Origin of the sequence: Rhodococcoides trifolii, from assembly GCF_014635345.1 — a bacterium.
Lineage (GTDB): Bacteria > Actinomycetota > Actinomycetes > Mycobacteriales > Mycobacteriaceae > Rhodococcoides > Rhodococcoides trifolii.
In genome coordinates this window covers 57672-171683 of the sequence record NZ_BMCU01000002.1, presented here as the reverse complement: position 1 = coordinate 171683, position 114012 = coordinate 57672, and the positions used below count along the sequence as shown (strand labels likewise).

Sequence of the window (114012 nt, the reverse complement as noted above, 5' to 3'; positions counted from 1 at the left end):
CGCGTCTCGATCGCGTCGGCCAGAGCGTCGAGGCGACCGGTATCGAGGCCACCGGCAACGCTGGTCAGCGCGGACGACCCGATCTTGACGACGATGCTGCGGGCGGACGCGATGGCGTGGCGAGTGTCGACGCCTGCGCTCACTGCTCTTCGGTCTCCAACCCGCGGCGTACCCGCCGTGCATGCTTTCGCTCGTCGGCTCCGATGCGCTCCACCTGGTCGATGCGGCCGTCGGTGCCTCGCCCGGTCATGGTGATGTCCACACCGGCGGGGGTTTGCGGCTCCCACTCGAAGCTGACGTTGCCGATGGTGACGGAACATCCGGGCTGCGCACCCTGCTTGACCAGTGCATCCTCGACGCCGAGACGCGCCAGACGGTCCGCGAGGTACCCGACGGCTTCGTCGTTGTCGAACGCGGTCTGCTGAATCCAGCGTTCGGGGCGCGTACCGCGAACGATGAATCCACCCGGAGTCTCCGGATCGGCGATCACGGAGAAGCCCGACTCGTTCGCTGCGACCGGACGGATTACCTGACGACGCGGGGCCGCCTTGGGGTGCGCTTCACGGTAGTCGACCACCAGCTTTGCCAACGCAAAGGTCAACGGCCGCAGACCTTCTCGGCTGACGGCCGAGATCGAGAACACCGGCCAGCCGCGCGACTCTATTTCGGGCGTCACCATCTCGGCGAGCTCGGCGGCCTCGGGCACGTCGACCTTGTTCAGGATGACGATGCGGGGGCGCTCGGCGAGGTCACCGAGGCTCGCGTCCGAGGACAGTGCGGGCTTGTAGGCGGCCAGTTCCGCTTCGAGTGCATCGATGTCGGAGAGCGGATCGCGACCCGGATCGAGTGTGGCGCAGTCGACGACGTGAGCCAACACCGCGCAACGCTCGAGGTGACGGAGAAAGTCCAGACCCAGACCCTTGCCCTCGCTCGCGCCGGGGATCAAGCCGGGCACGTCCGCGACGGTGAAGGTGGTCTCCCCGCTCGACACCACACCGAGATTCGGGGCGAGCGTCGTGAACGGGTAGTCGGCAATCTTCGGCTTCGCTGCGGACAGCACCGACACCAGCGAGGACTTGCCTGCACTCGGGAACCCGACCAGTCCGACGTCGGCGACCGACTTGAGTTCGAGAACCAACTCGCGCTCGACCCCGTCCTCACCGAGGAGGGCGAAGCCGGGCGCCTTGCGCGCTCGGGAGGCGAGCGAGGCGTTGCCGAGGCCGCCGCGGCCACCGGGTGCGGCCTCGAAGCGTGTTCCCTCGCCCACGAGGTCGGCGAGGATACGGCCGTTCTCGTCGAGAACCATCGTGCCGTCGGGGACCGGCAGCACCAGATCCTCACCGTTGGAACCGTCGCGGTTACTGCCCGCGCCCTGAGTTCCGTTGCCGGCCTTGGCATGCGGGTGGAAGTGGAAGTCGAGCAGCGTGTGCACGTTGGGGTCCACGACGAGGACGACGTCGCCGCCGCGGCCACCGTTACCGCCGTCGGGTCCGCCGAGGGGCTTGAACTTTTCGCGGTGGACCGAGGAACACCCGTTGCCGCCCTTACCCGCGCTGATGTGCAGTGTGACGCGGTCTACGAAGCGTGACATGGAATTACTGGTCCTTCCGGAAAGCTACTGGGACACTGTTGACCCAGCAAAGCCGACAGGGGCGGACGAAGGGCTGCAGTAGCCCCTCAGTCCGCCCCTGTCGGGTGAAGCGTGTGAGCTGGGCTCAGACCTCGACGGTCTCAGCGACAGGCGGAACGATGTTGACGGTCTTGCGGCCGCGCTTGGTGCCGAACAGAACTGCACCCGCCGACAAGGCGAACAGGGTGTCGTCGCCACCACGACCGACGTTGACGCCGGGGTGGAAGTGGGTGCCGCGCTGGCGGACGATGATTTCGCCGGCGCTGACGGTCTGACCGCCGAAGCGCTTGACGCCGAGGCGCTGTGAATTCGAATCGCGACCGTTGCGTGAGCTGGACGCGCCCTTCTTGTGTGCCATGTCTGATGATCCTCCTGCGTTGTGGAACTGCGGGTTACAAGCGTGAGTGGGTGTTACTTGATTCCGGTGACCTTGAGGACGGTCAGCTTCTGCCGGTGCCCCTGGCGCTTGTGGTACCCGGTCTTGTTCTTGAACTTGTGGATGCGGATCTTCGGGCCCTTGGTGTGCTCGACGATCTCGCCGGCGACGGAGAGCTTCGCCAACTTGTCTGCATCTGTGGTCAGGTCGGAACCATCGACGACGAGAACTGGAACAAGCGAGACAGCCGTGCCGGGCGCTCCCTCGATCTTCTCGACCTTGACGAGGTCACCGACAGCGACCTTGTACTGCTTTCCGCCGGTCTTGACGATCGCGTACGTTGCCATCGGAGGGCTACCCCTTGCTTCTTCGAACTTGCTCGCGCCGTGGTGGCGCGACTGGTCTGTTACTTCGTATCTCTTGCGTCGGCATTCGCGGCTGACGTGAAGCCGCTCGGGTGTGGAACCGCGCAGCGGGCAGAACTAACCGCGTCGCCGACAGCGACTGTCCAAGATTACGGCAGAGCCGCTACCTGAAGCAAACCGCGCTCACTACTCCCCGTCCACCGGTGGACCGGCGGGCCGTCCTGCCGCGCGCCTGCGCTTCGGCCGAGTCGGCGCAGTGGCCGGAGCAACGGACGCCCTACCTGCCGGAGCAGTCACCGCGGGCTCGGCGGGTTCTGGAGCGGACGCGCCCTGCGGGATGACGATGACCGTGCCCGCAGCTTCGCCGGCCGGTGCGGCCGCCGCGCGGGACACCCGACGGCTGCGTCGCGGCTTGGTGGCGGGAGTCGGGTCCGATTCGGGCTCGGCTGCAGGCTTTGCTACGTCCTCGGCCTTGGCTGCGTTCTCGGGCTCGGCCACCTTCTCGGTCTCGTGGCTCGACGCCGACTCCGCTTCACGAACCGCTTCGACGGCCGCGGCGGCCGTCTCGGCAGGATCCTCGTACGCGACAACCTCCGCACCGTCGACCTCGATGGCCTCGGCCTCGTCGTCCGGGTGCAGATGAGCGGCCATCGCCAACGCGACCGGGTGTGCGCGCTTGGCAGTGACGTCGACAGCATCCTTCTCCGACTCCACCGGAGCGGCGTCTGTCCGGGTGTCGTTCTTGTCCTTGCCACCCCGGCGGCGACGGTTGTTGCCCGACGTCTGATCCGAACGCTGGGATCCGCCGCCGTTGTTTCCACCGCCGTTGCCGCTGTTGCCACCGCTGTTGTTTCCGCCGCTGCGACCCTCGTCGGACTTCGGCTCCACCGGGAACTGGTGGATCATGATGCCGCGACCGTGGCAGTGCTCGCATGTCGTCGAGAACGCCTCGATCAATCCGGTGCCCATGCGCTTACGGGTCATCTGGACCAGGCCGAGCGACGTCACCTCCGACACCTGATGACGGGTGCGGTCACGGCCGAGGGCCTCGGTGAGCCGCCGCAGCACGAGGTCACGGTTCGACTCGAGCACCATGTCGATGAAGTCGACGACGATCATTCCGCCGATGTCGCGCAGACGCATCTGCCGCACGATCTCTTCGGCTGCCTCGAGGTTGTTGCGGGTGACGGTCTCTTCGAGGTTGCCGCCCTCACCGGTGAACTTGCCGGTGTTGACGTCGACCACGGTCATGGCCTCGGTGCGGTCGATCACCAGCGTGCCGCCGGACGGTAGCCAGACCTTGCGGTCGAGTGCCTTGGCCAGCTGCTCGTCGATGCGGTAGGCGGCGAAGACGTCGATGTCCTTCGAGGACGCCTCGTATCGCTCCACCCGCGGGAGCATGTCGGGAGCCACGGTTTCGATGTAGCTCTGCACGGTCGACCATGCGCGGTCACCTTCGATGACCAACTTCGAGAAGTCCTCGTTGAAGAGGTCACGGACTACCTTGACCAGCAGGTCGGGCTCTTCGTACAGGCTCTGCGGGTTGGACCCCTTGCTCGACTCCGCCTTCGACGACGCATCCGAGATGGTGGCCCACTGCGCCTGCAGACGCGTCACGTCGCGGGCGAGTTCCTCGGCGCTGACGCCTTCCGATGCCGTGCGGATGATGACCCCGGCGTCGGCCGGGACGATGTCGCGCAGGATGTCCTTCAGTCGCTTGCGCTCGGTGTCCGGAAGCTTGCGCGAGATACCGGTGGACGAACCGCCCGGGACGTAGACGAGGAAGCGACCCGCCAGCGAGATCTGCGTGGTGAGACGAGCACCCTTGTGACCGACCGGATCCTTGCTGACCTGGACCAGAACTTGGTCACCCGGCTTGAGTGCCTGCTCGATCTTGCGCGAGCTGCCACCGAGGCCGGCTGCTTCCCAGTCGACCTCACCGGCGTAGAGCACGCCGTTGCGTCCCTTGCCGATGTCGATGAACGCAGCCTCCATGCTGGGCAGCACGTTCTGAACACGTCCGAGGTAGACGTTTCCGGAGATCGACCCCGACGACGTGCTGGTCACGAAGTGCTCCACCAGCACACCGTCTTCGAGCACGGCGACCTGCGTGAGGTCGGGATGACCGGCCAATGCCTTCTCGCGGACGACCATCGTGCGATCGACGGCCTCGCGGCGAGCCAGGAACTCGGATTCGGTCAGGATCGGCGGACGGCGGCGGCCGGCATCACGCCCGTCACGTCGGCGCTGGCGCTTGGCCTCGAGACGCGTCGATCCGGAGATGCCCTGGACCTCGTCCTTGGGAGCGCGCTGCTTGTTTCGGGGTTCGCGTTCGTGCACCACCGTGTTCGGCGGGTCGTCCTCGTCGTTCGAATCGGTCGAGCTGTCCCCGGTGCTCTTGCGGCGGCGCCGGCGACGACGTCGGCGGCTGCCCGAGTCGGAATCGGAGTCGTCGTCGTCCGACTGGTCGTCGTCGGAATTGTCCTTCTCGGCGCCGAGGTCGGAGCTGTCCTTCTCGGAGTCGTCCGACGACACGACGTCGGCGCTGTCGGTTTTGGTCACGGTGTCGTCCGACGAGTCGTCTGACTCGCCGTCGTCCGTCGAATCGTCCGAGTCCTGCTGCTCGCCGCGCCCGCGGCCCCGACCGCGGCGTCCCCGCCGGCGTCGTCGTGGCCCGGACGATTCCTGGTCGTCACCGGAGTCGGGTCCGGAATCGTCGGAGGAGTCTGCGTCCGTCGAGGCCGGTGCAACGATGTCGCCCGACTCGGTGTCGCCGACCGGCGTCTTCTCGGGGGAAGCGTCGGTGTCGTCCGAAGTCTCGACCGCCGGCGTCTGAACCTCGGGCGTTTCGGCCTCGGGCGTCTCGACTTTCGGCGTTTCCGACTTGGCGCGACGTCGCTTGCGAGCCGGCGCCTTGACGGGCGCATCGTCGGACGGCGTCTCCGGCTGCACGAAGAGCGGCATGGCGGCGGACGTACCGACGGGCGGCGTCGACTGCACGGGGGCTTCGATGTTGGTGAAGAGGTCCGGCTGCGGCGTCTGCGACGGCTCTGCAGGCTCGGGCGCACCGACATCGGGGATGCTGTCGATCGCCTGCTCGGCGGGCTCCGGGGTGTCCGCGAGCGCGGGCGCGTCTGCGGTGGGAACGGCCCCGAGCGCGTTGATCACGGCCTCGGCGTCGGCTCGCACCACGCTGGACTGCACGTTGCGAGCGGGCGAACCCATCTCGACGAGCTGGGCCATCACCTGCTTGCTGGTGACACCGAGCCGTTTGGCGAGAGCATGCACACGGATGCGCTCGGGGAGCGCCGGATCGGCGCTTCCGGTATCAGCGCCACCGGTGTCTGTACGTCCGGTGTCTGCGATTCCGGTGTCGGAGTCGGATGAAGTCTGGGGCGGCTCGTGGTCGGCCACGTGTTCTCCTCGGGCCCCCGGGCGCGTTCATTCACCGAATTCACGGCGAATGGCACGCGGCCACACGGGAGCTGTGTCTGTTCTCGCGTCGACTGGACGCGAGAGAGTGGTCTCGCCTCGCATTGGCGTGGCAACCGGCGGTCACCACGGTTCAATGCGTTGCCTGGTCGGATGGCTGGTACGTCCGACGATCCGAGCGCCTGATCTTCAGCGTGACACGGGTGCAAGGGGTGTCCTGCAGCAGCGTGGCCGCGATGACGGGCATCGAACCGTTGGTTGTCATCCGGTTGCGAACGCGTGAACAGTAATTGCGTCGCAACCGTTGTCAGTATCCCACACTCGCCGACGGCCTCGTGCCAGGATCCCACTCGACGCGCGGTGTGGAGGCCGCGCGACGACGTGACCTGCGGGATACCCGGCCTGCGTCAGGCCAGTTCGGGGAACCAGAGTGCGATCTCGCGATCCGCCGATTCCACCGAGTCGGAGCCGTGGACGAGGTTCTGGCCACCGTCGAGAGCCAGGTCGGCGCGGATCGATCCGGGAACGGCCTTCTCGACGGGGTCGGTTCCACCGGCGATCTGCCGGAAGGCGGCGATCGCACGGGGGCCTTCGAGTACGGCTGCCACGACGGGTCCGGAGGTGATGAACTCGAGCAGGTCGGGGAAGAACGGCTTGCCCTCGTGCTCGGCGTAGTGGGTGCCGGCGAGTTCACGGGTCACCGTCTCGAGCTTCAGTGCCACGATGTCGAGGCCCTTGCGCTCGATGCGGCCCAGAATCTCTCCTATGTACCGGCGCTTCACGCCATCGGGCTTGATCAGTATGAGAGTTCGCTCAGTCACGCCGCTCAGCATAGGGCGCAGGTGCTACTCGAAGTCGCGCTGACCCGCGAGGAGGCCCTGGGTGATCCGTCGACGGATATCGCGGCGCAGGTAGATCAGATATGCCCACACCACCGCGAACATGACGCCGATGGCGGTGATGGACGGGTGCGCGAAGAACCCGAGGATGACGAAGACCTGGAGTGCGACGTTGAACTGCATCGCCCACGGACGACGCTGCAGTCCGGACCCGACGATCATCAGCAGGCCCAGAACCACGATGTAGGTGCCGCTCACCCAGGTCACTCCCCCGCCGACGGTGCCGACAACGGGCAGTGCGAGGAAGACGACGATGGCCTCGAGAACCAGTGTGCCCGCGCAGACGCCTCGGAAGCCTTTCCACGGATCGGTGATCGGCGCACGAAACCCGGTGACGGGGTCGATGTCGTCGATCTCGTTGTCGCTCACGCCGGGTCCTTTCCGAACAGAGTGCGCGCCACTCCCGCCGTCACGACGGAACCGGTCACCACGACTCCTGCACCCGATACTGCCTCACCTTCGTCGGCAACGTCTTCGGCGATGCCGATCGCCACCTCGATGGCGTCGGGCAGGGTCTCCGCGACCACGACGCGTTCGTCCCCGAATTTGGCGACGGCGATGTTGGCCAGTTCCTCGACGTCCATCCCGCGTGGCGACCCGTTGTGTGTCACCACCACCTCGTCGAAGATCGGTTCCAGAGCGGTCAGGATGCCGTCGACATCCTTGTCCGCCATCACCGCAACCACGCCGACGAGTTTGCGAAAATCGAACTCCTCGCTCAGCGCCGTCGCGAGCGCCGAGGCGCCGTGCGGGTTGTGTGCGGCGTCGAGGAACACGGTGGGTGCATTGCGTACGCGTTCGAGTCGACCAGGGTTGACGACGGAGGCGAACCCTTCCCGGACCGAGTCGATGTCGAGGCGGTGATCCGCGCCGGCGCCGAAGAATGCTTCCACCGCCGCGAGTGCCAGGGATGCGTTGCGCGCCTGGTGCTCTCCGTGTAGCGGCAGGAAGATCTCGTCGTAGACACCACCGAGGCCTTGCAATTCGAGGACCTGCCCGCCGACGGCGACGCCTCGGGACAGGATCTTGAATTCCGAACCCGCTCGTGCGACCGCCGCGTCCATCTCCACGGCCCGCCGGAGCAACACGTCGGCCACCTCGGGCTGCTGCTCGTCGAGGATGGCGACCGTGTCGAGGGGGACGACACTCTCCGGCGCCTTCTTGATGATGCCGGCCTTCTCGGCGGCTATCCCGGCGAGGTCACTGCCCAGGTACTCGATGTGGTCGATTCCGATGGGCGTGATCACCGAGACCTGCGCGTCGACGACATTGGTTGCGTCCCAACGACCTCCGAGACCCACCTCCACGACGGCGACGTCGACGGGTGTTTCCGCGAACGCCGCGAACGACATGGCCGTGAGCACTTCGAACTTGCTCATCGCGGGGCCACCGGCCTCCTGCGACTGCCGGTCGATCATCTCCACGTAGGGGAGGATGTCGCGGTACGTGTCGACATAGAGCCGCGGTGAGATCGGCTTGCCGTCGATGGCGATGCGCTCGGTGGCCAGCTGCAGGTGCGGACTGGTGGTCCGCCCGGTGCGGCGATGAAATGCGCGCAGCAGCGACTCGACCATGCGCGTCACCGACGTCTTGCCATTGGTGCCGGCGATGTGAATGGACGGATAGTTGTTCTGGGGCGACCCCAGAATGTCCATCAGTCCGGCGATGCGGTCGAGTGACGGCTCGATCTTCGTCTCGGGCCACCGGCGGTCGAGTTCGGCTTCGACGAGCGTGAACTCGGCGAGGTCGACCGGTGACGGTCCGGGGTCGGCAGGTCCGTCGTACGCGTGCTCGTGTGGGGTAGTCACTGACCGCCCAACTCCTTCAGCCGCTTGGTGATTCGTTCGATGTCCTCACCGGCGAGCTGCTGACGTCCGCGAATCTTGTCGACGACCGCCTCGGGCGCATTGGCGACGAACTTGTCGTTGCCCAACTTGGCCGTGGTGGTCTCGAGCTCCTTCTCCGCCGCCGCGAGATCCTTCTGCGCACGTTTGATCTCGGCGCCCACGTCGACTGTGCCGGAGGTGTCCAGCTCGACGGTCACCGTGCCGAGGGACAACCGAACCTCGAGCGATGCCGAGGGCGTGAAGTCCGCCTCGGCATCGGTCAGGAACGCCAGCGACCGAACCGCCGACAGCTGCCCGTCGATGTCGGCTTCGCTCGCTCCCCCGAGGCGGGCAGGCACCTTCTGCTTGGGCTTGAGACCCTGATCGCTGCGAAAACGTCGAACTTCGGTCACGAGCTTCTGCATGTCGGTGACGCGTTGCAGCGCAACAGGATCGGCGCCGACACCGGTTTCGGCGGGCCACGAGGCGGTCACGACGGTTTGTCCGCCGGTGAGCACCTTCCACAGCGTCTCGGTCACGAACGGGATGACCGGATGCAGCAGTCGCAACAGCGAATCGAGAACGGTGCCCAGCACGGCGCGGGTGGAATCGTGCCCGTTACCCAGCTGCACCTTTGCGAGTTCGAGGTACCAGTCGCAGACCTCGTCCCATGCGAAGTGGTACAGCGCCTCGCATGCCTTCGAGAATTCGTACCGGTCGAGGGTGTCGTCGACCTCGGCCCGCACGGTCGCAAGGCGGTCGAGGATCCAGCGGTCGGCGTCGGTGAGGTCGGCACGGTCCGGAAGGTCCGCCGCCACAGCGCCGTTCATCAACGCGAACTTGGTGGCGTTGAACAGCTTCGTTGCGAAGTTGCGCGATGCCTGAGCGTTGTCCTCGCCCACGGAGAGGTCTCCACCGGGGTTCGCGCCGCGGGCCAGGGTGAAGCGCAGCGCGTCGGCTCCGAACCGGTCGACCCAGTCGAGCGGGTCGATGCCGTTGCCCTTGGACTTGCTCATCTTGCGACCGAATTCGTCGCGAACGAGTCCGTGCAAGAACACGTCTCGGAACGGAACGGCGCCGGGAAGTTCGTCGGCGACTGCGGTGCCGAACATCATCATGCGGGCCACCCAGAAGAACAAGATGTCGTACCCGGTGACGAGAACGCTTGTCGGATAGAACTTCTCGAGGTCCGCAGTACGCTCCGGCCATCCCATCGTCGAGAACGGCCACAGGCCGGACGAGAACCAGGTGTCGAGCACGTCGGGATCCTGAGTCCACCCTTCGGGGGCGCTCTCGTCGGGTCCGAGGCAGATCGTCTCGCCGTCGGGCCCGTACCAGATCGGGATGCGGTGACCCCACCAGAGCTGACGGGAAATGCACCAGTCGTGCATGTCGTCGACCCAGGAGAACCAGCGCGGTTCCTGGCTCTTGGGGTGGATCACGGTCTCGCCGCTGCGCACCGCGTCGCCCGCCGCCGTGGCAAGCGTGTCGACCTTGACCCACCACTGCAGCGACAACCGGGGTTCGATCGGCTCTCCGCTGCGCTCGGAGTGACCGACGCTGTGGGTGTACGGGCGCTTCTCCGCGACCACGCGGCCCTGCTCGGCCAACGCTTCGCGGACCTTGACACGCGCCTCGAAACGTTCCAGACCGTCGAATTGTGTTCCGGTGTCCACGATGTGGCCGGTCTTGTCCATGATCGAGGGCATCGGCAGGGAGTGCCGAAGTCCCATCTCGAAGTCGTTGGGGTCGTGCGCGGGTGTGATTTTCACTGCGCCCGTACCGAATTCGGGGTCGACGTAGTCGTCGGCGATGATCGGGATCTCGCGATCGAGGAACGGGTGCGGCAACGAGGTACCCACCAGGTGGGTGTAGCGCTCGTCGTCGGGGTGCACGGCGACGGCCGTGTCGCCCAGCATCGTCTCGACTCGGGTGGTCGCGACGACGACATGCGGTTCGTCGTCGTTCAGAGAGCCGTACCGCAACGAGACCAGCTCGCCGTCGACGTCTTCGTACTTGACCTCGATGTCGGAGATCGCCGTCTGCAGGACCGGCGACCAGTTCACCAGCCGCTCGGCGCGGTAGATCAGACCGGCGTCGTAGAACTTCTTGAACACGGTTTGAACAGCGCGCGAGAGACCCTCGTCCATGGTGAATCGGTCGCGGGTCCAGTCGACGCCGTCGCCGAGTCGGCGCATCTGCTCGCCGATGGTGCCGCCGGACTCGGCCTTCCATTCCCAGACCTTCTCGATGAACTTCTCGCGGCCGATGTCGTCCTTGGAGACACCGTCGGCCGCAAGCTTCTTCTCGACGAGCGATTGGGTGGCGATTCCGGCATGGTCCATGCCCGGAAGCCACAGCACCTCGTAGCCCTGCATGCGTTTACGGCGCGCGAGCACATCCATCAGGGTGTGGTCGAGAGCGTGGCCCATGTGCAGGCTGCCGGTCACGTTGGGCGGCGGCAGAACGATCGAGTAGCCGGGCTTCGACGAGTCCGCGTCCGCGGTGAAGTAACCGGCGTCCACCCACCCCTTATAGAGATCGGCTTCCACCTCGCCGGGGTTCCAGTTCTTGGGAAGCAGGTCGGCGGGGTTGTCCTGCGGTTCGGACGGTGCGTGGTCTGAGCTGGTCACTCGGTCAATTCTAGTGGGCCCCGGAGGTGGCCCCCAACCGCCGTCGGGAGACGAGGGCAAGGGCCGCCGCAGACAACATCTCGCACGCGAACATGGTCGACGCCATCGGGACCGCCGTGCCCTCTCCCCCGAGGCCGACGATCGGAGAGACGAGCGCAGCCAGTCCGAACTGGAGTGCGCCGAGGACGGCCGACCCGGTTCCGGCTGCCTGTCGAACTTCGGCGAGGGCGAGCGTGGTGGCGTTGGCCATGACCAGGCCGAGCCCGCTGACCGCGATCCAGAGGAGAACGAGAACAGGCCACAGCGACACCCCTGCGATCGAGTCGACGACCAACAGCGTCGACGCCACCGAGATGACGACGATTCCGACTCGGAGCAACTTCTCGGGTCCGACCGTGCCGACGAGGCGAGCATTCAGCGCGCTCACCGCGACGAGACCGAGAGCGTTGCAGGCGAACGCGATCGAGTACGTCAGCGTCGACAACCCGAGGAGGTTCTGAAGCACGAATGGCGACGCAGAGATGTAGGCGAACATGACGCCGAAGGCCAGCGCGAAGGACACCGTGTAGCCGACGAAGCGTCGGTTGCCGAGGACGTAACCGGCGTCTTGTTTCAGCGCCGAGAAACCTCCTGCGCTGCGGTTCTCCGCGGGCAAGCTTTCTGCGACCTTCACTGCCACTCCGACGAACATGATGGCCGCCAGCGCGGTGACCACCCAGAACACACCACGCCAGCCGATGTGCCCGACCAGCGTGCCGCCGAGGAGCGGCGCCACGATCGGGGCGACTCCACCGATCAACATCATCAAGCTGAAGGCTTTCGCTGCGTCGACGCCCTCGGCGCGGTCGGAAATGACGGCGCGGCTCAGGACGATGCCGGCTGCGCCGGTGAAGCCGGTGACGAATCGGACGGCGGTCAACGTTTCGATGGTCGGGGCCACGGCGCACGCTGCGCTCGACACGGCGCAAATCAGGGTTCCGCCCAGCAGCAGCGGCCGTCGACCGAAGCGGTCGGAGAGCGGACCGATCACCAACTGTCCGACCGCGAGCCCGATCATGAACGCCGTCAACGTCAGCTGTACGGCAGATGCGGACGTGCCGAACTCGTCGGCCATGCTCGGGAACGCCGGGAGGTACATGTCGGTCGCGAGCGGCGCCACTGCGGTGAGCAACGCGAGGACGGCGATCACCGATCCGGGCAGACGGTCTTTCGTCATGGGCATCTCCATTACGTATAGATATATATGTACTTCGATAGGTAGTGTGCCACACATGACCGCCGACGACATCACCCACGAGATCGCCGTGACGATCGACACGCTGATCTGGGAACTGCGCCGATTCGGCGAGCAGCAGGTCGGCCTCACTCCCCTGCCTCAGTCGGAATTCGACGTACTTCGCGCCGTGTTCGACCGCCCGGGTGCAACGGTGTCGGACATCGCCCGACGCCTGTCCCGCCAACCGAGCAACATCAGTACGTCCGTCCGACGACTCGTCGAGCGCGGCCTTCTGGAACGCGAAATCGATCCTCGAGACCGCCGATCCGGGTTGCTGCGTCCGACCGAACAGGCGCGACTCGACCGACGCGCAATCGACACGGCATGGGATTCCGCCGTCGGGCGGGTGCTCGAGACCATGACCGACGACGAGGTTCGGACGATGGTGGCTGCAGTGCCCTTGCTGAGACGGATGACGGACCTGCCGCATCGGTGACGCCGCGCCCGTGCCGACTTCGGTACGACTCCGTGGCTACAGCTCTCGCTGAATACAGCTTTCGATGTACTGTCTGCGCATGGACGTTCTCACCGACGTATCGGTTCTGGCTCGTTTCGGGCATGCGCTGTCCGACGAAACTCGAACGCGAATCCTGCTCGCGCTCAAAGCGGGCCCGGAACACCCGGCGACACTTGCTGATTCGTTGGGCGTCAGTCGCCAGAAACTCTCCAACCATCTCGCATGCCTTCGGGGTTGCGGGTTGGTCGTAGCGGTTCCCGACGGTAGGCGCGTCCGCTACGAACTGGCCGACGGCAACATCGGGCGGGCTTTGGACGACCTGCTCGACGTGGTGTTGGCGGTGGACCCGCGGCACTGCCCCGATTCCAGCAGCGAGGGTTGCTGCTGATGGTGTCGAATGCAGGCGTGACGGCAGCATCCCCCACCGTCGCTCGGCGTGCCGTGTTGTCACGTCGTATCCGGTTGTTCGTCGCGGCGACGATCACTTACAACGTGATCGAAGCAGTCATCGCCCTCACCGAGGGAACTCGAGTGTCCTCGACCGCATTGGTGGGTTTCGGCCTGGACTCGGTCATCGAAGTGTCCTCGGCCGCCGCGGTGGCGTGGCAGTTCGCCGCACCCGACCCGGAACGGCGCGAGCGAACAGCCCTGCGCGTCATCGCGTTCTCGTTTTTCGCCCTCGCTGCCTATGTCGGGATCGATGCCGTCCGGTCGTTGCTCGGCGCCGACCAACCTCGGCACTCGACCGTCGGAATCATCTTGGCCGCGGTAAGTTTGGCGATCATGCCGGCGCTGTCCTGGGCGCAGAGACGAGCAGGAAGGGAACTCGGTTCGCTGACCGCGGTGGCCGATTCCAAACAGACGTTGCTCTGCACCTACCTTTCCGCTGTGCTCCTGGTAGGCCTCGTGGTGAACAGTGCCTTCGGGTGGTCCTGGGCCGATCCGGTCGCCGCGCTCGTCATCGCCGTCGTCGCGGTGAAGGAGGGGCGCTCGGCATGGAAGGGGGACGCGTGCTGCGCCGTTCCGACGCCGGCAGTTGCGGGACCGAGTCGGACAACCGAATGCGATTGCTGCTGAGCTCTGTCGACGACGGTCGCTGATGAGCCGCCTACAGTGGGTCGATGTCCGAGTCCTATGGCGACCACCCCGACCAGTACGGCGACCTGCGCACACCGCCGGGAGAAGGGCCACACCCAGTCGCGGTGTTGATTCACGGTGGGTCCTGGCGCAGCCAGTATCGATCGGACATGCTGAACGACACGGCTGAGGACCTCACCGCGCGCGGTTTCGCGACCTGGAATGTCGAGTACCGCTGCCCCGACCAGCACGATTGGGCCGCAACAACTTCGGACGTTGCCGCTGCGATTTCGCACGTGTCTTCGCTGCCGAACGTGGACCTCGACCGTATTGCCGTGATCGGCCACTCCGCCGGCGGTCAGTTGGCCATGCGGGCTGTGGCGGACAACCCCGGTGACATCGCCGTCGCCGTCACGCTTGCCGGCGTTCTCGATCTGATCGAGGCAGACAGTCGCGCCGTCGACGACGGGTCCGTCTCGAACGCCCTCGGCGGGCGCTACACCGATATTCCCGACGTCTACCACCAGTCCTCACCGCGGCAGAGATTGCCGATGGGGGTCGACCTGATCGTCGCGTGCGCAACTGAAGACGACCTCCTTCCGATGAGCCGCGACTACGCCGCAGCCGCTGCTCGAGCGGGTGATTCGGTCGATTACATCGAAGGTGAGGGCGACCATTTCGCCGTCGTGGATCCGGGAACGCAGATCTGGAAGGACATCGTCGGTGCGTTGGATCGGCGGTTGAGGGGCTGATCAGGGCTCGACCGCACGATGATTCGAGACAACCGGGCGGGATTCGACCCCCATTTCCGCCCTCATGTCCCGTTTCGCTGAGCCTCGTTGTTCGCGGCCATAAGGACGTCGACGGTGTCCGCAATGAACCGTTCGGCCTGCGCCTTGTCGAAACCGAGGCCTGCCAGAATGCCGTCGCCGTCCTCTACCTCTGCGAGCGCCAACAGGATGTGCTCGGTTCCGACGTAGTTGTGCCCCAGACGAAGCGCTTCTCTGAAGGTGAGCTCGAGTACCTTCTTGGATGCGGCGTCGAACGGAATCAGTGCGGGCATCGAATCCGATTGGGGACCGAGCTCCGCACGAGCCCGCGCACCCAAGTCGCGTATGGAAATACCTTGATCCGTGAGCGCGGCACCGGCCAGACATTCCGGCTCGGCCACCAGACCGAGGATCAAGTGGGCGGGAGCGATGTCCGCGTTCCGTGCGCTGTGTGCCTCGTTCTGCGACGCCACCACCACATTGCGCGCTCGCTCGGTGAAGCGATTGAAGCCTTGACTGGAGTCGAGGTCGTTGGGCTCGCCCGGATCCTTTGCTACGAAACGTTTCTGAGCGGCCTGTTTCGACACACCCATACTCCGGCCGATGTCGGTCCACGAAGCGCCGGTTCGTCGGGCCTGGTCCACGAAGTGCCCAATGAGGTGATCTGCGATGTCGCCCAGGTGGTCGGCGGCGAGCACAGCATTCGAGAGTTGATCGAGTGCATCGGGATGAACCTTTTTGATGGCGTCGATCAGATCGTCGAGGCGGATGGGCGGTGTGGGTTGCACTGGGGTCATGCGTCAACGATAAGTTGACGTTCGATTACCGTCAACCCTGAGTTGACGACAGTCCTGCGGCGGTGATCACCAACCCATCACCCGCTCAGCCCCCCAACACCTCCGGCATCACCGCGTCCTCACCCAGCACGTGCTCGGAGAGGAAGGCGAGGACGACCTGGTACCAGACCTTCGCGTGCTGGGGCGTCAGGACCCAGTGGTTCTCGTTGGGGAACAACAGGAACCGATGGTCCGTCTTGCCGAAATCGTCGGCGGGCAAACCGGATTCGGAGAGCAGCTCGTACCAGAGTCGGACTCCCTCACCGATCGGGACGCGATAGTCGCGATCTCCGTGAATCACCAGCATGGGAGTGACGATGTTCGAGACGAACAGGTGCGGCGAATTGTCGAAGGCCATCTCGGGCGTCATCTCGCGTGCCCAGTACCAGGCGGAATCGGTGGTCGGTCCGAACTGGTCCAGCGCCCACAGACTCGCGTGCGTCACGATGGCCGAGAATCGATCGGTGTGCCCGGCAATCCAATTGGCCATGTAGCCGCCGAACGATCCACCCATCGCGGCCGTACGGGTGGCGTCGACTTCGGGCAGCAGTTCCGCCGCATCGGTGATAGCCATGAGATCGGTGTACGGCTCCTTGCCCCACCGTCCCCATCCTCGCTGGACGAAGTCCTGACCGTATCCGGTGGAGAGCGCCGGATCGGGAAGCAGCACTGCGTATCCCGCCGCCACCATCAGCCATGGGTTCCAGCGCCACGACCAGCTGTTCCACGAGCTGAGTGGCCCGCCGTGAACCCACAGCAGCAGCGGTGACGGGCCCTCGGCAGGCCTGGCCAGCCAGGCACGCACCGTCGTCCCGTCCTCGGCCTGTGTGGACACCTCGACGAGTACACCCGGAATTTCTGGAAGCTCGCACGGAGCCTGCAAAGCAGCCACTTCTGTGGAGGCCGTGTCGATCCGAACAGGATGTGGCGGAGCGGCGTACGACGCGCGCATCGCGTACAGCACTCCGTTCGCGCCGGCGATCACGTTCGTGTAGACGAAATCGTCGGACGTGACCGGCGACGTCGACGTGTCGTCGACAAGCAGAATCCGGCCGCGACCGTTGTCGTCGACGGTCACCGCCACCGCACTCGAATCCTGAAGCCAGACAACCGAAGTAGGCCACCGATCCAGCTCGCTCGCCCACCGCACCGACACGCCCGTGGCGACGTCGAGAACGTGCAGGGTGGTGCGGGGCGCCACGTCGGGTGACGAGACCGACTCACGGAGGTAGGCCACACGCCGGCTGTCCGGAGAAATCGCCGGTGCGAAGACGTCGGCATCGGGGTCGTCCACGAGCACTGTTCGAGCACCGGTGCCGATGTCGACCCGGACCAGCGTCGAGCGCAGCGACGCCAACGGACCGCCCACCGACCAGGTGCTGACGACGAACGAACCATCGTGCGCCAGGTCGTATTCCGCTTCGCGCAGGGCGCCACCGGCCAATGTGGTCACGTCGTCGAGGTCCGCATCATCCCCGTCGGACGCCCCCGTGAAGAGGTGCGGCGTCGCCGGACCGAGATCGTGATCCCAGTATCGAACCGGGTACCCACTGTGCAGGATCGCCGACACCTTCGTGTCCTTGCGCTGCGCTCGTATGCGGGCATCGACATCCTCCGAGCCGCCCAGCACGTCCGAGGACACCACGAACGTCGGCGATGTCCGGGCAGCAACGACTCCGCCCACACTCCCGCCGCGGGACGCGAGTTGCCGTGCGTCACCACCGCCCGCGGGGAGAAGCCACAGAGCCATTGATGCGTCGTCCTCGGTCGACGTCGCACGCAGGAACAACAGATCACCCGACGCGGTGAACACCCCGCCCGACTCTCCCTGCTCGCTACGGGTGAGCCGACGCGCCGGCGTCCGGCCGGTGGAGTCCAGTTCCCACAGCGCGGAGACGTACTTGGTCGATTTCTCGTTCGGTGTCGACATCGAGGTGACCAGTCGGGTGCCGTCGGGTGCGAGCGACAGGCCGCCGAGTCGCGGGAGCGCGATGTACGCATCGAGGTCGTGAAAGGAGTCGGTCACGCCCACGAACTTAGTCGTACGCTGGCGTCGAACCCATCACAACGAGGTCGGAGACGTCATGACCAAGCTTGCATCGGTAACACTCGGTGACGGATTGACCGTCAGCGCACAGGGATTCGGCGGAATGGCCCTCACCCCCGTCTACGGCGACGTCGATCCGGACACATCACTCGAGACCCTTCACCACGCAGTGGACGTCGGCGTCACCTTTCTCGACACCGCCAACGTGTACGGCGGGGGCGACAACGAGAAGTTGTTCGCACTCCTGCTGAAGGACCGCCGAGACGAGGTCACCGTCGCCACGAAGTTCGGCATCACCGGTAATCCGTCGACGGGAGAGCGAACCACCCGCGGCGGCCGCGACTACGCCCGGCACTGCATCGACGAGAGCCTCGGACGACTCGGTATCGACACCGTGGATCTGTATTACATGCACCGTCTGGATCCGAACGTTCCGATCGAGGAGACGGTGGGCGCGATGGCCGAACTCGTCACCGAAGGCAAGGTGCGCCATCTCGGTCTGTCCGAGGTCACCGCCGCGGAACTCGAACGGGCCGTTGCAATACACCCGATCGCCGCCATCCAGTCCGAATGGAGCGTGTGGAGCCGCGACGTGGAAACCCGGGTGGTGCCGGCTGCGGCCCGCCTGGGAGTCGGATTCGTCCCGTATTCCCCTCTGGGGCGGGGCTTTCTGACCGGAACCGTCGACTCCTCCACCCTCGGTGACGCCGACATGCGCCGCCACTTCCCACGGTTCGCGGACGGCGTCCTGGAAGCGAACTCGAAAGCCCTCGACGTGGTGCGGGCCGTGGCCGCACAGACCGGCGCCACGCCGGCGCAGGTTGCGCTCGCCTGGCTGTACCGCAAGGGAACCGATCTGGGCCTCCCCGTGGTCCCGATCCCCGGAACACGCACCGCTACCCGAATCGACGAGAACGCTGCTGCCACGACGCTCGTGTTGACCGATGCACAGGTCACCGAGCTCGACGGCATCGATGCACTGGTCTCGGGCGCGCGGTCCGCGGATCCGAACTGGGTCAGTTCAGGACGCGAATGACCACCATCGCTCGATAGCCGGACGGAGCGCACTCAACCCCTTGTAGTCCGCGATGTCGTCGGGCAACTCACGGACGACGTTCACGAAGCGCTCCGCCCACCCGGGCACGGATGCGAGCTCGTTCAGCGTGATCATGTGCGTGCGAATGAGAAACAGGACGGCGCCCGACGGAGCGATCCTCGTCAGGTGTTGCACCTCGACGCGTAGGCACAGGCGCCGGCCGACGTCCTCGGCCGACGCCTCCCACAACTCCTCTCGGAGGGGTTTCCACTCCCCACGGGCCTCGGCGGACATGTCCAGTCGGTGATCGACTCCCGTCGACCAGTTGGTCCGCCGCATCCACTGGCCCACGTCGAGCGACAGGAGGAGGGATTGGGCCCGCGCCGCGATCCCGTCCGGAAGCAACCTCGGAACCGGTCGGTGGATGTCGAGAAACGGCATACCCAGATCGAAGTTCATCGACCAGTCGGCGGCGAACGTGACTACTCCGGCATCGGCGAACAGTCGGCCGTCGCGGCGGTCGAGGAGAACCACGTCTTCCTGAATCTGTTTGGCAGCGAACACCAACGGGTTGTCGGGAAGCGACGCATCGTCACGGTCGATCCAGGTGTGGGTGGTGTCCAGGAGGTCGTTGCGCAGGGTCCAGGTGGAACCGTCGATGTGCACAGTCACCACGTCGGGGCGGCTCCGCGCCAATTCGGTCACCACCACCCGAAGCGCGTCCCACGTCGCGTCTCGCATGTGCGGCAAGGCCGCGTGTCGCCTCGGGTCGCGTCGCAGGATGTCGGCGCGCTCGGCCACGACGGCCGCGTAATCTGCACCGACGTCGACGATGTCGTCACCCCATCGGCCCGCTGCCGTCTCGTGCCTCGTCCGAGCGGGCTCGACGTTCACACTCGACCGATAGGTGTCGGATTCGAACGGGTAGGGGAACGATGCCGTCACAGCTCGAGCTCCACGCCGTCTCCGGCGGCGCGAGACACACACACCATCATCGAATCCCCTTCGGCCCGTTCGTCTTCGGTGAGATAGAGGTCTCGGTGTTCGATGGGTCCGCTCAGCACGGTGGTGCGGCACCGACCGCACACGCCGTGCCGACACAGGTTCGGCACGATGATCCCGGCCTCGGCGAGAGCGTCGAGCGCCGTCCGATGGGAAGGTACGTGAACCGTCAGTCCCCGCGACAGATGCAGTTCGAACGGTCGCGTCGGCGCCGACGTGGACGCGAAACGCTCGTGATGGCAACGAGATCGGGGCCAGCCCGCACCGGCGGCTTCGACATGCACGAGGTCGATCAGACCTCCGGGACCGCACACGTAGAGGTGAGTCCCGAGCGGTTGGCGACGCAACGATTCTCGAAGCGCCGACACGAAGTGCTCGCGATCGGTCACTACGGTGACGTCGTCGCACACGGCGCGGAGGTCGCGCACATGTGCGTCGACCCCCGGTTTGTGTACGTACAGAACTTCGGACGCACTACCGTGCTCGCCGGCGTGCGACAGAATGGGCGTGACCCCGATGCCGCCGGCGACGAGGAGGTGCCGCCTCGCGGACAGGACCGGAGCGAACGTGCTGCGCGGCGTCGATATGTCGACCGTGTCCCCCACCCGACGTTCGTGCAGCCACGAGGACCCGACCCCCTGGGCGCGGACCGAAATCGAGTAGGACGTCGGCGACCGGCACTCCCCGGTCAACGAGTAGGCGTTGTACCGGTCGATCGCGCATCGCACGAGAACGTGGCTCCCCGGCACGAAGGGTTCGAGAGCTGAACCGTCGACAGAAGCCAGGACCACCCGGCGCACACCGGGAGCAATCGTCACCGTGTCGAGCACCGTCGTCAACACGGCGATCCCAAGTGCGCAGCCAGAACCGGCGAGAAATGTTCTCCCACAACCAGTTCGATAGAGCAGCCGGAGCATCGCACGGCAGACGCACGCGTGGTGGAGAGTCCCCCGCACGACGGGCAGTAGACGCGGCGACTGCCGGAGTCGGTGACCAGCATCGTGATTTCGTCGTCCACCGCGCCGGCAGCGAGCGCCCGCGCCCGCGCGGCTCGGACCGCCGACTCGGGACCGATCACGGTGCACCGCCAGCCGACCAGCGCCGACGCGAGTACGGAGTCGAACCACGAGACTGCCTCGTTCCACGACTCGAACCGCCCGACACGGCCCACGGTCCCCGGCGGCACCGGGGCGTCGCCGACGATCAGAATGGTGGCGGTCACCGCTTCAGGTTAGCGATCGGTCACGCCAGAAGCGGTGCGATCCGTCCGGGCACCTGATCCAGGGCGAACGGCAAGCTGAGTACCGTGCTCCAGGCCATCGCCTCGGCGGCTTCGTCTTCCAGGATGATGACCCGGCCGTCCTGCACCACGGGTAATTGCTGGTACACGGGAGTGTTGGCCAGCTCGGCCCGCAACTTGTCCCCGAAACCGCCGCCGGCATACCAGACGAGCAGGTCCACATCGGCCAACGACAGCTGCTCGGTGCTGATCGGGGCGAAGTTCGTCGTCGTGATCTGTTGTGTGACATCGGGATTGACGAAACCGAGGTCGGTGAGGAACCGCACCTTGGGATCCTGGGGACCGTAGACGCCGAATGCACCGGGTCCCTGCAGCGCGCCGACGACCACGGTCTTTCCCGCGAACGACGGGTTGGCAGCCGAGACGGAGGCGAACTTCGCCTCGAGGTCGGACACGAGTTGGGCTGCGTCGTCGCTCTTTCCGACTGCCTGACCGATTGTCGCCGTCTGGTCGCGCCACGGAATGCCGAAGTCGGTGAACTGTGCCGGCTGCGTGATCGTGGGCGCGACCTGAGACAGCTTGTCGTACTGGTCCTGTGTCAGACCGGCGTACGTGCCGACGATGAGGTCCGGTGTTGCCGCCGCGACCTTTTCGACGTCGATATTGGTGGCCGTGTCGCCGATGATGGACGGTGTGGCGTCGCCGAGCGCGGACTGCGCCCACGGCCACACGGCATTCGGGTAGTCGCCGTACCAGTCGAAGACACCGACCGGCTTGATACCGAGCGCGAGCAGCGTGTCCTGGTCGTTGTAACCGACGCTCACAACGCGCTGCGGATCGGCGGGAGCCTGCACATCGCCGAACTTCCCCGAAACGGTGGCGCCGGTCCCGCCGTCGCTCGTCCCGCCGCCCCCACTGCTGCACGCCGCTGCGAAGGCCACCAGCGCACCGGAGGCTCCGATGAGAAAGCTGCGGCGAGATACTGCCGAGGCGTCGAACGACATGCGCGGTCCTTCCGTCGGGTCAAATTCCGAAGGTAAGGCTAGCCTGTTTACAGGCTCCGCACGTCACCGACCTTGTTCCGGACCGCATTCTCATCGGGGCCCGACCAGGAAACTTTTCGTCCTGAGTCACACTGGAGTAATGACGATCGACGCCCCGAAGAACGACATCGACGAGTCGACCCTCGAGGTCACCCCACCCAAGCATTACGCCGCCGGTGTTCCGGCCGTCCTGGTGTCGCTCAAGCGAGGTCTCGAAGAGATGGGCGCAGTCCGAACCGGACGCACCTTGTTCCGGCTCAATCAGCGCAACGGTTTCGACTGCCCCGGTTGCGCATGGCCGGAGACGCCCGGTCACCGCAAGCACGCCGAGTTCTGTGAGAACGGCGCGAAGGCCGTCGCCGAGGAAGCGACCCTGCGCACGATCGGGCCGGAGTTCTTCGCCGAGCATTCGCTCGCCGACCTGTCCGAACGAACGGACTTCTGGCTCGGCCAGCAAGGACGGCTGACGCATCCGATGGTCCTGCGCCCCGGCGACACTCACTACTCGCCCATCTCGTGGGACGACGCCTATCGAGTGATCGTCGATCACCTGAAGGCTCTTCCCACCCCCGACGAGGCAATCTTCTACACCTCGGGCCGCACCAGCAACGAGTCCGCGTTTCTCTATCAGACCCTCATCCGCAGCTACGGCACCAACAACATGCCGGACTGTTCCAACATGTGTCACGAGTCGTCGGGCACCGCGCTGTCCGACACCATCGGCATCGGCAAGGGTTCGGTGTCGGTTCCCGACCTCGAGAAGGCCGACCTCATCCTGATCGCGGGACAGAACCCGGGCACCAATCATCCGCGCATGCTCTCGACGCTGGAGAAGGCAAAGGGTAACGGCGCGAAAGTCATCGCCATCAACCCGTTGCACGAGGCGGGCCTGCAACGCTTCAAGGATCCGCAAAAGGTCAACGGCGTCATCGGCTCCGGCGTCGGCATCGCGGACGAATACCTCCAGATCCGCATCGGCGGCGACCTGGCGCTGTTCCAGGGCATCGGCAAGCTGTTGTTCGAAGCCGAGGACGCCGCTCCCGGAACCGTCGTGGACTCGCTGTTCGTCGAGGAGCACACCGCCGGACTCGAAGACTTCGAGAAGCATGCTCGCGCCGTTGATCTCGACACGGTCGTCGACGCCAGCGGACTGACCCTGTCGCAGATCCGGGCGACGGCCGACGCCATCGCCAAGGCCGACAAGGTGATCATCTGCTGGGCCATGGGCATCACGCAGCAGCGCCACGGCGTCGACACGATCCGAGAGATGACCAACGTCCTGCTGCTTCGCGGAATGATGGGTAAGCCGGGTGCCGGTGTCTGCCCGGTTCGTGGACATTCGAACGTTCAGGGCGACCGGACGATGGGCATCTGGGAGCAGATGCCCGAGTCGTTCCTCGCAGCCATGGACGCCGAGTTCGGCATCGAGAGTCCGCGCAAACACGGGTACGACACCGTCGACGCCATCCGCGCCATGCGTGACGGCAAGGCGAGCGTGTTCATGGCGATGGGCGGGAACTTCGTCCGCGCGACGTCGGACAGCGAGGTCACCGAAAGCGCCTTGCGCTCCTGCGATCTGACGGTTCAGGTGTCGACCAAACTGAACCGCAGCCACGTGATGGCCGGTAAGACGGCTCTGATTCTGCCGACGCTCGGCCGGACGGATCGCGACATGCAGGCGGGCGGTCGGCAGAACGTCTCCGTCGAGGACTCGATGTCGATGGTCCACCTCTCGCGCGGTCGGCTGACCCCGGTCAGCGACGAGCTTCGCAGCGAGGTCGCGATCATCAGCGAGTTGGCGGTGAAGCTCTTGGGCCCGTCGCATCCGGTGCCGTGGAACGAGTTCCACCACGACTACGACCGGATCCGCGAATCGATCTCGCGGGTCGTGCCGGGGTGCGAGAACATGAACGCGCGCGTCCGCCTTCCTGACGGTTTCCAGCTTCCGCACCCGCCCCGCGACTCTCGGGAGTTTCCCACCACCACGGGCAAGGCGAACTTCACGGTGAACGAGCTCGACTGGGAGCGTGTGCCCGCGGGCCGGCTTGTCCTGCAGACCATGCGCAGCCACGATCAGTACAACACCACCATCTACGGCCTCGACGATCGCTACCGCGGAATCAAGAACGGGCGCAAGGTCGTTCTCGTCAGCGCCGCCGACATCGCGGAGCAGGGACTGCGCGACGGCCAGCTGGTGGACATCGTGTCCGAATGGCCTACGGACTCCGGTGTGGAGGAGCGTCGGGTGTCGGAGTTCAGGATCGTCGAATACGACACCCCCAAGGGTAACGCCGCCGCCTACTACCCGGAGACCAATCCGTTGGTTCCTCTCGATCACGTTGCGGCACGCAGCAATACACCGGTGTCCAAGGCCGTCGTCGTACGTCTCGAGCCCCGCTAGTGGGGCGCGCGACAACTCGGCGTCCCGTCGTCCGCCTCCGCGGTGAATTCGAGACGTCGCGTCCCGACACCGTCGTCGTGGAGGAACCGCTCGAGATCCGTGTCGACGGCAAAGCCCTCGCGGTCACCATGCGGACTCCCGGCAACGACATCGATCTGGCCCACGGCTTCCTCCTCACCGAGGGAGTGATCGCAGGGCCCGAGGACATCTCGGTTGCCCGCTACTGCGACGGCGTCGGCGAGGACGGACTGAACACGTACAACGTTCTCGACATCGCCCTCGCTCCTGGGGTCTCGCCGCCGGACGTCGGTATCGAGCGCAACTTCTACACCACGTCGTCGTGTGGAGTGTGCGGCAAGGCGTCGCTCGACGCAGTTCGGTTGCTCACCAAGCACTCTCCGGCCGAGGACACGTCCATCATCACCTCCGAGACCCTCTCGTCCCTGCCTGACACACTGCGCACTCACCAGAAGATCTTCGAGTCGACGGGCGGCCTGCACGCGGCCGCTCTGTTCGACACCGAGGGCGAACTGCTGGTGGTCCGAGAGGACGTGGGCCGGCACAACGCCGTCGACAAGGTGGTCGGGTGGGCAGTCCAGAACAGCCGAATTCCGCTGCACGGCACCGTGTTGATGGTCAGCGGCCGCGCCTCTTTCGAGCTCGCACAGAAGTCGGTGATGGCGGGAATCCCGATTCTTGCGGCCGTGTCGGCGCCGTCGTCACTGGCGCTGGACCTCGCCGACGAATCCGGGTTGACGATCGTCGGATTCTTGCGTGGCGACGGGATGAACATCTACACGAGGGCCGAGCGGGTCACCATCACGCACGCACACGCCACCGCCGACGCTGTCCGGACGTGATTCCACACCGTCCAGCGTGAGGCGTACTCGACCCAGAGTTGCTGCGCAGCAATCGGATCGAGGCCGGCCAACCTGTCGTTGAGCGGGACGTTCACCAGCATCGTCACCCCGAACGTCCCGACCACGAACACCGCGGCCGCCGCCACCATCGCAACGGACCCCCGGCTGCCGGCGAACGGGGACAGGACGATCACACCGAGACAGGCCAGCGCTGTTCCCATGAACGCCGACAGAAACAGCGGGTTCTGAATCGAGCTGTTGATCGACTGCATCGTCGCCGCTGCCGACGAGTCCGGTTGCCGCGACAGAGCCGGCATCACCGAGGTCGAGAAGGCGAACAGAAGTCCGCCGATCACGGCGCTGCCGATCGCCGCGACAACGCTCAGAACCAGCAGGATTCGCTCCGTCACCTCGACTCCAAGAGCGCTGCCGACGCAAAGAAGTCATCGAACGTGGTCGCGGTTCTGACCAGGCCCACACCGCGTGAGACAACCGTGCCGTCGCTGAACGCACGGTGCATCTCCACGAGAAGGTCGGCGGCGTCCGCCGAGAACCCCTCCCCGGCCAGAACGCTCGTCACGGCCTCGTCCGGCACCTGCACGTACCGAAGCCCGTCGACCCCGAGCGCCCGCCCAGCGCGCTCGGCGAGGTCGCGCTGACTGAGGAACTCGGGTCCGATCAGCTCGCGCACCGTGTGGCCGGACCAGTCGTTCGCGAGCACCGCGTGCGCGAGTGCATCACCGACATCCGCGGTTGCGATCATCGGCAATGTGATGTCGGGGTCGATCGAGTCGGCGAAGAACCCCTGCTCCCTCATCATGGGAATCACCTCGACGACGTTGTCGTAGAAATACCCGGGCCGGAGTGCCAGGACGTCCTGATCGAGGGTGTGCAGGTCTCGCTCGAGGTGGTGCAAGGTCGTCAGAAGGCCGGTACCGGAGGGTATTTCGGCCCCGATCGAACTGAGGGCGACGACACGACCGACCGAACTCCGTCCAAGCGCAACGCAGATCGCCCGACTCATTCGGTTCAGATGCTCCCGGACGGAGCGCGTCGCGGGATCGAAGGGCACCATCACCGTCGCGGCGTCCGCACCGTCGAACGCGTCGGTGAGGAACTCGGCGTCGGTGGCGTCACCCAGTCGGACCTCGGCGCCGAGATCGGCCAGGTCGGCGAGTCGGCCAGCCGACCGTCCGACCGCACGGACGTGGGCACCGGACGCGATGAGCGTCCGAGCGGCGCGGCCTCCTGTTCGTCCGCCGGCTCCGAGCACTGTCACGGTGGTCATGGTGGGTCCTTTCGAAGGGGTGATTGCTGTCCAGTCCAGTGTTCCCCCACTCGATCGGACGGAGAATTCCCTACGGTCCAGCTTTCTTGATCGTTCGTCCACAGTTCTGGACGTACGGCAAGAACACGGGGACAGTGAGTCGATGACGATCAGCGACCCGTCCATGTGGCGAGGCACCGACGCCCTGGGCGACGCATTACATGCATTGCGGATGCAGGGGGCGTTCTACATCCGCAGCGAACTGACCGACCCGTGGGGACTGGACATTCCTGCGATGTCGGACTGCATCTGGTTCCACATGCCGGTGGCCGGCGACTGCTGGCTCGAACTCGACGGCCACGATCCGACGCTGCTGCGGACAGGTGACTGTGTGCTGGTACCCCACGGACGGGGGCACAGCCTCGTCGGCGCTCCGGGGCAGCCATCGGTCTCGATGTACGAACCGGAGGCCGAGTGGGTCAGCGACCGCTACATCGTCATCGAACACGGGGGCGGTGGACCGGCGACCACGTTGGTCTGCGGCGCAGTCAAGTTCGAGCACCCGTCCGCACGCGGGCTGCTGGACGTGCTGCCAGAGGTGATGCAGGTGCAGTCCTCAGCCGGGAGATCCAGACTGGGAGCGACGCTCGATCTGTTGACGATGGAGGCAGCCGACCGGCGACCAGGTGGGGAGGCAGTCATCACCCGGCTTGCCGACATCCTGGTGATCCAGATGATCCGTGCGTGGATGGAGGACGACCCGGCCGCGCAAACGGGATGGCTGGGAGCGTTGCGCGACAAGCAGATCGGACGAGCGATCCTCGCAATCCACCGAGAGCCTGAACGCGACTGGACCGTGGAGTCCCTGGCGCGGCACGTCGCGATGTCGCGATCCGCGTTCGCGGCGCGGTTCACGGAGATGGTCGGCGAGCCGGCGGTGTCGTACCTGACGCGGTACAGGATGCAGGTTGCGACAACCGAACTCGCGGAAACCGGTGTGGTGGTCTCGGAACTGGCCGGACGACTGGGCTACCGATCCGAGGCAGCATTCTCCCGTGCGTACAAACGCACTACCGGCGTGTCCCCGGGGAGCATGCGAAAGCGCTGACGTCGCACTGGCGATCGAGGGTCAGCGCAAGGTCGCCCCCGTCGCCTCCCGCACCTCGTCTTCGGAAATTCCGGGCGCCGTCTCGACCAGGACCAGGCCCTCGTCCGTCACGTCGATGACGGCCATGTCGGTGATGATGCGCTGCACGCAACCCATGCCGGTGAGCGGAAGTGTGCACGCGGGCAATATCTTAGGCTCACCCTTGCGTGAGACGTGCTCCATCATCACCAGAACGCGCTTGGCGCCGTGCACGAGGTCCATCGCACCGCCCATGCCCTTGACCATGTGGCCGGGGACCATCCAGTTGGCGAGATCGCCGCGCTCGCTGACCTGCATTCCACCGAGTACCGCGACATCCACCTGACCGCCGCGGATCATGCCGAACGACTGCGACGAGTCGAAGAACGACGCCCCGGGAAGCACCGTGATGGTCTCCTTGCCGGCGTTGATGAGCTCGGGATCGAGCTCGTCCTCGGTCGGGTACGGCCCGACACCGAGAACGCCGTTCTCGGAGTGCAATACGACCGTGATGTCGTTCGGAATGAAGTTCGGAACCAGGGTGGGCATACCGATACCCAGGTTCACGTACTGCCCGTCGCCGAGTTCCTGAGCGACACGCGCCGCCATCTGATCGCGGGTCAATTTGGCTGCCGACGTGGTCATGCTCGCACCGTCCGTTGTTCGATTCCGACCGAGACCGGCCCGACGTGTACCACTCGCTGCACGTGGATGCCGGGAGTGTGTACGTTCTCCGGATCGAGTTCACCCGGTTCGACGAGGTGTTCCACCTGAGCGATGGTGATGCGCCCGGAGGCAGCGGCGGGCGGGTTGAAATTGCGAGAGCTGGCTCGGTACACCAGGTTTCCGAACCGGTCGCCTTTCCAGGCATGTACCAGCGCGTAGTCGGCGACGATGCCCTGCTCGAGCACGTAGGTCACGCCGTCGAACTCACGGGTCTCCTTCGGCGGGCTTGCCAGGGCGATGCCACCGGATCCGTCGTAGCGCAGCGGAAGTCCGCCGTCGGCCACCTGGGTTCCGACGCCGGCAGGCGTGAAGAAGGCCGGAATCCCCGCGCCGCCGGCGCGAAGGCGTTCCGCCAGCGTGCCCTGCGGGGTGAGTTCGACTTCGAGTTCGCCGCCGAGATACTGCCGCGCGAACTCTTTGTTGGCCCCGACGTATGAGGAGATCGTGCGTCGGATACGTCCCTTCTCGAGCAGAATGCCGAGGCCGAAACCGTCTGTGCCGCAGTTGTTGCTGATCGTCTCGAGATCGGTGGCGCCTTGGTGGAGCAGCGCGTCGATCAGAATCTCCGGCACTCCCACCAGTCCGAATCCGCCGACCGCGAGTGACGATCCGTCGGGAATATCGGCCACAGCCTCGGCGGCCGATTCCATCACCTTGTCCATCATGCGGACCACCCTACCGAACGATGTGCGGATTGTGAACACTAATCCGTATGTCGAACATTTCTGACTCAGAACCTTGTCGGAGTCGGCTTCACGACCTACTCTGTTCGCATAGCGTCTATGAGTACACATTGCGAACAGGGACCACGAATGCTGCATCTGCCACCTACGCTCGACACCTACCGCGATCAGCGCGATACCCATGCGCCCCGCGATTTCGCGGACTATCGCACCACCACACTGCGCCACCCGTCTCAGCCGCTGACCCTGCTTCCCCAGCGGCTCACCGAGATCACCGGACCGGTGCTCGGAGACGGTCGGGTACAGAAGGGCGACGCGGACCTCACACTCGCCAACGGCGGTGAGGCGCAGGGACAACGGATCATCGTGCACGGCCGTGTACTCGACAGCGACGGCAAGCCGATCCCCCACACCCTGATCGAGATATGGCAGGCGAACGCCGGCGGTCGGTACCGCCACGCGGGCGACAACTGGCCCGCCCCGCTCGACCCACATTTCAACGGCGTCGGTCGAGTCATGACAGACAACCTCGGCAATTATCGGTTCACCACCATCAGGCCCGGGGCGTACCCGTGGGGCAACCACCACAACGCGTGGCGGCCCGCCCACATTCACTTCTCGCTGTTCGGCCAAGCGTTCACCCAGCGTCTCGTCACCCAGATGTATTTCCCCGACGACCCTATGTTCTTCCAGGACCCCATCTACAACTCGGTGCCCGACGGGGCCCGACAGCGCATGATCAGCGTGTTCGACTACTCCGCCACCGAGGCCAACTGGGCGCTCGGGTTCCGCTTCGACATCGTCCTTCGTGGACGCAATGCCACTCCGTTCGAGAGCGACGACCACGATGACTGACACCTTCGCCCCCCGGTACCCGGTCACTCCCGGCGATTTCACGACGGTCCCGTTCGGACAGACGCCGTCGCAGACCGTCGGCCCGTACCTGCACATCGGACTGCCGTGGACCGACGGAATCGACGTGGTTCCGCCCGGAACGGACGGTGCGATCGACGTGTCCGTCACCCTCGTGGACGGCGCCGGCACCCCCATCGCCGACGGCATGATCGAGACCTGGCAGGCCGACGCCGACGGCCGCTTCGACCACCCGGACGATTCGCGCGGCTCGGTTCCGCTGACGCCGAGCGGATTTCGAGGTTTCGGCCGAGCGATCTGCGACGCGTCCGGAACTGCCGGCGTGCGAACCGTCAAACCCGGCCCCCTTCCGGCCGAGGACGGAGCTGTCGAGGCCCCCCACATCGACGTCGGCGTCTTCGCGCGCGGAATGCTCGAGCGGCTGGTCACCCGCATCTATTTTCCGGACGAAATCGACTCCAATGCAGCTGATCCCGTGCTGAACGGGCTGCGCGAGAAGGACCGCGCGAAGTTGATCGCATCCGAGGTACCGGGCGGCTACCACCTTCGTATCGTCGTGCAGGATACCGACCCCGACGGTGACGAGACGCCGTTCTTCGCGCTGTGACCACTCGAGGACGACTCTTCGATCCGACCTTCGGTGCCGCCGACCTGGCGTACGAGTTGTCCGATCAAGCCTGGATCTCCGCGCTTCTCAGCGTCGAGGCTGCGCTGAGCATCGCTGCTGCCGACGTCGGTCTCGTCGGAGCCTCCGACGCCGACTCCGTAGCCGCCGCGGCCAGCGCACTGTCCCGCGACGGCCGGATCGACGTCGGCGAACTCGGGATCGCGTCGGCGGCCGGTGGAAACCCCGTCATTGCGTTGGTGACACTGCTCCGCAGCGAAGTCGCCCCACGCGGGGTGGCTGCCGCGTCCGTCCATCCCGGCGCGACGAGCCAGGACGTCATGGACACGGCGCTGGTCCTCATGCTGCGCCGGGCCGGCGATGTCATCCTTGGGTACGCGACGTCGTCGGTTCAGGATGCGTTGGATCTGGCTCGCGAACACCGACACACCCCGATGGCAGCGAGAACGCTGGGACAGCAAGCACTCCCGACGACCTTCGGCGCGGTGGCTGCCGGGTGGGCGATGGGCCTGCACCGGGCCACATCGGGCCTGCGGCGGGCTCTGGACGGTTTGACCGTTCAGTTCGGCGGCGCCGCAGGGACATTGGCGGCAGTGCACCCGCGTGGACTGGACATGGCCGACGCGCTGGCCCGTAGTCTCGGCCTCCCGCAGCAGACCGTACCGTGGCACACCGATCGAACCCCCTTCGCCGCCGTCGCTGCGGCACTCGGGGTTCTCGCCGGCGCCGTCGCCAAACCGGCCACCGACGTCGTCCTGATGTCGGCCACCGAGCTGACCGAGGTGGCCGAGCACTCGCCGGGCGGGTCGTCTGCAATGCCACACAAGCAGAACCCGGTGGCCGCCATCACCGCTCGTGCTGCAGCACAGCGCGTTCCGGGTCTTGTGTCCACCGTTCTCGTGTCGATGGCACACGAGCACCAACGTGCTGCCGGGGCATGGCACGCGGAGTGGGAGACCCTCACCGACCTCACCCGCCTTGCCGGCGGTGCCGCAGCCAGACTGGCGGACTGCCTCGGCGGGCTGCGCGTCGACCGAGAGTCGATGGCACGCAATCTCGGCGTCACCCATGGACAGCTGTTGGCCGAACGCGTCACCGCGGCACTGTCTGTACTCACCGACGACGCGCGCACCATCGTCACCGAGGCATGCCGACTCGATGTACCACTGTACGAGAACGACTCGATCACCGAGTTCCTCCCCGCCGACCGCGTACGGCAATTGCTCGATCCCGCAGACTATCTCGGACACGCCTCCGACATCGTCGACCGCACACTCGCCTCCATCACCGGATCGGAGTCCTCATGACCGTCGACCTCTCGTTCGATTTCACCCCTGCGCGGACGGAGGGCTCTGCGCCCACCGTGGTGTTTCTCGGATCACTCGGTTCGAACCGATCCATGTGGGATCCGCAGATCGGCCCGGTGTCACGCGCCGCCGACGTGCTCGCCGTCGACCTCCGCGGACACGGTCGATCACCGGCGCCCGACGGTCCCTACACCGTCGACGATCTCGGATCCGACGTGATCGCACTACTGGATTCACGACAACTCGATCGTGTGCACGTCGTCGGACTGTCGATGGGCGGCGCCGTCGCGCAGTGGCTGGCGATACACCACCCGGGGCGGGTCGACACGCTGACGCTGCTCTGCACCGCAGCCAGGTTCGGGGACTCGTCGGCCTGGACCGACCGGGCCGCAACCGTGCGTGCGAACGGTGTCGAGTCGATCGCGTCGGCTGTGGTCGATCGCTGGTTCAGCTCCGCTCTGGCCACCCGCGATCCGGAACTGGTCGCGCGCAACCGTGCGATGATCGCCGCCACCGACGACGAGGGTTACGCAGCATGCTGTGACGCGTTGTCCCACTGGGACTCCCGCGCCGACCTCGCACGCATCAGTGCGCCCACCGTCGTCATCGCGGGTGACGAGGACCCGTCCACTCCCCCGGACACCGTCGAGGTGATCGCCGACGGTATCGCCGGCGCCGAGTTCCATGTTCTCTCTCCGGCAGCCCATCTTGCGAACATCGAGCAGGCCGGTGCGGTCACCCGGTTGATTCTGGGGCAGATCGGAGGCACCGCGCACGCCCGAGGAATGGCTGTGCGGCGCAGCGTCCTCGGGGACGCGCACGTCGACCGCAGCGTCGCCGGTGCCACCGAGTTCACCGCCCCGTTCCAGGACTTCATCACCCGTACGGCGTGGGGAGACATCTGGAGCCGGCCCGGACTCGATCATCCGACGCGCCGGTTGCTGACGCTCGCGATCCTCACGGCCGTCGGCAACGAGCACGAGCTCGACATGCACATCCGCGCGGCCCTCCGGGCCGGAATGGACCCGTCGCTGCTTCAGGAGGTCTTCCTCCATACTGCCGTCTACGCCGGAGTTCCCAACAGCAACAGGGCCTTTGCGCTGGGCAAGGCCGCACTCGAGGAGACGTCGTGACCGAGCCCGACACGCAGGGTCCGTCCTCGGACTACGTGCAGTCGCTCGCGCGAGGCCTGTCCGTCATCCGTGCGTTCGACGCCACGCATTCACGCCGCACCCTCTCCGATGTGGCCCGCGCCACCGACCTCACGCGTGCGACAGCGCGACGGTTTCTGCTCACCCTCGTCGAGCTCGGGTACGTCCGCACGGACGGGTCGAGTTTCTGGCTCACGCCCCGCGTTCTCGAACTGGGTTACTCGTACCTGTCCAGTCTGTCGCTGCCCGACATCGCCGGGCCGCACCTCGAAGCGTTGGCCGAGAAGGTGCGCGAATCGGCGTCGGTGTCCATCCTCGACGGTGACGACGTGGTGTACGTGGCGCGAGTTCCGGTGAGCCGCATCATGACCGTGTCGATCACCATCGGCACCCGCTTCCCCGCGTACGCGACCTCGATGGGTCGTGTGCTGCTCGCCGGACTGCCGACCGCCGCATTCGAGACGTATCTCGAACGAGTCGCACTGTCGGAGTTGACCTCTCACACGGTGAACACCGTGGACAAGCTTCGATCGGCCGTCGACGAGGTTCGCGCACAGGGGTTCGCCATCGTCGATCAGGAACTCGAGGCGGGTCTTCGATCACTGGCAGCGCCCATTCACGACGCCGCCGGAACCGTGGTGGCGGCAGCGAACATCTCCACCCAGGCGGCCCGATACTCGATCGACGCGATCCACGAGACCCTCGTGCCCGCAATCCTGATCACCACGGCCGCCATCGACACCGATCTCGCCCGTGTCTCGTCCTCGACCCAAGGAAAGTCCTATGCCTGACGCCGTCATCTGTGAACCACTCCGCACTCCCGTCGGCCGCTTCGGCGGTCAGTTCCGCGACATCGCACCCGAGGCACTCGCCGCCGCGGTCATCACCGAATTGGTCTCGCGCACCGGCATATCCGGGTCCGACATCGACGACGTCATCCTCGGGCAGGCGTCCCCCAGCGGCGAAGCTCCCGCGATCGGCAGAATTGCCGCGCTCGACGCAGGACTGGGCGTCGACGTCCCGGGTCAGCAAGTGGACCGACGCTGCGGTTCGGGCCTGCAGGCCGTCATCAACGCGTGCCTTCAGGTGCAGTCGGGAGGAAGCGACCTCGTCCTCGCGGGCGGCGCCGAGTCCATGAGCTCCGCCGAGTTCTACGCAACCGGCATGCGCTGGGGCGTCAAGGGCGAGGCCGTCGCCCTCTCCGACCGCCTCGCTCGAGCCCGAGTGACCGCCGGCGGCAAGAACTTTCCGGTGCCCGGCGGCATGATCGAGACTGCCGAGAACCTTCGCGAGGAATTCTCCATCAGCCGTGCCGACCAGGACGCGCTGGCGGTGTCCTCGCATCAGAAGGCCGTCGCCGCGCAGAAGAACGGCGTGTTCGCCGAGGAAATCGTCGGAATCACCGTTGCGCAGCGCAAGTCGGAGGCCCTGCTGATCGACACCGACGAACACCCACGCGCCGACACCAGCGTCGAGTCGCTGTCGAAGTTGCGCGCCATCCGGGCCAAGATCGACCCCGAGTCGACGGTCACGGCGGGCAACGCGAGCGGTCAGAACGACGGCGCCGCGCTGTGCATCGTCACCACGCCGGAGAAGGCGGCGGCACTCGGACTTCGGCCGCTGGCCCGTCTCGCATCGTGGGCAGTGGCCGGAGTTCCGCCGCGAACCATGGGCATCGGCCCGGTGCCCGCCAGCGAGAAGGCGCTCGGTCGGCTCGGTCTGAGCCTGGCCGACATGGGCGTCATCGAACTGAACGAAGCCTTCGCCGCGCAGACCCTGGCCGTTCTTCGAACCTGGGGCGTCGAGCCGGACGACGAGCGTCTCAATCCCCACGGTTCCGGCATCTCGCTGGGTCACCCGGTCGGTGCGACGGGTGCCCGCATCCTCACCACGCTCCTGCGGGAGATGAATCGCCGCGAGAGCCGCTACGGCCTCGAAACCATGTGCATCGGCGGAGGGCAGGGCTTGGCCGCGGTGTTCGAGCGCATCGCCTGAACTGTCAGCGCCCGACGCTCGAACAACCCGGTGCAGCAGGCACACCGGCTATTCGCTGATCCAACCAGGACAGCGCGACGGGAAGTCCGGTGATCGCGACGATCAGATGCTCACCGAACGATTCCTCCAGGCGCACTGTCGCCCCGCGCGCGCACCACTTGTCGTACACGGCCTCGGCCCCCTCCTTGGGCACCCACTTCTCCTGCTGGCCGTGGTAGATGAAGACCGGCGCAGTCGGAGTCCCGGCGTCACCCATGCGGTTCTCCTGTGCCACCGACCGGGCAATGTCGGATTCGAGTGCGCCGGGATAGGCCTCGAGCGTTTCGAGGCGTATCGGCGCGATCGCTCCCAAGAACGAGACATCGTCGATGCATGAATTTCGGGCTGCAGCAGCAAGACGGAACCAGTCGTCGTTGTACAGCGACAACAACTCTGGGTACTCGCGGGCCACTCCCATACCGGCCAGCAGAAAGACCGCTACGGCCTCGTTACCGGTCATGGATTGTCGCAGCAGGGCAGGGTCGGCCGGGGTTCCGCCGAATGCTGCCCCCACGATGTCGAGCTCGGGCGCATATTCGGGCGCGAGCTGTACCGCCCAGCCGCTGGCGATCGCACCGCCGGAGTAGCCGGTCATACCGAGGGGAGAGGTCGCGTCGAGACCGATCCCCGGCGCGCGTGTGGCTCCTCGCAAGCCGTCCAGCACGGCGTATCCGGCCATTCGTCCGGCCGCGTAGGCATTGCGCGGACCCTCGTGATCGGTGACTACCGCCGCGTATCCACGGCTGAGAATCTGTTCGATCTGAGGAAGGTCGGAGCTGGTTCCGCGCGGAAGGGTCCACGACGGCTGGCACTGCGCTCCGAGCGAGTTGATCGGAATGTTCCACGCCACCGCCGGTCGCGAGCCGGCGCCTGTCCACGGGGCGTTCGGGACGATGACGGTGGTGACGATCGCCACCGGGCGCTCCTTGGCGTCGGTGGAACGAACCAGCAGTTGGGTGGCGGTACTGGGGGTGAGGGGCGGTGTGACCGTCGCGCTGCGTCGACGCAACACAGTGCCCGGTGGGGTCGTCTCGAAACCGCGATCGGGTGACACCCATGGGTCGGGCGACGGATCGGCTGCAAGTGCCTCGGCTGTGCGCGGCGGGAGCGGTAAGAAGTCGAACGGACCCGCGGCGGCGGTAGGCGCGTCGATCGTCCCGATCGCAGTGGCGATCAGCAGCGCCCCGAGCAGACCACCGAGCCTTCGTCTACCAGTGCTGTGTCGCATGACGTCCGTTCGGTGTCGGTGCATCTGCCCGTACCGACAGCCGCGTGGCTCACAGGTTAGGGACATGACCAGCGACAATTCACGAATTGCGGTGAGTCGTCGACAAGCCACTATCGAGCGCGCCGAATTCCAGGAATTTCCCAGTTCGTAGGACCCATCCCGCCAGCTCCGGCCTGGAAAGACAACCCTGCTTGACATCTAATGACAAGTAGGGTTGTCTTTTGTCATGGCCGAAGCACCTCAGTTCAACAGAGTGCGGGAATATCGGAAGCCGACGAAGTTGACTCAGGCAGAGCTGAGTCAGGCCGTGGGCGTCAGCAGACAGAGCATCGTCTCCGTCGAGCGGGGCGATTACGCGCCCAGCGTCTACCTGGCACTTCGTCTCGCACATGCGTTGGACACCACGGTCGAAACCCTGTTTCCACTGAACGAGGAGTGAAAGATCATGAGTGCGTTCGTATCTGCAATGCGATTCGTCGGGGATCTCGACAACGAGTTCTACCACGACGAACATCAGCGTGACGTGTGGAACGAGGCGTCGGCCATCGGTTTTCAGCTGTGCTTGTGGGCTGCGAGCATCGCCATGGCGGTTCTGCCGTGGTTCGCAGGTACGACAGGATCCTGGATCGCCGTAGGCCTGTTCGTGGCGGTCTCCATCATCTCCCTTGCCACACTTGCGTACTCGAAATCTCGCAGGGTCGACGTTCAAGCGCTGAGCAAACCGCGACAACCGCGAGCCCTCATCAACGCTGCTCTCATCGCCATCGCAGGCATCGGCGTTCTGGTCAAGCTGACGCTTCCCAACGATGGACGCATCGATCTCGACCCATCGACCATCTCTGGCTTAGTGGTTGGGGCCGTCGCGGGAGGCGGAGCAGCACTGTTCTTGGGGTGGCGTTCGCGCAAGAAGCAGCGCGCCCTCGACACCATCGACGAGGACCTCTGATCGATCAGCTCGGCCGAACCCGATCCACGTGCCCCAGATCGCGATCCGGTGACACCCGATCCCGAACCAGCTGCTTCAACACCGTGATCTCCGGAAAACCGCTGCGCTCCTTGCGGTCCCACACGAGCTCGTCGTCGACCAGTACCCGGAAGATGCCACCGGTCCCCGGAATCAACGCGACCTCACCCAGCTCCTGACCGAACGTGGACAGCAGCTCCTGCGCCATCCACCCCGCACGCAGAAGCCAATTGCACTGGGTGCAGTACTCGATCGAGACGCGGCCGGTCATGTGCACGACGCTAGCGCAGTTGGGCGGCCAGGCGCACGGCCGAGTTGGTCTCGCCGTATCCGGCGTAATCGCCGACCCGCTGGACCACCTCGAAGAACAGGTCGTCACCGACCGTGGGGGTGAAGAAGTGGAAGAACTCCCCACCCGATCCGTTTGCGTCGTACAGGATTCCGAGCCGCTGCAACGTCGCGAGAACGTCACCGGGCACGTCGAACCGAGCTGCGAGGTCGTCGTAGTAGTTGGGCGAAATCTGCAACGGAAGGAAACCGCGCGCCACCATCGACTCGGCTGCGGCAATCGCGTCATGAGTTCCGAACGCGACGTGACTGACACCGCCGCGCCGCGCAGCAGGCAGCGGATCGGTATCGGACACCCGGCCCGGAACCATGTTCAGCGACAGACGGATCACCCCCGTTGCGGTCGTGAGAGTCAGCGCCTGACTACGTACGAGACCGACGGCGTCGACGACGTCCTGGCCTTCGTGCGGTGTCATACCGAGCACGGATCGCAGCAGCAGCATGATGCCGTCCCAGCTGTCCGCGGGGACCGCAAGGGCAATGTGATCGACGTCGGTGAGGAAAGGCGACGACGGAGGCGCCGAGGCGCGCGGCACCAGATCGAAGGCTTCGAGCCACGATTGGACACTGCTCCGGCTCCGCAGGTCCAGGGACGTCGCGTCCGTGACCGACATCCGCACCACCTCGGCGAGATCGGTGTCGGTACCGGGCATGCCGACCGCCTGGGCGGGCACACCGAGCGCGTGTGCGCGGGTGAGCCACTCCCCCGGATCGCCGGACCGCACACCGATCTGAGCGACGGCGGGAAGGTGGGCCGGGACGCCCGGCGCTGTCCACAGTGTGTCGACGGTGGTGTCGACGGCCACCGCGAGCGGTCCGTGCGAGAACAGTTGCAGCCCGTGCGTGCTGTGCGCCGCGGTCATCTCGAACCCGAGATGTCCGAGGGTCCAGGCAACTTCGGGTGCACGCACCGGTCCGGATGCCAGGCGTACCGAGACGATGTTCTCGATCGGGCCGGGAGGCGGTGGGTCGAAGAGTTGGTCGGTGGCGTGTGGATAGCGACCCACCTGCTCCTGCAGATAGAGCAGCGAGCGGTGCGCATCGGCCGCGGTCCTACCGGTCGCGGAGTGGCGGAACACGTCGTTGAAGATCTCGAGCGACCACGGTCCGTCGTATCCGGATGCGACCACGTGTGCACCGAACGCCCCGAGATCGAAGTTGCCCTGGCCGGGGAAGCATCGGTGGTGGCGGCTCCACTGCAATACGTCCATCACGAGGTGCGGTGCATCGGCCAGCTGCAGGAAGAAGATCTTGTCCCCGTCGATGTCACGGATGCCCGACGGATCGTCACCGCGCGAGAGGATGTGAAAACTGTCGAGACACGTCCCGAGTGCGGGATGGTCGACGTCGGCCACGATCTGCCAGGCATGACGATAGGTGTTGATGTGAGCTCCCCACGCCAACGCCTCGTAGGCCAGCCGGATGCCGCGTTCCTGAGCACGCTCGGCCACGGTGTGCAGTTGCTCGGCTAGCTGTCCGTCGTCTCGGACTGCAGTGGGCAGCGGCGAAGAACAGACCAGAAGGAGGTCGCACCCGAGCTCCTCCATGACGTCGAACTTGCGGTCCGCTCGAATCAGGTTGCGCGCAAACGTGTCCGGGTTGGTGGAATCGACGTCGCGAAAAGGTTGATAGAGATCGATCGTCAGGCCGAGATCTGCTGCGCGGGCAGCAATCTCCTTCGGCCGCTGCGGTGAACTGACCAGATCGGGCTCGAAGACCTCGAACCCGTCGAAACCGGCCTCGGCGATGGCCGTCATCTTGGTCTCGAGCGAGCCGCTCAGCGAGACCGTCGCGATCGAGGTCCGGATGCTCATGCGGTCAGCACCGCTTCTTCGCGGCCGAGCAGCTCGCGCATGTGATCGGTCATTCGATCGGCGTCGGCCGAGAGTCCTGTGAAGATCTCGAACGCTGCGACGGCCTGAAAGACTGTCATTCCTGTCCCGCTCAATACCGGCGCGCCCAAAGACCGCGCTGCACTGAGCAGTTCGGTCTCCGCCGGCCGATAGACGACGTCGGCAACCCACAGGTCCGGGCGGAGAACGTCTGCCGCAACAGCCATTCCGGGATGCGCGGCCATCCCCATCGGTGTGGCATTGATCAAACCGTCTGCACCCCCGATCACCGAGGCGGCATCGGCCGACGCAGCAGCGTCCACGGTCTGGGAGGGAAACAGTCGAGACATGCTCTCGCTCAACGCAGTTGCTCGTGCGAGGTCGGAGTCGACCACCGTGTAGTGGCGCGCACCGCGGCTGAGAACGGCGTAGGCAACGGCTGCGCCCGCACCACCGGCACCGAGCTGCACGACGTGATCGAGACCGACCGCAGGCAGCCCGCGGTCGAGGTTGCGTCCGAAACCGGTCCAGTCGGTGTTGTGCCCGATGGCACGACCGTCGTCGAACAGCACGGTGTTGACGGCGCCAAGGCGTGCTGCGTCCGACGACAGGTCGTCGAGCAGCTCGATGACGCGCTGCTTGCACGGGTGTGTGATGTTCAGACCACGGAACCCGAGATCGCGGGCAGTGGCGACCAGGCGCGGGAGATCGTCGACCGACAGTTCGAGAACGTCGAGATCGATGATCTTGTAGGCGTAGGCCAATCCGTGGTGCTGCGCCTCGCGCTCGTGCATCGGCGGGGTGAGCGAGAAGCTGATGCCGGTTCCGATCAATCCGCACACGATCGATTCCGTCACGGCGTCCTCCTGTGATTTCTTATGTACCAACTGGTGAGTTAGGACACGACAGTACGCCCTCTGTGCCGACTTGCACAGACATGGCCCGATTAGAGTTGGCTCCCATGACGTCCGACGCCGCCCCCGCCCCACCGAAACGGCGGCGCAACAGCGACCTGACGAAGCACGACATCCTCGAAGTCGCGACGTCGGAATTCGCGGACAAAGGCTATGCGGGCGCGCGCGTCGACGAGATCGCGCGGCAGACGCACACCACGAAACGAATGATCTACTACTACTTCGCCGACAAGGAAGGCCTGTACAAGGCCGTCCTCGAGCGTTCTTACCTGACCATTCGCGCACTCGAGGGCGATGTCGACATCGAGGGGCTGTCCCCGATCGACGCGATCCGCGAGATCGCCGGCGTCACGTTCGACCACCACGAGCAGCATCCGGACTTCATCAGGCTCGTCGCGACCGAGAACATGCTGCGCGGCGAACACATCAAGACGTCCGACGTCCTGGGTCGACTCGGCAATCCGGCAGCCGAGCTACTCGGCATCATTCTCGCGCGGGGTCAGGGCGAGGGCGTCTTCCGCACCGACGTCGACGCCCTCGACGTGCACATGGTGATCAGCAGCTACTGCTTCTTCCGGCTCTCCAACCGGTACACCTTCGACGCGCTGTTCGGTCGCGACTTGACCGACCCGTCCGCTCGCGACCACATGCGACGCATGCTCGGCGACCTCGTGATCGCGTTTCTCACCGATCTCTAGGTTTTATGAACTATTTGGTTAATACTGTTGATCGTGCACGTGAGCTGAGTTACATTTGGCTCATCCGGAGAGCGAACTCACGTTCGCTATACGAACACCACGAACTCAGCCAGGAGAAACCACATGACACGCAGCACCGTCGACACGGGAGCGGATACCTCGCCGCCCGCTGACACCAGCAAGGTCAAGCGCGCGGCCGTAGCGAGCTTCCTCGGCAGCATGCTCGAGTACTACGACTTCTACATCTATGCGTCCGCCGCGGCACTGGTGTTCGGAAAGGTCTTCTTCCCCTCCACCAACGCCGCCGCCGGCACGCTCCTGTCCCTGGCCACGTTCGGCGTCGCCTACGTCGCCCGCCCGTTCGGCGCCGTCATCCTCGGCCACTTCGGTGACCGTGTCGGTCGCAAGAAGGTCATGCTGGTCACCCTCGTCATGATGGGCACCTCGACCTTCCTCATCGGCTGCCTTCCCTCGCACGCTGCCATCGGCGTCGGCGCGCCCATCCTTCTCGTACTTCTCCGTGTGCTGCAGGGCATCTCGGCGGCCGGTGAGCAGAGCGGCGCGAACTCCCTCACGCTCGAACACGCACCCGAGGGTCGCCGCGCGTTCTTCACCAGCTGGACCCTGACCGGTACTCAGGCCGGCTTCATCCTCGCCACACTGGTGTTCCTCACCGTCGCCAACCTGCCCGAGGATCAGCTGCTCAGCTGGGGCTGGCGTGTGCCGTTCTGGTTCAGCTTCGTCGTCGTCGTTCTGGCCTACGTGATCCGTCGCAAGCTCGACGAGCCGGAGGTGTTCCAGGAGGAGCAGGACGCCGACAACACCGCCAAATTCCCTGTCGTGGAACTGTTCCGCTCGCACACCCAGGACGTGTTCCGCGTCATCGCCTGCGCCCTCATTGCCGTGTGCGGCACCGTGTTCTCGGTCTTCGGCCTGGCGTTCGCCACCAGCTCCGAGGTAGGCGTGTCGCGCACGACGATGCTTCTCGTCGCCGTCACCGCGAACGTCGTCGCACTCGTCATGCAGCCCACCCTGGCGATCGTGGCAGACCGCGTCGGCCGCAAGCCCGTCTTCATCACCGGTGTACTCGGTTGTGCCGTCATGATTTTCGTGTACTTCAACGCCATCATGACCGGCAACATCCCGCTCATCTTCGTCGGCGCCGTCGTCCTCACGGGCATCTGCTACAGCGCACCGAACGCCATCTGGCCCTCGTTCTACGCCGAGATGTTCAACACGAAGGTCCGCTTCTCCGGCATCGCCATCGGCACGCAGCTCGGCTTCGCTCTCGCCGGCTTCGCCCCGACCATCGCCTGGACCCTCATCGGCGACAGCCGCACCAACTGGTTGCCGGTTGCCATCCTGGTGGCTGCCTGCTGCGTCATCTCCGCCATCTCCGCGTTCACGGCACGCGAGACGTACCGGGTTCCGTTGAAGCAGTTGGGTCGCCCGGTCTAGTCGGTCGCCCCTGTTCCGACTCAGGGGCACCCTCACACCGATAGATCGACTCAGGGTGCCCCTGACTCCGGAACGGTCCGCCGCGACCACCCGAGTCAGGGGCACCTTCGGTCGATCTGACTGTGTCGGGGTGCCCCTCAGTCGCACAACGGGCGCACGACCACCGCCACGTTGCGTCGACCACCTCATCCGGGTAAGCCGGAGTGATGGATCGGGACGAGTTACGCGCGCGCTATCGCCACCTGGTCAAGACCGAGCTGCCCTCGCTTGGTGTGGCGGGCCGATGGGTCGTCGTGAAGGATCATTGCTTCGGGCGAATTCTGCTCGATCATGCAGTCGGGGCGTGTTGGTACGACGTCCTCGACCGGCGTCGGTCTCCGGCATTCGACCAGCTCGACGACGAGCAGCTGACGTCCGCCGTCGAAATGGCCGATCAGATTGTGCGCGAAGGGGATCCGCTTTTGCGCCGCCTGAATACTCAGAGTCTGGTGTGGCGCGGCAAGGTTCGGCAACCGTAGGGTCGGCACTAGCTTCAACCCTCCTGACTCAGGGGCACATTCAGTCGGTCTGACGGTGTCAGGGTGCCCTTCAGTCGCAACAGATGGGCCCACGAAAAAGCTCCGCTCACACCGTGAGCGGGGCTTTTCTCGCTGAAAGTTATGCCGACTTGTCGCGGCGCTCCGGACGCTCCGGCTTGCGGGGAACGATGGTGGGGAGCACGTTGTCGATGACTGTCTCCTTGGTGACGACCACCTTGGCCACGTCGTCGCGGCTGGGGATGTCGTACATTACCGGGAGCAGCACTTCTTCCATGATCGCGCGCAGTCCACGAGCACCGGTTCCGCGGTGGATGGCCTGGTCGGCAATCGCATCGAGGGCCTCCGGGGTGAACTCGAGTTCCACGCCGTCCATGTCGAAGAGGCGCGTGTATTGCTTGACCAACGCGTTCTTCGGCTGCGACAGGATGGTGACGAGCGATTCCTTGTCCAGGTTGGTCACCGACGCGACGACCGGGAGGCGGCCGATGAATTCCGGGATCAAACCGAACTTGATGAGGTCCTCGGGCATGACCTCGGCGAAGTGGTCCTGAGTGTCGATCTCGGCCTTGGTACGAACTTCCGCGCCGAAACCCAAGCCGCGCTTGCCGATTCGGTCGGACACGATGCGCTCGAGTCCGGCGAAAGCGCCTGCGACGATGAACAGGACGTTGGTGGTGTCGATCTGGATGAATTCCTGGTGCGGGTGCTTACGGCCGCCCTGCGGGGGCACGCTGGCTTGCGTACCTTCCAGGATCTTCAGCAGTGCCTGCTGCACACCTTCGCCGGACACGTCGCGCGTGATCGACGGGTTCTCGCTCTTACGGGCGATCTTGTCGACCTCGTCGATGTAGATGATGCCGGTCTCGGCTCGCTTGACGTCGTAGTCGGCTGCCTGAATCAGCTTCAGGAGAATGTTCTCGACATCCTCGCCGACGTAACCGGCCTCGGTAAGGGCCGTCGCGTCCGCAATGGCGAACGGGACGTTCAGCATCTTCGCGAGGGTCTGAGCCAAGTAAGTCTTGCCGCACCCGGTGGGGCCGAGCATCAAGATGTTCGACTTCGCCAGTTCGACGGTCTCGCCCCGCGAGTCACGTGCCTTGTCGCCGGCCTGGATGCGCTTGTAGTGGTTGTAGACCGCCACCGCGAGCGTGCGCTTAGCAGTGTCCTGACCGATGACGTAATTCTCGAGGAAGTCGCGGATCTCGGACGGCTTGGGCAGCTCGTCGAGCTTGACCTCGCTGGACTCGGCCAGCTCCTCTTCGATGATCTCGTTGCAGAGATCGATGCACTCGTCGCAGATGTACACACCTGGCCCAGCAATGAGCTTCTTGACCTGCTTCTGGCTCTTTCCGCAGAAAGAGCACTTCAGCAGATCGCCACCGTCGCCGATGCGTGCCATGTGTCGGCTCCTACTTCCTCGTCAGGGCTGGACCTGCACCGCGTGCATCGCAGCCGCTCGCCGTGCCTGTTCCATCCTGTGACCGTACCCGCACTGAGCGAACATGGTCGACTTCTTACCGCCGATTCATCACCGGAATCGGCAGCGATTGTGTGCGCCCCACAGCATGGCTGCCGGTCGCCGTCGACACGCGGAGGTAGGTCTCCTCCGCGTGTCGCGGTCATTACTTCTGCGCCGAGAGCTTCCGGTACTCGAACACGGTGTCGATGATTCCGTAGTCCTTGGCTTCCGCGGCCGTGAGGATCTTGTCGCGGTCGGTGTCCTTGCGGATGACCTCGGGATCCTTGTTGGTGTGGCGACCGAGGGTGGTCTCCATCAAGCGGCGCATGCGCTCGATCTCAGCGGCCTGAATTTCGAGGTCGGAGACCTGACCCTGCACTCCACCGGTGGACGGCTGGTGAATGAGCACTCGGGCGTTCGGGAGTGCTGCGCGCTTGCCGGGGGTACCGGCAGCCAACAGCACAGCGGCCGCGGACGCGGCCTGACCGAGACAAACGGTGGCGACGTCGGCACGCACGTACTGCATGGTGTCGTAGATCGCCATCAGCGAGGTGAACGATCCACCGGGCGAGTTGATGTACATCGTGATGTCGCGGTCGGGATCGAGACCCTCGAGTACGAGCAGCTGCGCCATGACGTCGTTCGCCGAGGCGTCGTCGACCTGCACGCCGAGGAAGATGATGCGCTCCTCGAACAGCTTGTTGTACGGGTTCGATTCCTTGACGCCGTAGCTCGAATGCTCGACGAAGGACGGCAGAATGTACCGCGACGACGGCATCTGGCTGGGATCGAAGAGATTGGTCATCTGTTCTCCAAAAGTGTTCGGGGCAGGATCGACGGTGGCGTGAGCCGCATCGATCAGTTGCCGGATTCGCCGATGCCGCCGGCCTGCGTTGCGCGGGCGACCACGTGATCGACCATTCCGTATTCGAGTGCCTGCTGAGCCGTGAACCAACGGTCACGGTCGGAGTCCTCGGTGACCTGCTGGAAGGTCTGACCCGTGTGCTGTGCGATCAGCTCGGCCATTTCCTTCTTGGTCAGTGCGAACTGCTCGGCCATGATCGCGATGTCGGCAGCGCTACCACCGATACCGGCGGACGGCTGGTGCATCATGATGCGCGCGTGCGGCAGCGCGTACCGCTTGCCTTTGGTGCCGGCCGTGAGCAGGAACTGCCCCATCGACGCGGCGAGGCCCATGGCGTATGTCGCGACGTCGCACTCCGCGAAGGTCATCGTGTCGTAGATGGCCATTCCGGCCGACACCGAACCTCCGGGAGAGTTGATGTACAGCTCGATGTCGCGGGTGGGGTCCTCGGCCGAAAGCAACAGAATCTGCGCACACAACTTGTTCGCGATGTCGTCGTCGACCTGAGTGCCGAGGAAGATGATGCGTTCGCGCAGAAGGCGTTCGTAGACGGAGTCACTGAGGTTGAGACCCGCGGTGGCCGACGTCATCACGGGGCTTGCTGCCGGGTTCGGGTTGGTCACGGTACCTGCCTTCTCCATACGGATTTACTTGCTACCACCGACACTAACGAAGGACGGCGGCCCCGGAGTCCCGGAACCGCCGTCGTTCGCTGTGAGCGTTACTTCTCCTGTTCGCCCTCGGACGAATCCGCAGGCGAGACGTCTTCTGTGTCGTCGTCGGACGAATCGCCGAACAGCTCCTTGGTATCGACCGCCGCACCCGCGGAGTCGGTGACCGTGACCTGATCGACGATGGCGGCCAGCGCCTTGCTGCGCCGGATGTCGGCGAACAGTGCGGGAAGCTGGTTGGCCTGCTGCACCTGCTGGATGAACTGCTCCGGGGGAATCCCGTAGCGCTGCGCCTGGAAGATGATGTTCTGCGTCAACTCTTCCTGTCCCACCTGGGTGGACTCGGCGTCGGCAATCGAATCCAGCAGCAGCTGCGTCTTGACGGACTTCTCCGCGCTCTCGCGGGAGTCGGCGTCGAATTTCTCGCGCGAGCTTCCGTCCGCTTCGAGCTGCTTGTTCAGCGCGTCCTCGTCGTGATCGAGACCGTGGATCGCGTCGTGCAGATGTGAATCCACCTCTGCCTGGACGAACGCCTCCGGCACGGCGATCTCGACGGTGTCGAGGAGCGCTTCGAGAACCTTGTCGCGAATCTGACCGGCCTGCTCGACCTTCTTCACGCGCGCGACGCGCTCGCGGAGATCGCCGAGAAGTGCGTCGATCGTGTCGAATTCGCTTGCCAGCTGGGCGAAGTCGTCGTCGGCCTCGGGAAGCTCGCGCTCCTTGATGCTCTTGACGGTCACCACGACGACGGCTTCCTGCCCGGCGTGCTCACCGGCGAGGAGGGTGGTGGGGAACTCCTTGGACTCGCCGGCGTTCAGTCCGACGATGGCCTCGTCGAGTCCGTCGATCAGCTGACCCGATCCGACCTCGTGCGAGAGGCCCTCGGTCGACGCCTCCGGGACGTCCTCACCGTCGACGGTTGCGCTGAGGTCGATGGAAACGAAGTCGCCGTCCTGTGCCGCGCGCTCGACGCCGGTGAGGGTGCCGAAGCGCTGACGCAGCGAGAGCAACTGCTCGTCGACGGCCTCGTCGGTGATCTCGACCGGGTCGACGGTGACGCTCAGGGTCGAGTAGTCGGGCAAGGCGATCTCGGGACGAACGTCGACCTCGGCGGTGAAGGTGATCTCTTCACCGTCCTCGATCTTGGTGATCTCGATGTCCGGCTGACCGAGCGGCTTGAGCTCCGTGGAGTTCAGTGCGTCGTTGTACTTTGCCGGCAGGGCATCGTTGACGACCTGGTTCAGGACGTTGACCCGTCCGACGCGGGCCTCGAGCAGCTTGGCCGGAGCCTTGCCCGGGCGGAACCCCGGCAGACGGATCTGCTGAGCGAGGGTCTTGTACGCGGCGTCGAAATCAGGCTTGAGCTCCTCGAAGGGCACCTCAACATTGATACGGACTCGCGTCGGGCTCAACTGCTCGACGGTGCTCTTCACGCGACTTGCTCCTTCATTGCTTATCGGAATCGGTGATTCTTTCACGTTCTGTCGGGATGACAGGATTCGAACCTGCGACCCTCCGCTCCCAAAGCGGATGCGCTACCAAGCTGCGCCACATCCCGTTCACCTGCCGCGTCGATCCTACGGTGGGTCGATTTCCGAATTCAAAGCGGGATTGGGTACAGTCACTCAACGCAGACGGCGAGGCCGGCGATCCCGGTTCCGTCGTGTGCATGCGGGCGTAGCTCAATGGTAGAGCCTTAGTCTTCCAAACTAATTACGCGGGTTCGATTCCCGTCGCCCGCTCCATCTCCACTTCGAGTCCGCCGAGCAGGGCTTTCTCCGATTCTCCCCACGGGTGCGATACCCCGTTCTTCACCCGAACCAACGTGTGCCTGACGCGAGCGCAGCGTTCACCCCCCTGGTCGACGAACACGTCCAGAGTCACCGAACTGGTCCCGATTCTGGTGACCACCACGGATGCATCCGCGGTCCCGGTCAGCAGTTCACGCGAGAAGTCTGCGGAAATGTGGACCACCATCACGTCCATCGCCGACAACGCGCCTCGCGAACACTCGTAGAGCGCCTGAGCCCACGCTGTCGATGCGAACTCGACGGCCAACGTGGCCGGAACATGCCGAGCCTCGGTGACGGAACCGTCGCGCTCGGGTCGGTGCGTGAGCGGCAGCGTGCGATGGAACATCATTCCTCGACGAACGCGAGAACAGCCGGATCCTGTTGTCCTGGCCAGGTTCCGGTCAGCCGTGCCGCACTCTTCGGCACGTCGACCGTGCCGGCGATCCGAATGATGGACATGTTGCCACCGTTGTCGTCGCCACCGCTGCCGGTCACGAACGTGGTCAGTTGTCGCGGGACTGTTCCGTCGTCCGTCTGGACGTCGAAGTCGGCCTGCACTCCGCCGCTGACGATCGTCGACGCGAAGGCTCGCAGAAACACCGGATCGGCGCCCCCGTCGTACACCCACCGCTCCCCCAGTACCGAATGCTGCATCGTCGTGACGAACGCGGAGTCGAACCCCTGCAGTGGTGCGTTCCGGTACGTCACCGGAACGTGAAGTATCCGGCCATCGGCACTTTCGAGCAGATGCGCTTCGAGCCCCACCTCGCCGTCCGGATCGTCGAATCGGTACGCCCCCACCAGCGCGAGCGCGGACGTGTCGACGTCGGCAGCCCAGGGTGGCGAGGGCACCCAGCTCTGCAGCATCTCGAGTTTCGACGGGGACAGCTCTGCGCGATAGATGAGGGCCATGTGCGGTGACGCTACCGACGGCTGCCGGCGGCCCGCGCCGGACGGTCCAGGATCACAGCCGGTGTCGACGAGTCCGCTGACACCCAGCCGCGAGGTCCGGCGCCCTACTTGCCGTTGCCGTTCCCGTTGCCATTACCGTTCCCACCGTTGCCGTTGCCGTTGCCGTTGCCGTTGCCGCTCCCGTTGCCGTTCCCGCTCCCGTTGCCATTCCCACCAGCGTTGCCGTTGCCATTCCCCGGCGCAGGAGCAGCCGGAGCGGCCGGAGTAGGAGCGGCCGGTGCCTCCGCAGGCACCGACTCCGCCACCGGCACGGACGCCGGCGCCTCGACAACCGTCGTCACTGCTGCAGCGGGCGCCGGCTCGAGCACCGGCGTAGTAACCGGCGTCGACGTCGGAACTACCACGGGCACCGAGTGATCCGGCTCCTGCGCCACGAGGAACCCGCCCAGCACCACTGCACTCACCAATGCGAGCAGACCGGCCAGCACGAAGGGCCGACGCGAACGTCGATGCACCACAGGGAGAACCATCGTCTCGATCGAATCTGCATGGTCGAGCGCCCGTACGACCTCGGTGGCGGTGGGTCGGTCGTCAGGCTCTCGAGAGGTCATCGCCGTGACCAACGCCGCCCACGCCGGCCCCCACGTCGTCGGCACCTCCGGGTCGCGGTGCAGTCGCGCTACCGCGGCCGCAACCGCGTCGCCACCGAAAACCATTCGGCCGGTCTGACATTCGATCAGCACGAGACCGAGCGAATAGATGTCGGACGCGGGTGTCACCGGCCGGCCGACGGCCTGTTCGGGGCTGATGTAGTGGGCAGTCCCCACGGTCGCACCGTGTGCGGTGAGTCGGGCGCTGTCGAGGAACCGCGCAATGCCGAAATCGGCCAGCTTCGTGGAGTACTGCCCGGCGGATCCCCGCGGACTACCGAGAATGATGTTGCCCGGCTTGATGTCTCGATGGACGACTCCACGCGAATGGACGTAGGCAAGGGTGTCGGCCAACTCCCTCGCGTATCGAAAGACCTCGTCCGGCTCGAGGGGTCGTCCAAGCGATCGCATGGTCGGTCCGTCGACCAACTCCATCACCAGGTACGGCCGGTCGTCGAATTTCGCGTCGAACAGGGTGACGAGGCCGGGGTTGTTCAGCGCGGCGAGCGTGCGCATTTCGGCGTCGATGCGATCCGGGCTGTCGTCACCGGAGAAGCGGAAGAGCTTGACGGCGACGGAACGACCGAGAATCAGGTCGTCGGCGCGGTACACATCCGCCATGCCGCCGCGACCGACGAGGTCACCCAACCGGTACCTGCGGTCCAATACAACGGAATCCATGACGCCGACAACCTCCTCGACCCTCAGTATGGCGGGCAATGGTCCCCGCCGAACGCAGGACGACGCAATCCGACCCTTTCGGCCCAGTACGCTGAGTCCACATTCGGCACTCGCGGGGGGCGTTCAGGAAGGGTAGAAATCGTGCGCGACCTCCGCACCACCGAGTCAGCCGCGCAGGCATGGGTGTCGAGCCTGCGCATTACCTCTCTGTTTCAACCGGTGGTCGACCTTCATACCGGTGACGTGGTCGGCTTCGAGGCGCTCACGCGCGGTCCCGCCGGTGGCTCGATGGAATCGCCGGCCGCGTTGTTCGCAGCGGCCGCCGAACGCCGTGCGGTAGCGGAACTGGACTGGTCCTGCCGCACCACCGCGTTGCGCGGTGCGCTGGAGGCGAATCTGCCGACGTCCCTCCACCTTTTCCTGAACATGGAACCGTCGACGATGGACATGTCTCCACCGCCCGAAGTACGAGATGTTCTCGACGACTCGACCGGTCTGTCGATCACCGTCGAGATCACCGAACGCGACCTCCTGAGCGATCCCGGCGGTCTGCTTCGCTCGGTGGCGCACGCGCGAGAATTGGGGTGGCGGATCGCAGTCGACGATGTGGGTGCGGACCCAGCCAGCCTGGCCTTCCTCCCGTTTCTCCGGCCCGACGTGATCAAACTCGACATGCGGTTGGTCCAGAATCGATCCGATGCCGATACGGCTATGACCGTGATGGCAGTGGCCGCCGAGTCGGACCGAACGGGCGCAGCGGTTCTGGCGGAGGGAATCGAGACGGACCAACACTTGCGCGCTGCTCGCGAGATGGGGGCAACCCTGGGCCAGGGGTGGTTGTTCGGCAAGCCCGCACCGCTCGCGGCGTACCCCGGAATCGACACGGCCCCTACGATTCCCGTCGCGTCCGTACCCGCGTCGGTGACGGCACGCGTACCCGCGGCGGTGACACCGTTCGGCATGGCCTCGGCCGTCCGCAAGAATCGACGCGGTTCGTCCTTCGTGGTCTCGACAATCATGGACCAGCTCCGCCGCGGCGCACTTGCCGTAGCCCCCACGACCATCTGTCTGACAACGGTGCCGAACGCGGTCCGGGACGCGCACGGGTCCGACGCCCTCCTCTCCGAGAACTGCGCTCTCTACGCGATGTTCGGCGCCGGTCCGGCCGACTCCGCGGTCCGACGCGTATTCCTCCACCCCGACGAGCCACTCGCCGGTGAATGGTCCTTCGTCGTGGTCAATCCGCACTTCGCCGCAGCCGTCGTCGCGCTGCAGGACGCCGACGGGCAGTTCGCTTTCTGTCTGACCTACGACCGAACCCTCGTGCTCGCCGTTGCATCGTTGCTGCTGTTTCGTCTCCCCCGGGCCCCTACGCACTGAGAGCAGCACGCTACCGATACGCAACGGCGATCAGTGCTGTCGCATCGACTTCGAGTGCCCCACCGTTCGACACCGCAGCGAGGCGCTGGCCCAATTCGCTTCTGACGGTAAGTAATCTGTCGCCGTCCAGCCGGTCGATCCACCGACGCATACCCGTGCCGCGAGCTGCGGACCAGTATGCATCCACGTCGACGTACTCGGTCGACACCGTCTCTGCCCGAACAACAATGGAGCCGAATCCCGCGTCGGTCAGGTAGCCCGCTAGCACCGCAGGATCTGCGAACCGCAGCACTTCCCCATCGACCTCCATGAATCCGTTGCGAGCCATGACGATTCCGAGATCGGCGACTTGGGTGACCTTCCAGGTAGAGACTCCGACGGTGCCTCCCGGCCGGAGTACGCGGCGGAACTCGCGCAAGGCCACGTCGACATTCGGCAGAAACATCATGCCGAAACCGCACATCACCACGTCGACGGATTCATCGGGGAATCCGAGTGATTCGGCATCACCGACGGCGAAATCGACGTCGACGCCTGCCCTCTCGGCGTCCGAACGCGCACACGCGACCATCTCGGAGGACAGGTCCGTTCCGAGGACCGAACCAGTCGACCCGGCGAGCACGGCCGCTGGAATCGCCGCGGCGCCGCGCCCGCAGGCCACGTCGAGTACATGTTGACCCGGTTCGACGCCGACTGCATCGACCAGACGCGCGCCGAAATGCGCGAAACACCCGGAGCCGCCCTCGTCGTAGTTCGGTGCGACGCGATCGAACATCGCCGTGGTTGCCTGCTTGCGCTCGTCGTCCGGATCAGTCATCGCCTGCGCCTCTCGGAGAGCGACAGCGTACTGCGTTCGTGGACCGGAAGCGATGAGTCGTTCACTTCACCGGACTGCTGTAACTCCAGATCACGGTCGCGATCAGTTCGTAGGCAAGCGCCGACGGGTCGGGGTTGTCCGGCTCGACCATCTGCTGCGCCATGGCCCCGTCGTAGACGGCGAGGAGTGCACGTCCCATGGTGTCGGAATCGGGTGGCAGCGCTCGTCCGAACAAGGCGAGCGCATCGGCGACAAGGGGCACGAGGGCGTCCCGCATGGCCCGTCTGTGGGACGAAACCATCTGCGCCACAGCAGGATTGCGTGCGGCGTGCGCGTTGAACTCCGCGGTGAGAATTTGCCACGCCGGATCGAGGCGAAGTGTCGGCAGCGCCGCCGCCAAGACCGCGGACAGGGACGAGTGTCCCGTGCGGTCGACCGTTCCGAGGGCGGAACGGACACGATCGACGAGTGCGGAGGATTGCCGACGCCACAACGCGACGAACACCTCATCCATCGAGTCGAAGTTCGAGTAGAAGGCACCACGGGTGAATCCGGCGCGCTCACAGACTTGTTCGAGAGTCGCCCGACCGAAACCTCGTTCGACGAACACCTCCATGGCGCCGTCGAGCAGGCGTTCACGCGTTGCGGCCCGTCGTCGGGACATCTGGTGTTGCTCGGTCATACTTGATACATTAATGCATCGGATACATTTTCGTACCGAAACCGATCGCGAGTGGAGTGACGTGAACGCAGTGAAGACCGTCAGGTTCTGGCTGATACCGACCGTCGTGGTGGCGCTGCTGATGTCGCTGCTGTCCGCCCTCTACATCGGCGGCATCGTCGACCCGAAGAAGAGCCTCCACGACTTCCCCGTTGCGCTCGTGAACAGCGACGAAGGTGACACCCTTCCCTCCGGTCAGCCGGCGGACTTCGGACGGCAGATCGCGGACGGCCTCGTTTCGGGTATCGACTCGAGCAAGGTCGACCTGCAACCCATGGGTATCGCGCAGGCGCAGGACGGGATGGCAAGCGGAGACCTGTACGGCGCCATCGTCGTTCCGAGCGACTTCACCAAACGGATGGTGATTCTGGCCGAGGCCGGCGTGGTCTCGGGTGAAGTCGACAAGCCGGTCATCACCGTCCTGACCAACCCCCGAGCCGGCACGCTCGCATCCTCGCTCGTGACCACCATCGGCGACGAGGCCCTCGATGCCGCCAATACCACTGTGGGACAGCAGGTGACGAAAACGGTGGGCGATACGGTGACCGAGCCGATATCCGGTGCCGCTGCACTCACCTTGGCCCAGCCCATCGACGTCATCGTCACGCCGTACAACCCCTTGCCCGACGGAACCGGCCTGGGACTGGCTGCGTTCTACTACGCCTTGTTGCTGCTGCTGGCCGGGTTCACGGGTGCGATGGTGGTGAGCGCCTTGGTCGACGGTGCGTTGGGCTTCACCCCCACCGAATACGGCCCGTTCTTCAAACACCGGCAGACAGCCGCGATTTCACGGCTACAGACCATGTTCGTCAAATGGGTGATCATGGTGGGGATCGGGCTGATCGTCTCCGCGTTGTATCTGTGGATCTCGACAAGCCTGGGCATGCCTTCACCACATTCGTTGCTGCTGTGGATGTACGGTGCGCTGGCCATTGCCGCGGTCGGAATCACGGCTACGTCGATCGTGTCGGTGTTCGGCACAGCCGGTCTTCTCATCAATCTGATTCTCTTCATCGTCCTCGGACTGCCGTCCGCTGGAGCGACCATTCCGTTGGAGGCAACACCGAGGATCTTCGGCTGGCTCGCGCAATTCGAGCCCATGCACCAGGTCTTCGTCGCCGTGCGATCGATCCTGTATTTCGACGCACGTGCGGATGCGGGTCTCACCCACGGGTTGTCGGCGACGTTCGTCGGCTTGTCGATCGGGCTGACGTTCGGAGCGGTCACGGTCTGGTACTACGACCGCAAGGGTCTTGCTCGCCGCAACAGCGCCACCCCCGTGTCCTGAGTCTTGCTCACGACTGGTAGGGGCGGGCCCTCACATCGAATACCCTGCTAGAGCACACCTCGGTCGAAGCACCCGGCCCCATTCCGTGCACGCTGTTCACCGACCACACCGAACCTGGAGATCCCATGCTTACCCGCGACGTGTCCGCACGCCTCGATGTCGACATCACCGGCGACACCACCCTCGAATTTCAGATCGCCATTGCACCGCACCCCAACACGCAGGTGACCGAGTCCCTCTCCTTCGTTCTCGACGGAACCAAGATCGAAGCCAAGGAAGTCAGCGGCCCGCACGGAAACCGTATCCACGTGTTCCCGGCCGGCGTGGGCAACCTGCAGGTGGCCTACGACGCCACGATCGTCGGCAACACGACTCCTGCTCCCGTCACGGACTACGACATGAGCGTCTACCTCCGTCCCAGCCGCTACGCCGAAGCCGACAAGTTCTTCGGTTTCGCGGCAACGGAATTCGGCGACTACGCCGATTCCGAGGATCTGCTGGCCAAGGTTGCCGCGTGGGTCGGCAATCGCCTCGACTACGTACCGGGTAGCAGCGACCCAATCGACGGCGCAACCGACACCCTCCTGGCCGGCGCCGGCGTGTGCCGCGACTACAGCCACCTCGTCGTTGCGATGTTGCGCGCGCTCAACGTGCCGGCCCGCCTCGTGGCCGTGTACGCACCCGGGTGCGACCCGATGGACTTCCACGCCGTCGCCGAAGGTTTCGTCGGCGGCCAGTGGCGCGTCGTCGACGCGACGTGCCTCGCGCCGCGTCAGACCCTCGTGCGCATCGCCACCGGTCGCGACGCAGCCGACACCGCGTTCCTCGACAACCACAAGGGCGGCATCGTTCTCAACAGCTCCGTCGTGACCGCCGTCGTGCAGGGCGGTCTCCCCAACGACGACATCACGCAGCTCGTCTCGCTGACCTGATCGCCCGGCGACGGGAGTCGCGGGCAGACTCGGTCCTGCCTGCGTCTCCCGTCGGTGGCGACTCGGCGCTGTCCACCGTTCGGATGGCCGTGCGCTATCTTGATTACTACAGATCATGTAGTAATTCGTGGGCGAAGGGGGATGGTCGGTGACCTCGGCGCCCATGTCTCTCAGTTCCGCACAGTCCGACATCTGGTACGCCCAGCAACTCGAACCCCATATTCCCTTCACCATCGCGTACTACGTCGACCTGGTGGGGAGCGTCGACCACGCCCTCCTGTCGGCCTGCGCCTCACTGGTGCTGGCCGAGTTCGGGTGCTCGTCGATGCGCGTCGTCACCGTCGACGGGGTCCCGCACGTGACGTACGCGGACGACGCAGTCGACATTCCGACGATCGTCGACTGCTCCGGCGACGACGATCCCGAGTCCGCTGCTGCCCGCTGGATGACCGCCGACGCGTCGGGTCCGATGCCGCTCGACGGACCGCTGGTCCGTTGCGCCATCGTGAAACTCGGTGACGCGCGGTGCTTCTGGTACACCCGCGCACACCACATCGCTCTCGACGGATACGCCGGCATGATGCTCCTGCGTCGACTCGCCGAGAACTACGGCGAAGTACTGCAGAGCGGCGAACTCCCACCTCTTCGAACACCCAATGTGGACACACTGACGTCGGCCGACGACAGATATCGCGCGTCGAGCCGCCACCAGCGGGACCGAGACTTCTGGACAGCCGTCGTCGCCGACCTTCCACCCGCCGTCACACTGACCGCCTCGCCGTGTGAGCCCACTGCGTCGACCCTGCGCGTGGGTTGCGTTCTCGACACCGATCTGGACCTCGCACTGTCACGTACCTCACGGGCACCGTCCACCGTCGTGATCGCAGCGTTCGCGGCGTACCTCGCCCGGATGACCGACACGGACGATGTCGTTCTCGCGCTTCCGGTGTCGGCACGAACCGACGCGACGCTGCGACGTGCGGCGGGAACGGTGTCGAACGTCGTTCCGCTCCGGCTCACCGGCATCGGCGCAGGGACGGTGGGAAGTGCGATGAAGGATGTCGAGACCGCGGTCTTCGGCGTGCTTCGGCACCAGCGATACCGTCCCGATTCCGGCGGCTTCGCGTCGGGCCGTTTCGGCCCCGTGGTCAACGTCATGATGTTCGACCGGCAGGTCTCGCTCGGCGACGTGACGGGCGACGTTCACATCCTGACCACCGGTCCCACAACGGATCTCGCGCTCAACATCTACCCCGGCGCCGCCGACAGCACGCTGCGAGTGGACTTCGAGGCGAACCCCGCAACGTACGACATCACGGACCTGTCCACACATCACCGACGCTTTCTGCACTTTCTGCGCAGCTGGTCGGACGAGCACGGCGACGACAGAGCGATTTCCGATCTGCCGCTCCACCTCGTCGACGACCTGGCCGCGCCGCATCACGGTCGAGACGTCATCGACAACCGTTCGCTATCCGACCTTCTCGCGTCTTCCCTGCCCGGTTCGCTGGACTCGACCGCGGTGACCGACCGCGGGCAGCGATGGACCTACCGGCAGTTGCACGATCGATCCGACCGGCTCGCCGCACGGTTGGTCGGTGACGGTATCGGGCCCGAACACTGTGTTGCCGTATCGATTCCGCGTTCCTTCGAGTCGGTCCTCGCATTGTGGGCGGTGGCTGCATCCGGAGCGACGTACCTGCCGTTGGATCCGCTGGCACCGCCCGAGCGGGAAGCGTTCATGGTGACCGACAGCGGGGCGGTCCGTGGGCTGACGACGCACGGCCGGTCGACGGATCGCACCGCGCTCATCCCCTGGTTGCACGTGGATTGCGTCGACGACGGTGTAGCACCGCTGAACAAATCGGCACCCGTCCGAGAAGACCACGCCGCATACGTGATCTACACGTCCGGTTCGACCGGGCGGCCCAAAGGTGTTGTCGTGACCCACGCCGGGCTCGCCGGGCTCGCCGAGGAAATGCGCGCGAGCTACGGCTTGAACTCGTCGTCGCGGGTGTCGCACTTCGCGGCACCGGGATTCGACACGGCACTGGTCGAAGTCTTGTCGGCGGCCCTGGCCGGCGCCACGGTCGTCGTGATCCCCGACCACGTGTACGGCGGCGGAGAACTGACCGAACTGCTTGCACGAGAACATGTCACACATCTGTTCGCGACTCCGTCCGCTTTGGCCACCGTCGACCCGGCACCGCTCGACGACCTGTCGGGGCTCATCGTGGGCGGAGAGGTGTGCCCACCGTCGCTCGTCGACTGCTGGGCCGGGCGTGCGACCATGCGTAATGCGTACGGCCCCACCGAGACGACGTGCAGTGTCACCCTGACCGACCCGCTGGTGCCCGGCCGGCCCGTGAGCATCGGGCGGGCCATGGTCGGCGTGACGGCGATTCTGCTCGACCGTCGGTTGCGTCCCGTCCCCGTCGGGGCCGTGGGCGAGCTCTATATCGTCTCCCCCGCTGTCGCACGGGGATACGTCGGTGCCGCAGCGCAGACGGCGGGCCGGTTCGTGGCGGCACCGACCGGAGGGGCGCGTATGTTCCGGACCGGTGATCGCGCGCGGGCGACGGCGTCCGGTGCATTCGAATTTCTCGGCCGCACCGACGATCAGATCAAGTTGCGCGGGTTCCGAATAGAGCTGCGAGAGATCGACTCCGCGCTCGGAGATGCACCCGGTGTCGCCCTCTCTGCCACCGTGCTGGACACCAGATCCGTCTTACCGACATTGGCGTCGTACGTGGTGCCGACCAGCGACAGCATCGACAAGAACCTCGTCCGAGAGCACCTGGCCACACGCCTGCCGTCCTACATGATTCCGGCCTCGATCACGGTCCTCGATGCGCTCCCACTGACGCCCAACCGCAAGCTCGACGTGGCGGCCCTGCCATCGCCCGACCTCGGAACACGCGGTGTCGAACCGGTTTTGGCGTCGACTCCGACGGAACTTATCGTCTCCGGCGCCTTCGCCCTGGTGCTCGGATCGCACGAGGTGGACGTACACACGTCCTTTTTCGATCTCGGCGGAGACTCCCTGGCCGCGACGAGGGTCGTCGGGCGGGTCAACGTCGACGCGGCGGCGTCGATCGGCGTCCGTGACATCGTCGAGGCACCCACCGTCTCGGCGCTCGCGTCACGTGTCGAGGAAACGCGGGGAGCATTGCTGTCTCGGCCCGTGCCGGGGTCGGCACGGGAACGAGCGGTCGTACCACTGTCTCCTTCTCAGCGCATCATCGATCGTTCGATCGCGACCGATCGATACAACCTGCCGTTCACGATCACCGTGCGCGGCACCGTCGACCGCGACGCTGTTCGAGGCGCTCTGCGCGACGTGCTGGAACGACATGCGAGTCTGCGCACCCTGCACCCCGACGGCGGCGGACAGGTGACGCTGCCGGTGCCGGACTCCCTGTCGTCCCGCCCGCTCGAACCGTTCTCGGACACAGCAATACGGGCCGTCCTGGAACACAGATTCGATGTCCGCTCCGAGTTGCCCATCGTGACAACCGTGTTCGACGTGTCCGACACCGAAGTTGTTCTCTCCTGCGCAATTCACCACATTGCGGCGGACGGATGGTCACTGGGCGTGCTGGCTCGCGACCTGGCTGCGCTCTACGTCTCGCGCGCCGCCGGGATCCAGGACGCGCTGCCGGCGCTCCCCCTCTCGTACGCGGACTACAGCGTCTGGCGAGCGGATGTCGACACCACCGGTGATCTCACCTTCTGGCGCGAGGAACTCGCCGATGTTCCTGCGTGCCTGACCCTTCGGACCGACCGGCCTCGGCCGCCGGTGTGGTCCGGTCATGGCGCGCGGGTGGTGTCGACGTTCGACCGCACGACGCTCGATGCGATCGAGGTTCTCGCCCGCAAGCGCGGCACCGGCGTGTACACCGTTCTGCGTTCGGCTCTGGCGGTGTTGCTGGGCAGGTGGTCCGGCCAACGAGTAGTGGTGATCGGGACACCCGTTGCAGGACGCGATGATCCAATGCTCGACGACGTCGTGGGCAACTTCGTCAACACTGTCGCCTTGCGGGCCGAGTTGTCGCCCGCCTCGACCTTCGCCGCCCTCGTCGACGACGCCCGGCGCACCGAAGCCCGCGCGCTCGACCACACCGACTTGCAGTTCGAAGACATGGTGGACGCCGTGGGATTCACCCGCACGCCGTCGATCCATCCCTGTTTTCAGGTGGCACTGTCCCTGGACCGATTTGCGCCGTCGTCGATTCGAATCGGTGACGTGGAGGTTCACGTGGACCCTCGGCCGACCGATGTCGCGCACTGCGACATCCACGTTCACCTCACCGAGCAGCGGCGCCACGACGGTGCGGACGACATGGCGGTGGACATCGTGTACGCGACGGACATGTTCGATGAGCACACCATGGAAGAGTTCTCGCGCCAGTTCCACGAGATGGTACGGACGGTGACGATCGAACCCGATTCGTCCATCGACCAACTACTACAAGATATGTAGTATCAACACATGTCCACTGTCGACGGCCTCCCCGCGCACATACTGCTCGTCCACTTCATCGTGGTCCTGGCCCCGCTGACGGCAATCCTCGCAATCGTGTGCAGCCTCTGGCCCGCCGCACGTCGACGGCTCGTATGGCTGGTCGCAGTCCTTGCGGTGGTCACTCTGGTGATGACACCCATCACCACGGACGCCGGGGAGTGGCTGGAGAAGCGGGTCGAGCGCAGCGCCGCCGTCCACAAGCACACCGAGCTCGGCGACACGATGTTGTACTACTCGATCGCACTCGTCGTCGCCGCTGCCGCGCTGGTATTCCTGCACCTTCGCGAGCGACGGCAGGCAGGAGCGCCGACGCTACTGAAAGCCGGTGTCGCAGTGGTGTCCATCGTGGCCGGCATCGCGTCGATCGTCGGGGTCTATCTGATCGGCGACTCGGGGGCGACCGCAACGTGGGGTGACCAGGACTACTCGGTCGTCGGTCCGAGTGGTGAGGACGGATAGTTCACCGAAACATGTCGGTGCTGACCTCTCCCGATTCGGGGGAGACCACATCCTGCACCACGTCGGCCAGCGCGGCGGTCAGCGCGCAGGCGAACACCACGAGAACCACCGCGACGGCGACGACGATGCGCCGCTGCGGGGCCGGCGGCGGGCCGGACAGCGCGCGAACGCGGCGAACGACGTCGCCCCCCGTGCTCGCGAGTGCGGCGGACCCCGATCCGCCGGTACCGCGAGAACACACCAGCGCGGCGCGGGCGAGTGACGTCATGGCCAGCCGCCGATCCCCGTGGGCGGCGCATTCGTCGGCGTGCCGTTCCGCTGCGTGACGCACCGCCGACGACGCACCGCGAAGTGGTGGAACCAGCTGCGTGGCAACTTCGGTCAGCTGCACCGACACCTGGTGCCGGTATCGCAGATGAGCTCGCTCGTGCAGTACCAGCGCGTTCACTTCGTCGTCGGACAGCTGCGCGACGAGCCCTGAGGTCATCACCACCGCGCCACCACCGGACGCCACTGCGAACGCGTCCGGTTCGTCGTCGTCGATGACCAGCAGTCGGGTACGCGGGTCCGCACGGTGCCCGAATTCAGCCGCGGCTCTGCTGCTGGACCGCACGCGGAGCAGATGACGAAACACTTCGACGATCCTCCAGGCGACGAGGGCGAGCAGCGCCACACCCATCACGGAGAACCACCGAGAACCGGCCGTGACCAACACGGTCCCCACGGCAAGCGCAGAAGCTGCCGCGGAGACGGCGAGAACGAGCGCGACACTCGGCAGCACGATCACCGCGGTGGCCGGCACCAGCCACCGATCGCCCCGGTGCACCACACGTGCCATCAGCACACACAGCAGCCATGGAGCCGTGGCGACCGCTCCCAGCGCGATCACGGGTGGTCGCGCTCGCGAGATGCGGACTCCGACAACAGGTTCAGCAACGTCGCCTCGTCTTCGGGGTCGAGCGCCGCAACGAAACTGGCCAGCACGTCCGCTCGCTCGGTTCGGGCGTCCAATTCGGTACGCATCCGCAGGGCAGCACGCAACGCCGGTAGCGAATCGACGGGTGCAGCAAGCGAATACGCGAACGCGCGACCCTGCTTCTCCCGGACCACCAACCCCTTGTCGGTCAAGCGCACCAAGGCGGTCATGACCGTCGTGTGCGCAAGAGACGGATCGATTCGATCACGAACATCGGCAACGAGCAACGGCTCGCTGTCACCGAGGAGAGCGACAATGGCGTCCTCGAGGTGTCCGGATCGTCGGCGCATCACATGTGACCCTCTCTCGCATCGTCCTCGTCGATGGTAGGCGACGGTAGGCGACGGTCAGCGACCGAGCGCGTCGTTCGCGAACGCCACCGTTCCATCGAAGATTGCCTGTGCATCGTTGTCCATCGTCGCGACGTGAAAGCTGTTCGTCAGCAGGGTCTCCGACACTGTTGTGGCAGTGGCGTTCTCGATCAACAACTTGCCCGACAGCGGTTCCACGACGTGATCGTCGATACTGCGAAACAGCGTGACCGGGCACGTGAGCAAGCCCAGGTCGGCCCGCGTCACGGCCCACAGTTCCTGCAGTGACACGAACGCCGGCACCGGGGTTCGAGAGTAGGCGGACTCGACCACACCGGGCTTCTTGATGTCGCCGGCGATCGCGGGACGCGACTTCACCGCCCAGGCAATGTATTTGGCCAGTTTGGCGTCGACCCGCTCGGTCGCGAACGCGGGATTGACCAACACCAGACCTGCGACCTGTCGTTGTTCGGCAAGCCGCGTCACCAACGTGCCGCCCATCGACAGACCGGCCGCGAAGACGTGGTCGCACCGTGCCGCCAGGTCGTCGTAGGCACGTTCGATCTCGCCGTACCAGTCGTGCCACGTGGTGGTGTTGGCGTCCTGCCACGTGGTTCCGTGTCCCGGCAATCGCGGCGCACGCACTGTGAAACCTGCACCGGCGAGGTGCTCGGCCCAGCCGCGGACCGACGCGGGATTTCCGGTGAAGCCGTGACTGACGACGAATCCGACGGGGCCGCCGTCCGCGGAGAACGGTTCTGCGCCTGCAACGATGTTCATCCGATTCGACCTTCGCCTCGATGCTGTTCGATTATTCGCCTCGCGAGTTCGATGACCTTCACGTTCATGTCCTGCGACGTTCGCCGTAGCAAATCGAACGCCGTGTCGTCGTCGATGTCGTGCAACGCCATCAGCAACCCAATCGCTTTCCCGATCTCGCGGTTACTCAACATTCCCTGCCGCAGCGATTCCGCCTGCTCGCCCTTCGCGACGGCGGTCGCCGCAACCGACGCAAAGGCCGTCATCAGGACTGCCTGCTCCACCGACTCCGTCGTGAAGACGCCCGGTGTGTCCGTGAACAGGTTCAGCGCACCGACCTTGCGTGAGTCGATCAGCAACCGGAACCCCATCGCACCGCGCACCGGCGTGCTCTCCACCACTGCGCGCGCCAGTCGAGGCCACTCCGAGACACCCCTGAAATCGGGCTCCACCTGAGCGGACTCGTCGATGATCGCGTCCAGACACGGACCCTCTCCCGTCGCGCGTTCGAGTTCGTCGACCTGTCGGGCGACATCGTCGCTCGCAGCGACCGTGCGGTAGACATCGCCTTGTCTCATCATGATGCTGGCGTGATCGCAGCCGTCCACCAACGTCGCCGCAGCATTCGCGATCGCGTCGTACACGTCGTCCGCAGTGGACCCGCGATAGACGACCTTGCCGAGGCCGGCGAACACAGCCGCAGCCTCGGCGATGGGAGCACTGTCAGCCATGCATCGAAATCCTCTCCTGAGCCGGAACGGGGGTCGGTCCACCGACTGTTCCCGCGCCGACGAATCAGCCTACCGATGCCGACACCGAGGATGTACCGCCGATAGGCCACGACACAGGTATCCTCACCCGTGAGCGCGTTCGCGCGTGTGTCGGAAGTCCTTGTGCACCCGGGTACGGGTGCACCGAGCGGTTTGGTCACGCCCTTGTCGATGTACACCCCAGAACCCAACTTCGTCGGTACCTGTCCCATGTGCAACAGTTCGTGTTCCGCCGAGACCGTGGTCACCATCCGGAACGGGTCCGAACACTCGGCGTCGTACGCCGGATGTGACAGCTGTGGTTGGGAAGGTCCGGCCGAGCTGACACGGACGTGAACGCAGCGCATCCGTGAGACAGTTAGTGGATGTCGTCCTTCGAATTCCCTCAGCTCGACGCCCGAACACGTGAGCTGATGCTCGAAGAGTACTCGGCAGACTGCAGAGGCAAACGCCTCTACACCGGTGATCGCCTGAACGACGAAGGTCGACGACTCTTCACCGAGGCGCTCGAAGGCGCTCTCGCCGAGGGCACACCACTGTCGCTCCAGCAGGTTCTCGAGCCGGTACCCGGCTCGCTGTGGCACCTCGAGGTGCGGACCAGCGCCCTCAAGACCTCGACGACCGCCCGCACCTCGGCGCGGACCCTGGCGGAAGGTGAATACAACCGCTTCTACATGCGCGCGATGTGCCGCCGTGCGACCGACAAGGGTGGAAGCGGAAAGGTAATCGTCAGCCAAGGCAAACGGGGCGCCAACCGCCGACTGGACCGTGCCGTGACTGTGCAGGTCGGCGATGTTCTGTCCGCGTCGGCCGTCCTGGACGACCTGCGTCGGCCCCCCGGCACGGCGACCGCGACGGGCGTCCCGAACGGACCCAATTCGGGCCTTTCCATCTCCTACGTCCCGGAGTGACGCAGGTAGCCTGAACGGCATGAACAGCCTGCTGCTGATATTGGTCGTCCTCGCCGCGGTGGTCGCCGTGGTCATGATCTCCCAACGCCGCAAGGCGGGTGCCACCGCTACACAACTCGACGATGCCAAGGCGGACGCGCGTCAATCGATCGAGCGACTGGGCGGTCAGGTCTACAGCCTGGTGGGGACCGATACCGCGTCCAAGCAGGCCATCGCCGACGCCTCCGAACGACTCAATGCCGCGGGGTCCCAGATCGATCAGGCGGCAAGTCCCGCCCAGGCTCGCCTGGCGAAGCAGACTGCGCTCGAAGGTCTCTACTACATTCGCGCCGCGCGTCTGGCCATGGGAATGGACCCCGGCCCGGAGGTCCCCAGCATCGACGGTCAGCGCAGCGCCGGATCGGTCACCGAAACTCGGAAAGTCGATTTCGAGGGCCGCGAGGTCGAGGCGTCGCCCAACCCGTCCGACCGCACACCCAACTACTACCCCGGTGGACGCGTGGCCGGTCGGCCCGTTCCCGCAGGCTGGTACTCCGAACCCTGGTGGAAGCCGGCGTTGGTTGCCGGCGCCTGGGGCGTCGGCTCCATGTTCCTGTTCTCGGCCATGTTCGCGGGCATGTCAGGCGTCGGGTACGACGCGCAGGCCTTCGAGAGCGGGTACGGCGACGGGTACCAAGACGGCATGGACCAGGGCGGGCAGGACCAGGGCGGGTACGACCAGGGCGACCAAGGCGGGTACGACCAAGGCGACCAGGGCGGGTACGACCAGGGCGGCTTCGACGGCGGCCAGGATTTCGGCGGCGGCGGGGACTTCGGCGGTGGCGGAGACTTCGGCGGTTTCTGACCCACCGCTCGGGCAGCCGCAGCGTCAGCTGGTCTGGCAGACCGGACACCAGAACAGGTTGCGTCCCTTCATGTCTGCAATGGAGATCGGGTTGCCGCACACCCGGCACGGTGAGCCGGCGCGGCGGTAGACGTACGTGCGGGGACGACCCCGACCGCCGCGGCCGTAGGGCGCATCGCCGTGGTCGTACTCCTTGTCGATGGTGATGATCTTGCCGCGCCGCACCCCGACCTTCATCAGCTCGACGAGGTCGGTCCACATCTCGTCCCACTCCCCCGACCCGAGCTGCTTACCGGGCTTGAAGGGGTCGACCCGATGCCGGAACAGCAACTCGGCGCGATAGACGTTGCCGATGCCGGCGATGACGTTCTGCTCCATGAGCAAGGCACCGATCGGCATGGCGGACTTGTGAATTCGGTTCCACGCCTTGTCCGGGTCGGACTCCTTGCGCAGCGGGTCCGGGCCGAGTCTCGCGATCAACGCGTCGATTTGGGTGTCGTCGTAGATCTCGCACGCCGTCGGCCCGCGTAGGTCGGTTCCGTACTCTTCGCCGATCATGCGCATCCGTACCTGACCGACGGGATCGGCCATCGGCACGGACTGCTCCGAGAACTTCCCGTACAGGCCCAGATGCACGTGCACGGTCGCGCCGTTGTCGTACCGGTGCAGCAGATGCTTGCCCCAGGCGTCTGCGCGCTTCAGGACGTGCCCCGATACCCATTCCGCGCCGTCGACGAAACGTCCTTGTGGAGAGGACAATTCGACAGGTTTACCTGCGTAGCGCTTCTGGTGGAGCTTGGCCAAGCGGTGAAGTGTATGACCCTCAGGCATGCGATCCGGGAACCTCGGGCGCGACGCCCGTGCGCTCGTACTCGGCCAGGATGTCGATACGGCGCTGGTGGCGCTCTTCACCGGACCACGGAGTGGACAGGAACGCGTCGACGATCGCCAACGCCTCGGGCAGCGTGTGCATGCGGCCGCCGATGCCGATCAACTGTGCCTTGTTGTGCTGACGAGCGAGCTGAGCCGTCTCCACGCTCCAGGCAAGCGCGCAGCGAGCGCCGGGGACCTTGTTCGCGGCGATCTGCTCACCGTTGCCGCTGCCGCCGAGAACGAGGCCGAGGCTCTCCGGGTCGGCGACGGTGCGCCGCGCAGCATCGATGCAGAAGGCCGGGTAGTCGTCGACCGGGTCGTACTCGTACGCACCGCAGTCGATCGGCTCGTGGCCCGCGGCCGTGAGGTGATCGATGATCTGCTTCTTGAACTCCAAGCCGGCGTGGTCGGCACCCAGGTATACGCGCATGCCTAAAGTTTGACAGGTGCCGAAACGCGTATGGAATGCAGGCGTCGACGGGGCGCGCGGAGCGTGGATCGTGGCGATCACGGACGGGGCAACCCTGCGTCTGCACGCGGCGCAGACCGTCTCCGACGTCCTCGACGTGACCGCCGAATGCGTCGCGGTGGGTGTCGACATGCCGCTCGAGATGCCCGACACCGGCTATCGGCCGTGCGAGCTGGAAGCGAAAGTTCTTCTCGGCCCGGCTCGGTCGTCGATCTTCCATACGCCGGTGCGCGCCGTGCTCGACACCGAGACCTACGTCGAGGCGTGCGCGGTGTCTCGCGCGATCACCGGCAAGGCGATCAGCAAGCAGAGCTGGTATCTGCTGCCGTCCATCCGGGCGTGGATCGCGGCCGACGTCGATCGCACACGCATCGTGGAGGTACATCCGGAGACGACGTTCCGGGTGATCGGCGACGGGGTGACCGCGTCCAAGAAGACCGCACAGGGCGCCGGTCAGCGCATCAAAGCGCTGTCCGCGTTTCTTCCGCCTCGCACCCTGGTCGACGCGATGGCCACCATTCCCCCCGGCCCGGCCATGGACGACGTGCTCGACGCCATCGCCGCGGCCTGGTCTGCTACGCGCTTCGCGGATGGAGAGGCGCGGGTCCTCGGCGGCGAGATCGCGGTGTGAGGCGGCTGCGCCACACGGGTGTGAAAAAGAGTCCCCCTGAACTCATTTTCACACCCGTGTGCGGAGCGCCTAATCGAACTGCGGATCCTCGTCGCGGGTGCGCTTGAGCTCGAAGAAGTGCGGGTACGACGCAAAGGTCACCGACGCGTCCCACAACCTGCCGGCCTCCTCACCGCGCGGGATCCGGGAGATGACCGGGCCGAAGAACGCAACGCCGTTCACGTGGATGGTGGGCGTACCGACGTCCGGCCCCACGGCATCCATGCCCTCGTGGTGACTCTTGCGCAGCGCCTCGTCGTAGTCCGTGCTCGACGCGGCGTCGGCGAGCTCGGCGGGCAGGCCCGCCTCGGCGAGCGCCTGCGGGATGACCTCGTCGAAGTTCCTGTTGCCCTCGTTGTGAATTCGAGTCCCCATCGCCGTGTACAGCGGCAGAAGCACCTCGTCGCCGTGAGCCTGCGCAGCGGCGATGGCCACGCGTACCGGGCCCCACGCTGTCTTCATCATCTCGGCGTACTCCTCGGGGAGATCCTTGCCCTCGTTGAGCACGGCGAGGCTCATGACGTGGAAGTTGGCGTCGATGTCGCGCACCTTCTCCACCTCGAGAATCCACCGTGACGTGATCCAGCACCACGGGCAGAGCGGGTCGAACCAGAAGTCGGCGGTGTCTTTTCCGGTCGTCTGTACCGAGTCGGTCACAAAGGATCCTTCCATCGAAGTAGTTGCCTTCCCATTGTGCTCCCGCGCTTGTCGGCTGGGCATGATGGGATGGACATCACGACCAGCCCGACACGAACAGAAAGGGCCACACGTGGTTGCCCCCAATTTGACCCGCGACCAAGCCGAGGAACGCTCTTCCATCGTTTCCGTCGACTCCTACCGCATCGCGCTCGACCTCACCGACGGCGCCGGAAACCCCAGCGAGAAGACCTTCGGATCGCACACGTCCATCGCTTTCCGCGCGACCGAGGGATCGTCGACGTTCGTCGACATCGTTGCGTCACAGATCAATTCGGCAACCCTCAACGGTGAGAGCATCGACGTCTCCGAGTACGACGAGAGCACGGGCATCGCCCTCACCGGTCTCGCCGACACCAACGAGCTCGTCGTCGACGCGCAGTGCGTCTACTCGCATACCGGAGAAGGACTGCACCGCTTCGTGGACGTCTCCGACGATTCGGTCTACCTATACAGCCAGTTCGAGACCGCCGACGCCAAGCGCATGTTCGCCTGCTTCGATCAGCCGAACCTCAAGGCGACCTTCGACCTGAAGGTGACGGCGCCGGACAGCTGGAAGGTCATCTCGAACGCGCCGCACGCGGCAGAACCCGCCGCCGGGGAGCACGTCTTCGACACCACGCCGATCATGAGCACGTACCTCGTCGCGCTGATCGCCGGCCCGTACGCCGAGTGGACGGACGAGTACTCGGACGAGCACGGCACCATCCCGCTGGGCATCTACTGCCGCGCCTCCCTCGCCGAGCACATGGACGAGGAGCGTCTGTTCACCGAGACCAAGCAAGGTTTCGAGTTCTACCACCGCAACTTCGGCACTCCGTACGCGTTCGGAAAGTACGACCAGCTGTTCGTGCCGGAGTTCAACGCCGGCGCCATGGAGAACGCAGGCGCCGTCACCTTCCTCGAGGACTACGTCTTCCGGTCCAAGGTCACGCGGTACAGCTACGAGCGCCGCGCCGAGACCGTGCTGCACGAGATGGCGCACATGTGGTTCGGCGACCTCGTCACCATGACCTGGTGGGACGATCTGTGGCTCAACGAGTCCTTCGCCACGTTCGCCTCGGTGCTGTGCCAGTCCGAGGCAACCGAGTACACCAATGCGTGGACCACGTTCGCCAACGTCGAGAAGTCGTGGGCCTACCGCCAGGACCAGCTGCCGTCGACGCACCCCATCGCGGCGGACATCCCCGACCTCGCGGCGGTCGAGGTCAACTTCGACGGCATCACCTACGCCAAGGGTGCGAGTGTTCTCAAGCAGCTCGTCGCCTACGTGGGCATCGAGGACTTCCTCGCCGGATTGCGCTCGTACTTCAAAGAGCACGCGTTCGGCAACGCCACGTTCTCGGATCTGTTGTCGGCACTGGAGAAGTCCTCCGGCCGCGACCTGTCCGACTGGGGCGCGCAGTGGTTGCGCACGACCGGGCTCAACACCCTTCGCCCCGAGTTCGAGGTCGACGACGCCGGCAAGTTCACCTCGTTCTCCGTCCGGCAGGACGGCGCCGAGCCCGGTGCGGGTGAACGACGTGTGCACCGCATCGCGGTCGGCATCTACGACGACGACGACAACGGAAAGCTCGTGCGCACCAAGCGAGTAGAGCTCGACCTATTGGTACAGGAGCTCACCGAAGTCCCCGATCTGGTCGGCGAATCCCGAGGCAAGCTCGTGCTCGTCAACGACGACGATCTGACCTACTGCTCCGTGCGGCTCGACCCGGAATCGCTCGAGACACTGATCGCGCGTATCGGCGACATCGCGGACTCGCTCCCCCGCACCCTGGCCTGGTCGGCGGCGTGGGAGATGACTCGTCAGGCGGAGATGAAGGCACGCGACTTCGTCGCGCTCATCGAGCGCGGCATCGGTTCCGAGACCGAAGTCGGTGTCGTGCAACGCCTTCTGCTGCAGGCGCAGACCGCCGTGGGTACCTACGGTGACCCGGAGTGGGCGGAGAGCACTGGCTGGCCGGAGTTCGCGGACAGTCTCGTGGAGCTCGCACGAACGGCCGAGGCCGGTTCGGATCATCAACTGGCGTTCGTCAACGCGCTCGCATCGTCGGCGCTACAGGAGCGGCACACCGACATCCTGCGTGCGCTGCTCGACGGGGACGTCGACGGCCAGGGCCTCGGCGGCTTGACCGTCGACACCGATCTGAAGTGGCGCCTCGTCACTGCTCTCGCCGCGGCCGGTGCCATCGACTCCGACGGTGAGCAGTCACCGTTCATCGATTCCGTTGCGGCAGAAGACAACACGGCGGCCGGCGCTCGATCTGCGGCGGCTGCTCGGGCTGCCCGACCGCAGAAGGCGGTCAAGGAGTCGGTGTGGAAGCGGGTGGTCGAAGACGACACGGTTCCCAACATCACCGCGCGCGCCATCATCGGCGGGTTCGACGAGCCGGGCCAGGGGGACATCCTGGAGTCCTTCGTCGACCGGTACTTCGAGGACATCCCCGAGGTCTGGGCGCGGCGGTCGAGCGAGGTCGCACAGACCGTCGTCATCGGGCTGTATCCGTCGTGGTCGATCAGTGAGGACTCGGTCGCCAAGGCGGACGCGTTCCTCGACGGCGACCACCCGCCGGCTCTGCGTCGTCTCGTCATCGAGGGGCGCGCAGGTGTGGTGCGCGCACTCGCTGCGCGGGCCGCGGACGCGCAGTAGAGGGCGCCCCTGACTCAGGGGCACCCCCACTACCGGAGGCCGGTCGGGGTCTGCGCCATCTATCGAAAGTGCCCCTCACTCGGGAAGCGAGTGAGGGGCACTTGTCGTCGGTGGCGAAGGCTACGGCGCGATGACGGCCGCGCTCATCACCCGCACGGCTGCGACGAGACCGTCGATGAGGTTGCCGTCGCGAAAGGATGCGGTGGCGGCGGTGATGCCCAGCTGCGCGACGCGATCGCTCACGTGCGCATTGCGGCCCGAGCGGACCTCGATGGCACGCTCGTTGGGCGACACCGCCACGAGCACCGAGGTGTTCGCATCCGGCGTCGTCGGGAACAGCGCGTCGGCTCCGGCCGCGGTCTCGGACCCGAGGTCACCGACGTAGACGTTGAAGCGGATGCGAGTCGACCGGGTTGCCAAGGCCAAAGTCTCGTCGAGCTGCAGCAGCTCGGCGGTGCTGAACGGCAGCTCCTGCGAGTTGAGCGATCCGATCTGATGGACCGCGGAGATGCGCCCGCTGGCGGTCAGCACGTGGCCGACCGGGAGGTCCTCCTCGGAGATGTTCTGCTTGACCAGATCACCACTTGCCACTTGCCGTGCCTCCGATCAGATCTGCCGGCGCCGCGTCGAGCTCGGCGTGCCCGCTGTGATGGCTCGACGAGGTGATCTCGTCGGTGGCGCTCCACAGGATGGGATCGCGGTCCCAGGTGTCGCCCAGCCGATACGGCTTGGGGCTCGGGTTGTTGGTCTTGGCCCGTGCCATGTTCCACGCACCGATGACGATGATGGCGACCACGGGTATGACTCCGAAGAGAAGGGCCGTCTCGAGGATGCTCACGCCGGTTACGGTAACCGATTCGAGCAATTTCGGCGCTACCGGGGTCGGCGGTTTCGCCGCCTCACGCAGCACCTTCGCCGAGGTACCGAAGCCAGGTCGGGTCGAGTTCCTTGGTACTGGCGATCAGGCGCCAGTGCGGGCCCTTCGGCGGCACCAGTGCAGCACGCAGAGTCCACCCGATCTCCGAGAGCAGCTTGTCCGCCTTGCGGTGGTTGCACGATGCGCAGCACGCCACGCAGTTCTCCCACGAGTGCTCGCCGCCGCGACTTCGCGGCACGACATGGTCGATCGTCTCGGCCTTGGATCCGCAGTACGCGCACCGGAAACGGTCGCGGTGCATCAGAGCGGCCCGAGTCATCGGGACCCGCGCTCGGTAGGGGACGCGAACGAAGGTTCGTAGCCGGATCACGGAGGGAACCTGGACCGACAGTCCTGCGGACCGAATGAACGGTCCCTCTTCGTCGTCGTGGACCACGACTGCCTTCTCGCACACGAGAAGCACGACGGCGCGGCGCATCGGGAGCGCGGTCAGCGGTTCGTACGTGGCGTTGAGTAGCAGGACGCGGCGTTTGGCCCAGGCGGGAACGGAGTCACCCGCGGGCGGCGTGTCGGAGATCGGCGGAGCGCCGCCGGCCACCACGTCGGCGACAATGGCGTCCGCTTCGGCGACTTGGGCGTCGGACACTCGACCGATGGATACATCGGGTCTGTCCGGTACTGCATGAAGAGCGGAAGCCCCCGACGAGCGATCGTCAGCGGGCCCCAGTTGTCGATGCCTGTGGCTCTTGTTCTTCATGCCACCTCCAGTGACCGGTAGCGGTACGGCCGGTGTCACTGGTTGCGGCACTGCCGACGCGCTCGAGAAGATGCATCACAGTCCACCACGAAACCGATCGGCGCGCACGCTCATTCCGCGCCCCCGCGTCGTCCATTCGGTGAACGTTCCGTGACCGGACGCACCCACTGGACTCGGTGGCGCGATCGCAGTGGATCCGTAGACTCTGTGCGTGTATCCCTTCGAGCAGACTGCTGTCCTTGCCCTGCAACTGTCCGACACGGGCCGCAATTGGCTCATCGAACGTCCTGCGCAGATCCTCGGGTATCTGCTTCTGGCCTTGGTGATTCGCTTCCTTCTCCACAGGACCATCGACAGGTTCACCACCAGGCGAAAGCCGTCGGATCGGTCGCCGGCCATGCTTCGCCCCCTCAAGGACCGTGCTCCTAGCGGCCTGAAGACGTCGATTCTCACCGAGCGCCGCAGTCAGCGTGCGCGCACCATCGGCTCGGTTCTCAAATCGGCTGTGTCCGTTGTGATCCTGGTGTGGTTCCTACTCTCGGCACTCACAATCGTGGGTATCAACGTGACCCCGTTCATCGCGTCGGCAGGAATCGTCGGTCTTGCCTTCGGTTTCGGCGCGCAGAACCTGGTCCGCGACTTCCTCTCGGGCATCTTCATGCTCCTCGAGGATCAGTACGGTGTCGGCGACGTGGTCGATCTGGGCGAGGCCAGCGGCACCGTCGAGTCCGTGGGCCTGCGCGTCACGACGGTGCGCGACGTGTCGGGCACCCTGTGGTACGTCCGCAACGGAGAAGTGCTGCGTGTGGGCAACATGAGCCAGGGCCACGCCGTGGCGGTGCTCGACCTTCCCGTCTCGCACAGCGCCGACATCGACGAAGCGTGCGAGGTGGCCGAGCGAGCCACGCAGTCCGTGATCGAGAGCGGCGACTTCGACGAGGACGTTCTCGAGGCACCGGAAATGCTCGGTGTGAACGCGGTGACCGCGGACACCGTGACCATCCGCATCACCATCAAGGTTCGACCCGGCCGCCAATGGGCAGTCCAACGTCGTCTGCATCGGGCAATTCTGGACGCGTTCGACGACTCGTCGATCGCTGCCCCGTATCCCCATGGCCGCCCGGGCGGCCCCGTGCAGACCCTGACCAAGTAACCGGAGGACGGACACGATGACCGAGCCGCAGCAGACGTTCTACGACGCCGTCGGTGGTGCCGAGACGTTCCGTGCGCTCACCGCTCGGTTCTACGAGGAGATCGCCCGCGACGAGGTGGTGCGCCCGCTCTACCCCGAAGAGGACCTCGGGCCCGCGGAACGGCGCATGCGGATGTTCCTGGAGCAGTACTGGGGTGGGCCTCGGACGTACTCCGACGAACGCGGTCATCCGCGGCTACGTCTGCGCCATGCACCGTTTCGGATCGGACCCCTCGAGCGGGACGCCTGGCTTCGCTGCATGATGACGGCGATCGCGTCCATCGACTCGGCCACCATGGACGACGAACACCGCCGCCTTCTCGTCGAGTACGTCGAGATGGCGGCGGCGTCGATGGTCAACTCACCGCTGTAGCGACGAGCGTCAGGCGAACGCCTTCGCAGACTTGGAGCCCTTGAGCTTGCGCATGACGCGCATCGTGAACCAGAGGGTCTTCGGCAAGTGGGGGCGGAGGATGGCGTGCTTGCGAACGTAGGTCGGGACGTACCACTCGGCCCACGTTCCGGCCGCGAACAGCGCGGCGTCGCCGGCGCGCAGTGTGCGGGCATCCCCGTTCGCGGCACGAACGACGACCTCACCCTCGATGATGTGGATGGTCTCGTCGCTGTCGAAATACCAGTTGAAGCGTCCGGCCGTGCAGTCCCAGACCCAGGTCGAGGTACTGCTGTCGAGACTCTGAGACCACTTGCCGCTCCGTGCGACCGGGTTGCCCTCCAGAATCCAGGTGGGCTCGATGGGTGCCGGTTGGAGCACCACATCGTTCAAGCTCACAGACTCGAAAACCGAACTTGTCATCCGCGTTCCTTTACCTTTTCTTGGAAATTGGTATGAAAGTACATGACGAACCGGTCACTGTGCATCATTCAAGTAAACGAATCGGCGAAATTTTCCGACGGGCTCGGGCGGGGGCGGCGGGATGGGGACGACTCGTTTGGCACTATGAGCCCTTGTGAGTACTGCGACCGAACCCCCGCGCGGCAGCGCGGCCGAAGACGACTGGTGGACGGACGCGGTTTTCTATCAGATCTACCCCCGATCGTTCGCCGACTCCGACGGTGACGGCGTCGGCGACCTGGGTGGTGTCCGCGACAAGCTGGGCTACCTCGAACTCCTCGGTGTCGGCGCCATCTGGCTCAGCCCTGTCATGCGCTCCCCCATGGCGGACCACGGCTACGACGTCTCCGACCCGCGGGACATCGACCCGTTGTTCGGGTCGCTCGAGGTCATGGACGCTCTGATCGTCGAAGCACACGCACGCGGGATCAAGGTCACCATGGACCTCGTCCCCAACCACACGAGCGACCAGCACGAGTGGTTCCGGGCCGCCGTGGCTGCACCGGCAGGGAGCGACGAACGATCGCGCTACATCTTTCGGGACGGCCGGGGCGACGGGTCGCAGCCGCCCAACAACTGGCCCAGCATCTTCGGCGGACCGGCCTGGACCCGCGTCGTCGAGCCGTCCGGCGAACCCGGACAGTGGTATCTCCACCTCTTCGCACCGGAACAGCCGGACCTGAACTGGGAGAACCCCGAAGTTCCCGAAGACCTCGCACGCACGCTGCGATTCTGGTTGGACCGTGGCGTCGACGGATTTCGTATCGACGTCGCACACGGGATGGCCAAACCGGCCGGGCTTCCCGACATGGACCTCTCCGTCAACGAGCTCCTCAAGAACGACGACAACGACCCCCGCTTCAATCACGAGTCCGTCCACGAGATCCACCGCGGTATCCGCCGAGTGATCGACGAGTACCCGGGCGCGATGACTGTCGGCGAGATCTGGGTCGAGGACAACGAACGCTTCGGCGAGTACCTGCGGCCCGACGAGCTCACCCTCGGCTTCAACTTCCGGCTTGCCGAAGCGGCCTTCGACGCGACGGCCATCCGCGATGCCGTGGACAACTCGATCGCCGCGGTCGAACGCGTCGGAGGTACGCCGACGTGGACGCTGTCGAACCACGACATCACCCGTGAGGTGACCCGGTACGGCGGCGGGTCCGTGGGGCTGCTGCGCGCCAGAGCGATGGCATTGTTCATGCTCGCCCTCCCGGGAGTTCCGTTCGTCTACAACGGATCCGAGTTGGGACTGCCGAACGCCGACCTACCCGACGAAGTGCTGCAGGACCCGGTGTGGGAACGATCCGGTCACACCGAGCGTGGGCGCGACGGGTGCCGGGTACCCCTCCCCTGGGAGGGCGAGACGCCCCCGTTTGCCTTCTCCACCACCGCGCAGACGTGGCTCCCCATGCCGGCCGACTGGGCGTCGTCGACAGTCGAGGTGCAACTCGAAGACGTCGACTCCATTCTCAACCTGTACCGCACGGCGATCGAATTACGTTCGGCACGAACAGAATTCGCGCACAGCGGCATCGATTGGTACGGCAGCCCGCCGGGGTGTCTTGCGTTTCGACGCCGCGGTGGGCTGATCTGCGCACTGAACACGACAGACGACGCCATCCCGCTTCCACCGGGCGAGCTGCTCCTGACGAGCGCGCCGACCGAGGACGGACGCCTGGCGCCCAACTCGGCCGCCTGGCTGGTGTGAGATCAGCGAACGCTGAGCGGTAGTCGCGCAGTTCGGTTGACGGCAACCGATCCGTAGCGGGCGTCGAGGCGCAGCCACGACCTGTTGGTGCGCACTCTCACGGCCTCGTCCAGGGAGTCCGGCGCGAATCCCATGGCGTTGAGCGCGAACACCATTCGCATGGGAATTGCCGCGCGGCCGCCGTCGCCCACGACCTCGAGCACGTTCTGATCGAGCAGCGACACCGGCGGACCCTGACTGTGCTCGGACGCCAGCTCGACCCCCCGCTTGGCGAGGTCCACCAGCACCTGCGCGGGGACGTCGTCGACGTGGGCGAATCCGTCCTCCGGTGGTAGGACTCCCTGCCACGCAGAATCCATCGAGAAGCCGAGTTCGAACGGCGAACTGTCGGCTTGCCGAACGGACGCGAGCACCGCGTCGGCGGCCGCAGTGGTGTCGGCCGGGGCCACGGTCCCGCCGACCACCCGCACCGCCATCACCTCGAAACCGGTTGGCGCCCATGTCTCGACACGATCGCGTCCCCGCCGCCGCAGCCGCACGACCGCGGCCTCGTCCAGCCGGATCGCTCGGTGCAGGAACGTTGCCAGATCGTCCCGGTCGGCTGCCGACGGCACGGCCAGGGATCGCTCGGCGAGGGCGGTCACTCCGACTGCCACCGCAGCAGGTAGTCGCGTTCCTCCGTGGTCAACCGCCGCAACCGTTGAGTGTCGATGTCGAACGTCGCGATCTGCGTGGACGCGACGATCGCCGGCGGCGACGACATGTCGGCCCCGCGAGGGCGCACCTCGTAATTCGCGGTGAAGTCCACCGCCCGCACCTTCGACGTCCACATGAACACGTCGAGCGGTGAATCCTCGTGTCTGAGTTGGCCTCGGTACCGAACGTGGAGGTCGGCGATCACCGCGGAGTTGCGCAGCGATGCGGTGGGGACACCGTCGGCCATGAGCCACGGGATGCGCGCTTCCTCGAGAAGGGTGACCATCCGGGCGTGGTTGATGTGTTGATACACGTCCATGTCCGACCACCGCACCTCGACCGCGCAGTGATACCCCACCCGCGCGGCGATGTCCGTCACCGCGCCACCTCCGTGCGGCTTCCCGCGCCGCGCACCATGCTTCGCACCTGACCGGCAGCAACCGACAACGTTGCGAGGTCGAGCGTTCCCGATTCGCCGATCTCCCGCAGCGCCGACCGGGCCCGCGACAAGCGTGAGGCGTTGCCGGCTTCCCACTCGGTGATCATCTCCGCGGGCGTCTCCCCCGGTTCGCCGCCGGCCAGAACGTCGAGGGTCAACGAGCGGAGCGACGCGTACAGGTCGTCACGCAAAGCCAACCGCGCCAACGCGTGCCAGCGATCGCCACGCTCGAGACCCGACACTGCCGAGAGCAACCAGTCGACGCCGAGGTGCTCGTCCAGCGCGAAGTACAACCGTGCGACGTCTGCTTCGTCGTAACCACCGATGTCACTCGACTCGATCACGTCGAGAAGGCAGAACACGTCCAGCAGCCGGTAGACCTGCAGCGCCAATTCCTGCGGCGCTCCCGCGTCGATCGCCACCTGCGCCCGGATCTCGTTTCCGCGAGCTTGCCTGCCCTGCAACCATTCCGAGATGGATGGGGACAAGGCGCGCACCTTGCGGGCGAACCGCGTGATTTCCGCTCCGACTGCGATCGGCTGCGGGCGGTTGGACAACAGCCAGCGCGATCCACGATCGAGCAGTCGGCGCGATTCGAGGGTCAGCAGGTCCGACGCTGCCGTGGGCATCGGCGTCTGCGCGATGGTCGTCCACAATTCGCGCATGCCGAAGATCTGCGTGGTCGCGGTGAACGCACGCACCGCGTCCGTCGCACCGACACCGGAGTCCTCCGCCAACCGGAACGAATAGGTGATACCACCGAAATCGACTGTCTCGTTGGCGATTCTGGTCGCGACGATCTCGCGGCGGAGCGGGTGCGCCTTGATCGACGTCGCAAACCTGTCCCGCAGGGGCTCGGGGAAGTAGTCCGAGACCAGGCCGGCGAACACCTCGCCGTCGGGCAGATCCGTCGCCAGCAACTCCTCCTGCAGCGACAGTTTGACGTGGGCCATCAGCGTCGCGAGCTCGGGCGAGGTCAGGCCCGTGTGGTTCTGTTCGCGCCGGGCGATCTCGGACTTGGACGGCAGCACCTCGAGCTCCCGGTCGAGGCCCGTCCGGGCCACCATGTCCGCGATCAGTCGCGCGTGCACGCTGATCAGGGCCGGTGCGTCCGAACGCGAGGTTCCCAGCAGATCGTTCTGAGCAACGTTGTCCCACAACACCAATCGGCCGACTTCGTCGGTCATGGACGCCAGCAACGTGTTTCGTTCGTTCTCGGCCAGTTCACCCGAGTGGACCAGGGTGTCGAGGAGGATCTTGATGTTCACTTCGTGATCGGAGCAGTCGACACCGGCCGAATTGTCCACGGCGTCGGTGTTGATCTTGCCGCCGGCGGACGCGTATTCGATGCGCCCCAACGCGGTGACACCGAGGTTGCCGCCCTCGCCGACCACTTTGGCGCGAATGTCGCCGCCGTTGACGCGCACCGCGTCGTTGGACTTGTCCCCCACGTCTGCGTCGGACTCGATGCGCGCCTTGATGTAGGTGCCGATGCCTCCGTTCCACAACAGATCGACGGGCGCCCGCAGGATCGCACGCATCAGTTCCGGTGGCGACAGGGCGGTGACGTCCGCACCGAGGCCGAGGGCGTTGCGCGCGGCTGCGCTGATCGGAACCGATTTACGCGTCCGTTCCCATACCCCGCCTCCGTCGCTGATCAAGGACGTGTCGTAATCGGCCCAGGACGAGCGGGGCAGTTCGAACAGGCGTGACCGCTCGGCGAACGACCGAGCCGTATCCGGGGTGGGGTCGAGGAAGATGTGCCGATGGTCGAACGCGGCCACGATTCGAAGATGCTCGCTCAGCAGCATTCCGTTGCCGAACACGTCGCCGCTCATGTCACCGATTCCGACAGCGGTGAAATCCTGTGTCTGCGTGTCCACGTCGAGCTCGCGGAAGTGCCGCTTCACGCTCTCCCAGGCTCCCTTGGCGGTGATGCCCATCGCCTTGTGGTCGTAACCGACCGATCCGCCCGACGCGAACGCGTCACCCAACCAGAAGTCGTATTCGGCCGACACTTCGTTGGCGAGGTCGGAGAACGTCGCGGTTCCCTTGTCCGCGGCCACGACGAGATAGGAGTCGTCGCCGTCGCGGCGCACTACTCGCTGGGGCGGAAGGGTTGCACCCGTGGACCTGTCGAGGTTGTCGGTCACGTCCAGCAGTCCGGCGATGAACAACCGGTAGCAGGCGCGCCCCTCCGTCGCGGTGGCCTGTCGGTCGACGGCGACGTCACCGGTCGCGGTCGGTGGGCGCTTCACGACGAATCCGCCCTTGGCACCGACGGGAACGATCACCGCGTTCTTCACCGCCTGCGCCTTGGCGAGTCCGAGCACCTCGGTACGGAAGTCCTCGCGTCGATCCGACCAGCGGAGTCCGCCGCGCGCGACGGATCCGAAGCGCAGATGCACTCCCTCGACCCGCGGCGAGTAGACGAATATTTCGAATCGCGGCTTGGGCTTGGGCAGTTCGGCAATCGCCCGCGGATCGAACTTGAGCGACAGGAAGTCTCGCGGCGCACCGCGGTTGTCGACGACGTACTGATTGGTGCGCAAGGTAGCGCGAATGAGTCCGAACATCGCGCGCAGGATGCGATCCGCGTCGAGGCTGACGACCTCGTCGATGAGCGTGGTCAGTTCGGCAGCGAGCTCGTCCGCACGGTCGCTCGACGCGGTGTCGGGCTCGAATTGGGCTTCGAACAGATCGATCAGCAGCCGCGCCGTACGCGGGTTGCTCAGGAGCACGCCTTCGATGTTGAACTGGCTGTACGGAAAACCCGCCTGCCGCAGGTACTTCGCGTACGCCCGAAGCACCACCGTCTGCCGCCATTCGAGACCCGCTCGAAGCACGAGTTCGTTGAAACGGTCCGCTTCGGCCCGGCCGTACCAGACGGCGGTGAACGCATCGTTGAAGCGGCGGCTGACGCGTTGGGCCATCTCGTCGCCCGCTTCGAGCTCGGCGTCGATGTCGCGGTCGAGCGCCCCCCGCAGCACCTCCCGCCCGGCGGTGAGTCCGAAATCGTATATCCAGCAGCGTGATCCGTCAGGGCGAACCACCGCGTAGGGACGTTCGTCGACTACCTCCACTCCGAGACTCTGCAGCACCGGCAGCACCTGGCTGAGGGAGACCTCGTCACCGGCGACGTAGAGCGAGAACCGCCAGTGGCCGGTTTCGGAGTCCGCCCGGCGGTAGAGCTGCAGATCGATCGAGTGCTCCGGAAGTGCCTGGATGCGCACGATGTCCGAGACCGCACGGGTTGCGTCGAAGTCCTGCTTGTACGCATCGGGCAGCGACTCCCCATAGTGCGCCGCGATGTCCGGGGCCACCACCGTGTCCAGGTCGGCCACCGTGCGCAGAGAGTCCTCCCAGGTACGCGTCGCCTCGGTGATCAGTGCTTCGAGACGCAGCCGGTGGTCTTCGGACAGATCGGGGTCGGCGGGCGAACCGGGTTCGAACCGCACCGTGAAATGCAGTAGTGCGTGCGCACTTTCGGAGACCCGGGCGGTGTAGTCGATCGACACCCCGCCGAGCTCGGCGAGCAGAATGCGTCTGATCTCGAGCCGCACTCGGGTGGTGTAGCGCTCACGCGGCAGATAGACGAGGGCGGAGACGAATCGCCCGTATCCGTCTCGCCGCAGAATCAGCAGGACATCACCGCGCAGACCGATACCCTCCACTGCGGTGATGGCGTCGAACAGCGTGTCGGTATCCACGGAGAACAGTTCGGTACGGGGGAACGACTGCACCGTCTCGAGCATGGCCTGCCCGGAGTACGACGTGAGGGGATGACCAGCGCGCTCGATCGCCCGGCGCACCCGTCGTCCGACGACGGGAATGTCCAGCACACTGCCGTGCAGCGCGGTGATGGTGAAGGCACCGGCGAAGCGATGCTCGCCCACCTCGTTACCGTCGTCGTCGATGTCCTGAACACCGACGAAGTACGGGTAAGCGGATCGGTGAACCGACGCCGAGCTCGACCCCTGAGTCAGCACCAGGAGATCGCTGCGGCCGTCGATCCGGCCGGGCAGATCCACGTCGTCCGCTCCCGCATACTCGCGCAGAATGCCCAGACCTGATTCGGGAACCGGAACCAGAACGCCCGCGTCGAGGCGGTAGCGACGGTAACCGAGGAGCCGAAAGTTGTCCTCCGACAACCACCGAAGCAGTTCGGCCGCGTCCTTGCTGTCCTGCGAGGCGTCCGTACCGTCCAAGCGATCGGCAAGCTCGCGTTCGGTGGTCCGCATGGCCTCGGTGTCGGCGTCGACGCGTCGAACGTCGGCGAGCACTCGCGGCAGAGACTGTTCGATCGCGGACAGCACGGCCTCGGAGGTGGACGGATGCAGCTGCACGTGAATCCACGATTCGACGGTCGAGCCGGCGTCCGCGGCGGCGGCGTCGATGTCACCGATCTCCCGAATGGATCCGTCGTCGCCACGGGTGACACACACGATGGGGTGGACGACTTCGAGGATGTTCGCGCCCAGATCACCGAGCAGCGCGGTGACGGCTTCGACCAGCATCGGCATGTCGTCGGTGGCTACCTGCACGGCGGGGCCGAGGTCGCTGTCACTGCGCCGGTACACCGTGACGACGGGCTCTCCCGGCTCCCGCGACGACGCGAGTTCCCGGTGCCGACGCAGCACTTCTTCGCGGGGCGCACGGCACATCGACTCGAATTCGCTCGTGTCGACGTGGCGGAAATAGAGTTCCTCGTCCGACGCAATCCCGTCGGGTCGTTCCGCAGGCTCCACAGTCCTGTCGGGTCGTTCCGCAGGCTTCATTCCTCCTGCTGCCCCTACCGACGAACTCATCGAACCCCACCCTCTGGTTGATCGTGCGAGCCGCACCTGCGACGTCGCCACGAGCCTAGTGCCGACGTGCCGCGCCAGGGGAGACTCCATGAAGGCACCCGAGATGAGGGCGAAACACCGAAAAGGCGCGCGGGTCAGCTGACCTCGGACGCCACCGAGAACTCGTCGAACAGTGATCGTTCCGCGTCCGACCACGGGCGCGATGTCTCGGTTTCGGACTCGAAACCGACCATCACTGCGACCACTTCAGCGCAGACGCGGCCGTTTCGGTCCTTGACGACGTGCTGGATGTGGCAGCTCGTCGTCCCCACCCGGGTGACCGACACCTCGACCTCGAGGGGACCCGAGTTATCGGTGACGGGATGCAGGTAGTCGACCTCGAGCCTGCGCACCACGGTCGCACCGCGGTCGTCGAGACGCGACAGGAACTGAACCCGTGCTTCCTGCGCGTACTCGACGTACCGAACGTTGTTCACGTGCCCGAGACGATCGGAATCGGCCCACCGCACCTGGAGATGTGCAGTGAACGTCGCTCCCGACATCGGCGGCCGTCAGTCTCTGGTGAGCTTGCGGTGCGTCACCCGATGCGGGCGCGCCGCGTCCGGTCCGAGTCGCTGCACCTTGTTGGCTTCGTAGCCCTCGAAGTTGCCTTCGAACCAGTACCACGCCGCTTCGTTGTCACCGAAGCCGCCTTCCCACGCCAGGATGTGGGTACACGTGCGATCGAGGAACCAGCGATCGTGCGAGATCACCACGGCGCAGCCCGGGAATTCTTCGAGCGCGTTCTCCAGCGATCCGAGGGTTTCGACGTCGAGGTCGTTGGTGGGCTCGTCGAGCAGGATCAGGTTGCCACCCTGCTTGAGCGTCATCGCGAGGTTCAGACGGTTGCGCTCACCACCGGACAGGACGCCGGCCGGCTTCTGCTGGTCGTGTCCCTTGAAGCCGAACGAGCTGATGTAGGCGCGCGACGGGAATTCCTGGGTGCCGATGACGATGAAGTCGAGGCCGTCGGACACCGTCTCCCAGACCGTCTTCTTCGGGTCGATGCCCGAACGGTTCTGATCGACGTAGCTCAGCTTGACCGTCTGACCGATCTTGACTTCGCCGCCGTCCGGCTCCTCGAGTCCGACGATCGTCTTGAACAGCGTCGTCTTACCGACACCGTTGGGGCCGATCACTCCGACGATTCCGTTGCGCGGCAACGTGAACGAGAGATCCTTGATCAGGACGCGGCCGTCGAAGCCCTTGTCGAGATGCTTCACCTCCACCACCACGTCGCCGAGGCGCGGCGGGTTCGGGATCTGGATCTCGTCGAAGTCGAGCTTGCGGGTCTTGTCCGCCTCGGCAGCCATCTCGTCGTAGCGGTCGAGACGGGCCTTGTTCTTGGCTTGGCGTGCTTTGGCGCCCGACCGCACCCAGGCCAGTTCGTCCTTGAGCCGCTTCTGCAGCTTCTGGTCCTTCTTGCCCTGCACCTCGAGGCGCTCGGCCTTCTTCTCCAGGTACGTGGAGTAGTTGCCCTCGTACGGGTAGAGACGACCGCGGTCGACCTCGCAGATCCACTGCGCGACGTGATCGAGGAAGTACCGGTCGTGGGTGACGGCCAGGATGGCGCCGGCGTAGGCCGCGAGGTGCTGTTCGAGCCACAGCACCGACTCTGCGTCGAGGTGGTTGGTCGGTTCGTCGAGGAGCAGCAGGTCGGGTTTGCTGAGCAGCAGCTTGCACAGCGCGACGCGACGCTTCTCACCACCGGAGAGGTGGGTGACGCCCTCGTCGGGCGGCGGGCAGCGCAGTGCGTCCATCGCCTGCTCGAGCTGCGAGTCGATTTCCCACGCGTCGGCGTGATCCAGCTTCTCCTGCAGATCGCCCATTTCCTCCATGAGCTCGTCCGAGTAATCGGTGGCCATGAGTTCGGCGATCTCGTTGTACCGCTTGAGCTGCACCATCGTCTCGCCGAGGCCGTCTTCGACGTTCTCGCGGACGGTCTTGCTCTCGTCGAGCTCCGGCTCCTGCATCAGGATCCCGACGGTGGCGCCCTGCGCCAGGAATGCCTCACCGTTTCCGGGCTGGTCGATCCCCGCCATGATCTTGAGGATCGAGGACTTGCCGGCGCCGTTCGGCCCGACGACACCGATCTTCGCTCCCGGCAGGAAGCTCATGGTCACGTCGTCCAGGATTACTTTGTCGCCGTGCGCTTTGCGCACCTTCTTCATGGTGTAAATGAATTCCGCCACGAGTCCCTCTCGAATTTGCTTTTCGTCGCTTACCTGCGGTGTTGCAGCGGTAATGCGTTCGCAGAGAGTCTAGCCGCTGGCGACGACCGCCATGAGCGCCCCGGCTCGTCCAGGTCGGGGCGCTCACGGGTCAGACGCCGACGCTCTCGCGCTCGTCCGACTCCTCCGATTCCGACTCGAAGTGCTCGGACGTGTCCTGCTCCGCCGCCGGCTCGACCGGAGCCGGCTTGACCCGCTGCATCATGACCGAGCATCGCGAGAGGTCGGGCCCCACGGCAATCGCGCGAATGTCGAGATCGGCCCTGGACACGCCCTCCTTGGTGACGTACTCGTTCGTCTTCGCCACTCCGTGGACGATGACCGGGTCTCCTCGCATCAACGAGCTGGCGACGTTCCCCACCAACTTGTTCCAGCAGTTGACCGACGCGTAGAGCGTCCCGTTGTCCACCCACTCCCCCGTCTCGCGGTCGAAGCGGCGTGCGTTGCTGGCCACCCGAAAGCTGTACACCTCGGCCCCGGTGGTGGTGATGCGCTTGACCGGGTTCGTGATGATCTGCCCGACCACGGTCATGTAGGACTCGTACATGTCTCTCGCCTCTCGTTGGTCCGATTCGAGCGGATCGAATCGGGAGAATTCGAGTATGTGAGCCGTGTCGGCGTCTCGGGAGACACGACGGCGAACTGTGGACAACCGATGTCGGTTGTCCACAGTTCGCGTGAAGGGTGTTGCGCCGGAGCGCAATCTATGCCGCGGCCAATTCGCCCGACGACGTCAGCAACGTGGCGTAGCGGCCGCCGCGCTCGACGAGTTCGTCGTGGGTTCCGGATTCGGCAACCCGGCCGTGGTCGAGGACCATGATGCGATCGGCGTTGCGTACCGTCGAAAGCCTGTGTGCGACAACCACTGTGGTACGGCCGACCATCAGAGTGTCCAGGGCGTCCTGCAGCGCTCGCTCGGTGGCGTTGTCGAGCGCGCTCGTCGCTTCGTCCAGCAACAGGATCGGCGGGTTGCGAAGGACCGTGCGCGCGATGGCGAGTCGCTGCTTCTCCCCACCGGAGAATCGGTATCCCCGTTCCCCGACCACGGTGTCGTATCCGTCGTCGAGGGCGGTGATGAACTCGTGGATCTGCGCCGTCCGGGCGGCCTCCTCGATCTCGGCGTCCGTGGCATCGGGCTTGGCGAACCGCAGGTTCTCGCGGATCGACGCGTGGAAGAGGTAGGTCTCCTGCGACACGACGCCCACCAGACTCGACACCGACTCGAGCGACATGTCACGCAGGTCCACTCCGTCCACGGTGATGGAGCCGACCGTGGGGTCGTACAACCGTGCGGTGAGGTAGCCGAGAGTGGTCTTGCCGGAGCCGGTTTCGCCGACCACGGCCAGGGTGCTTCCGGCCGGGACCGTCAGATCGATGTCGGTGAGCGTGGGTGCGCTCGCGCTCGGGTAGGTGAAACCGACGCTGCGGAAGGACAGTTCACCGCGCACGTCGGACACGGTGGTGGCGTGCGCCGGCTCGTCGATCTCCACCGGCAGGTCGAGGTATTCGAAGACGCGGCCGAACAATGCGAGCGAACTCTGCACTTCGACACCGGTGTTCAACAACATCATCGTGGGCCGGAACAGCTGTGTCTGCAGGGTGGTGAACGCGACCAGGGTGCCGACGGTGATGGCGTTTCCGTGCCCGATGGTGAAGCCGGCGAACCAGTACACCAGAGCGGGCATGGCGGCGAAGCTGATCGACATCGTGGCCATGCGCCACTTTCCGGCCATCATCGACTGCAACTCGACGTCGGCGACCTCCGTCGACCGCGAGGTGAACCTGTCGGTGAGTGCTCTCGACGCACCTGTGGTCTTGCCCAGGAGAATTCCGCTGACCGAGAGCGACTCCTCGACCTGCACCGACAGGTCGCTGAGCAGCCGCTGCCGGGTTCCGGAGATGCGACGACGCTCGTCGCCGATCTTGCGGGCGATCCGCACGAACACCGGAAGAATGAGAAGCGAGAAGATGGCGAGACGCCAGTCGAGAAGGAACAGGGCGACGACGGTGGCCGCGACGGTGGTGGCGTTCTGAGCGATCGAGGTGGCCGTGTTGGTGACCACCGACTGCATTCCGCCGATGTCGTTGGCGATGCGCGACTGGACTTCACCGGTACGGGTCCGTGCGAAGAAGCCGAGCGATTGCCGCTGTAGGTGCGTGTACACGGACACGCGAAGCTGGTGCATCAGCTTCTGGCCGATGCTGTTGGACATCCAGGTCACGGCGACGCCGAGCACGCTGGTGACGACGGCGATGGCGATCATGCCGGCGGCGAGGACGGTCACGAGGGTGACGTTCGCTTCCGGAATTGCGTGATCGAGCATGTCGCGCAACAGGAGCGGTGATCCCAGCGCGACGATCGCGCTGATCACGATCACCAGCGACGTGAGCGCGATCTGGGGACGGTACGGGCGGAAGAGTGCGACGACTCGGCGCAACGGCGCGGGATCGTGTGTGTCTTTGGTGAAGGGTGCTGTCACGAGGACCTCCTGAAGTTCAATTGCGAGGCTACCTCATTATGAGGCTGACTGACACAACGCTAGACTCGGCGCATGCATTCCCGCGACCGTGATCTGTCGGATTCGTTCATGACCGTCGCGCGCGACATCCGGCGTCGGCAGATGTCCGCCCTCGAGCCGTTCGGACTGTCGCCGTCGCACAGTCGAGCGTTGCGCGTACTGGCCCGTGCCGACGAGCCGGTCCGACTCGGCTATCTGGCCGAACGACTGCACATCGTGCCGCGCTCGGCCACGGACGTGATCGATGCGCTCGAACAATCGGGGCACGTGCACCGACGCTCGGACCCGGCGGACCGCCGCGCCGTACTGATCGAGCTGACCGCCTCCGGTCGCACCTTGGTCTCGGAACTTGCCATCGCACAACGTCGGACCTCGTCCGATCTCTTCGACGTCCTCGACCCGGCCGAGCGGGACCAGTTGCGCTCGCTCCTGGACCGCATACAAGAAAGATCCGGCGCACCCGACCACCTGTGAAGTGGTCGGGTACACCGGATCCGGGATCTCTGCGACGTCAGTGCCCGACGACGATGGCTCCCTCGGCCGCGTCCGCCAGCTTGCCCGGACGAACCAGCACGGCAGCAACCACGGCGCCGAGGAGGAAGATCCCCGACGACCACCAGAACGTGGTGGTGTAGCTCGCGACCTCGGCGTTTGCCTGAAGCAGTGCGGCGCCTGCGGCATCGGTGACCGATCCCATGTGTGAACTCGCGTAGCTCGTTCCGGCCGACGCAGCGATGGTGCTCAGCAAGGCCGTTCCGATGGAGCCACCGATCTGCTGCATCGTGTTGACCGTCGCCGACGCCACACCCGAATCATCGGCGCTGACACCGGAAATGGCGCCCTGCATGGCCGGAGCGAAGGTTGCGCCCAACCCGACACCCATGATGATGAGCGACGGCAGGATGTGCGACACGTAATGACTGTCGAGCGTGATGCGCGTGAGCAGAGCCATGCCGATCGACGCGATGACCAGACCGGAGGTCATCAGAATGCGAGGACCGAAGCGCGGCAGGATGATCGACGTCGCCACGGTTGCGGTGACGATCAATGCGCCGATCATCGGCATGAACGCGAATCCGGTGGTGATCGGGGTGTACCCCAGGGTGTTCTGCAGGTAGTAGGTCAGGAACAGGAACACCGCGAACATGCCCGTGCCGGTGATGAACATGGCCAGGAACGACCCGCCGCGGGTGCGATCGAGAACGATGCGTAGCGGTAGCAACGGGTGCTCGACGCGGTTCTGCAGGTAGACGAACACTCCGAGCAGAACCACACCGACCGCCAGGAAGCCGATGGTCACGGCATCGGCCCAGCCGTCGGACTCCGCGTGTGCGAAGCCGTAGACGATCGAGAACAATGCTGCCGACACGGTGACTGTTCCGGGGATGTCGAGCTTCGGGCGGTGCGCCGAGGTGGTGTGCCGCTCGAGGAGCAGGAACCCGCCGACGAATGCCACCGCGGCGAAGATCAGGTTGACGTACAGGCTCCAGCGCCAGTTGGCCCATTCCGTCAGTACGCCACCGAGCAGGAGACCGATCGCGCCACCGCCGCCGGCCACGGCGCCGAAGATGCCGAACGCCTTCGCACGTTCCTTGGGATCGGTGAAGGTGGTGGCCAGCAACGACAGGGCAGCCGGCGCGAGAAGCGCACCGAAGATACCCTGACCTGCGCGGGCCGCGACCAGCATGCCGAAGTTCACGGCAGCGCCGCCGACTGCGGACATCACGGCGAAGCCGACCAGGCCGATCAGGAAGGTGTTACGACGACCGAAGAGGTCGCTGAGCCGCCCACCCAGGAGCAGCAGGCTGCCGAAGGCGAGTGCGTAGGACGTGACGACCCACGATCGGTCGGCGTTGTCGAAGCCGAGATCGAGCTGGGCGGCGGGCAGGGCGATGTTGACGACGGTCGCATCCAGCACGACCATGAGCTGCGCGAGACCGAGAACACCGAGGATGAACCACCTGGTGTTCGAGTTCTTCGCGGGTGCGTCGAGCGCCGGCGTTGTGTCGACTCTCTCAGTGGGTGATGTGGACATCGGGTCCTCGAATTGTCTATGCGGAGGTGTATCCTCCGGTTAAGCAAGATAGTAGCAGCTATGTGGAGGAACCACCTCCGCTTAATTTTCGAAACAGGACAAACGTGACTGTGAACCCGGACACGGTGAACCGCCCCCTCCGTGCGGACGCCGAGCGCAACAAACGTCGGATCGTCGACGCAGCCGCAGAATTGTTTGCAGCACGCGGCATCGACATCACGCTCGACGACGTGGCGGCGCACGCCGGCGTCGGTGTCGGCACCGTGTACCGACGATTCGCCAACAAACTCGAACTGATCGACGGCGTCTTCGAGCAACGGTTCGAGGATCTCCTCGAGCGCGCACGGATCATTCTGGGCAGTGACGAACCCTGGGATGCCATGGTCGAGTTCTTCGGTTGCGTCTGCGAGGGCATGTCGATGAATCGCGGCCTCGGTGAGATTGTCATGGGTAGCGACGACGGTTACGCCAAGGTGGCAGCGGTCAAGGCCAAACTCGATCCGCTGGTCGACAGAATCATCAACCGCGCCAAGCAGTCCGGAGACCTCAGAAGTGACGTGTCCGCGAACGACTTCTTCCCGCTGATCTACATGATCGGTGCCGCGACCGAGTGCACGGCCGCCGTGGACCCGGAGAACTGGCGTCGGTACTTCGCGATCGTCATCGACGGACTGCGAGAACGCCCCGACCGAACGACGACGTTGCCGGGCCGACCGTTCACCCAGGACGAGATCGCCTGCGTCAAGGCCGGAATGCACGGGCGCGGCCGGTGACTGCGCTGACCCGGCCGATCGCCCATACCCTCTCTCGTCTGGACAGCGATCGCGCACTGGCGCAACTCGTTCGGTTCGCGATGGTCGGTGGCGCAAGCAACATCGTGTACGTCGTGGTGTTCTTGCTGATGCGTCCGGAGGGCGCGCTGGTGGCCAACGCAGTCGGCGCGGCGAGCAGTACGGTCCTCGCCAACGAACTGCACCGCCGACTCACGTTCCATGCCGCCGACCGCGTCGGCTGGTTCACTGCTCAGTGGGAAGCGGGCGGGCTCGCGCTCGTCGGTCTGGTCGCCACCACCGCCGCCATCGCGGCGTTGGGAGTGGTGCTTCCGTCGGCCAGTGATTTCGTGGCCGCCGCAGTGGTGGTCACCGTGACCGCGATCGTCGGTGGTTTGCGCTTCATCGCATTGCGCGGCTTGGTGTTCCGCGGACCGGTCTTCTGACCCTCCGGTTCTCGGTGCATCAGCGACCTTCGCGCTCGCGACGCGCTAGCTCCGCGAACATGGCGTTGTGTGCCGCCAACGCTGCGTCGTCGTCCCGGTCCGCAGCGCGGTCCATTCGGACAGCTTCCTTACGGTCGGACCTCGACCACTGCACCAACAGTGCCAACATGACGAGCACCAGCGGGATTTCGCCTGTCGCCCAGGCTATTCCGCCCCCGAGCCGCTGATCCGCCAGCAGGTCGGAGTTCCACGGTAGCGACAGACCGCGGAAGAACACCTGACCCATGACGGAGTCGGTGCTCATCAGGGCGACGCCGAAGAACGCGTGGAACGGCAAGGAGCCGAACACCATCGCGAGCTTGGTCACCGGGGACAGCCGTCTCGGCGCCGGGTCCACACCGATGACGACCCAGTAGAACAGGTAACCGCTGAGCAGGAAGTGAGCGTTCATCAGCAGGTGCGCCGTGTGGGAGTCGACGGTCGAACCGTAGATCCCACCGAGATACAGCGCGTAGAAACCACCGACGAAAATGAAGGCCGCGATCAACGGTTGCGTGAAGAACTTCGACACCGGGCTGTGCAGAGCGTCGAGAATCCACTCGCGCGGACCGGGAATACCGTCCTTGCCCGCGGGCCGTAAGACGCGCAACGCCAAGGTTATCGGGCCGCCGAGCGCCAGCAGCACGGGCGCCAGCATTGACAGCGCCATGTGCGCGCCCATGTGCACACTGAACTGCGCCATCGAGTAGCGACCGACACCGGACGACGTTGCGAACAGCATCACCAGGCATCCCAGCACCCAGGCGACGGTCCGCCCGACGGGCCACGCGTCGCCACGGGCACGCATCCGGTACACGCCGTACAGGTAGAGCCCGGCCATCACGATGGCTGCCGTGCCGAAGATGAGGTCGAAGCGCCAGTCGAAGAGCAATCGTCCGAGCGTCGGCGGCCCGTCCAGGTTGTACCCGAGCTCGACTTCGGTGATGGTCAGGTTCAAGTTCGCGTCCGCGGGAGGTGGCGTACGAGCGAGACCGACCGCCAACCCGATCGTGGCCGCGAACACCAAGACCTCGGCGCCGGCGAAGCGCACCAAATTCCCGCGCGACGACGGATCGGCGGCGAGAGCGGGCAGGGCGCGCTGCCGCTGCACGTATCCGAAGACACCCAACACGATCAGAGCGACGACCTTGGCGATCACCAGTCGGCCGTAGGTCGAGGTGAACAGATCACTCAACGGGACGCGCACCAACGCGTTGACCACGCCGCTCGCGGCCATGACCACGAAGCACACGGTGGCGACGAGCGAGAACCGTCGGGCAGCGACATCGGTGTAGGCGCCGCGGCGGCGAGCGTGCGCAAGCAGCGCGAACAAGCCGCCTGCCCACAACGACGCCCCCACCAGGTGAAGGATGAGGCTGTTGGTCGCGAGATCGTGCGAGCCGCCCGCCGACGAGTGACCGGTGACGGCCAACGGCATCAACGATCCGATCGCCACGACCAACAGAACCGGTGTCCAGGCCCATCGCAGCACAGCCCGCGACGCGATCGCGAGCACGATGGCAACAACCGCAGTCCAGCGCCACGCGCTTGCGATCTCGACCTGTCCCAGGCCGGTCCACAGGTTGGTGGGGTTCAGCGCGACGGACACCGGTTGACCCGAGGTGTCGGACAGCGTCAGCGGCACGAGCACGATGGCGCAGGCCGCCCACACGACGGCAGCCGTCGAGGCCGTACGCACCGCACGGTAACCGTCGACGTCGAGGACACCCGATTTCTGAGGTGGTACGAGGAACGCCGCCAGCAGGAGCGACCCGATGGTGATGACGGCCGCCACCTCACCGAGCGCGCGCACAGCGGAGACGCCGTACGTGGTGACCGGACCGGGATCGGGAATGCCGAGGAGGACGAGAGCTTGTGACGCGGACAGCGCGACGATCAACGCAGCAACGACGGCCGCGATCAGACCGGCGCTGACGAAGACACCGAACGAACCGCTGCGAGGTTCGGACGTCCTCGCAGACTCGTTCCGTGAGAGTTCGGTGGTAGCCATGACTCCAGAGTAGATCGGCCGTACGACACGCCGTAGTGGCGTGGCAATGGTCAACCGTGATGGATACGGCCGGACAGGTCGCGCAAGGGCTCACCCTTGCCACCCCACCGCCGCGCGATGATCTCCGCGGCGATCGACACGGCCGTCTCCTCGGGCGTGCGCGCACCGAGGTCCAAGCCGATCGGGCTCGACAATCTGGCCAGCTGCGCGTCGCTGACCCCGGCTTTCCTCAGTTTCGTCATCCGTTCGACGTGGGTTCGCCGCGAGCCCATCGCACCCACGTATCCAACCTTGGGCAGCCGCAAGGCGGTCTCGAGGAGAGGCAGGTCGAACTTGGGGTCGTGTGTGAGAACGCACAGGACCGTGCGCTCGTCGATCTGTCCCGCGTCGTCCATTGCCCGCAGGTACCGGTGCGGCCAGTCCACGACCACGTCGTCGGCGGTCGGAAATCGCGCCGCGGTGGCGAAGATCGGGCGGGCGTCGCACACCGTCACTCGGTAGCCGAGAAGACCGCCCTGTCGCGCCAGCGCCGACGCGAAGTCGATGGCACCGAACACGATCATTCGGGCCCGCGGGGCGAAGGACGAGACGAACACCGTCATCCCGTCGCCCAGGCGTTCACCGTCGGTTCCGTAGTGCAGGACGTCGGTCGCGCCTGCTGCGAGCAGTCCGCGCGCATCGTCGGCGACTGCCTGATCCGCGCGTGCAGAGCCGAGAGTCCCAGACGCCGACGTCGGACGGACGACCAAGCGTCGACCCACCCACGCCGCGTCCGTGTGTTCGATGACGGTCGCGATAGCGACGGGCCGGTGGTTCTCGACGTCCGCCGCCACCTGGTCGAGATCCGCAAACGAGGCGGGCGAGATCGTCTCCACGAACACGTCGAGACTGCCGCCACAGGTGAGCCCGACAGCCATCGCATCGTCGTCGGTGACGCCGTACCTGAACAGCCCGGGCGCTGCTGCACCCGACGCCTCCTCGTACACGGCCCCTTCGACGCATCCACCGGAGACGGACCCGAACACGCGACCGTCCGGTGTCACCACCATCGATGCTCCCGGCGGGCGAGGCGCCGAGTCGAACGTGCGCACAACGGTTCCGACGCCAGCGGTACCACCGGATCGCCAGACCGCCATGATCTCGTTCAGAACCTCGCGCATTTCGCCCATCGTATGACCGTTAGACTCACCACGCCCCATACGCCTCCGTAGCTCAGGGGATAGAGCAAAGGCCTTCTAATCCTTTGGTCGCAGGTTCGAATCCTGCCGGGGGCACCATGTTTTACGTTGTCTCGCAACGCTTTTCGGGTTTCGGGCCAGCGACGTTGCACCCGACAGGCAATAAGCGGCTACTACCGATCGTAGTAGTGTCTGCTCGGCGCGTGTCGGTCGTTCGAATGACAGTCGACCGAATGACAACCCCAGTGAAGTCTCGACACGCGCCGCTGGTGTACAACGGCACGACCGGTTTGTCTGGAATAATCGAACACATGACCGAACAGGCACCGATGGACCGACTGAAGCAGCTTGCACAGGATCTCGAAGACGAGAGGATCGCCGACGAATTCAATGCTCGGATGCGGGAGGATGCGCGTCTGACTCCCGAGCAGCGTGAGCAGAAGTATGGCAAGTGGGTTCCGATGGACGAACCCGATTAATCCACACGGCCGGACGCATCGGCGCATGATCGGGCGATGACGACTAAGACGTGCGACATCTGCGGTAAGACTCACAACCCGGCTCGGTGCGCTGAGTGTGGCGGGACTCTGGTCGGCGGCGAGCACGGCAGCGCCATCACTCACGTCGAGGGCGGCGGCGTGTTTGCTGTCGATCCATGCCCGCCGAGTGTCTACGGCACCGACAAGAGCACAGCCGAACAGCGCTGAGATTCCCGGTCGACCTACTGCGGAATTGTCCTCAGTTGAGGCCGATCCTTTACCTTTCGGGGCCAGGTGAACGCTCGGCCGGTCGATTCGGGACGGATACGTGCGCGTCGGAGCTGGTCGGGAGTACTCTTGTGTACCAGCGTTTGTAGCATATCCGGAATCACTTTTCGTCGATTCTACTTTGAGACTGGTTTCGACCCCGGAAACCAACTCGACGACGGCTCGCTGACCTGGGCCTTAAGCCTCTGACCTGGGGTTTCTAGGGTGCTTCTCTCAGATATCGTCAGAATTTCAGATCAGAGAGAGAGGAAAAGGGCGCGAGACGGGGTCGTCTTCCCCTCTGCGCCAACGCATTTCATGGCCCCCCCCACGTTCGAGCCGTCCGATCATGCTGCGCGACTGCAGAATTCGGATCCGGCCTCCGTTCGAACAGATGGTAAAGCCGATGGTCAAGCGATGCTAAACCGATCTGGTCGACGTGATGGGGTGCGCGGGTCCGGTCGGGGCAGGTGGTCGACGCTGCTGCTCGGGGCACTCACTGTCACGGGGCCATCGTCCTCAGATTCTCAATTGCATTTGCACGTCAGCACCACGGCACCGGATCTGCTCGGGGTCTGCGTGCCAGGGCATCGGTTCTCGTGTCTCAGCGTTGCAGTCAGAGGGCAGTATGGGGACGCTCGGCCGACGCGCTCACCTAGGCAGGCACTCACACCAAGTCGGCACGTAGGTAGGTGCTGCTGCCTACCTCTGCTGCCATGCCTGTCTCAGCGCTGGTGATCGTAGACAGCGATGCGACTCTGCTCTGCTTCAGCGCGTGCGACGTAGGCTACGAGCGTGTGGTGGCCAGGTGCGTTGCGACACTGGGCAATTCGAGGGTGACCACCAAGGCCAGCGCTGTCGACACAGAGCATCGAGGATTTGACCATGGCGCGCTTGGGTTGTGGGGCAACGATTGTCGGCGCTGCAGCGGGCACCACGGGGGCAGGTAGCGCTTGCTGTGGTGGACTCATCGGACGAACAGGTCCAAGTCCACGACGGGTGTTGCAGACCCTGTGGGAGGGTGCCAACGCGCTTGTGTCGCTTGGGTCGTCGAGCAATTCCATCGGGATCAAATGGTCGGCGCAAAACTCCATTTTGGAATTACGGGGCGCATTCTCGGGGATCTCTGTTCCGCACAGATGACAGATCACGATTCCCTGTCGATAGCACTCGGCTTTGAACTCCTGTGCTGCCTTGCGCCATGCGTACGTGCTGTGGTTTGCCATCGTCATCTCTGTTCGTCGAAGTGGTTGCGGATTAACGACGACCGGCCCCCTGCTCGAATCCTCATGCGGGCAACGGGGGTCGCACAAGGATGAACAGAGGGCCGGTCGCGGTTCGGTTCGAGCGCGGCTAGGGGGAGGTAAGCCCCGGCGCTGCTTCGAACCTATCGAACCTTGAGTCGGCCGGGTCGGGGGTCGGCGCCAGCAAGGTTCGAAACTGTTGGAGCTGAGCACGGTCCGGGTCACATCCCAGACGAGGAAACCCCCGGACCGTGCTAGCTGCGTGCCGTGCTGTGCGGTCGTGCGCGATGGGCAGGAGTTCCGTTCGCGCACCAGCATGGACTTTGGTTGCCCACCTCACTTACCCAAGGTGCTCGCCAGGGGCAGGCGTGTGGATCTTCGAGCGGTCGCGTCGGTGGCAATTTCGTCGAAAGCACCTGACAGCTCGAAACTCATGTGCCCGTTGTCAGTCGGGCAATTTCTGAACCAGCTTGCTCGGGTCGGCGGTCGGGCTGTCCGGGAGAGCGCGCCAGGTCGAAACCGGTATGCCTTCCCGTGTCCCTCGGCCGCTTGACATCTCGGCCAACTGAGCCTGTCGTCGGGCAACCTCGGCGTCGAGCCAGTTGCCCCCGCCGAGAAGCTTTCCGAGACCGTTGATTCCGAACATGACGGCCTACAGAATTCCGTTGTCGACCACGAACGCTGTCGGGTGCGCGAGCTGCACGTCGATCCGGAGCGTGGCCAGGAATGCCGTCTGCCCGGTGTCGGCGTAACGCTCTGTCAGCACTCGGATCTTCAGATCGGATCGGACACCTACGAGCACCTGCCGGAAGTCGCCGCTCACGATCTGGGAGGCCGTGGTCGAGGTTCCGGTCGTGAGGTTCACCGGAATGTTGGTCGAGGTGAGGATCGGTGCCAGCGTGCTCGGCGCGTCCAGGTAACGGCCCTGCGAGTCTTTCAGCAGAGCCAGGTTCGTTGCCGTGCGCGGGGACGCGATGTGCGCGGTCGGTTCCCAGTTGTTCGCCCGGATGACTCCCTCGGCAGAGATAAGCCAGTCGTAGTTGCTCAGTGCCGTTCCGTTGGCCCCGTGAGCGACCTGCAGGACTCCGGCCGTGTTGGCGATACCGGTCGGGTTGCTACCTGCGCCTGTGCCGTAGAGGGCTGCTTGGTCGAGACCGGCCGCGATCTGAGCGGAGAACGACTGCTCGATCACGTTGCCGACGCTCGGGTCACTGTCGGCCAGAAGCTCGTTGCTCACGAGGATCAGGCGTTCGAACGACTTTGCCTGCAGCGTAACGGCATCGAACGCGATGTCTTGCGGGACTCGCTGTTCACCCTCGGCATAGAATCGCGCTGCGCCTTCGTTGGTGATGCGAGGAATTTTGCTCGTGGCCGACTGCATCGGGACGATGGTTGCGCCCGCCTGCAGCACTCGAGCCTGAGCGCGCGCCACGTCGATCACGCTGGCAGCAACCGGGGTCGGTACCAGGACTCCACCGGCCGACTGTGTGGATTCGACCAAAGCACGTTGCTCATCCGGAACTCCGCTCCAACCGACGGCCAGACCTCGGACGATCTGGTCGAGCGTGATGCCAGCGCGCTCGGTGCGGCCGTTGTCATGGTTCCACTGCGTGAGGGTCTGGTCACTGCGGAGAGTGAGAGCACCCTTGAGGGAGGGCTTTTCGTCGCGGACCTCGGTGCGGAAACCACCGGGTGCCCCGTCCTCGAAGCCGACCTTGCCAGCGGCGAAACCGTTCTTCACGGACTCGGCGCGTGCTTCGATCTGAGCCTTTCGGGCGGTCGCTTCTTTCAGTCCGGACTCGAGCGTGTCGAATCGGTCAGCGCTCTCGCCGGTCAGATCCTCACTGCGGGTTGCCAGTTCGGTTGCCTCGGTGCGAGCTTCGGCGATGTAGCTTTTCAGCTCCGCCAGGTTCATCTTAGAGATCTTCATAGTTGTTGTCCTAGATATGTTTTAGAGGTCCAGGAGTCGAAGCCGGCGAGCGGCCTGCTCTGGAGAAATGACGTTGTCGGACTGCGACCGTGTGCCCAGAATGACGGCCCCGGAGTAGGCACCGAAGTTCACTGCGGAAACCTCCGCCAGCGCAATCTCTGTGATGCTGCGAGCGCTGCGGTTCGAGGTCCACGTCTCGGCGATCACGCGCATTCCGACGCTCAGCGCATCGAGCGCGCCATCGTTGATCAGCTCCAGAACTTCGTCGCCTGCCTGCGTCTTCGACACCCGGAACTCACCGTAAAGCCCTGCAGCGTCTTCCCTGAGAAGCGTTGCGCGGCCTAGTGGCATCGAGCGGGCGTCGTGCTGAGCGAGGAATTTGACGCGGTCTCCACGCTCGGCAATCGTCTTGGTGAACGATCCCCGACGGATGGTCTCGGTGAACCGGAAACCGTGCTCGGCGATGTCAGCGGGTTGATCGAACGGGGCACAAATTCCCACGACGGTACGCCCGTCCGATCCCCGGAGTTCGAGGTCGACGGGTGCTGCGCGATGAACGATGTTGGAGGACATGGGTATCCGTTCGAGGACGTGGATTTGTCACACGGTCTGCTTCGAGAACGGCCCTTGATATGCGCTGCGGCCCTGTGACTCTTGTCGGCAAGGCGCTTCTTCGCTGGTGAGCGTTGCTGCGGCGCTGGCGATTCCCTACAAGCTCGTGATGAGCGTGGTCGGGGCGACCTGCTGGTTCGAATGTTACTCGAGGTTTTGCGGTTCCGCCCGACCCCCGAGACAGCAACCCCGGAGCACCTTTCGCGGTAGGTACCCCGGAGCCGCTGAGTTCGATTCTGCGGGGTCGAGATCGTCAGTCGGTGCCGCCGCCCTCGGTCAGCTCGGAAATATCGTCAGGAGCGCTTGGTAGCACGTGCAAGGTCGCGTCGGCGATGCCCTGTTGGTCGTCGGCCAGCCATTCGGAGTCGACCACGGCGTAGACGATTCCGGCTGCTGAGAACTCGACATCGTCGCCCACCTGTCGAGCGCTGGTACCCGGATTGTCCGCGATCTTCTGTCGCGATTCGTCGTCCAAGCTATCGAGACTCTGCTCCAGAACTTCTCGCAGTTTCTCTGTGAAAATCATTGTGATCCTTTTCTCTGTCGGTTGAACTCTTCCCAGGAAATTTGTTCTTCTCCTCGGTCGACTCTGCTCGCGTTATTCCGTAGGAATTCTCTCTCCAATTCGATCTGCTTGTCCAGAAAGAATCTCTGCTCTTTGAACTTGGGTGCTTTCTTTGTTCCCCTGCTCATCTTGTCTCTACTCTCAGCTCGTCGCGGATCTGGTCGGAGATCCTGTATCGGAATTTGCCGTCGGCGGTCGCGCTGGCCTTGCCGACTTCGCCCAGACTCTCGAGGTGTGCGAGGACGGTTTCCACGCGCTTCGTCGTGACGTTGGGCCGTAGCCGAACCAATCCCACGAGCACTGAAACCGCCAGCGGGCCATGGGCATCGAGCAAGGCGAGGGTCTGAGACTCGATATCACTGCGTACACGATATCCGTTGTGCAACATCGTTTTACGCAGCGATCCAGCGTCGACGAGCTGCGGTCGGGTCTTTCGCGGCGATCAGTCCGCGCTCATGCGCTTCGATCATCCGGCGCTTGGCCCCGCTCTGGGACAGGCCCAAGTCCCCGCGCATGATTCGGGTGAATTCGGCCATCGACATCCCCTCGGGTCCGGCCGTTGCCACGATGTCTCGCACGTCGTCGAGCGGGCGGCGTTCCTGCCTCAGGCGTTCGCGTTCGAGGTCGACAAGCTCGGCGGCGATCAGGTCCGGTAGCTGTGTCCTCAGCGCGTCGATCACACTGCCGTCGTCGGTCAGCGCGGTCTGTAGCGCTTCTCTGAATCTGTTCTGTGTCATGATTTTTGAGCTCTCTGTGTTGCGTGCAAATGTGGCTTTTTGGGGTAGACTCTCGGGGGTCGGCAACGTCTCACTTGGAGGTAGGCACATGTCCGCACCAACCCTCGAACGACCCACCAACTCGGTCTCGATTCAGTACTTCGATCCAGGTCAGGTCACAGGGGTCAATCCCCGGACCGGTATCGCGTACTCGGTCATCTCACGGGTCTAGCTCGACCAGCACACTCGAAACGGCCCTCAGTTGATTCTGGGGGCCGTTTTCGTGTGTCCGGGCATTCCTAGACAACTTGGGCGTCCAGGTCGCTGTGCGTGGACGCTGGGCGGGCGGAATCGGCGTGCGGTTCGTCATCTTTGGCGCAAAACAACCCGTATCAGTTCTTCCACGGCTGAACGACCTTCGCTATCGGAGGCAGTGGGGGCGGCACGATGTCAGCGCTGCCTTGCTCCTGTACCTGCGATAGCCATTGCTGCACAGCGTCTTTGGCTCGGGCGATGATCTCGGACACTCTGCGAGAGTCGTCCGGATCGAAGTATTTGAGGTCCGATCCCGGTCGAAATCCCGGCGCTGCTCCCACGGCAACCGCCATCGAGGGATACGGAAACAGTCCGGGCGGGTAGTTGGCACCGATCTCAGCGCAGATCTCACGGAAGATGTACGACAGGAGCGCTTGCCTGCTCAGTGGTGATCCTGCACGCTCTCCCGACGTGTCCGGCGTCTTCCACGCTGCGTAGATTCCCGTCGAAATGTATTCGCGAAACTCTGCGTCCGGTTTTCCTTTCAACGTCTGTCCCGATTTCTTATCCGGTTGCCGGAGTTCTAGCTGTAGATCATCGAGTGTGTTCACGGTATTTCACCTTTCAGAAGATGTAGGAAATAGGCTCGGGAGCCTTGAATTGTTCGAGCTGTGCGAGTTCTTTTTCTTCGTCGTCCGACCGACGGTCCTTGTCCATGAGTTGCTTGTATAGAGCGCGGTTCTCTCGGTTCAAGTATCCGTAGTCGTAATCGTCTTCGTTCTCTCGGACATCTTGTTTCTCGTCGTCTGTGAGCGCGTTCCATTCGTTCTCACTGAATCCGAAATACTCATCGCTTTCGTCGTTGGGGTTGGTGGCGCTGTCTCCCCCGTCATCCCGGTTTTCCGGCGAGACGGAGGACGAGCCCTCGGCGAGGCCCGACGGCGAAGCCGGGGTAGTAGTACGGCCTTCTTTAGTTAAGGCCTTCCTACCCTTCCTAACGGAGTGACCGTCACTGGTTACGGCCGACTTGTGACCGTCACCGGTGACTGTGCTTGACCTGCACTTCCACGTGTCAGGACACATCGAATGATCCCCGCGCCCGTGAGCTGCTTTCTGCCTGCCGGATTCGAGGCCGCGCTCACGTTGGTCGGCCGTCTTCTGCTCGGGTGCCCAGTCGATGGTCCAGCCGTCGTCGTCGGCAACCGCGAGTCCGTGGTCGACCAGAATGGCGACAGCAGAGCGCGGATCGTCGTGCGAGAGAATTGTCCGCAGCGCAATTTTCGGAATACGGCCGTCGGTTCTCGCTTTCGCGCTCCAGGTCCGCAATTCGAGCAATACCAGCGCGGCCCCGACACCCTCGGGCGTTTCGAAGAGTGTCAGATTCCGGTCGAAGAATTCCGCTTCGAGGTTTGTTCCGAAACTCATGTCTGAGCCGCCCTTCGTGTGCGCGCCAGCATGCGGCGAACTACCGGCGGCAAGTTTTTGTCGTCCTCGTCGTCGTCGTTCAGCTCGGCCAATTCCGGATCGAATATCGGCGGCGCTTCATCGGGGTATCGAGTGCCGTTCACTTGCCCCTGAGAGAGCACGGTCAGGCACCGATCCAACGGTCTACGTTCTCGGGCTTGATCCGAATTGCGCGGCCGACGCGGGACACTGCCAAGTCTCCCAACGCAATTGCGCGCCGGATCGTGTCCTCGTGGATCTGCAGGTTTTCCGCCACCTGAGCGACGGTGAGAAATGTTGCCATGGGTTTGCCGTTCGTGAATGCCGGGGGTCACGTGCGACGCTGAATTGCGAGGATGACCGGACCGGCTCGTACCTGCTAGAAGCTACTCCGAGATTCTGGGATCTGCACGTGCCCAAAGCATTAGGCCAGGTGGTTTGGTAAACGCCATTCAGACGAAAACTAGAAGGCCAGGTGGTACCCGGAGTGCGTTATACGTTCGTTACCGACATTTGAGAGCGCGATCCACAGGCAGCAATACGGCGACGAATTCAACTGCGGAATATTCCTCAGTTCACATTCGGTCGAGCTTGTCGGCGATCTCGGCGTCACGGGCGGCGGCGGCGTGCTGGTACTGGAGGGCCTGGTTTGGTGTCGTGTGACCGATCCGGCTCATGAGTTCCTTCGTCGTAGCGCCGGTTTGGGCTGCCAGAGTCGCGGCGCTGTGGCGTAGTTCGTGCGGCCTGAGATCCTGCGCCACGTACGGATTGACGCCGTCCGGGAACAGGGCCGGGTCGATCAGCTTCCCAGCGGCACCGACAGCGCGTCTCAGCTCCCAGTCCGTCTGATAGCCCTCGGGACCGCCCGCGCCCGGGAACACAAGCGCGTCGGGCCGTGGGTCTGCCAGCGTGGCAATGTGGGCCAGCAACCCGGCACGGATACGGCTCGGCACCGACACGTCACGGACACCGGCCTCTGTCTTGGGAGCGCCGACGTAGTACACACCACTGCGGTACGTCACAGCCCGCTCTACGTGGATCACCGACGCGTCGGCGGCAATGTCTCTGCGGCGCAACCCTTTCAGCTCCCCGGCTCGAAGTCCGCACCAACCCGCGACGGCAACGGCGGCTCTCAGCTCCTCGGCGGTCGCATTGATGAGCGCGGTCAACTGAGGCGCTGTCAGAGCGCGAATCTTACGAACTCGTCTGGCGTTCATAGCCTTTCGCTCGACTGCCGGGTTCGTCTCGATCAGTTGCTCGTCCACGGCGTCCCGGAGAACCGAGTGCAGGAGTCCGTAGGCATGAGCGCGGCGCGTCGGTCGGCTCGAGTCCAGCGCGGCGTACCAACTACGGACGGCGGTCACGCTCAGCGCTGAGAGTGGCAGCGCACCGATACTCGACTCGGCGATTGTCCGTTCGATCAGCTCCTCGTACCCTTTGCGCGTCCGGGGAGTCAGCGTGCGCTCAGCGACTCGTTTCCGGGCGTACTCGGTCACGGTCACGCTGCTGGCCACTTTCCGGTCGGCCTGCTCGATCACCTCGGCCGGGTCTTGCCACGTACCGGCGTCGATCTGAGCTTTGACCGAATCCAACCAACCCTCGGCGCGGCCCTTGTGTTGAAACGTCGCGGTTCTGCTCGTTCCGGTACCGGGAGTGCCTTTCGGCGGGTGGTAGAGCTTGCCGTTGTGGGTGTACGAGGCTCTGTACCGACCGCTCGGCTTCAGCTTGTAGATCCGACCCCACTGTCGGCGGGCACGGGGCTTGTCGCTGGCCATGACGGTTCCTCCTGCTGGTACATAGCCTGATACAGACGCTGCCGACCCGGCAACTGACCGAGCAATAAGAGTGCTGAGTCCTGCAGGTTCGAGCATACTTCTGCAGACTCACTATCGGCTGTACCTGCAGCTAGAGTCGCGTCTACCAGCACAAACAGTGTTGGTGTCGGCATTTTCGAATCCTGCCGGGGGCACCACGATTACCACTCGCTGTCGCCGCCGAATGACGGAAAGAGTGGAACACCAGTAGCCGTTTTTCGTACCGGAAGTCGACGCTGGTGGTCCATTGCTCGGGCGCCTTGGTCGTTTAAACTCAAACTAGTTTGCACGTGTAACGAATATCTCAGCGAACCCGACAAACCGATCGTCATGTTTCGTCGCTAGAGCACCTGGGAGTTCGAATGACACGCACGATCCGTAATGCAGCAGCATCCGCCACCATCATCGCGGCCTCCGTCGTCGGAGTTGCGCTCGCCGGGGCCGGCACCGCCTCCGCAGCCGTGGAACCGTCGAAGGGCGGGCCCATCTATTACGAGAGTTTCGGCATAAGCTTCGACCCAGACGCCGTCTCGTGCGCAGATCGCGCAGCAGCGAATCGCGCACGCGGCGATATCATTCTTCTTGACTGCAAAACAATCGGATTCGGTTTCGACAGCAACAAGAATCTGATCGGTATCAACGTGAGCTTGGGGAGCTGAGCCATGCACTCACTGAAACGCGCCGCCGCCGTTGCCCTCGTCTCCGCAGCCGGCGCCGCCGGAATTGCACTGGCCGGGGCCGGCACCGCCTCCGCAGCCGGGGAACCGTCGAAGGGCGGGCCCATCTATTTCGAGAGTTTCTCCACGCTTTCCATCGACCCCGACGCCGTCCCCTGCTCCGAACGTGCGGCCGCCAACCGCGCTCGTGGCGACATCATTCTGGTCAACTGCGTGTCTCGCCCGATCATCTTCGGGACTGACACAGTCGACCTGATCGGTATCAACGTGAGCTTGGGGAGCTGAGCCATGCACTCACTGAAACGCGTCGCCGCCGTTGCCCTCGTCTCCGCAGCCGGCGCCGCCGGTATCGCGTTGGCCAGTGCCGGAACTGCCTCGGCTGCACCCACTTACATCGGGCCGCTGTACTACGAGAGCACCGAAGCAGGGATCTTCGCCCCGTCACCGTGTCGACAGGCTGTGACAGCGGAGCGAGCCGACGGGAACATCATTCTGATCGATTGCGCACCCGACAACCCGTGGTATTTGTTCCGGCCGCCGCACGAATTACGCGTCGGCATCGACGTGAACGGGAGCTGACGACCGGACCCAACGACACATTGGGTAGCAAATGTGGACCGAACGTCACATTGGGTCCGAAACAAAAGAACAACAGAACACCAGAAAGCCCGATGGCGCACCCGGCCGAAACCGGATGCGCCATCGGGCGTCGGTAGCGAGACTCAGCCTCGCCGTTCCTCGAAATCCCCGTCGATCACCTGGAAGTGCGGGCCGTCGTTCTGAGCCCGCCGGGATGCTTCACGCATCTCGATGCCGTCGGTGATCAGATCGCCGATTTCGCGGGTCACGTCCACGACCGCTGTCGCGATGATCACCGCGATCCGACCGACGTGCGCAGCCGTCGACTCGGTGAGCTCTTGGATGGTGTCCTTGTTGCGCTCGAACTTGCCGACCATGATCGAAAACCTCTCAGGCTGCGACTTTTTGGCGTTCGATGATCACGCCGGTTTCCTTGTCGGGTCCGGTGAAGCGATCAGGAAGCGCCATCTTGAAGATCTTGCCCCACACTGTACCGACCTGGTGGAAGAAGCCCCCGGTGTTGTACGGGAGGTCGTACTTCTCGCAGAGCGCGCGGACCTCGGGTGCGATCTCCGGGTAGCGGTGCGCCGGCAGATCCGGGAAGAGGTGGTGCTCGATCTGGTGCGAGAGGTTGCCGGACATGATGTGGAACAGCGGCGAACCTTCGATGTTGGCCGAGCCGAGCATCTGACGCACGTACCACTGACCGCGGGTCTCCTCGGCGGTCTCTTCCTCGGTGAATGTCTGGACGCCCGTCGGGAAGTGGCCGCAGAAGATGATCGAGTAGGCCCACAGGTTGCGCACGATGTTCGCGGTCGCGTTACCGACGAGCGTCGGGACGAACAGCGGTCCGGTCAGTGCCGGGAACACAATGTAGTCCTTGAGGACCTGCCGGCCGGCCTTGTGCCACCAGCCGATCATCAGCGGTTTGACGTCGTGCCACTTGCGCTTGCCCTGGATCACGTTCTCGGCTTCGAGATCGTGGAGCATCACGCCCCATTCGAAGAACGTCATCAGCAGGAATGCGTACAGCGGGTTGCCCAGGTAGTACGGGTTCCACTTCTGGCCCTTGTCCATTCGCAGGATGCCGTAGCCGATATCGCGGTCCATGCCGACGATGTTGGTGTAGGTGTGGTGCATGTAGTTGTGCGAGTGACGCCACTGATCGGCGGGGCACGCGGTGTCCCACTCGAAGGTGCGCGAGTTCAGGCCCGGCTCACGCATCCAGTCGTACTGGCCGTGCATGACGTTGTGGCCGATCTCCATGTTGTCCAGAATCTTGGACAGGCTCAGGGCGCCGACCGCGGCGAGCCACGCCGGCGGGAAGAAGCTCAGGTACATCAGACCGCGGCCGGTGACTTCGAGTCCACGCTGCGCCTTGATGATCTTGTAGATGTATTCGCGGTCCTCGTCGCCGAGCGAGGCGACGGTGCGGGCGCGCAGCTCGTCGAGCTCACGTCCCAGCTCCTCGACGTCCTCGTAGGACAGGACGACCGGGCCGCCGGTGCCCGGCTTGTCGGCGCGATCGGAGCCACCGCCGACGAACGGTAGGAAATTGAGAGAAAGTCCGAACATGGTTCCTCCTGGATGTAGGTGGGGTGGTTCAGATGTCGATGTCGACGTCGCCGACGGGAACCGACACGCAGAGCTGAATATGCGAGTCGGGATCGGAATCGATCTCGCCCGACTTGACGTTCTTGGTGCAGCCGGACTTCTTGACCGACGTGCAGGTGAAGCAGATTCCCATGCGGCAGCCGTATTCCGGTGTGAGCCCGGCTGATTCGGCCTGTTCGAGCAAGGTGCTGCCGGAATTCTCCGCGGTGACGTCCGATCCGGAGAACGAGACGGTTCCGGTGGCGTCCTCGTCGGCCACGGCGGGCGTCGTGACGAACTCCTCGGTGTGCAGAAGCTCGGAGAGGCCGAGGTCGTCGAAGATGCCGGACACGCCCTTCATGAGGCCGGGAGGCCCACACAGGAACGTGTGCGCATCGGTGTGCCACGGGGCGACGGTTCCCAGGTGCTCGGTGTCGAAGAACCCGTGCAGGTCGCCGCCCTGATCCTGGTCCGTGTACGCGAAGTACACGTCGACGTTGTCGTTCTGTGCCGCAATCGATTCGAGTTCCTGCCGGTACGGCACGTCCTTCTCGGTGTACGCGTAATGCAGGAACGCGATGCGCCCGGCGTAGCCGTCGTCGACCAGGGTGCGCAGCATCGACATCACCGGGGTGACACCGCTGCCACCGCTGATCAGCAGGACGTTGTCCGGCAGGGGCGAGGGAAGTGTGAACGTTCCCGACGCCTGCTCGAGGCTGACGACCAGGCCGGGTACGGCGTTCGCATTGAGGTGCTGGGAGACGATGCCGTCCTTCTGCGCCTTGATCGTCAACTCGATCTGGCCGTCGGAACGACGCTGCGAGCACGCAGGCGAGTAGCACCGCGTCTGACGGATGCCGTCGACCACCACGCCGATCTGCACGAACTGGCCGGCGCGGAAACCCTCCCAATGGCGGGTCGGCCGCAGCGTCAGCGTGACGGTGTCCGGAGTCTGACGGCGAACCTCGGTGACCTCGGCTCGCATGTCGTCGACCGAGAGCATCGGGTCGACGAGTTCGAGATACCGGTCGACGCGATGAGGAGCGGTCATCGCCTCGAACAGTGACAGCAGTCTGCTGCGCCGCCGTGACGGCGATTCGGGAGCGAGAGTCACTTCAGCCTCCTTCTCGTTTCAGTGCACACCCGTGCACTCGAATGAGTGTGTCAGCCCGTACCTGGTAATTTCAATGCCAATGTGAGCACCGTCACGCACCCCGACCTGGTGTGACGGAGGGAGGGCTCACAACGTTTGGGTGTACACGCATACACTCGTCACCATGGCCGAGACCGTCAGTCGCGCGGAGCGTAAAGAGCGCACCCGGCAGTCGTTGGTCGACAGCACACTCGAGCTCATCGCCGAACGCAACTTCGCCAGCGTCAGCCTGCGCGAGGTGGCCCGCACAGCCGGCATCGTGCCCACGGCGTTCTACCGACACTTCGCGTCCATGGAAGACCTGGGCATCGCGGTCGTCGAGGACAGCATGCGGGTTCTGCGGCACATGCTTCGTGACGCGCGCCGCCAACCGTCGACCAAGAACGCCCGTGAATCTCTCGCCATCCTCGTCCGGCAGGTCCACGCCCACGACGACAGATTCCGGTTCCTCACGCGCGAGCGGTACGGAGGCGTCGTCGAAGTCCGGCGCGCCATCGACACCGAGCTTCGACTGCTGGTCAGTGAGCTCACCATCGACCTCTCACGGATGCCGGGACTCGACGGTTGGAGCGTCGACGACCTCGAGATGTGCGCGAGCCTCATCGTCAACTCGATGTTGGCGACCGTCGTCGATCTGCTCGACCTCGCACGTCCGGGCAGCGCCGCCGAGCGCGAGATCATCTCGCGCGCCGAGCGTCAGCTGCGCGTGATCATGCTCGGCATGAGCAAATGGGAACCGCGAGCGGGTTGAGGCCCGGCCGGCCTCCGGCCTTCCCGCCGGCTGATCGGGTCTAGCCTGGGGTTGTGCGCATTCCGCTTGGCGACCTGACATTCGACGTCGACACCCACGGACCCGACGACGGCACGCCGGTGGTGCTCCTACACGGGTGGCCTGCGACGTCGGCCAGCTGGAATGGCGTCGTGGACGCGCTGGCGCCCCAGAAGCTTCGGCTGATCGTGCCGAATCAACGCGGCTACTCACCCGACGCGAGACCGACCGCAGTCGACGACTACCGACTGGACCACCTCGTCGACGACGTCATCGGCCTCCTGGACTTCCTTAAGATCCCCGCGATCACCCTCGTCGGTCACGACTGGGGATCGGTGGTCGCGTGGGCCGTCGCTGCTCGTCATCCCGACCGGGTGAACAGCCTGGTCACGGTCTCGGTCCCACATCCCGGAGCCTACGGGTGGGCGTTGGCCGAAGACGAGGACCAACGCCGGCGCGGGAGCTACATGAAGCTCCTCCGTCAGCCGGGTAAGGCCGAAGACGTTCTGCTGGAGGACGATTGCCGTCGCCTCCGCGCAATGTTCGACGGCGCCCGCGACCCCTCGATCGTCGACGCGTACCTGCCGGTGGTCGGCACTCGTGACGGCCTGACCGCCGGGCTCAACTGGTATCGCGCCATGACGAAGGACTTCGCGAACCTACCCGCGGTGACGGTTCCGACCACGTTCGTGTGGAGCACCGGGGACACCGCGATCGGCCGCGCCGGGGTGGAGCGGTGTCACGAATGGGTCGACGCGGAGTACCGCTTCGTCGAACTCGACGGCAGTCATTGGGTTCCCGAGGACTCCCCCCGCGAGGTGGCTGCAGCCATCGTCCACCGAATCGGTTAGGTCCGCGCCAGGTCCCCTTGTGGCGCAGCGACTTTCAGGATGGCGGCCAAGCCCAGCGCCAGTACCAGCACGATTCCGAGAATCCCGGCTCGGTCGGCGTCGAAAATGAACACGAAGAATCCGAAGAGCACCGGCGAGAGGAACGACACGGCCCGCCCTGTCGTCGCGTAGAGCCCGAACATCTGACCTTCGCGTCCTGGCGGGGTGATGCGAGTCAGGAACGTGCGGGCGGACGACTGCGCCGGACCGACGAAGACACACAGCATGAGTCCGAAGATCCAGAACATCGTGGGACCGGACACGGCCAGCAAAATCAACCCGGCCACGATCATGAGCGTCAGCGACCACACGATGACCTTTTTCGGCCCGACCCGGTCGTCGATCCGTCCCGCAAGGATTGCCCCGATCGCTGCGACCACGTTGGCGGCGACACCGAACAACAGGACGTCGGCCGATCCGATGCCGTAGACCGACACCGCGAGAACGGCTCCGAACGTGAACACACCGGCGAGCCCGTCGCGGAACAGCGCGCTCGCGAACAGGAAGTAGACAGTGCGGCGATCAGCGCGCCACAGTTCTTTCAGGTCCCGGCCCAGCGCTTTGTACGACTCGACGATGCCGGGTCGCTTGACCTTCGCAGCGGTCGCCGGCAACTCGGGGACGGCGAAGAACACGGGAATCGCGAACGCCGCCAACCACACTGCGGCCACGAGCGCGACGACTCTGATGTTGAGACCACCGTCGGTGGTGATGCCGAGCAGACCTCGGGTGTCGCCGTCGCCGACGATGAACCCCAGATAGCAGATCAGCAGCAGCACGATTCCGCCGAAATAGCCCATGGCCCAACCGAAGCCGGATACTCGACCGATGTTGTCCGGCGTCGACACCTGACGCAGCATCGCGGTGTACGGCACCTGCGCCAGTTCGAAGAAGATCGACCCGAGTCCCAGCAGGACGAGTCCGAGCCAGAGGTAGTGGTAGTCGTCGCGGACGAAGAACAAGCCGGCCATGGTGGCGACGGTCAGCGCGGTGAGTACGAACAGCGAGCGCTTTCGGGTCCCGCTGTTGTCCTGCTGGCGTCCGGTCAGCGGTGCGAGCAACGCGACGAACACGCTCGCGATGCCGACCGACCAGCTGAACCAGCTCGTCGCCGAGACGGAGCCGGGGAGGTCGTCCCCCACCGCGTCGGTCAGATAGACCGAGAACACGAAGGTGAGGATCACGGCGTTGAATGCGGCCGATCCCCAGTCCCACAATCCCCATGCGGCGACCTGACGTTTGGAGGTCGCCACGGCGACAGCGGCTTCGGCCATTCCTGGAGCTTATTACCCCGACGCGCATCGGCGTCGTGTTCAACGGGTTGCATAGGCAACTCGTTGCATACATACTTCGATCGTGGCCCTCGAACATGCCGTTCTCGTCTCCCTCGCCGAACAGTCGGCGTCGGGGTACGAACTCGCGCGCCGATTCGACAAGTCGATCGGGTACTTCTGGAGTGCGACGCACCAGCAGATCTACCGTGTCCTCGCCCGCATGGACGACGCCGGATGGATCTCGGCCGACGCGGTGGTTCAGACCGGCAGGCCGGACAAGAAGGTCTACAGCGTCAGCGAATCCGGCCGTTCCGAACTGAGCCGGTGGATCTCCGACACCACCGAACCCAGTCGGCTGCGCGACGACCTTGCCGTGAAGATCCGCGGCGCCGCGTACGGAGATGTCGATACGCTCCGCGCCGAGGTCGAGCGGCATCGGGACATCCACACCGAACGCCTCGATCTGTACCGCCTCGCAGAAAAACGTGATTTTGCCGCAGCATCCAACCTCACCGGTTCCGCGCTGCACCAGTACCTGGTGCTGCGCGGAGGTATACGAGTCGAAGAAGGGTTCGTCGGCTGGTGCGACGACGTTCTTCACGCCTTGAAAGGGCAGAACAATGACTGACTTCCCGATCCTCCTCTCTCCGTTGGACATCGGCGCAACCACGCTGAAGAACCGCGTGATCATGGGGTCGATCCACACCGGACTCGAAGATCGCGCGAAGGACACCCGCAAGCTGGCCGAGTACTTCGCCGAGCGCGCTCGCGGTGGTGTCGCGCTGATCGTCACCGGTGGGTATGCACCGAACCGCACCGGTTGGCTGCTTCCCTTCGGAGCCAAGTTGACCAACCGCATCGAAGCACGTCGGCACCGCACGATCACCGACGCGGTGCACCGTGAGGGTGGCAAGATCGCGATGCAGATACTGCACGCGGGCCGATATTCGTACCACCCGTTCAGCGCCACCGCATCGTCGATCAAGGCTCCCATCAACCCGTTTCGCCCTCGCAAACTGACATCGCGCGGTGTGGAACGCCAGATTCGCAACTTCGTTCGGTGTGCGCGCCTGGCTCAGTCCGCCGGATACGACGGGGTCGAAATCATGGGCGGCGAAGGCTATTTCGTCAATCAGTTCCTCTCGGCGCGCACCAACAAGCGCACCGACACGTGGGGCGGAACACCCGAGAAGCGTCGACGACTGGCGGTCGAAATCGTGCGCCGGACACGGGAAGCCACGGGGCACGGGTTCGTCATCTCGTTCCGGTTGTCGATGGCGGACCTGGTGCAGGACGGCCAGAGGTGGGCCGACGTCGTCGCCCTGGCGCACGAGGTCGAGGCCGCTGGAGCCAACCTGATCAACACCGACATCGGATGGCACGAATCGCGCGTGCCCACCATCGTCACCTCCGTACCCCGCGGCGCCTTCGTCTCGTTCACCGGCCGCCTTGCACGCGAAGTGACGATCCCGGTGGCCGCAGCGAACCGCATCAACATGCCCGAGCTGGCCGAGAAGATCCTGGACGACGGTGACGCGCAACTGGTGGCGCTCGCCCGCCCGATGCTCGCCGACCCCTTCTGGACCGTCAAAGCAGCCGAAGGTCGACGCGACGAGATCAATACCTGCATTGCCTGCAACCAGGCGTGCCTCGACCACGTCTTCGTCCACAAGCACGCGTCGTGCCTGCTCAACCCGCGCGCCGGCCGCGAAACCGAACTCGTCCTCTCCCCCACCCGCGCCGTACGACGCGTCGCCGTGGTCGGAGCCGGCCCGGCGGGCCTGTCGGCTGCACTCAACATGGCCCAGCGTGGACACCACGTGTCGCTGTTCGAAGCGCGCGACGAAATCGGCGGACAGTTCGCCATCGCGCGCCGCATCCCGGGCAAGGAGGAGTTCGCGGAGACCGTGCGGTACTACGAATCCGCCATGGCTGCAGCAGGAGTCGACGTGAAGCTGGGCGCCCGCGTCACCGCCGACCAACTGATCTCCGACGGATACGACCGGGTCGTCGTCGCCACGGGCGTCACCCCGCGCATCCCCCGCATCCCGGGTATCGAGCACCCGTCCGTGGTCACCTATGCGGACGCCGTACTGGGCGGCGGAACGATCGGCCGGCGCGTCGCGGTCATCGGGGCCGGCGGCATCGGCGTCGACGTCTCGGAGTTCCTGACCACCGCGCAATCGCCGACCCTCGACATCGCCGAGTGGAAACGCGAGTGGGGTGTGACGGACAGTCCGGAGGCAGCGGGCGCGCTCATGACCGCGGAACCGTCGACGTCGGCGCGCGAGGTGTTCCTGCTCCAACGCACGGGCGGACGCATCGGAACGTCCCTGGGTAAGACGACCGGCTGGGTGCACCGCGCCGCGCTGAAGAACAAGAACGTGCAGGAGATCTCCGGTGTGAACTACGAACGCATCGACGACGACGGCCTGCACATCACCTTCGGCAAGGACAGATCCAAGCCCCGAACGATCGCCGTCGACACCGTCGTGATCTGCGCGGGCCAGGAGTCGGTGCGGGACCTCGTGTCCGATCTCGAGACGGCCGGCGTTCGGGTCGACGTGATCGGTGGGGCGGACGAAGCCGGTGAACTCGACGCCAAACGTGCGATCCTCCAGGGCACTCGGCTGGCTGCTTCGGTGTGATCTAGCCTGGCCACATGAGCCTTCCGAAGCCGACTCCCGATGCCCGCGCCGTCGTCACCGGAGCCTCCTCCGGAATCGGTGAGGCGCTCGCCACCGAACTCGCCGCCCGCGGACACTCCCTCATCGTCGTCGCGCGTCGCGGCGAGCTGTTGGAGGCGCTCGCAGCCAAGCTGACCAGTGCGCACGGCGTCGAGGTCGAGGTGCGCGTGTTGGACCTCAGCGACCGCGACAAGCGCCAGGAACTCGTCGCCGAACTGTCCGAGCGCAACATCTCCATCCTCTGCAACAACGCAGGTATCGCGACTTTCGGCCCGATCGCCGGGTTGGATCCCGCCTACGAGCGCGACCAGGTGGAGCTCAATGCCGTTGCGGTGCACGACCTGACGCTCGCCGTGCTGCCAGGCATGATCGGCCGCGGCACCGGCGGCATCCTCATCACCGGATCCGCGGCCGGCAACATGGCCATCCCCAACAACGCCACGTACGCCGCGACCAAGGCATTCGTGAACACGTTCTCCGAGTCGCTGCGCGCAGAACTGCACGGCACGGGCGTCAACGTCACCCTCCTCGCACCCGGCCCGGTCCGCACCGAGACCCCCGACCCGTCCGAGGAGTCGATCGTCGACAAGCTTGTCCCCGACTTCCTTTGGATCGGCAGCGAGTACACGGCCAAGTTGTCGTTGGATGCGTTGGGCAAGAACAAGATGCGCGTGGTGCCAGGGCTGCTGTCGAAGGGGATGTCGGTGGCGGGCCAGTACAGCCCTCGCTTCGTCAGCGCTCCCATCGTCGGGAGTTTCTACAAGAAGTTGGGTGGGTCGTAGGCCCTGACTCCAGCCCTGCGACCTACCGCCTCCGCCGCCTCCCCGTCCCGAAGATGCTCCGCGAGATCTCCCGACCGGCAGCACTGGCCGCCGATCGCAGGAAGCTCTTCACCGCAGGATTGCTCATCATTCGCTCGGCGGCGGACGGGCCTTCCGGGACGGGTGGAGGTGCATCGGGCACATCTGGCAATTCCGGTGGCGGAGGCGCCATCCGTGCATTCATCTTCTCGTACGCCGATTCGCGGTCGATCGTCTGGCCGTACTTGGCGAACAGGGCTCCACTCGACGCCGACGACGTGATGGCCGGGTTTCCAATGGTGTCCATCAACGACCGCGGCGGCCGAATCCTGGTCCACGCCACCGGCGTCGGCGCTCCCTTCTCCGACAGCACCGTCACGATGGCCTCACCGATACCCAACGTGGTGAGGGCTTGCTCGAGGTCGTAGTTCTTCGTCTTCGGATACGTACGAACGGTTTTGGTGAGGGCCTTCTGGTCTTCGGGGGTGAAGGCGCGGAGCGCGTGCTGAATGCGCGCGCCGAGCTGTGACAGGATGTCGCTGGGTACGTCGGTGGGTAGCTGGGTGCAGAAGAACACGCCGACACCCTTCGAGCGGATGAGCTTGACCGTCTGTTCCACCTGCTGCAGAAAGGCTTTGGACGCGTCGGCGAAGAGCAGGTGCGCCTCGTCGAAGATGAAGACGAGTTTGGGTTTGTCGATGTCGCCCTCTTCGGGCAGCGTCTGAAACAGATCGGCGAGCACCCACATCAGGAACGTCGAGAACATCACCGGGCGCGCGGCAAGTGCACCGAGCTCGAACAGGCTGATCACGCCCCGGCCGTCGGGTCCCACCCGCAGCAGGTCGGCCGTGTCGAGCTCGGGTTCACCGAAGAAGGTGTCACCGCCGTCGGCTTCGAGATTGGACAGTGCGCGCAAGATGACCCCGGCCGTCGCAGAGGACACACCGCCGATCCCCTTCAGATCCGCCTTGCCCTCGTCGCTCGTCAGATGTGTGATGACAGCACGCAGATCCTTGAGGTCGAGCAATGCGAGTCCCTGCGTGTCGGCCCAATGGAAGATGAGTCCGAGCGTCGACTCCTGAGTCGGGTTGAGCGCCAACACCTTACTGAGCAGGATGGGACCGAACGCGGTGATGGTGGCGCGCACGGGAACACCGATCCCCTCGGTACCCAACGACAGGAACTCGACGGGAAACGCCGACGGCTGCCAATCGGCGGCGCCGGTGTCGGCGGCGCGAGAACGGATCTTCTCGTTGTCCTCACCGGCCGCGGACAGGCCGGACAGGTCACCCTTGATGTCCGCCATGACGACGGGAACGCCTGCAGCGGAGAGCTGTTCGGCGATTCCCTGCAACGTCTTGGTCTTACCCGTTCCGGTGGCACCCGCGACCAGTCCGTGCCGGTTCATCATCGCGAGCGGAATGCGAACTCGCGCGCTGGGCGCCAGCGCGCCATCCAGTAGGGCGGTTCCCAGTTCGAGCGCTGCACCGTCGGACGCGTATCCCGCCGCGATCTCGTCGGCAGCCCCGGAAGACGACGGTTGCGAAGCCTCAGCAGCTGCCGCCTCTTTCTCTGCCTGCTCCAGTTCGGCGGCTGCAGCAGC

Annotated in this window: 113 protein-coding genes and 3 tRNA genes (2 of these 116 running past the window's edge); 47 read left to right on the top strand and 69 right to left on the bottom strand. The window is 65.1% G+C overall.

From position 1 onward, the window contains the following. The 10 genes from proB to IEW02_RS07810 all read right to left on the bottom strand — a co-directional run. Window positions 1-143, bottom strand: the 5' end (the start) of a protein-coding gene (proB, locus tag IEW02_RS07855) for a glutamate 5-kinase (RefSeq protein WP_188544273.1). The gene continues 970 nt to the left of window position 1, outside the view; the window shows 143 of its 1113 coding nt (coding positions 1-143); its start codon is at window positions 141-143; the stop codon falls past the left edge of the window. Then, a complete protein-coding gene (obgE, locus tag IEW02_RS07850; protein ID WP_188544272.1) occupies window positions 140-1591 on the bottom strand; it encodes a GTPase ObgE in 1452 nt (483 codons plus the stop codon). The genes proB and obgE overlap by 4 nt, the downstream gene beginning before the upstream one ends. A gap of 124 nt (window positions 1592-1715) precedes the next feature. Next, window positions 1716-1988 carry a 50S ribosomal protein L27 gene (gene rpmA, locus IEW02_RS07845; RefSeq protein ID WP_188544271.1) on the bottom strand — a complete coding sequence of 91 codons (273 nt, stop codon included), beginning with the start codon at window positions 1986-1988 and terminating at the stop codon, window positions 1716-1718. Between the two features lie 53 nt (window positions 1989-2041). Further along, a complete protein-coding gene (gene rplU, locus IEW02_RS07840) occupies window positions 2042-2353 on the bottom strand; it encodes a 50S ribosomal protein L21 (protein WP_188544270.1) in 312 nt (103 codons plus the stop codon). Between the two features lie 204 nt (window positions 2354-2557). Then, window positions 2558-5785 carry a translation initiation factor IF-2 N-terminal domain-containing protein gene (locus IEW02_RS07835; protein ID WP_188544269.1) on the bottom strand — a complete coding sequence of 1076 codons (3228 nt, stop codon included), beginning with the start codon at window positions 5783-5785 and terminating at the stop codon, window positions 2558-2560. 425 nt (window positions 5786-6210) lie between these two features. Beyond that, window positions 6211-6624: a nucleoside-diphosphate kinase gene (ndk, locus tag IEW02_RS07830; protein ID WP_188544268.1), complete on the bottom strand. Its 414-nt coding sequence runs from the start codon at window positions 6622-6624 to the stop codon at window positions 6211-6213. A gap of 24 nt (window positions 6625-6648) precedes the next feature. Then, window positions 6649-7071, bottom strand: a complete 423-nt coding sequence (locus tag IEW02_RS07825) for a DUF4233 domain-containing protein (protein WP_188544267.1) — start codon at window positions 7069-7071, stop codon at window positions 6649-6651. After that, the gene (gene folC, locus IEW02_RS07820) at window positions 7068-8510 is read right to left on the bottom strand and encodes a bifunctional tetrahydrofolate synthase/dihydrofolate synthase (protein ID WP_188544266.1); all 1443 of its coding nucleotides are present in this window, start codon (window positions 8508-8510) and stop codon (window positions 7068-7070) included. Before folC ends, IEW02_RS07825 begins: the two co-directional genes overlap by 4 nt. Continuing rightward, on the bottom strand, window positions 8507-11161 hold the full coding sequence (locus tag IEW02_RS07815) for a valine--tRNA ligase (protein WP_188544265.1): 2655 nt from the start codon (window positions 11159-11161) through the stop codon (window positions 8507-8509). The genes folC and IEW02_RS07815 overlap by 4 nt, the downstream gene beginning before the upstream one ends. Window positions 11162-11171: 10 nt before the next feature. Continuing rightward, window positions 11172-12377 carry a Bcr/CflA family multidrug efflux MFS transporter gene (locus IEW02_RS07810; RefSeq protein WP_188544264.1) on the bottom strand — a complete coding sequence of 402 codons (1206 nt, stop codon included), beginning with the start codon at window positions 12375-12377 and terminating at the stop codon, window positions 11172-11174. Window positions 12378-12432: 55 nt separating this feature from the next. On the opposite strand from IEW02_RS07810, the gene IEW02_RS07805 reads away from it, so the two are divergent. The 4 genes from IEW02_RS07805 (at window position 12433) to IEW02_RS07790 (ending at window position 14723) form a co-directional block, all read left to right on the top strand. After that, on the top strand, window positions 12433-12873 hold the full coding sequence (locus tag IEW02_RS07805; RefSeq protein WP_188544263.1) for a MarR family winged helix-turn-helix transcriptional regulator: 441 nt from the start codon (window positions 12433-12435) through the stop codon (window positions 12871-12873). 79 nt (window positions 12874-12952) lie between these two features. Continuing rightward, window positions 12953-13282, top strand: a complete 330-nt coding sequence (locus tag IEW02_RS07800) for an ArsR/SmtB family transcription factor (RefSeq protein ID WP_188544262.1) — start codon at window positions 12953-12955, stop codon at window positions 13280-13282. After that, window positions 13282-13971: a cation efflux transmembrane domain-containing protein gene (locus tag IEW02_RS07795; RefSeq protein ID WP_188544261.1), complete on the top strand. Its 690-nt coding sequence runs from the start codon at window positions 13282-13284 to the stop codon at window positions 13969-13971. Before IEW02_RS07800 ends, IEW02_RS07795 begins: the two co-directional genes overlap by 1 nt. 44 nt (window positions 13972-14015) lie before the next feature. Continuing rightward, complete coding sequence (locus IEW02_RS07790; protein ID WP_188544260.1) at window positions 14016-14723, top strand: alpha/beta hydrolase family protein; 708 nt, start codon at window positions 14016-14018, stop codon at window positions 14721-14723. 62 nt (window positions 14724-14785) lie between these two features. Here IEW02_RS07790 and IEW02_RS07785 read toward each other — a convergent pair whose 3' ends face one another. Further along, window positions 14786-15538 (bottom strand): Clp protease N-terminal domain-containing protein, encoded by a 753-nt coding sequence (locus IEW02_RS07785; protein ID WP_188544259.1) that lies wholly within the window; start codon window positions 15536-15538, stop codon window positions 14786-14788. 85 nt (window positions 15539-15623) lie between these two features. Then, window positions 15624-17603, bottom strand: a complete 1980-nt coding sequence (locus IEW02_RS07780) for an alpha/beta fold hydrolase (protein WP_229745880.1) — start codon at window positions 17601-17603, stop codon at window positions 15624-15626. Between the two features lie 58 nt (window positions 17604-17661). Here IEW02_RS07780 and IEW02_RS07775 point away from each other — a divergent pair, with 58 nt between their 5' ends. Continuing rightward, the gene (locus IEW02_RS07775; RefSeq protein ID WP_188544258.1) at window positions 17662-18660 is read left to right on the top strand and encodes an aldo/keto reductase; all 999 of its coding nucleotides are present in this window, start codon (window positions 17662-17664) and stop codon (window positions 18658-18660) included. On the opposite strand, the gene IEW02_RS07770 is transcribed toward IEW02_RS07775, so the two are convergent. Genes IEW02_RS07770 through IEW02_RS07755 form a run of 4 tightly spaced genes read right to left on the bottom strand, consistent with a single transcriptional unit; the run spans window position 18646 to window position 21906 of the window. Continuing rightward, on the bottom strand, window positions 18646-19605 hold the full coding sequence (locus IEW02_RS07770; RefSeq protein WP_188544257.1) for a heme-dependent oxidative N-demethylase family protein: 960 nt from the start codon (window positions 19603-19605) through the stop codon (window positions 18646-18648). The two genes, IEW02_RS07775 and IEW02_RS07770, sit on opposite strands and share 15 nt — an antisense overlap. After that, complete coding sequence (locus IEW02_RS07765; protein WP_229745879.1) at window positions 19602-20504, bottom strand: PDR/VanB family oxidoreductase; 903 nt, start codon at window positions 20502-20504, stop codon at window positions 19602-19604. The genes IEW02_RS07770 and IEW02_RS07765 overlap by 4 nt, the downstream gene beginning before the upstream one ends. Further along, window positions 20498-20884, bottom strand: coding sequence for a dimethylamine monooxygenase subunit DmmA family protein (locus IEW02_RS07760; protein WP_188544255.1), 387 nt, complete (start codon window positions 20882-20884; stop codon window positions 20498-20500). The genes IEW02_RS07765 and IEW02_RS07760 overlap by 7 nt, the downstream gene beginning before the upstream one ends. Window positions 20885-20904: 20 nt before the next feature. Then, a complete protein-coding gene (locus IEW02_RS07755) occupies window positions 20905-21906 on the bottom strand; it encodes an iron-siderophore ABC transporter substrate-binding protein (protein ID WP_188544254.1) in 1002 nt (333 codons plus the stop codon). A 139-nt stretch (window positions 21907-22045) separates the two neighbouring features. On the opposite strand from IEW02_RS07755, the gene IEW02_RS07750 reads away from it, so the two are divergent. Then, on the top strand, window positions 22046-24346 hold the full coding sequence (locus IEW02_RS07750) for an FdhF/YdeP family oxidoreductase (protein ID WP_188544253.1): 2301 nt from the start codon (window positions 22046-22048) through the stop codon (window positions 24344-24346). After that, window positions 24346-25206, top strand: a complete 861-nt coding sequence (gene fdhD, locus IEW02_RS07745) for a formate dehydrogenase accessory sulfurtransferase FdhD (protein WP_188544252.1) — start codon at window positions 24346-24348, stop codon at window positions 25204-25206. Before IEW02_RS07750 ends, fdhD begins: the two co-directional genes overlap by 1 nt. On the opposite strand, the gene IEW02_RS07740 is transcribed toward fdhD, so the two are convergent. Together IEW02_RS07740 and IEW02_RS07735 are read right to left on the bottom strand one after the other, a co-directional pair. Further along, the gene (locus IEW02_RS07740) at window positions 25140-25616 is read right to left on the bottom strand and encodes an anthrone oxygenase family protein (RefSeq protein ID WP_188544251.1); all 477 of its coding nucleotides are present in this window, start codon (window positions 25614-25616) and stop codon (window positions 25140-25142) included. The two genes, fdhD and IEW02_RS07740, sit on opposite strands and share 67 nt — an antisense overlap. After that, window positions 25613-26494, bottom strand: coding sequence for an NmrA family NAD(P)-binding protein (locus IEW02_RS07735; protein ID WP_188544250.1), 882 nt, complete (start codon window positions 26492-26494; stop codon window positions 25613-25615). Before IEW02_RS07735 ends, IEW02_RS07740 begins: the two co-directional genes overlap by 4 nt. A gap of 142 nt (window positions 26495-26636) precedes the next feature. Between IEW02_RS07735 and IEW02_RS07730 the strand changes: the two genes are divergently transcribed. Further along, window positions 26637-27581, top strand: coding sequence for an AraC family transcriptional regulator (locus IEW02_RS07730; RefSeq protein WP_188544249.1), 945 nt, complete (start codon window positions 26637-26639; stop codon window positions 27579-27581). 21 nt (window positions 27582-27602) lie between these two features. On the opposite strand, the gene IEW02_RS07725 is transcribed toward IEW02_RS07730, so the two are convergent. Together IEW02_RS07725 and IEW02_RS07720 are read right to left on the bottom strand one after the other, a co-directional pair. Then, window positions 27603-28244: a CoA transferase subunit B gene (locus tag IEW02_RS07725; RefSeq protein WP_188544248.1), complete on the bottom strand. Its 642-nt coding sequence runs from the start codon at window positions 28242-28244 to the stop codon at window positions 27603-27605. Continuing rightward, window positions 28241-28987 carry a CoA transferase subunit A gene (locus IEW02_RS07720; protein WP_188545217.1) on the bottom strand — a complete coding sequence of 249 codons (747 nt, stop codon included), beginning with the start codon at window positions 28985-28987 and terminating at the stop codon, window positions 28241-28243. Before IEW02_RS07720 ends, IEW02_RS07725 begins: the two co-directional genes overlap by 4 nt. A 150-nt stretch (window positions 28988-29137) precedes the next feature. On the opposite strand from IEW02_RS07720, the gene pcaH reads away from it, so the two are divergent. Genes pcaH through IEW02_RS07690 form a run of 6 tightly spaced genes read left to right on the top strand, consistent with a single transcriptional unit; the run spans window position 29138 to window position 34959 of the window. Continuing rightward, window positions 29138-29863 carry a protocatechuate 3,4-dioxygenase subunit beta gene (pcaH, locus tag IEW02_RS07715; RefSeq protein ID WP_188544247.1) on the top strand — a complete coding sequence of 242 codons (726 nt, stop codon included), beginning with the start codon at window positions 29138-29140 and terminating at the stop codon, window positions 29861-29863. After that, a complete protein-coding gene (gene pcaG, locus IEW02_RS07710) occupies window positions 29856-30488 on the top strand; it encodes a protocatechuate 3,4-dioxygenase subunit alpha (RefSeq protein ID WP_188544246.1) in 633 nt (210 codons plus the stop codon). Before pcaH ends, pcaG begins: the two co-directional genes overlap by 8 nt. Beyond that, complete coding sequence (gene pcaB, locus IEW02_RS07705) at window positions 30485-31813, top strand: 3-carboxy-cis,cis-muconate cycloisomerase (protein ID WP_188544245.1); 1329 nt, start codon at window positions 30485-30487, stop codon at window positions 31811-31813. The genes pcaG and pcaB overlap by 4 nt, the downstream gene beginning before the upstream one ends. Then, window positions 31810-32946 (top strand): bifunctional 3-oxoadipate enol-lactonase/4-carboxymuconolactone decarboxylase PcaDC, encoded by a 1137-nt coding sequence (pcaDC, locus tag IEW02_RS07700; RefSeq protein WP_188544244.1) that lies wholly within the window; start codon window positions 31810-31812, stop codon window positions 32944-32946. Before pcaB ends, pcaDC begins: the two co-directional genes overlap by 4 nt. Then, entirely contained in the window at window positions 32943-33755 is an 813-nt protein-coding gene (locus tag IEW02_RS07695; protein ID WP_188544243.1) for an IclR family transcriptional regulator domain-containing protein, read from the top strand. The genes pcaDC and IEW02_RS07695 overlap by 4 nt, the downstream gene beginning before the upstream one ends. Next, window positions 33748-34959: an acetyl-CoA C-acetyltransferase gene (locus IEW02_RS07690; RefSeq protein ID WP_188544242.1), complete on the top strand. Its 1212-nt coding sequence runs from the start codon at window positions 33748-33750 to the stop codon at window positions 34957-34959. Before IEW02_RS07695 ends, IEW02_RS07690 begins: the two co-directional genes overlap by 8 nt. A 4-nt stretch (window positions 34960-34963) precedes the next feature. On the opposite strand, the gene IEW02_RS07685 is transcribed toward IEW02_RS07690, so the two are convergent. Next, a complete protein-coding gene (locus tag IEW02_RS07685; protein ID WP_188544241.1) occupies window positions 34964-36226 on the bottom strand; it encodes a lipase family protein in 1263 nt (420 codons plus the stop codon). A 226-nt stretch (window positions 36227-36452) separates the two neighbouring features. On the opposite strand from IEW02_RS07685, the gene IEW02_RS07680 reads away from it, so the two are divergent. Continuing rightward, window positions 36453-36665, top strand: a complete 213-nt coding sequence (locus tag IEW02_RS07680; RefSeq protein WP_188544240.1) for a helix-turn-helix transcriptional regulator — start codon at window positions 36453-36455, stop codon at window positions 36663-36665. Between the two features lie 6 nt (window positions 36666-36671). Further along, a complete protein-coding gene (locus IEW02_RS07675) occupies window positions 36672-37172 on the top strand; it encodes a DUF2029 domain-containing protein (RefSeq protein ID WP_188544239.1) in 501 nt (166 codons plus the stop codon). Window positions 37173-37176: 4 nt separating this feature from the next. On the opposite strand, the gene IEW02_RS07670 is transcribed toward IEW02_RS07675, so the two are convergent. The 3 genes from IEW02_RS07670 to IEW02_RS07660 are packed head-to-tail and all read right to left on the bottom strand — an operon-like array spanning window position 37177 to window position 40227. After that, the gene (locus IEW02_RS07670) at window positions 37177-37461 is read right to left on the bottom strand and encodes an Rdx family protein (protein WP_188544238.1); all 285 of its coding nucleotides are present in this window, start codon (window positions 37459-37461) and stop codon (window positions 37177-37179) included. Window positions 37462-37471: 10 nt separating this feature from the next. Beyond that, a complete protein-coding gene (locus IEW02_RS07665) occupies window positions 37472-39352 on the bottom strand; it encodes a sugar phosphate isomerase/epimerase and 4-hydroxyphenylpyruvate domain-containing protein (RefSeq protein WP_188544237.1) in 1881 nt (626 codons plus the stop codon). Continuing rightward, entirely contained in the window at window positions 39349-40227 is an 879-nt protein-coding gene (locus tag IEW02_RS07660; protein WP_188544236.1) for a shikimate dehydrogenase, read from the bottom strand. Before IEW02_RS07660 ends, IEW02_RS07665 begins: the two co-directional genes overlap by 4 nt. An 80-nt stretch (window positions 40228-40307) precedes the next feature. Between IEW02_RS07660 and IEW02_RS07655 the strand changes: the two genes are divergently transcribed. From IEW02_RS07655 to IEW02_RS07645, 3 genes are all read left to right on the top strand, one after another. After that, window positions 40308-40982, top strand: coding sequence for a TetR/AcrR family transcriptional regulator (locus tag IEW02_RS07655; protein ID WP_442978693.1), 675 nt, complete (start codon window positions 40308-40310; stop codon window positions 40980-40982). A 123-nt stretch (window positions 40983-41105) separates the two neighbouring features. After that, on the top strand, window positions 41106-42440 hold the full coding sequence (locus tag IEW02_RS07650) for an MFS transporter (protein ID WP_188544234.1): 1335 nt from the start codon (window positions 41106-41108) through the stop codon (window positions 42438-42440). 206 nt (window positions 42441-42646) lie between these two features. Then, the gene (locus tag IEW02_RS07645) at window positions 42647-42958 is read left to right on the top strand and encodes a hypothetical protein (RefSeq protein WP_188544233.1); all 312 of its coding nucleotides are present in this window, start codon (window positions 42647-42649) and stop codon (window positions 42956-42958) included. A 139-nt stretch (window positions 42959-43097) separates the two neighbouring features. Here IEW02_RS07645 and clpX read toward each other — a convergent pair whose 3' ends face one another. From clpX to IEW02_RS07620, 5 genes are all read right to left on the bottom strand, one after another. After that, window positions 43098-44378, bottom strand: a complete 1281-nt coding sequence (gene clpX, locus IEW02_RS07640) for an ATP-dependent Clp protease ATP-binding subunit ClpX (protein ID WP_188544232.1) — start codon at window positions 44376-44378, stop codon at window positions 43098-43100. Between the two features lie 223 nt (window positions 44379-44601). Then, a complete protein-coding gene (locus IEW02_RS07635; RefSeq protein WP_188544231.1) occupies window positions 44602-45243 on the bottom strand; it encodes an ATP-dependent Clp protease proteolytic subunit in 642 nt (213 codons plus the stop codon). A gap of 53 nt (window positions 45244-45296) precedes the next feature. Then, window positions 45297-45893, bottom strand: coding sequence for an ATP-dependent Clp protease proteolytic subunit (locus IEW02_RS07630; protein WP_188545216.1), 597 nt, complete (start codon window positions 45891-45893; stop codon window positions 45297-45299). Window positions 45894-46024: 131 nt separating this feature from the next. Continuing rightward, complete coding sequence (gene tig, locus IEW02_RS07625; RefSeq protein ID WP_188544230.1) at window positions 46025-47407, bottom strand: trigger factor; 1383 nt, start codon at window positions 47405-47407, stop codon at window positions 46025-46027. 51 nt (window positions 47408-47458) lie between these two features. Next, window positions 47459-47532 (bottom strand) — tRNA-Pro (locus IEW02_RS07620). A 113-nt stretch (window positions 47533-47645) separates the two neighbouring features. Between IEW02_RS07620 and IEW02_RS07615 the strand changes: the two genes are divergently transcribed. Next, window positions 47646-47719 (top strand) — tRNA-Gly (locus IEW02_RS07615). Here IEW02_RS07615 and IEW02_RS07610 read toward each other — a convergent pair. The 3 genes from IEW02_RS07610 to IEW02_RS07600 all read right to left on the bottom strand — a co-directional run bounded on the left by IEW02_RS07610 (window position 47688) and on the right by IEW02_RS07600 (window position 50010). Beyond that, window positions 47688-48113, bottom strand: coding sequence for an acyl-CoA thioesterase family protein (locus IEW02_RS07610; RefSeq protein WP_188544229.1), 426 nt, complete (start codon window positions 48111-48113; stop codon window positions 47688-47690). The two genes, IEW02_RS07615 and IEW02_RS07610, sit on opposite strands and share 32 nt — an antisense overlap. Beyond that, window positions 48113-48679: a CG0192-related protein gene (locus IEW02_RS07605; RefSeq protein WP_188544228.1), complete on the bottom strand. Its 567-nt coding sequence runs from the start codon at window positions 48677-48679 to the stop codon at window positions 48113-48115. Before IEW02_RS07605 ends, IEW02_RS07610 begins: the two co-directional genes overlap by 1 nt. A gap of 104 nt (window positions 48680-48783) precedes the next feature. Beyond that, entirely contained in the window at window positions 48784-50010 is a 1227-nt protein-coding gene (locus tag IEW02_RS07600) for a serine/threonine-protein kinase (RefSeq protein WP_188544227.1), read from the bottom strand. A gap of 141 nt (window positions 50011-50151) precedes the next feature. Between IEW02_RS07600 and IEW02_RS07595 the strand changes: the two genes are divergently transcribed. After that, on the top strand, window positions 50152-51390 hold the full coding sequence (locus IEW02_RS07595) for an EAL domain-containing protein (RefSeq protein ID WP_188544226.1): 1239 nt from the start codon (window positions 50152-50154) through the stop codon (window positions 51388-51390). 10 nt (window positions 51391-51400) lie between these two features. On the opposite strand, the gene IEW02_RS07590 is transcribed toward IEW02_RS07595, so the two are convergent. Both IEW02_RS07590 and IEW02_RS07585 read right to left on the bottom strand, forming a co-directional pair. Beyond that, the gene (locus tag IEW02_RS07590; RefSeq protein ID WP_188544225.1) at window positions 51401-52207 is read right to left on the bottom strand and encodes a class I SAM-dependent methyltransferase; all 807 of its coding nucleotides are present in this window, start codon (window positions 52205-52207) and stop codon (window positions 51401-51403) included. Window positions 52208-52268: 61 nt separating this feature from the next. Next, window positions 52269-52889 carry a TetR/AcrR family transcriptional regulator gene (locus tag IEW02_RS07585; RefSeq protein WP_188544224.1) on the bottom strand — a complete coding sequence of 207 codons (621 nt, stop codon included), beginning with the start codon at window positions 52887-52889 and terminating at the stop codon, window positions 52269-52271. 61 nt (window positions 52890-52950) lie between these two features. Here IEW02_RS07585 and IEW02_RS07580 point away from each other — a divergent pair, with 61 nt between their 5' ends. From IEW02_RS07580 to IEW02_RS07565, 4 genes are all read left to right on the top strand, one after another. Beyond that, window positions 52951-54216 carry a DUF3533 domain-containing protein gene (locus IEW02_RS07580; protein ID WP_308933165.1) on the top strand — a complete coding sequence of 422 codons (1266 nt, stop codon included), beginning with the start codon at window positions 52951-52953 and terminating at the stop codon, window positions 54214-54216. Window positions 54217-54341: 125 nt separating this feature from the next. Then, window positions 54342-55148, top strand: a complete 807-nt coding sequence (locus tag IEW02_RS07575) for a transglutaminase-like domain-containing protein (RefSeq protein ID WP_188544222.1) — start codon at window positions 54342-54344, stop codon at window positions 55146-55148. A gap of 148 nt (window positions 55149-55296) precedes the next feature. Further along, entirely contained in the window at window positions 55297-59631 is a 4335-nt protein-coding gene (locus IEW02_RS07570; RefSeq protein ID WP_188544221.1) for a non-ribosomal peptide synthetase, read from the top strand. A gap of 9 nt (window positions 59632-59640) precedes the next feature. Then, window positions 59641-60132, top strand: coding sequence for a DUF2231 domain-containing protein (locus IEW02_RS07565; protein WP_188544220.1), 492 nt, complete (start codon window positions 59641-59643; stop codon window positions 60130-60132). Window position 60133: 1 nt separating this feature from the next. Here the strand turns inward: IEW02_RS07565 and IEW02_RS07560 are convergent, their stop codons facing one another. Genes IEW02_RS07560 through IEW02_RS07545 form a run of 4 tightly spaced genes read right to left on the bottom strand, consistent with a single transcriptional unit; the run spans window position 60134 to window position 62909 of the window. Further along, window positions 60134-61021 (bottom strand): M56 family metallopeptidase, encoded by an 888-nt coding sequence (locus IEW02_RS07560; RefSeq protein WP_188544219.1) that lies wholly within the window; start codon window positions 61019-61021, stop codon window positions 60134-60136. Then, the gene (locus IEW02_RS07555; RefSeq protein WP_188544218.1) at window positions 61018-61398 is read right to left on the bottom strand and encodes a BlaI/MecI/CopY family transcriptional regulator; all 381 of its coding nucleotides are present in this window, start codon (window positions 61396-61398) and stop codon (window positions 61018-61020) included. The genes IEW02_RS07560 and IEW02_RS07555 overlap by 4 nt, the downstream gene beginning before the upstream one ends. 57 nt (window positions 61399-61455) lie before the next feature. Next, the gene (locus IEW02_RS07550) at window positions 61456-62199 is read right to left on the bottom strand and encodes an alpha/beta hydrolase (protein ID WP_188544217.1); all 744 of its coding nucleotides are present in this window, start codon (window positions 62197-62199) and stop codon (window positions 61456-61458) included. Next, window positions 62196-62909, bottom strand: a complete 714-nt coding sequence (locus tag IEW02_RS07545) for a GAF and ANTAR domain-containing protein (RefSeq protein WP_188544216.1) — start codon at window positions 62907-62909, stop codon at window positions 62196-62198. The genes IEW02_RS07550 and IEW02_RS07545 overlap by 4 nt, the downstream gene beginning before the upstream one ends. A gap of 404 nt (window positions 62910-63313) precedes the next feature. Here IEW02_RS07545 and IEW02_RS07540 point away from each other — a divergent pair, with 404 nt between their 5' ends. Next, entirely contained in the window at window positions 63314-63859 is a 546-nt protein-coding gene (locus IEW02_RS07540) for a hypothetical protein (protein WP_188544215.1), read from the top strand. A 19-nt stretch (window positions 63860-63878) separates the two neighbouring features. After that, on the top strand, window positions 63879-64703 hold the full coding sequence (locus IEW02_RS07535; RefSeq protein ID WP_188544214.1) for a DUF1542 domain-containing protein: 825 nt from the start codon (window positions 63879-63881) through the stop codon (window positions 64701-64703). Between the two features lie 24 nt (window positions 64704-64727). Here the strand turns inward: IEW02_RS07535 and IEW02_RS07530 are convergent, their stop codons facing one another. Beyond that, a complete protein-coding gene (locus IEW02_RS07530) occupies window positions 64728-65534 on the bottom strand; it encodes an Fpg/Nei family DNA glycosylase (RefSeq protein WP_188544213.1) in 807 nt (268 codons plus the stop codon). Further along, entirely contained in the window at window positions 65527-66006 is a 480-nt protein-coding gene (locus IEW02_RS07525) for a ribose-5-phosphate isomerase (RefSeq protein ID WP_188544212.1), read from the bottom strand. Before IEW02_RS07525 ends, IEW02_RS07530 begins: the two co-directional genes overlap by 8 nt. Window positions 66007-66022: 16 nt before the next feature. Here IEW02_RS07525 and IEW02_RS07520 point away from each other — a divergent pair, with 16 nt between their 5' ends. Continuing rightward, a complete protein-coding gene (locus tag IEW02_RS07520) occupies window positions 66023-66676 on the top strand; it encodes a DUF429 domain-containing protein (RefSeq protein WP_188544211.1) in 654 nt (217 codons plus the stop codon). Window positions 66677-66745: 69 nt separating this feature from the next. Here IEW02_RS07520 and IEW02_RS07515 read toward each other — a convergent pair whose 3' ends face one another. Then, window positions 66746-67372 carry a mycothiol-dependent nitroreductase Rv2466c family protein gene (locus IEW02_RS07515; RefSeq protein WP_229745878.1) on the bottom strand — a complete coding sequence of 209 codons (627 nt, stop codon included), beginning with the start codon at window positions 67370-67372 and terminating at the stop codon, window positions 66746-66748. Between the two features lie 112 nt (window positions 67373-67484). On the opposite strand from IEW02_RS07515, the gene pepN reads away from it, so the two are divergent. Continuing rightward, window positions 67485-70061 carry an aminopeptidase N gene (pepN, locus tag IEW02_RS07510; protein ID WP_188544209.1) on the top strand — a complete coding sequence of 859 codons (2577 nt, stop codon included), beginning with the start codon at window positions 67485-67487 and terminating at the stop codon, window positions 70059-70061. A 120-nt stretch (window positions 70062-70181) separates the two neighbouring features. On the opposite strand, the gene IEW02_RS07505 is transcribed toward pepN, so the two are convergent. The 3 genes from IEW02_RS07505 to IEW02_RS07495 form a co-directional block, all read right to left on the bottom strand. After that, window positions 70182-70652, bottom strand: a complete 471-nt coding sequence (locus tag IEW02_RS07505) for a DUF5130 family protein (RefSeq protein WP_188544208.1) — start codon at window positions 70650-70652, stop codon at window positions 70182-70184. After that, the gene (ctaJ, locus tag IEW02_RS07500; protein ID WP_188544207.1) at window positions 70639-70899 is read right to left on the bottom strand and encodes an aa3-type cytochrome oxidase subunit CtaJ; all 261 of its coding nucleotides are present in this window, start codon (window positions 70897-70899) and stop codon (window positions 70639-70641) included. The genes IEW02_RS07505 and ctaJ overlap by 14 nt, the downstream gene beginning before the upstream one ends. Window positions 70900-70960: 61 nt before the next feature. Next, window positions 70961-71536, bottom strand: a complete 576-nt coding sequence (locus IEW02_RS07495) for an HNH endonuclease (protein WP_308933177.1) — start codon at window positions 71534-71536, stop codon at window positions 70961-70963. Window positions 71537-71906: 370 nt separating this feature from the next. On the opposite strand from IEW02_RS07495, the gene IEW02_RS07490 reads away from it, so the two are divergent. Both IEW02_RS07490 and IEW02_RS07485 read left to right on the top strand, forming a co-directional pair. Next, window positions 71907-72848 carry a mechanosensitive ion channel family protein gene (locus tag IEW02_RS07490; RefSeq protein WP_229745876.1) on the top strand — a complete coding sequence of 314 codons (942 nt, stop codon included), beginning with the start codon at window positions 71907-71909 and terminating at the stop codon, window positions 72846-72848. A gap of 16 nt (window positions 72849-72864) precedes the next feature. Further along, a complete protein-coding gene (locus tag IEW02_RS07485; protein ID WP_188544206.1) occupies window positions 72865-73260 on the top strand; it encodes a globin in 396 nt (131 codons plus the stop codon). Window positions 73261-73269: 9 nt separating this feature from the next. On the opposite strand, the gene IEW02_RS07480 is transcribed toward IEW02_RS07485, so the two are convergent. Beyond that, the gene (locus IEW02_RS07480) at window positions 73270-73701 is read right to left on the bottom strand and encodes a cupin domain-containing protein (protein ID WP_188544205.1); all 432 of its coding nucleotides are present in this window, start codon (window positions 73699-73701) and stop codon (window positions 73270-73272) included. Window positions 73702-73855: 154 nt separating this feature from the next. Between IEW02_RS07480 and IEW02_RS07475 the strand changes: the two genes are divergently transcribed. Next, entirely contained in the window at window positions 73856-75451 is a 1596-nt protein-coding gene (locus IEW02_RS07475) for a glycoside hydrolase family 13 protein (RefSeq protein ID WP_188544204.1), read from the top strand. Window positions 75452-75453: 2 nt separating this feature from the next. On the opposite strand, the gene IEW02_RS07470 is transcribed toward IEW02_RS07475, so the two are convergent. From IEW02_RS07470 to IEW02_RS07440, 7 genes are all read right to left on the bottom strand, one after another. Beyond that, complete coding sequence (locus IEW02_RS07470; RefSeq protein ID WP_229745875.1) at window positions 75454-76107, bottom strand: DUF8185 domain-containing protein; 654 nt, start codon at window positions 76105-76107, stop codon at window positions 75454-75456. Next, window positions 76092-76526, bottom strand: a complete 435-nt coding sequence (locus tag IEW02_RS07465) for an acyl-CoA thioesterase (protein ID WP_371829922.1) — start codon at window positions 76524-76526, stop codon at window positions 76092-76094. The genes IEW02_RS07470 and IEW02_RS07465 overlap by 16 nt, the downstream gene beginning before the upstream one ends. After that, window positions 76523-81364, bottom strand: coding sequence for an NAD-glutamate dehydrogenase (locus tag IEW02_RS07460; protein ID WP_188545211.1), 4842 nt, complete (start codon window positions 81362-81364; stop codon window positions 76523-76525). The genes IEW02_RS07465 and IEW02_RS07460 overlap by 4 nt, the downstream gene beginning before the upstream one ends. Before the next feature lie 164 nt (window positions 81365-81528). Next, on the bottom strand, window positions 81529-81936 hold the full coding sequence (locus tag IEW02_RS07455; RefSeq protein ID WP_188544203.1) for an acyl-CoA thioesterase: 408 nt from the start codon (window positions 81934-81936) through the stop codon (window positions 81529-81531). A gap of 9 nt (window positions 81937-81945) precedes the next feature. After that, entirely contained in the window at window positions 81946-83625 is a 1680-nt protein-coding gene (gene ettA / locus IEW02_RS07450; RefSeq protein WP_188544202.1) for an energy-dependent translational throttle protein EttA, read from the bottom strand. A gap of 130 nt (window positions 83626-83755) precedes the next feature. Continuing rightward, complete coding sequence (locus tag IEW02_RS07445; RefSeq protein WP_188544201.1) at window positions 83756-84211, bottom strand: single-stranded DNA-binding protein; 456 nt, start codon at window positions 84209-84211, stop codon at window positions 83756-83758. 157 nt (window positions 84212-84368) lie between these two features. Continuing rightward, the gene (locus IEW02_RS07440) at window positions 84369-86144 is read right to left on the bottom strand and encodes an ABC transporter ATP-binding protein (RefSeq protein ID WP_229745873.1); all 1776 of its coding nucleotides are present in this window, start codon (window positions 86142-86144) and stop codon (window positions 84369-84371) included. Window positions 86145-86216: 72 nt separating this feature from the next. On the opposite strand from IEW02_RS07440, the gene IEW02_RS07435 reads away from it, so the two are divergent. Then, on the top strand, window positions 86217-86657 hold the full coding sequence (locus IEW02_RS07435) for a MarR family winged helix-turn-helix transcriptional regulator (RefSeq protein ID WP_188544200.1): 441 nt from the start codon (window positions 86217-86219) through the stop codon (window positions 86655-86657). Window positions 86658-86694: 37 nt separating this feature from the next. Here the strand turns inward: IEW02_RS07435 and IEW02_RS07430 are convergent, their stop codons facing one another. Beyond that, the gene (locus tag IEW02_RS07430) at window positions 86695-88218 is read right to left on the bottom strand and encodes an MFS transporter (protein ID WP_188544199.1); all 1524 of its coding nucleotides are present in this window, start codon (window positions 88216-88218) and stop codon (window positions 86695-86697) included. Between the two features lie 104 nt (window positions 88219-88322). Here IEW02_RS07430 and IEW02_RS07425 point away from each other — a divergent pair, with 104 nt between their 5' ends. Continuing rightward, window positions 88323-88991 carry a TetR/AcrR family transcriptional regulator gene (locus IEW02_RS07425; protein WP_229745872.1) on the top strand — a complete coding sequence of 223 codons (669 nt, stop codon included), beginning with the start codon at window positions 88323-88325 and terminating at the stop codon, window positions 88989-88991. Further along, window positions 88988-89434, top strand: coding sequence for a GtrA family protein (locus tag IEW02_RS07420; RefSeq protein ID WP_371829921.1), 447 nt, complete (start codon window positions 88988-88990; stop codon window positions 89432-89434). Before IEW02_RS07425 ends, IEW02_RS07420 begins: the two co-directional genes overlap by 4 nt. Window positions 89435-89453: 19 nt before the next feature. On the opposite strand, the gene IEW02_RS07415 is transcribed toward IEW02_RS07420, so the two are convergent. After that, window positions 89454-91484, bottom strand: coding sequence for a bifunctional copper resistance protein CopD/cytochrome c oxidase assembly protein (locus tag IEW02_RS07415; protein ID WP_188544198.1), 2031 nt, complete (start codon window positions 91482-91484; stop codon window positions 89454-89456). 50 nt (window positions 91485-91534) lie between these two features. Continuing rightward, entirely contained in the window at window positions 91535-92644 is a 1110-nt protein-coding gene (locus IEW02_RS07410) for an XdhC family protein (RefSeq protein ID WP_188544197.1), read from the bottom strand. Window positions 92645-92685: 41 nt separating this feature from the next. Between IEW02_RS07410 and IEW02_RS07405 the strand changes: the two genes are divergently transcribed. The 3 genes from IEW02_RS07405 to IEW02_RS07395 all read left to right on the top strand — a co-directional run bounded on the left by IEW02_RS07405 (window position 92686) and on the right by IEW02_RS07395 (window position 93369). Continuing rightward, window positions 92686-92761, top strand: a tRNA-Arg gene (locus IEW02_RS07405). 212 nt (window positions 92762-92973) lie between these two features. Further along, window positions 92974-93141 (top strand): hypothetical protein, encoded by a 168-nt coding sequence (locus IEW02_RS07400; RefSeq protein ID WP_188544196.1) that lies wholly within the window; start codon window positions 92974-92976, stop codon window positions 93139-93141. A 36-nt stretch (window positions 93142-93177) separates the two neighbouring features. Then, on the top strand, window positions 93178-93369 hold the full coding sequence (locus tag IEW02_RS07395) for a hypothetical protein (RefSeq protein ID WP_188544195.1): 192 nt from the start codon (window positions 93178-93180) through the stop codon (window positions 93367-93369). A 1728-nt stretch (window positions 93370-95097) separates the two neighbouring features. On the opposite strand, the gene IEW02_RS07390 is transcribed toward IEW02_RS07395, so the two are convergent. The 5 genes from IEW02_RS07390 to IEW02_RS07370 all read right to left on the bottom strand — a co-directional run bounded on the left by IEW02_RS07390 (window position 95098) and on the right by IEW02_RS07370 (window position 98496). Then, window positions 95098-95298, bottom strand: a complete 201-nt coding sequence (locus tag IEW02_RS07390; RefSeq protein WP_188544194.1) for a hypothetical protein — start codon at window positions 95296-95298, stop codon at window positions 95098-95100. A 6-nt stretch (window positions 95299-95304) separates the two neighbouring features. Next, complete coding sequence (locus IEW02_RS07385) at window positions 95305-96582, bottom strand: phage major capsid protein (RefSeq protein ID WP_188544193.1); 1278 nt, start codon at window positions 96580-96582, stop codon at window positions 95305-95307. Window positions 96583-96603: 21 nt separating this feature from the next. Continuing rightward, window positions 96604-97155 carry an HK97 family phage prohead protease gene (locus tag IEW02_RS07380; protein ID WP_188544192.1) on the bottom strand — a complete coding sequence of 184 codons (552 nt, stop codon included), beginning with the start codon at window positions 97153-97155 and terminating at the stop codon, window positions 96604-96606. Between the two features lie 292 nt (window positions 97156-97447). Beyond that, on the bottom strand, window positions 97448-97720 hold the full coding sequence (locus tag IEW02_RS07375) for a hypothetical protein (protein WP_188544191.1): 273 nt from the start codon (window positions 97718-97720) through the stop codon (window positions 97448-97450). 431 nt (window positions 97721-98151) lie between these two features. After that, window positions 98152-98496, bottom strand: coding sequence for a hypothetical protein (locus tag IEW02_RS07370; protein WP_188544190.1), 345 nt, complete (start codon window positions 98494-98496; stop codon window positions 98152-98154). Window positions 98497-98584: 88 nt separating this feature from the next. Between IEW02_RS07370 and IEW02_RS25330 the strand changes: the two genes are divergently transcribed. Next, the gene (locus tag IEW02_RS25330; protein ID WP_268236714.1) at window positions 98585-98707 is read left to right on the top strand and encodes a hypothetical protein; all 123 of its coding nucleotides are present in this window, start codon (window positions 98585-98587) and stop codon (window positions 98705-98707) included. 160 nt (window positions 98708-98867) lie between these two features. On the opposite strand, the gene IEW02_RS07365 is transcribed toward IEW02_RS25330, so the two are convergent. From IEW02_RS07365 to IEW02_RS07350, 4 genes are all read right to left on the bottom strand, one after another. Then, entirely contained in the window at window positions 98868-99341 is a 474-nt protein-coding gene (locus IEW02_RS07365) for a hypothetical protein (protein WP_188544189.1), read from the bottom strand. 13 nt (window positions 99342-99354) lie between these two features. Beyond that, the gene (locus tag IEW02_RS07360) at window positions 99355-100065 is read right to left on the bottom strand and encodes a hypothetical protein (protein ID WP_188544188.1); all 711 of its coding nucleotides are present in this window, start codon (window positions 100063-100065) and stop codon (window positions 99355-99357) included. A 253-nt stretch (window positions 100066-100318) separates the two neighbouring features. Further along, a complete protein-coding gene (locus IEW02_RS07355; protein WP_188544187.1) occupies window positions 100319-100477 on the bottom strand; it encodes a helix-turn-helix domain-containing protein in 159 nt (52 codons plus the stop codon). A 271-nt stretch (window positions 100478-100748) separates the two neighbouring features. Then, on the bottom strand, window positions 100749-101948 hold the full coding sequence (locus IEW02_RS07350) for a tyrosine-type recombinase/integrase (RefSeq protein WP_188544186.1): 1200 nt from the start codon (window positions 101946-101948) through the stop codon (window positions 100749-100751). 401 nt (window positions 101949-102349) lie between these two features. Here IEW02_RS07350 and IEW02_RS07345 point away from each other — a divergent pair, with 401 nt between their 5' ends. Genes IEW02_RS07345 through IEW02_RS07335 form a run of 3 tightly spaced genes read left to right on the top strand, consistent with a single transcriptional unit; the run spans window position 102350 to window position 103243 of the window. Beyond that, window positions 102350-102646, top strand: coding sequence for a hypothetical protein (locus IEW02_RS07345; protein WP_188544185.1), 297 nt, complete (start codon window positions 102350-102352; stop codon window positions 102644-102646). A 3-nt stretch (window positions 102647-102649) separates the two neighbouring features. Then, window positions 102650-102949: a hypothetical protein gene (locus IEW02_RS07340; RefSeq protein WP_188544184.1), complete on the top strand. Its 300-nt coding sequence runs from the start codon at window positions 102650-102652 to the stop codon at window positions 102947-102949. Window positions 102950-102952: 3 nt separating this feature from the next. Next, entirely contained in the window at window positions 102953-103243 is a 291-nt protein-coding gene (locus IEW02_RS07335) for a hypothetical protein (protein ID WP_188544182.1), read from the top strand. Between the two features lie 143 nt (window positions 103244-103386). Here IEW02_RS07335 and IEW02_RS07330 read toward each other — a convergent pair whose 3' ends face one another. Genes IEW02_RS07330 through IEW02_RS07320 form a run of 3 tightly spaced genes read right to left on the bottom strand, consistent with a single transcriptional unit; the run spans window position 103387 to window position 105887 of the window. Then, window positions 103387-103620, bottom strand: coding sequence for a hypothetical protein (locus IEW02_RS07330; RefSeq protein WP_188544180.1), 234 nt, complete (start codon window positions 103618-103620; stop codon window positions 103387-103389). Window positions 103621-103633: 13 nt separating this feature from the next. Next, window positions 103634-104818 (bottom strand): fatty acid desaturase family protein, encoded by a 1185-nt coding sequence (locus IEW02_RS07325; RefSeq protein ID WP_188544179.1) that lies wholly within the window; start codon window positions 104816-104818, stop codon window positions 103634-103636. A gap of 28 nt (window positions 104819-104846) precedes the next feature. Further along, the gene (locus tag IEW02_RS07320) at window positions 104847-105887 is read right to left on the bottom strand and encodes a ferredoxin reductase (RefSeq protein ID WP_188545207.1); all 1041 of its coding nucleotides are present in this window, start codon (window positions 105885-105887) and stop codon (window positions 104847-104849) included. A 226-nt stretch (window positions 105888-106113) separates the two neighbouring features. On the opposite strand from IEW02_RS07320, the gene IEW02_RS07315 reads away from it, so the two are divergent. Then, window positions 106114-106740 (top strand): TetR family transcriptional regulator, encoded by a 627-nt coding sequence (locus IEW02_RS07315; RefSeq protein WP_188544177.1) that lies wholly within the window; start codon window positions 106114-106116, stop codon window positions 106738-106740. Window positions 106741-106793: 53 nt separating this feature from the next. Beyond that, window positions 106794-107609, top strand: coding sequence for an alpha/beta fold hydrolase (locus tag IEW02_RS07310; RefSeq protein WP_188544175.1), 816 nt, complete (start codon window positions 106794-106796; stop codon window positions 107607-107609). Here IEW02_RS07310 and IEW02_RS07305 read toward each other — a convergent pair. Beyond that, window positions 107606-108922 carry an MFS transporter gene (locus IEW02_RS07305; protein WP_188544173.1) on the bottom strand — a complete coding sequence of 439 codons (1317 nt, stop codon included), beginning with the start codon at window positions 108920-108922 and terminating at the stop codon, window positions 107606-107608. The two genes, IEW02_RS07310 and IEW02_RS07305, sit on opposite strands and share 4 nt — an antisense overlap. Window positions 108923-109004: 82 nt before the next feature. Between IEW02_RS07305 and IEW02_RS07300 the strand changes: the two genes are divergently transcribed. Genes IEW02_RS07300 through cmrA form a run of 3 tightly spaced genes read left to right on the top strand, consistent with a single transcriptional unit; the run spans window position 109005 to window position 112391 of the window. Beyond that, window positions 109005-109550, top strand: coding sequence for a PadR family transcriptional regulator (locus IEW02_RS07300; RefSeq protein WP_188544171.1), 546 nt, complete (start codon window positions 109005-109007; stop codon window positions 109548-109550). Next, window positions 109543-111570 (top strand): NADPH-dependent 2,4-dienoyl-CoA reductase, encoded by a 2028-nt coding sequence (locus IEW02_RS07295; RefSeq protein ID WP_188544169.1) that lies wholly within the window; start codon window positions 109543-109545, stop codon window positions 111568-111570. The genes IEW02_RS07300 and IEW02_RS07295 overlap by 8 nt, the downstream gene beginning before the upstream one ends. A gap of 14 nt (window positions 111571-111584) precedes the next feature. Further along, window positions 111585-112391, top strand: a complete 807-nt coding sequence (gene cmrA / locus IEW02_RS07290; RefSeq protein WP_188544168.1) for a mycolate reductase — start codon at window positions 111585-111587, stop codon at window positions 112389-112391. A gap of 22 nt (window positions 112392-112413) precedes the next feature. Here the strand turns inward: cmrA and IEW02_RS07285 are convergent, their stop codons facing one another. Then, window positions 112414-114012, bottom strand: the 3' portion of a protein-coding gene (locus tag IEW02_RS07285; RefSeq protein WP_188544166.1) for a helicase HerA-like domain-containing protein. 57 nt of this gene lie beyond the right edge of the window; 1599 of the gene's 1656 nt are visible here — the last part of the coding sequence; its start codon lies beyond the right edge, outside the window; the stop codon is at window positions 112414-112416.

Excerpts from the sequence above, each read along its gene's own strand:
- obgE (WP_188544272.1), bottom strand. The coding sequence starts at position 1,591 with ATGTCACGCTTCGTAGACCGCGTCACACTGCACATCAGCGCGGGTAAG.
- rpmA (WP_188544271.1), bottom strand. The coding sequence starts at position 1,988 with ATGGCACACAAGAAGGGCGCGTCCAGCTCACGCAACGGTCGCGATTCG.
- rplU (WP_188544270.1), bottom strand. The coding sequence starts at position 2,353 with ATGGCAACGTACGCGATCGTCAAGACCGGCGGAAAGCAGTACAAGGTC.
- IEW02_RS07810 (WP_188544264.1), bottom strand. The coding sequence starts at position 12,377 with ATGACGAAAGACCGTCTGCCCGGATCGGTGATCGCCGTCCTCGCGTTG.
- IEW02_RS07805 (WP_188544263.1), top strand. The coding sequence starts at position 12,433 with ATGACCGCCGACGACATCACCCACGAGATCGCCGTGACGATCGACACG.
- IEW02_RS07800 (WP_188544262.1), top strand. The coding sequence starts at position 12,953 with ATGGACGTTCTCACCGACGTATCGGTTCTGGCTCGTTTCGGGCATGCG.
- IEW02_RS07795 (WP_188544261.1), top strand. The coding sequence starts at position 13,282 with ATGGTGTCGAATGCAGGCGTGACGGCAGCATCCCCCACCGTCGCTCGG.
- IEW02_RS07790 (WP_188544260.1), top strand. The coding sequence starts at position 14,016 with ATGTCCGAGTCCTATGGCGACCACCCCGACCAGTACGGCGACCTGCGC.
- IEW02_RS07785 (WP_188544259.1), bottom strand. The coding sequence starts at position 15,538 with ATGACCCCAGTGCAACCCACACCGCCCATCCGCCTCGACGATCTGATC.
- IEW02_RS07775 (WP_188544258.1), top strand. The coding sequence starts at position 17,662 with ATGACCAAGCTTGCATCGGTAACACTCGGTGACGGATTGACCGTCAGC.
- IEW02_RS07755 (WP_188544254.1), bottom strand. The coding sequence starts at position 21,906 with ATGTCGTTCGACGCCTCGGCAGTATCTCGCCGCAGCTTTCTCATCGGA.
- IEW02_RS07750 (WP_188544253.1), top strand. The coding sequence starts at position 22,046 with ATGACGATCGACGCCCCGAAGAACGACATCGACGAGTCGACCCTCGAG.
- IEW02_RS07735 (WP_188544250.1), bottom strand. The coding sequence starts at position 26,494 with ATGACCACCGTGACAGTGCTCGGAGCCGGCGGACGAACAGGAGGCCGC.
- IEW02_RS07730 (WP_188544249.1), top strand. The coding sequence starts at position 26,637 with ATGACGATCAGCGACCCGTCCATGTGGCGAGGCACCGACGCCCTGGGC.
- IEW02_RS07725 (WP_188544248.1), bottom strand. The coding sequence starts at position 28,244 with ATGACCACGTCGGCAGCCAAATTGACCCGCGATCAGATGGCGGCGCGT.
- IEW02_RS07720 (WP_188545217.1), bottom strand. The coding sequence starts at position 28,987 with ATGGACAAGGTGATGGAATCGGCCGCCGAGGCTGTGGCCGATATTCCC.
- pcaH (WP_188544247.1), top strand. The coding sequence starts at position 29,138 with ATGCTGCATCTGCCACCTACGCTCGACACCTACCGCGATCAGCGCGAT.
- pcaG (WP_188544246.1), top strand. The coding sequence starts at position 29,856 with ATGACTGACACCTTCGCCCCCCGGTACCCGGTCACTCCCGGCGATTTC.
- pcaDC (WP_188544244.1), top strand. The coding sequence starts at position 31,810 with ATGACCGTCGACCTCTCGTTCGATTTCACCCCTGCGCGGACGGAGGGC.
- IEW02_RS07690 (WP_188544242.1), top strand. The coding sequence starts at position 33,748 with ATGCCTGACGCCGTCATCTGTGAACCACTCCGCACTCCCGTCGGCCGC.
- IEW02_RS07685 (WP_188544241.1), bottom strand. The coding sequence starts at position 36,226 with ATGCGACACAGCACTGGTAGACGAAGGCTCGGTGGTCTGCTCGGGGCG.
- IEW02_RS07680 (WP_188544240.1), top strand. The coding sequence starts at position 36,453 with ATGGCCGAAGCACCTCAGTTCAACAGAGTGCGGGAATATCGGAAGCCG.
- IEW02_RS07675 (WP_188544239.1), top strand. The coding sequence starts at position 36,672 with ATGAGTGCGTTCGTATCTGCAATGCGATTCGTCGGGGATCTCGACAAC.
- IEW02_RS07670 (WP_188544238.1), bottom strand. The coding sequence starts at position 37,461 with ATGACCGGCCGCGTCTCGATCGAGTACTGCACCCAGTGCAATTGGCTT.
- IEW02_RS07665 (WP_188544237.1), bottom strand. The coding sequence starts at position 39,352 with ATGAGCATCCGGACCTCGATCGCGACGGTCTCGCTGAGCGGCTCGCTC.
- IEW02_RS07655 (WP_442978693.1), top strand. The coding sequence starts at position 40,308 with ATGGCCCGATTAGAGTTGGCTCCCATGACGTCCGACGCCGCCCCCGCC.
- IEW02_RS07650 (WP_188544234.1), top strand. The coding sequence starts at position 41,106 with ATGACACGCAGCACCGTCGACACGGGAGCGGATACCTCGCCGCCCGCT.
- IEW02_RS07645 (WP_188544233.1), top strand. The coding sequence starts at position 42,647 with ATGGATCGGGACGAGTTACGCGCGCGCTATCGCCACCTGGTCAAGACC.
- clpX (WP_188544232.1), bottom strand. The coding sequence starts at position 44,378 with ATGGCACGCATCGGCGACGGTGGCGATCTGCTGAAGTGCTCTTTCTGC.
- IEW02_RS07635 (WP_188544231.1), bottom strand. The coding sequence starts at position 45,243 with ATGACCAATCTCTTCGATCCCAGCCAGATGCCGTCGTCGCGGTACATT.
- IEW02_RS07630 (WP_188545216.1), bottom strand. The coding sequence starts at position 45,893 with ATGACGTCGGCCACCGCGGGTCTCAACCTCAGTGACTCCGTCTACGAA.
- IEW02_RS07610 (WP_188544229.1), bottom strand. The coding sequence starts at position 48,113 with ATGTTCCATCGCACGCTGCCGCTCACGCACCGACCCGAGCGCGACGGT.
- IEW02_RS07605 (WP_188544228.1), bottom strand. The coding sequence starts at position 48,679 with ATGGCCCTCATCTATCGCGCAGAGCTGTCCCCGTCGAAACTCGAGATG.
- IEW02_RS07600 (WP_188544227.1), bottom strand. The coding sequence starts at position 50,010 with ATGGATTCCGTTGTATTGGACCGCAGGTACCGGTTGGGTGACCTCGTC.
- IEW02_RS07590 (WP_188544225.1), bottom strand. The coding sequence starts at position 52,207 with ATGACTGATCCGGACGACGAGCGCAAGCAGGCAACCACGGCGATGTTC.
- IEW02_RS07585 (WP_188544224.1), bottom strand. The coding sequence starts at position 52,889 with ATGACCGAGCAACACCAGATGTCCCGACGACGGGCCGCAACGCGTGAA.
- IEW02_RS07575 (WP_188544222.1), top strand. The coding sequence starts at position 54,342 with ATGCTTACCCGCGACGTGTCCGCACGCCTCGATGTCGACATCACCGGC.
- IEW02_RS07565 (WP_188544220.1), top strand. The coding sequence starts at position 59,641 with ATGTCCACTGTCGACGGCCTCCCCGCGCACATACTGCTCGTCCACTTC.
- IEW02_RS07555 (WP_188544218.1), bottom strand. The coding sequence starts at position 61,398 with ATGCGCCGACGATCCGGACACCTCGAGGACGCCATTGTCGCTCTCCTC.
- IEW02_RS07550 (WP_188544217.1), bottom strand. The coding sequence starts at position 62,199 with ATGAACATCGTTGCAGGCGCAGAACCGTTCTCCGCGGACGGCGGCCCC.
- IEW02_RS07545 (WP_188544216.1), bottom strand. The coding sequence starts at position 62,909 with ATGGCTGACAGTGCTCCCATCGCCGAGGCTGCGGCTGTGTTCGCCGGC.
- IEW02_RS07540 (WP_188544215.1), top strand. The coding sequence starts at position 63,314 with ATGTCGTCCTTCGAATTCCCTCAGCTCGACGCCCGAACACGTGAGCTG.
- IEW02_RS07535 (WP_188544214.1), top strand. The coding sequence starts at position 63,879 with ATGAACAGCCTGCTGCTGATATTGGTCGTCCTCGCCGCGGTGGTCGCC.
- IEW02_RS07530 (WP_188544213.1), bottom strand. The coding sequence starts at position 65,534 with ATGCCTGAGGGTCATACACTTCACCGCTTGGCCAAGCTCCACCAGAAG.
- IEW02_RS07525 (WP_188544212.1), bottom strand. The coding sequence starts at position 66,006 with ATGCGCGTATACCTGGGTGCCGACCACGCCGGCTTGGAGTTCAAGAAG.
- IEW02_RS07485 (WP_188544206.1), top strand. The coding sequence starts at position 72,865 with ATGACCGAGCCGCAGCAGACGTTCTACGACGCCGTCGGTGGTGCCGAG.
- IEW02_RS07480 (WP_188544205.1), bottom strand. The coding sequence starts at position 73,701 with ATGACAAGTTCGGTTTTCGAGTCTGTGAGCTTGAACGATGTGGTGCTC.
- IEW02_RS07460 (WP_188545211.1), bottom strand. The coding sequence starts at position 81,364 with ATGAAGCCTGCGGAACGACCCGACAGGACTGTGGAGCCTGCGGAACGA.
- IEW02_RS07455 (WP_188544203.1), bottom strand. The coding sequence starts at position 81,936 with ATGTCGGGAGCGACGTTCACTGCACATCTCCAGGTGCGGTGGGCCGAT.
- IEW02_RS07445 (WP_188544201.1), bottom strand. The coding sequence starts at position 84,211 with ATGTACGAGTCCTACATGACCGTGGTCGGGCAGATCATCACGAACCCG.
- IEW02_RS07435 (WP_188544200.1), top strand. The coding sequence starts at position 86,217 with ATGCATTCCCGCGACCGTGATCTGTCGGATTCGTTCATGACCGTCGCG.
- IEW02_RS07430 (WP_188544199.1), bottom strand. The coding sequence starts at position 88,218 with ATGTCCACATCACCCACTGAGAGAGTCGACACAACGCCGGCGCTCGAC.
- IEW02_RS07415 (WP_188544198.1), bottom strand. The coding sequence starts at position 91,484 with ATGGCTACCACCGAACTCTCACGGAACGAGTCTGCGAGGACGTCCGAA.
- IEW02_RS07410 (WP_188544197.1), bottom strand. The coding sequence starts at position 92,644 with ATGCGCGAGGTTCTGAACGAGATCATGGCGGTCTGGCGATCCGGTGGT.
- IEW02_RS07400 (WP_188544196.1), top strand. The coding sequence starts at position 92,974 with ATGACCGAACAGGCACCGATGGACCGACTGAAGCAGCTTGCACAGGAT.
- IEW02_RS07395 (WP_188544195.1), top strand. The coding sequence starts at position 93,178 with ATGACGACTAAGACGTGCGACATCTGCGGTAAGACTCACAACCCGGCT.
- IEW02_RS07390 (WP_188544194.1), bottom strand. The coding sequence starts at position 95,298 with ATGTTCGGAATCAACGGTCTCGGAAAGCTTCTCGGCGGGGGCAACTGG.
- IEW02_RS07385 (WP_188544193.1), bottom strand. The coding sequence starts at position 96,582 with ATGAAGATCTCTAAGATGAACCTGGCGGAGCTGAAAAGCTACATCGCC.
- IEW02_RS07380 (WP_188544192.1), bottom strand. The coding sequence starts at position 97,155 with ATGTCCTCCAACATCGTTCATCGCGCAGCACCCGTCGACCTCGAACTC.
- IEW02_RS07375 (WP_188544191.1), bottom strand. The coding sequence starts at position 97,720 with ATGATTTTCACAGAGAAACTGCGAGAAGTTCTGGAGCAGAGTCTCGAT.
- IEW02_RS07370 (WP_188544190.1), bottom strand. The coding sequence starts at position 98,496 with ATGACACAGAACAGATTCAGAGAAGCGCTACAGACCGCGCTGACCGAC.
- IEW02_RS25330 (WP_268236714.1), top strand. The coding sequence starts at position 98,585 with ATGTCCGCACCAACCCTCGAACGACCCACCAACTCGGTCTCGATTCAG.
- IEW02_RS07355 (WP_188544187.1), bottom strand. The coding sequence starts at position 100,477 with ATGGCAACATTTCTCACCGTCGCTCAGGTGGCGGAAAACCTGCAGATC.
- IEW02_RS07350 (WP_188544186.1), bottom strand. The coding sequence starts at position 101,948 with ATGGCCAGCGACAAGCCCCGTGCCCGCCGACAGTGGGGTCGGATCTAC.
- IEW02_RS07345 (WP_188544185.1), top strand. The coding sequence starts at position 102,350 with ATGACACGCACGATCCGTAATGCAGCAGCATCCGCCACCATCATCGCG.
- IEW02_RS07340 (WP_188544184.1), top strand. The coding sequence starts at position 102,650 with ATGCACTCACTGAAACGCGCCGCCGCCGTTGCCCTCGTCTCCGCAGCC.
- IEW02_RS07335 (WP_188544182.1), top strand. The coding sequence starts at position 102,953 with ATGCACTCACTGAAACGCGTCGCCGCCGTTGCCCTCGTCTCCGCAGCC.
- IEW02_RS07330 (WP_188544180.1), bottom strand. The coding sequence starts at position 103,620 with ATGGTCGGCAAGTTCGAGCGCAACAAGGACACCATCCAAGAGCTCACC.
- IEW02_RS07325 (WP_188544179.1), bottom strand. The coding sequence starts at position 104,818 with ATGTTCGGACTTTCTCTCAATTTCCTACCGTTCGTCGGCGGTGGCTCC.
- IEW02_RS07320 (WP_188545207.1), bottom strand. The coding sequence starts at position 105,887 with ATGACCGCTCCTCATCGCGTCGACCGGTATCTCGAACTCGTCGACCCG.
- IEW02_RS07315 (WP_188544177.1), top strand. The coding sequence starts at position 106,114 with ATGGCCGAGACCGTCAGTCGCGCGGAGCGTAAAGAGCGCACCCGGCAG.
- IEW02_RS07305 (WP_188544173.1), bottom strand. The coding sequence starts at position 108,922 with ATGGCCGAAGCCGCTGTCGCCGTGGCGACCTCCAAACGTCAGGTCGCC.
- IEW02_RS07295 (WP_188544169.1), top strand. The coding sequence starts at position 109,543 with ATGACTGACTTCCCGATCCTCCTCTCTCCGTTGGACATCGGCGCAACC.
- cmrA (WP_188544168.1), top strand. The coding sequence starts at position 111,585 with ATGAGCCTTCCGAAGCCGACTCCCGATGCCCGCGCCGTCGTCACCGGA.